99 protein-coding genes and 1 pseudogene (2 of these 100 cut by a window edge) are annotated in these 115,343 nt (G+C 36.6%); 95 read left to right on the top strand and 5 right to left on the bottom strand.

The window, feature by feature from the left end:
- The 21 genes from F1560_RS12670 to F1560_RS12570 form a co-directional block, all read left to right on the top strand.
- Nucleotides 1–924: the 3' portion of an NAD-dependent succinate-semialdehyde dehydrogenase gene (locus tag F1560_RS12670; protein WP_149474997.1), read on the top strand. 495 nt of this gene lie to the left of the window's left edge; only the last 924 of its 1,419 coding nucleotides appear in the window; its start codon lies off the left edge, out of view; its stop codon occupies nt 922–924.
- Between the two features lie 64 nt (nt 925–988).
- Nucleotides 989–2,293 carry a XylR N-terminal domain-containing protein gene (locus tag F1560_RS12665; RefSeq protein ID WP_149474996.1) on the top strand — a complete coding sequence of 435 codons (1,305 nt, stop codon included), beginning with the start codon at nt 989–991 and terminating at the stop codon, nt 2,291–2,293.
- The gene (locus tag F1560_RS12660) at nt 2,287–2,850 is read left to right on the top strand and encodes a PucR family transcriptional regulator (RefSeq protein WP_149474995.1); all 564 of its coding nucleotides are present in this window, start codon (nt 2,287–2,289) and stop codon (nt 2,848–2,850) included. Before F1560_RS12665 ends, F1560_RS12660 begins: the two co-directional genes overlap by 7 nt.
- Nucleotides 2,851–2,995: 145 nt before the next feature.
- Nucleotides 2,996–4,513, top strand: coding sequence for a 4-hydroxyphenylacetate 3-hydroxylase family protein (locus tag F1560_RS12655; RefSeq protein ID WP_149474994.1), 1,518 nt, complete (start codon nt 2,996–2,998; stop codon nt 4,511–4,513).
- Between the two features lie 383 nt (nt 4,514–4,896).
- Complete coding sequence (locus F1560_RS12650; RefSeq protein WP_149474993.1) at nt 4,897–5,973, top strand: TRAP transporter substrate-binding protein; 1,077 nt, start codon at nt 4,897–4,899, stop codon at nt 5,971–5,973.
- A gap of 4 nt (nt 5,974–5,977) precedes the next feature.
- Nucleotides 5,978–6,457, top strand: coding sequence for a TRAP transporter small permease (locus tag F1560_RS12645; RefSeq protein WP_149474992.1), 480 nt, complete (start codon nt 5,978–5,980; stop codon nt 6,455–6,457).
- Entirely contained in the window at nt 6,454–7,758 is a 1,305-nt protein-coding gene (locus tag F1560_RS12640) for a TRAP transporter large permease (RefSeq protein ID WP_149474991.1), read from the top strand. The genes F1560_RS12645 and F1560_RS12640 overlap by 4 nt, the downstream gene beginning before the upstream one ends.
- 332 nt (nt 7,759–8,090) lie before the next feature.
- Entirely contained in the window at nt 8,091–9,314 is a 1,224-nt protein-coding gene (locus tag F1560_RS12635; protein WP_149474990.1) for an ROK family transcriptional regulator, read from the top strand.
- A 197-nt stretch (nt 9,315–9,511) separates the two neighbouring features.
- Entirely contained in the window at nt 9,512–10,900 is a 1,389-nt protein-coding gene (locus F1560_RS12630) for an aminotransferase family protein (protein WP_246811936.1), read from the top strand.
- 66 nt (nt 10,901–10,966) lie between these two features.
- Nucleotides 10,967–12,361 (top strand): APC family permease, encoded by a 1,395-nt coding sequence (locus tag F1560_RS12625; protein ID WP_246811935.1) that lies wholly within the window; start codon nt 10,967–10,969, stop codon nt 12,359–12,361.
- A gap of 66 nt (nt 12,362–12,427) precedes the next feature.
- Nucleotides 12,428–13,543, top strand: a complete 1,116-nt coding sequence (locus tag F1560_RS12620; protein ID WP_245347565.1) for a class II histone deacetylase — start codon at nt 12,428–12,430, stop codon at nt 13,541–13,543.
- Nucleotides 13,544–13,599: 56 nt separating this feature from the next.
- Entirely contained in the window at nt 13,600–14,913 is a 1,314-nt protein-coding gene (locus tag F1560_RS12615) for an MFS transporter (protein WP_149474989.1), read from the top strand.
- Between the two features lie 76 nt (nt 14,914–14,989).
- Nucleotides 14,990–16,171 (top strand): iron-containing alcohol dehydrogenase, encoded by a 1,182-nt coding sequence (locus F1560_RS12610; protein WP_149474988.1) that lies wholly within the window; start codon nt 14,990–14,992, stop codon nt 16,169–16,171.
- A gap of 77 nt (nt 16,172–16,248) precedes the next feature.
- Nucleotides 16,249–17,709 (top strand): NAD-dependent succinate-semialdehyde dehydrogenase, encoded by a 1,461-nt coding sequence (locus F1560_RS12605; protein ID WP_149474987.1) that lies wholly within the window; start codon nt 16,249–16,251, stop codon nt 17,707–17,709.
- Between the two features lie 54 nt (nt 17,710–17,763).
- The gene (locus tag F1560_RS12600; protein WP_149474986.1) at nt 17,764–18,618 is read left to right on the top strand and encodes an MBL fold metallo-hydrolase; all 855 of its coding nucleotides are present in this window, start codon (nt 17,764–17,766) and stop codon (nt 18,616–18,618) included.
- A gap of 148 nt (nt 18,619–18,766) precedes the next feature.
- Nucleotides 18,767–19,576 (top strand): MBL fold metallo-hydrolase, encoded by an 810-nt coding sequence (locus F1560_RS12595; RefSeq protein ID WP_149474985.1) that lies wholly within the window; start codon nt 18,767–18,769, stop codon nt 19,574–19,576.
- 64 nt (nt 19,577–19,640) lie between these two features.
- On the top strand, nt 19,641–20,690 hold the full coding sequence (locus tag F1560_RS12590; protein ID WP_187773724.1) for a TAXI family TRAP transporter solute-binding subunit: 1,050 nt from the start codon (nt 19,641–19,643) through the stop codon (nt 20,688–20,690).
- Between the two features lie 35 nt (nt 20,691–20,725).
- The gene (locus F1560_RS12585) at nt 20,726–22,717 is read left to right on the top strand and encodes a TRAP transporter permease (protein ID WP_149474983.1); all 1,992 of its coding nucleotides are present in this window, start codon (nt 20,726–20,728) and stop codon (nt 22,715–22,717) included.
- Between the two features lie 135 nt (nt 22,718–22,852).
- Nucleotides 22,853–24,070, top strand: coding sequence for an ROK family protein (locus F1560_RS12580; RefSeq protein WP_149474982.1), 1,218 nt, complete (start codon nt 22,853–22,855; stop codon nt 24,068–24,070).
- Nucleotides 24,071–24,082: 12 nt separating this feature from the next.
- Entirely contained in the window at nt 24,083–24,682 is a 600-nt protein-coding gene (locus F1560_RS12575) for a chromate transporter (RefSeq protein WP_149474981.1), read from the top strand.
- Nucleotides 24,683–24,692: 10 nt separating this feature from the next.
- Nucleotides 24,693–25,238: a chromate transporter gene (locus F1560_RS12570; RefSeq protein WP_149474980.1), complete on the top strand. Its 546-nt coding sequence runs from the start codon at nt 24,693–24,695 to the stop codon at nt 25,236–25,238.
- A gap of 198 nt (nt 25,239–25,436) precedes the next feature.
- Here the strand turns inward: F1560_RS12570 and F1560_RS22440 are convergent.
- A pseudogene (locus tag F1560_RS22440) lies at nt 25,437–25,628 on the bottom strand (helix-turn-helix domain-containing protein); the annotation flags it as partial.
- A 173-nt stretch (nt 25,629–25,801) separates the two neighbouring features.
- Here F1560_RS22440 and thrC point away from each other — a divergent pair.
- From thrC to F1560_RS22155, 3 genes are read left to right on the top strand one after another with little or no spacing between them, the layout of a single operon-like run.
- Complete coding sequence (gene thrC, locus F1560_RS12560) at nt 25,802–26,914, top strand: threonine synthase (RefSeq protein ID WP_149474978.1); 1,113 nt, start codon at nt 25,802–25,804, stop codon at nt 26,912–26,914.
- A gap of 56 nt (nt 26,915–26,970) precedes the next feature.
- Nucleotides 26,971–27,165 (top strand): RidA family protein, encoded by a 195-nt coding sequence (locus F1560_RS12555; protein WP_245347563.1) that lies wholly within the window; start codon nt 26,971–26,973, stop codon nt 27,163–27,165.
- Between the two features lie 47 nt (nt 27,166–27,212).
- The gene (locus F1560_RS22155; protein ID WP_187773723.1) at nt 27,213–27,389 is read left to right on the top strand and encodes a hypothetical protein; all 177 of its coding nucleotides are present in this window, start codon (nt 27,213–27,215) and stop codon (nt 27,387–27,389) included.
- Between the two features lie 96 nt (nt 27,390–27,485).
- On the opposite strand, the gene F1560_RS12550 is transcribed toward F1560_RS22155, so the two are convergent.
- Nucleotides 27,486–27,848, bottom strand: a complete 363-nt coding sequence (locus tag F1560_RS12550) for a hypothetical protein (RefSeq protein WP_149474977.1) — start codon at nt 27,846–27,848, stop codon at nt 27,486–27,488.
- A gap of 273 nt (nt 27,849–28,121) precedes the next feature.
- Between F1560_RS12550 and F1560_RS12545 the strand changes: the two genes are divergently transcribed.
- The 23 genes from F1560_RS12545 (at nt 28,122) to F1560_RS12435 (ending at nt 57,755) form a co-directional block, all read left to right on the top strand.
- The gene (locus F1560_RS12545) at nt 28,122–29,168 is read left to right on the top strand and encodes a hypothetical protein (protein ID WP_149474976.1); all 1,047 of its coding nucleotides are present in this window, start codon (nt 28,122–28,124) and stop codon (nt 29,166–29,168) included.
- Nucleotides 29,169–29,452: 284 nt separating this feature from the next.
- A complete protein-coding gene (locus tag F1560_RS12540; protein ID WP_149474975.1) occupies nt 29,453–30,781 on the top strand; it encodes an alkaline phosphatase in 1,329 nt (442 codons plus the stop codon).
- A 520-nt stretch (nt 30,782–31,301) separates the two neighbouring features.
- Nucleotides 31,302–32,312 carry a LacI family DNA-binding transcriptional regulator gene (locus tag F1560_RS12535; protein WP_338112777.1) on the top strand — a complete coding sequence of 337 codons (1,011 nt, stop codon included), beginning with the start codon at nt 31,302–31,304 and terminating at the stop codon, nt 32,310–32,312.
- A gap of 367 nt (nt 32,313–32,679) precedes the next feature.
- Entirely contained in the window at nt 32,680–33,882 is a 1,203-nt protein-coding gene (locus tag F1560_RS12530; RefSeq protein WP_149474973.1) for a diphosphate--fructose-6-phosphate 1-phosphotransferase, read from the top strand.
- A 75-nt stretch (nt 33,883–33,957) separates the two neighbouring features.
- The gene (gene iolG, locus F1560_RS12525) at nt 33,958–34,956 is read left to right on the top strand and encodes an inositol 2-dehydrogenase (RefSeq protein ID WP_149474972.1); all 999 of its coding nucleotides are present in this window, start codon (nt 33,958–33,960) and stop codon (nt 34,954–34,956) included.
- Nucleotides 34,957–34,977: 21 nt separating this feature from the next.
- Nucleotides 34,978–36,882, top strand: coding sequence for a 3D-(3,5/4)-trihydroxycyclohexane-1,2-dione acylhydrolase (decyclizing) (gene iolD, locus F1560_RS12520; protein ID WP_149474971.1), 1,905 nt, complete (start codon nt 34,978–34,980; stop codon nt 36,880–36,882).
- A gap of 40 nt (nt 36,883–36,922) precedes the next feature.
- Nucleotides 36,923–37,735: a 5-deoxy-glucuronate isomerase gene (iolB, locus tag F1560_RS12515; RefSeq protein ID WP_149474970.1), complete on the top strand. Its 813-nt coding sequence runs from the start codon at nt 36,923–36,925 to the stop codon at nt 37,733–37,735.
- Between the two features lie 171 nt (nt 37,736–37,906).
- On the top strand, nt 37,907–38,842 hold the full coding sequence (gene iolE, locus F1560_RS12510; protein WP_149474969.1) for a myo-inosose-2 dehydratase: 936 nt from the start codon (nt 37,907–37,909) through the stop codon (nt 38,840–38,842).
- 36 nt (nt 38,843–38,878) lie between these two features.
- Nucleotides 38,879–39,913, top strand: coding sequence for a Gfo/Idh/MocA family oxidoreductase (locus F1560_RS12505; protein WP_149474968.1), 1,035 nt, complete (start codon nt 38,879–38,881; stop codon nt 39,911–39,913).
- 148 nt (nt 39,914–40,061) lie between these two features.
- Nucleotides 40,062–40,913, top strand: coding sequence for a transketolase (locus F1560_RS12500; protein WP_149474967.1), 852 nt, complete (start codon nt 40,062–40,064; stop codon nt 40,911–40,913).
- Nucleotides 40,914–40,916: 3 nt separating this feature from the next.
- Entirely contained in the window at nt 40,917–41,870 is a 954-nt protein-coding gene (locus F1560_RS12495) for a transketolase family protein (protein WP_149474966.1), read from the top strand.
- A gap of 93 nt (nt 41,871–41,963) precedes the next feature.
- Nucleotides 41,964–43,391, top strand: coding sequence for an aldehyde dehydrogenase family protein (locus F1560_RS12490; protein WP_149474965.1), 1,428 nt, complete (start codon nt 41,964–41,966; stop codon nt 43,389–43,391).
- A 296-nt stretch (nt 43,392–43,687) separates the two neighbouring features.
- Complete coding sequence (iolG, locus tag F1560_RS12485) at nt 43,688–44,719, top strand: inositol 2-dehydrogenase (RefSeq protein ID WP_149474964.1); 1,032 nt, start codon at nt 43,688–43,690, stop codon at nt 44,717–44,719.
- 187 nt (nt 44,720–44,906) lie between these two features.
- Nucleotides 44,907–46,337: a sugar porter family MFS transporter gene (locus tag F1560_RS12480; protein WP_187773722.1), complete on the top strand. Its 1,431-nt coding sequence runs from the start codon at nt 44,907–44,909 to the stop codon at nt 46,335–46,337.
- Between the two features lie 75 nt (nt 46,338–46,412).
- A complete protein-coding gene (locus F1560_RS12475) occupies nt 46,413–47,429 on the top strand; it encodes a Gfo/Idh/MocA family protein (protein WP_149474962.1) in 1,017 nt (338 codons plus the stop codon).
- A 69-nt stretch (nt 47,430–47,498) separates the two neighbouring features.
- Nucleotides 47,499–48,296, top strand: coding sequence for a sugar phosphate isomerase/epimerase family protein (locus F1560_RS12470; protein WP_245347589.1), 798 nt, complete (start codon nt 47,499–47,501; stop codon nt 48,294–48,296).
- 486 nt (nt 48,297–48,782) lie between these two features.
- A complete protein-coding gene (locus F1560_RS12465; RefSeq protein ID WP_245347562.1) occupies nt 48,783–50,267 on the top strand; it encodes a sugar ABC transporter ATP-binding protein in 1,485 nt (494 codons plus the stop codon).
- Nucleotides 50,268–50,274: 7 nt separating this feature from the next.
- The gene (locus F1560_RS12460) at nt 50,275–51,303 is read left to right on the top strand and encodes an ABC transporter permease (RefSeq protein WP_149474960.1); all 1,029 of its coding nucleotides are present in this window, start codon (nt 50,275–50,277) and stop codon (nt 51,301–51,303) included.
- A gap of 104 nt (nt 51,304–51,407) precedes the next feature.
- A complete protein-coding gene (locus F1560_RS12455; protein WP_149474959.1) occupies nt 51,408–52,421 on the top strand; it encodes a zinc-dependent alcohol dehydrogenase in 1,014 nt (337 codons plus the stop codon).
- Between the two features lie 205 nt (nt 52,422–52,626).
- On the top strand, nt 52,627–53,826 hold the full coding sequence (locus F1560_RS12450; protein ID WP_149475325.1) for a Gfo/Idh/MocA family protein: 1,200 nt from the start codon (nt 52,627–52,629) through the stop codon (nt 53,824–53,826).
- Nucleotides 53,827–53,975: 149 nt separating this feature from the next.
- Complete coding sequence (locus tag F1560_RS12445; protein WP_149474958.1) at nt 53,976–54,956, top strand: sugar ABC transporter substrate-binding protein; 981 nt, start codon at nt 53,976–53,978, stop codon at nt 54,954–54,956.
- A gap of 145 nt (nt 54,957–55,101) precedes the next feature.
- Nucleotides 55,102–56,088, top strand: a complete 987-nt coding sequence (locus F1560_RS12440) for a sugar ABC transporter substrate-binding protein (RefSeq protein ID WP_187773721.1) — start codon at nt 55,102–55,104, stop codon at nt 56,086–56,088.
- 464 nt (nt 56,089–56,552) lie between these two features.
- Nucleotides 56,553–57,755, top strand: coding sequence for an MFS transporter (locus tag F1560_RS12435; protein WP_149474956.1), 1,203 nt, complete (start codon nt 56,553–56,555; stop codon nt 57,753–57,755).
- Between the two features lie 65 nt (nt 57,756–57,820).
- On the opposite strand, the gene tpx is transcribed toward F1560_RS12435, so the two are convergent.
- Nucleotides 57,821–58,318: a thiol peroxidase gene (gene tpx, locus F1560_RS12430; RefSeq protein WP_149474955.1), complete on the bottom strand. Its 498-nt coding sequence runs from the start codon at nt 58,316–58,318 to the stop codon at nt 57,821–57,823.
- A gap of 100 nt (nt 58,319–58,418) precedes the next feature.
- A complete protein-coding gene (locus F1560_RS12425; RefSeq protein WP_149474954.1) occupies nt 58,419–59,441 on the bottom strand; it encodes a LacI family DNA-binding transcriptional regulator in 1,023 nt (340 codons plus the stop codon).
- Between the two features lie 269 nt (nt 59,442–59,710).
- Between F1560_RS12425 and F1560_RS12420 the strand changes: the two genes are divergently transcribed.
- The 44 genes from F1560_RS12420 to manA all read left to right on the top strand — a co-directional run bounded on the left by F1560_RS12420 (nt 59,711) and on the right by manA (nt 108,624).
- The gene (locus tag F1560_RS12420) at nt 59,711–60,547 is read left to right on the top strand and encodes a transketolase (protein ID WP_149474953.1); all 837 of its coding nucleotides are present in this window, start codon (nt 59,711–59,713) and stop codon (nt 60,545–60,547) included.
- On the top strand, nt 60,544–61,491 hold the full coding sequence (locus F1560_RS12415; protein WP_149474952.1) for a transketolase family protein: 948 nt from the start codon (nt 60,544–60,546) through the stop codon (nt 61,489–61,491). Before F1560_RS12420 ends, F1560_RS12415 begins: the two co-directional genes overlap by 4 nt.
- A 551-nt stretch (nt 61,492–62,042) precedes the next feature.
- Complete coding sequence (locus tag F1560_RS12410; protein WP_149474951.1) at nt 62,043–63,038, top strand: TRAP transporter substrate-binding protein; 996 nt, start codon at nt 62,043–62,045, stop codon at nt 63,036–63,038.
- A gap of 31 nt (nt 63,039–63,069) precedes the next feature.
- Nucleotides 63,070–63,612 (top strand): TRAP transporter small permease, encoded by a 543-nt coding sequence (locus F1560_RS12405; protein ID WP_149474950.1) that lies wholly within the window; start codon nt 63,070–63,072, stop codon nt 63,610–63,612.
- A complete protein-coding gene (locus F1560_RS12400; protein ID WP_149474949.1) occupies nt 63,609–64,877 on the top strand; it encodes a TRAP transporter large permease in 1,269 nt (422 codons plus the stop codon). Before F1560_RS12405 ends, F1560_RS12400 begins: the two co-directional genes overlap by 4 nt.
- A 60-nt stretch (nt 64,878–64,937) precedes the next feature.
- Nucleotides 64,938–65,696, top strand: coding sequence for an SDR family NAD(P)-dependent oxidoreductase (locus F1560_RS12395; RefSeq protein WP_149474948.1), 759 nt, complete (start codon nt 64,938–64,940; stop codon nt 65,694–65,696).
- Nucleotides 65,697–66,273: 577 nt separating this feature from the next.
- On the top strand, nt 66,274–67,038 hold the full coding sequence (locus tag F1560_RS12390; RefSeq protein WP_149474947.1) for a DeoR/GlpR family DNA-binding transcription regulator: 765 nt from the start codon (nt 66,274–66,276) through the stop codon (nt 67,036–67,038).
- A 199-nt stretch (nt 67,039–67,237) separates the two neighbouring features.
- Nucleotides 67,238–68,011, top strand: a complete 774-nt coding sequence (locus F1560_RS12385) for a DeoR/GlpR family DNA-binding transcription regulator (RefSeq protein WP_149474946.1) — start codon at nt 67,238–67,240, stop codon at nt 68,009–68,011.
- A 13-nt stretch (nt 68,012–68,024) separates the two neighbouring features.
- Nucleotides 68,025–68,414: a tautomerase family protein gene (locus tag F1560_RS12380; RefSeq protein ID WP_149474945.1), complete on the top strand. Its 390-nt coding sequence runs from the start codon at nt 68,025–68,027 to the stop codon at nt 68,412–68,414.
- A gap of 479 nt (nt 68,415–68,893) precedes the next feature.
- The gene (locus F1560_RS12375; protein ID WP_149474944.1) at nt 68,894–70,366 is read left to right on the top strand and encodes a CoA-acylating methylmalonate-semialdehyde dehydrogenase; all 1,473 of its coding nucleotides are present in this window, start codon (nt 68,894–68,896) and stop codon (nt 70,364–70,366) included.
- A 72-nt stretch (nt 70,367–70,438) separates the two neighbouring features.
- Nucleotides 70,439–71,257 carry a 5-deoxy-glucuronate isomerase gene (gene iolB / locus F1560_RS12370; protein ID WP_149474943.1) on the top strand — a complete coding sequence of 273 codons (819 nt, stop codon included), beginning with the start codon at nt 70,439–70,441 and terminating at the stop codon, nt 71,255–71,257.
- A gap of 26 nt (nt 71,258–71,283) precedes the next feature.
- The gene (gene iolC, locus F1560_RS12365; RefSeq protein WP_149474942.1) at nt 71,284–72,267 is read left to right on the top strand and encodes a 5-dehydro-2-deoxygluconokinase; all 984 of its coding nucleotides are present in this window, start codon (nt 71,284–71,286) and stop codon (nt 72,265–72,267) included.
- Nucleotides 72,268–72,309: 42 nt separating this feature from the next.
- Nucleotides 72,310–74,223, top strand: coding sequence for a 3D-(3,5/4)-trihydroxycyclohexane-1,2-dione acylhydrolase (decyclizing) (iolD, locus tag F1560_RS12360; RefSeq protein ID WP_149474941.1), 1,914 nt, complete (start codon nt 72,310–72,312; stop codon nt 74,221–74,223).
- 84 nt (nt 74,224–74,307) lie between these two features.
- The gene (iolG, locus tag F1560_RS12355; RefSeq protein WP_149474940.1) at nt 74,308–75,351 is read left to right on the top strand and encodes an inositol 2-dehydrogenase; all 1,044 of its coding nucleotides are present in this window, start codon (nt 74,308–74,310) and stop codon (nt 75,349–75,351) included.
- A 5-nt stretch (nt 75,352–75,356) separates the two neighbouring features.
- Nucleotides 75,357–76,265: a myo-inosose-2 dehydratase gene (iolE, locus tag F1560_RS12350; protein ID WP_149474939.1), complete on the top strand. Its 909-nt coding sequence runs from the start codon at nt 75,357–75,359 to the stop codon at nt 76,263–76,265.
- Between the two features lie 95 nt (nt 76,266–76,360).
- Nucleotides 76,361–77,956 (top strand): solute:sodium symporter family transporter, encoded by a 1,596-nt coding sequence (locus F1560_RS12345; RefSeq protein WP_149474938.1) that lies wholly within the window; start codon nt 76,361–76,363, stop codon nt 77,954–77,956.
- 38 nt (nt 77,957–77,994) lie between these two features.
- Nucleotides 77,995–79,026 carry an inositol 2-dehydrogenase gene (iolG, locus tag F1560_RS12340; RefSeq protein ID WP_149474937.1) on the top strand — a complete coding sequence of 344 codons (1,032 nt, stop codon included), beginning with the start codon at nt 77,995–77,997 and terminating at the stop codon, nt 79,024–79,026.
- Between the two features lie 44 nt (nt 79,027–79,070).
- Nucleotides 79,071–79,940, top strand: coding sequence for a class II fructose-1,6-bisphosphate aldolase (fba, locus tag F1560_RS12335; RefSeq protein WP_149474936.1), 870 nt, complete (start codon nt 79,071–79,073; stop codon nt 79,938–79,940).
- 151 nt (nt 79,941–80,091) lie between these two features.
- Nucleotides 80,092–81,003, top strand: a complete 912-nt coding sequence (locus tag F1560_RS12330) for a DMT family transporter (RefSeq protein ID WP_149474935.1) — start codon at nt 80,092–80,094, stop codon at nt 81,001–81,003.
- 33 nt (nt 81,004–81,036) lie between these two features.
- Complete coding sequence (locus F1560_RS12325; protein ID WP_149474934.1) at nt 81,037–82,068, top strand: zinc-dependent alcohol dehydrogenase; 1,032 nt, start codon at nt 81,037–81,039, stop codon at nt 82,066–82,068.
- A gap of 231 nt (nt 82,069–82,299) precedes the next feature.
- On the top strand, nt 82,300–83,100 hold the full coding sequence (locus F1560_RS12320; protein WP_149474933.1) for a DeoR/GlpR family DNA-binding transcription regulator: 801 nt from the start codon (nt 82,300–82,302) through the stop codon (nt 83,098–83,100).
- 18 nt (nt 83,101–83,118) lie between these two features.
- Nucleotides 83,119–84,279 (top strand): diphosphate--fructose-6-phosphate 1-phosphotransferase, encoded by a 1,161-nt coding sequence (locus tag F1560_RS12315; RefSeq protein WP_149474932.1) that lies wholly within the window; start codon nt 83,119–83,121, stop codon nt 84,277–84,279.
- Between the two features lie 60 nt (nt 84,280–84,339).
- Nucleotides 84,340–84,579, top strand: coding sequence for a hypothetical protein (locus F1560_RS12310; protein WP_149474931.1), 240 nt, complete (start codon nt 84,340–84,342; stop codon nt 84,577–84,579).
- A complete protein-coding gene (locus tag F1560_RS12305; RefSeq protein WP_149474930.1) occupies nt 84,570–85,652 on the top strand; it encodes an extracellular solute-binding protein in 1,083 nt (360 codons plus the stop codon). Before F1560_RS12310 ends, F1560_RS12305 begins: the two co-directional genes overlap by 10 nt.
- Before the next feature lie 51 nt (nt 85,653–85,703).
- On the top strand, nt 85,704–86,600 hold the full coding sequence (locus tag F1560_RS12300; RefSeq protein WP_149474929.1) for a carbohydrate ABC transporter permease: 897 nt from the start codon (nt 85,704–85,706) through the stop codon (nt 86,598–86,600).
- A 3-nt stretch (nt 86,601–86,603) separates the two neighbouring features.
- On the top strand, nt 86,604–87,425 hold the full coding sequence (locus F1560_RS12295; protein ID WP_149474928.1) for a carbohydrate ABC transporter permease: 822 nt from the start codon (nt 86,604–86,606) through the stop codon (nt 87,423–87,425).
- 504 nt (nt 87,426–87,929) lie between these two features.
- Nucleotides 87,930–88,949, top strand: coding sequence for a Gfo/Idh/MocA family oxidoreductase (locus F1560_RS12290; RefSeq protein ID WP_149474927.1), 1,020 nt, complete (start codon nt 87,930–87,932; stop codon nt 88,947–88,949).
- 38 nt (nt 88,950–88,987) lie between these two features.
- Nucleotides 88,988–89,818, top strand: a complete 831-nt coding sequence (locus F1560_RS12285) for a sugar phosphate isomerase/epimerase family protein (RefSeq protein ID WP_149474926.1) — start codon at nt 88,988–88,990, stop codon at nt 89,816–89,818.
- Nucleotides 89,819–89,916: 98 nt separating this feature from the next.
- A complete protein-coding gene (xylE, locus tag F1560_RS12280; RefSeq protein ID WP_149474925.1) occupies nt 89,917–91,332 on the top strand; it encodes a D-xylose transporter XylE in 1,416 nt (471 codons plus the stop codon).
- Nucleotides 91,333–91,465: 133 nt separating this feature from the next.
- Entirely contained in the window at nt 91,466–92,470 is a 1,005-nt protein-coding gene (locus F1560_RS12275; protein WP_149474924.1) for a LacI family DNA-binding transcriptional regulator, read from the top strand.
- 229 nt (nt 92,471–92,699) lie between these two features.
- The gene (locus F1560_RS12270) at nt 92,700–92,906 is read left to right on the top strand and encodes a hypothetical protein (RefSeq protein WP_149474923.1); all 207 of its coding nucleotides are present in this window, start codon (nt 92,700–92,702) and stop codon (nt 92,904–92,906) included.
- 97 nt (nt 92,907–93,003) lie between these two features.
- The gene (locus F1560_RS22680; RefSeq protein WP_149474922.1) at nt 93,004–93,480 is read left to right on the top strand and encodes a UPF0236 family transposase-like protein; all 477 of its coding nucleotides are present in this window, start codon (nt 93,004–93,006) and stop codon (nt 93,478–93,480) included.
- Nucleotides 93,464–93,760, top strand: a complete 297-nt coding sequence (locus F1560_RS22675) for a UPF0236 family protein (protein WP_149474921.1) — start codon at nt 93,464–93,466, stop codon at nt 93,758–93,760. Before F1560_RS22680 ends, F1560_RS22675 begins: the two co-directional genes overlap by 17 nt.
- Before the next feature lie 312 nt (nt 93,761–94,072).
- On the top strand, nt 94,073–95,056 hold the full coding sequence (locus F1560_RS12255) for a LacI family DNA-binding transcriptional regulator (protein ID WP_246811934.1): 984 nt from the start codon (nt 94,073–94,075) through the stop codon (nt 95,054–95,056).
- 249 nt (nt 95,057–95,305) lie between these two features.
- Complete coding sequence (locus F1560_RS12250) at nt 95,306–96,250, top strand: ABC transporter permease (RefSeq protein WP_149474920.1); 945 nt, start codon at nt 95,306–95,308, stop codon at nt 96,248–96,250.
- Nucleotides 96,251–96,266: 16 nt separating this feature from the next.
- The gene (locus F1560_RS12245; RefSeq protein WP_210095883.1) at nt 96,267–97,163 is read left to right on the top strand and encodes a carbohydrate ABC transporter permease; all 897 of its coding nucleotides are present in this window, start codon (nt 96,267–96,269) and stop codon (nt 97,161–97,163) included.
- Between the two features lie 18 nt (nt 97,164–97,181).
- Complete coding sequence (locus tag F1560_RS12240) at nt 97,182–98,783, top strand: extracellular solute-binding protein (RefSeq protein ID WP_149474918.1); 1,602 nt, start codon at nt 97,182–97,184, stop codon at nt 98,781–98,783.
- 14 nt (nt 98,784–98,797) lie between these two features.
- A complete protein-coding gene (locus F1560_RS12235) occupies nt 98,798–100,264 on the top strand; it encodes a glycoside hydrolase family 32 protein (RefSeq protein ID WP_149474917.1) in 1,467 nt (488 codons plus the stop codon).
- 113 nt (nt 100,265–100,377) lie between these two features.
- Nucleotides 100,378–101,334 carry a carbohydrate kinase family protein gene (locus tag F1560_RS12230; RefSeq protein ID WP_149474916.1) on the top strand — a complete coding sequence of 319 codons (957 nt, stop codon included), beginning with the start codon at nt 100,378–100,380 and terminating at the stop codon, nt 101,332–101,334.
- A 20-nt stretch (nt 101,335–101,354) separates the two neighbouring features.
- On the top strand, nt 101,355–101,996 hold the full coding sequence (locus F1560_RS12225; RefSeq protein ID WP_187773720.1) for a YesL family protein: 642 nt from the start codon (nt 101,355–101,357) through the stop codon (nt 101,994–101,996).
- Nucleotides 101,997–102,658: 662 nt separating this feature from the next.
- Nucleotides 102,659–103,090, top strand: a complete 432-nt coding sequence (locus F1560_RS12215) for a helix-turn-helix transcriptional regulator (RefSeq protein ID WP_149474913.1) — start codon at nt 102,659–102,661, stop codon at nt 103,088–103,090.
- Nucleotides 103,091–103,530: 440 nt separating this feature from the next.
- Nucleotides 103,531–105,447, top strand: coding sequence for a BglG family transcription antiterminator (locus tag F1560_RS12210; protein WP_149474912.1), 1,917 nt, complete (start codon nt 103,531–103,533; stop codon nt 105,445–105,447).
- A gap of 154 nt (nt 105,448–105,601) precedes the next feature.
- Nucleotides 105,602–107,563: a PTS fructose transporter subunit IIABC gene (locus F1560_RS12205; RefSeq protein ID WP_149474911.1), complete on the top strand. Its 1,962-nt coding sequence runs from the start codon at nt 105,602–105,604 to the stop codon at nt 107,561–107,563.
- Between the two features lie 104 nt (nt 107,564–107,667).
- The gene (gene manA, locus F1560_RS12200) at nt 107,668–108,624 is read left to right on the top strand and encodes a mannose-6-phosphate isomerase, class I (protein WP_149474910.1); all 957 of its coding nucleotides are present in this window, start codon (nt 107,668–107,670) and stop codon (nt 108,622–108,624) included.
- 128 nt (nt 108,625–108,752) lie between these two features.
- Here manA and F1560_RS12195 read toward each other — a convergent pair whose 3' ends face one another.
- The gene (locus F1560_RS12195) at nt 108,753–109,619 is read right to left on the bottom strand and encodes a Cof-type HAD-IIB family hydrolase (RefSeq protein ID WP_187773719.1); all 867 of its coding nucleotides are present in this window, start codon (nt 109,617–109,619) and stop codon (nt 108,753–108,755) included.
- Between the two features lie 215 nt (nt 109,620–109,834).
- Here F1560_RS12195 and F1560_RS12190 point away from each other — a divergent pair, with 215 nt between their 5' ends.
- From F1560_RS12190 to tkt, 4 genes are all read left to right on the top strand, one after another.
- Nucleotides 109,835–111,874, top strand: a complete 2,040-nt coding sequence (locus tag F1560_RS12190; protein WP_149474908.1) for a BglG family transcription antiterminator — start codon at nt 109,835–109,837, stop codon at nt 111,872–111,874.
- Nucleotides 111,874–112,155: a PTS sugar transporter subunit IIB gene (locus F1560_RS12185; protein ID WP_149474907.1), complete on the top strand. Its 282-nt coding sequence runs from the start codon at nt 111,874–111,876 to the stop codon at nt 112,153–112,155. The genes F1560_RS12190 and F1560_RS12185 overlap by 1 nt, the downstream gene beginning before the upstream one ends.
- Nucleotides 112,156–112,181: 26 nt before the next feature.
- Complete coding sequence (locus tag F1560_RS12180; RefSeq protein WP_149474906.1) at nt 112,182–113,522, top strand: PTS ascorbate transporter subunit IIC; 1,341 nt, start codon at nt 112,182–112,184, stop codon at nt 113,520–113,522.
- A 94-nt stretch (nt 113,523–113,616) separates the two neighbouring features.
- A protein-coding gene (gene tkt / locus F1560_RS12175) for a transketolase (protein WP_149474905.1) crosses the window boundary here: on the top strand, nt 113,617–115,343 show its 5' portion. The gene runs 271 nt beyond the window's last position; the window shows 1,727 of its 1,998 coding nt (coding positions 1–1,727); the start codon lies at nt 113,617–113,619; the stop codon falls past the right edge of the window.

Genomic DNA, 115,343 nt, shown 5'->3' with positions numbered 1-115,343 from the left:
GGGTGTACCGTAGTTATTAAGCCTGCTACTCAAACACCTTTAACGGCATTTAAATTGGTTGAGTTAGCTGAGAAAGCTGGTATTCCAAAAGGTGTTATTAATATAGTAACTGGAAGCTCCAGTCAAATTGGAAAAGCGTGGAATGATGATAGTCGTGTTAGGAAATTAACATTTACCGGCTCAACGGAAGTTGGAAAACTATTGATGAAAGATGCTGCAGATACAATGAAAAAGATCTCACTTGAGCTTGGTGGTCATGCTCCGTTTGTCGTAATGGAAGATGCAGATCTAGATAAAGCGGTTGCAGGTGTAGTGGCATCTAAGTTCCGTAATGCTGGTCAAACTTGTGTATGTACAAACCGAGTATATGTGCATGAATCGATTAAAGATATTTTTCAAGCAAAGCTGACAGAGGCTGTGTCCAAGCTTAAAATTGGTAATGGACTAGAAGAGGGGACAGATATTGGCCCGTTGATCGACCAGGGTGCAGTAGATAAGGTAAATGAACAAGTTAAAGACGCAGTAAGCAAAGGGGGGAACGTCGCCTTAGGAGGGAAGAATTTAGAAGGATTATACGTTGAACCGACTATAGTTTTGGACGCAACAGACGACATGCTTTGTATGTATGAAGAAACATTCGGTCCATTAGTACCAGTTACAACCTTTAAAGACGAAGAAGAAGTAATAGAGCGGGCGAATAATTCCCCATTTGGCTTAGCTGCCTATGTATTTACAGAAAATATTGGCCGTGCAATTCGGATTAGTGCAGCACTTGAATATGGGATTGTCGGATTGAATGACGGAGCACCATCCACACCGCAAGCTCCATTTGGTGGATTTAAAGAAAGCGGACTTGGTCGTGAAGGTGGTTACTACGGCATCGAGGAGTTCCTTGAAACGAAATATATTTCACTTGCATTTTAATAAAGGGAGCTGAGACAGCTCCCTTTTATTTCTCAACCTATTAGCAATTAGGCAGGTGTCGAAAATGAGCTTAAATCAGAAAATGGATCGTAATAAAACAGATAACGAGGGAAGAATTTACTTAGATGATGAGCGGGTGATTTTAACCTCTTCAGCTGTCTTTGGAATCCTTCGTAAAGACCTGATGGACAATATATCCGAGGAGAGAATGAAAGGGTTTTTAATTCGGTATGGATGGAACCTTGGAAAAAATGATGCGAAAAATGTACTTAAAAAGCATCAATCCTCTATTGAAGAGCTTTTGAAAAAGGGACCAGAATTGCACATGATGCGAGGTTTTACAAAGGTCAAACGAGTGGATTTACAACTGGATTATGATGAAGATGGACAGATAGAAAGTGTTCACGTAGAAGGATTCTGGTCCGGATCTTATGAAGCCGAGGAATTTATCGAGCAGTTTGGTCATTCAGATACCGCTGTATGCTATACGCTAGTTGGTTATGCAAGTGGCTACTACTCTGAAATATGCCAAAAAACGGTTATATTTAAAGAAGTGGCATGTAAAGCGACAGGGGCTGATAATTGCTATTATGTCGGAAAAACAATACCTGAATGGAACGGTTCGATTGAAAAAGAATTAAAGTACTATTATGATGAACCAATTGTTCGGGAACTTGAGATAACCTATGAAAAATTGCTGGAGGAACGGAATAATTTTGAAAAAACGTTTACCATTCATGAGCGTCTTACGGCCGAGTTTACAAACGGGAATGACCTTCAAACGATTGCAGATGCGATCTACGAGGAGATAGGTATACCAATATTGATAGAAAATGCAGACTTATCACCACTGGCAGGTTCGGGACTTCCTCTCGACTTTTTCACAAATGGTTATTTGGATTTTAAGTCAGCGGTACATATTCAACGAGAGGAAAATTATTATCAGACGAGGGAAATTTCAGATGGAGGAAACCAATACCTTACAACTCCAATTATGCTGCAGCGAAAGTGCTTTGGTTTCTGTTCATTCATATATGAAGGAAATCAACCGGTAACGAAAGTGGACCTCATGATTTTGGAGAGAGTTGCTTCAGTCTGTTCGCTCTATATTTTAAATGAGAAAACAACATTTGAAGCAGTAGAACGGATAAAAGGGCACTTTCTTGATCAGATTATCGACGGAGGCCCTCTCTCAGAAAAAGAAATTCTAACAAGAGGGAAATATATACAAACAGATTTAAATGAACCTTATTGTATTGCTGCATTGAAATATGATAATGAAAATGCTGGTTCAGAAAATGGATTGCTTATACATGATCAAGTATTGAAAGTGTACAGCATTACTTTAAAAACCGGTTTAATGTGTTAATTGGACAGCGTTCAGGTCTACTTGTTCTTCTCATTCAAAAAGATCACAACAAGAAGACAATGAGAGAGGTTTGCCAGTCACTGCTTGATTATTTAAAAATGGAATTTCCAGCTAGTGTTTTTCGAATGGGGGCAAGTACCTTATCTGAAAGTATTCAGCACGCGAATGAATATTATAAAGAAGCAATGACAGCACTAAAAATGCCCCATGCAACAGATAAGATCATGTTTTTTAAAGACATCAGTGTCGCAGGTCTGCTCATACACTCCAAAGATAAACAGGCAGTGATACAAAAAGCAAAACATCTTCTTGGACCGATTTATGCGAAGAAAGATGAAAGCGCCGAATTAATTAAAACGCTATACGTATTTCTCGCAAACGGAGGAAACCTGGAAAAATCCATGGAGGAGCTGCGTCTTTCAATGAGCGGGTTAAGATATCGAATAAGAAGATTAGAAGAAATGCTAGAAAAAGATCTACGCCAGCCTGCTGTAACTTATGAACTTTTACTCACGTTACAAGTTCTTGATGCAGAGGGGGAAATCATTTTAAAGTAAAATGGAATTGAACACAAATTGTTCGTTTTATCCGTAGAGAATAAACACTAATTGTTGTAGAACGATAGTTGCCTCCTTGATAACCTTACCTTAAGGAAAAGTTATACCATATTATGATATCTATTATTTTGGAGGTTATATAACAATGATGAATGGTAAGGAGTATTTAGAAAGTCTACGCGATGGTCGTCAAGTATATTTGAACGGTGAAAAAATTGATGATGTAACAACCCACCCAGCATATCGCAATGCCGCAAGATCGATAGCTCAATTGTATGATGCAATGCATGATCCAGAAAAAAAAGATACGATCACAACAAAATCAGATGTTGGTGATTTTCGAACACATAAGTTTTTTAAAGCATCCACAAGTGCTGAAGAATTGCTTGAAGCACGTGATGCAATGGCGGAGTGGACGAGATACAGCTATGGATTTATGGGGCGTACACCAGATTATAAAGCAGCATTTTTAGGATCGCTTGGTCCATATGCAGATTTCTATAAAGGATTTGAAGACAATGCAAGAAGATGGTATAAAAAAGGACAGGAAGAAGTTCCTTTCTGTAACCATACGATTGTAAATCCACAATTAGACAGACATAAGCCACTTCATGAAAATAAAGATGTATTCGTACGCGCTGTAGGAGAAAGAGATAATGGCATTATTGTAAGCGGTACCAAGATGGTTGGAACTTCTGCAGCTCTTACCCATTATAATTTTGTTGCGAACTATTCCCCACAAGACTTAGGGAAAGGTGATCAAAGCCATGCATTGATCTTTTTTGTGCCAATGAATGCACCGGGAGTAAAAGTGATTAGTCGTCAATCTTACGAAGAAATGGCTGCAGCACAAGGCAGCCCATATGATTATCCACTATCAAGTCGTTTTGATGAAAACGATGCAATCATTATTTTAGATAATGTTCTGATACCATGGGAAGATGTTTTAACTTACAATAATGTGGAAATAGCAAATGGTTTTAGACCACAAACAGGCTGGCTGAACCGCTACACATTCCAAGGCTGTACCCGCTTTGCAGTGAAACTTGATTTTATGGTTGGCATGTTGCTTAAAGCTACTGAGGTTGCTGGGACGAATAACTTCCGCGGTGTACAGGCAAGAATTGGTGAAGTCATCTCCTATCGCAATATGTTTTGGGCTATTTCCACAGCAATGGCTCTTGATCCGGAAGATGGTCCAGAAGGGTATAAACTCCCGAATTCAACCTATGCAACTGCATATCGTACGTTTGCACCGACTGTATGGCCAATCATCAAAAATACATTTAACGAAGTGGTAGCAGGTGGTCTGATCTCACTTCCTTCGAGCACAAAGGATTTTCTTAACCCTGAGCTTCGCCCTTACATCGATCAATATTATAAAGGAACAGGTGTAAGTGCAGAAGAAAGAGTAAAGCTATTGAAAATGGTTTGGGATGCAACAGGAACTGAATTTGGCGGACGTAATGAACTGTATGAAATAAACTATGCCGGTAACAATGAAGGAATTCGTTTGGATGCATTGAAGATGGCTAATACAGCAGGCCAAACTGACAAATACAAAGCATTCGTTGATCAAGCAATGAATGATTACGACCTTAACGGCTGGACGAACGATACGTGGGTTAATCCAGATAAAGAAATACAAAAACTGTTTACTTAATAGAGAAAGAAATTCAATACGATACTTCCTTCTAGTATGGGGATCACCATATTAGAAGGATGTGTTTTTCAATAGTTCCTCCCATTCTATGAGATAAAAACCTTCTTATAATGCTCTTCATATGAATAGACTTAAAATGATAATCACTAATCAGCGAATATTAATATTCAGTTTTTTAAAATAAAATAAATAATTATTAAATTTGTGTTGTTTTTATATATAATATTATATATAATTTAATATATCTTATCTCAAATCATAAAATGTAAGCGATTTCTAAATGAGAGAGATATATTTTTTATGATTTAAATTAAATAGAATTAAAAAACGATCTAAAGATAGGGTGCTCATTTAAAGGTTGCGAAGAAGAGGAGAGAAAACTTATGCAAAATAGCCATATCAGAAAACGTATTCTGTTGGTAATGTTTTTATTGTTTGTGTTCGTGATGATGACTGCCTGTAATAGTACGCTGGCCATCAAACAAGAAAGTTCCGTCGAGGATTCTCATAATCTGATTGTTTCTCACTTTCAGCCTGGGAATCACCCAATTCAAACGAAAATTTTTGATGGACTTGCTTCTGATCTGCATGATCAGACAGATGGAAGAATTACGATGGAATTTTATCCATCGAATACATTGGGGGATGCTGGATCGCAATATGATATGGCTGTAACAAGGGAAGCGGATATTGCTTTGAGTGTATATGGTTACTCACCAGGTAGATTTCCGCTTGTGACAATTATGGAACTGCCTTTTCTAGCGGAATCTGCGGAACATGCATCGGAAATCCTAATGACTCTATATGAGGAGTTTCCAGAAATGCAGGAAGAACACGCAGATACGTATCCATTATTTCTGTTTTCTGCTGAACCTGCTCAGATTATAAGTAAGGATATTAAAATTGAAACTCCAGACGATATGAAAGGTCTGCGTGTGCGCTCTCCATCCCCGATGGCAAACAAAATTATTGAGGCATTAGGAGCAACACCAATCTCCATGCCGATGGGAGATGTTTATGAATCACTAGAAAGAGGCGTAATTGATGCAGCCGTCGTACCGTTTGAAACGCTCTACAATTATAGCTTCCATGAAGTAACAAATTATATTACAATTGGTGATTTCTCTGCTACGCCATTCTTCAGTGTGATGAGCCAGAAAACATATGAAAATTTCAATGAAGAGGACCAGCTGATACTCGATAATATAATAGGGAAAGAACTAGCGAAAGAAGCTGGAAGTGTCTATGATGTGGACGGAGAAATTGGTCTTGAAACGGCAATTGAAAGTGGAGCAGAAGTGACCCGATTAGAAGGTGATGCATTAATTGCATGGCAAGAAGCACTGGAACCGATGGTGGATGAGTGGATCGATGAAAGAACGGAAGAAGGTTATCCTGCACAAGAGATTTATGATCGAGCGATGGAGTTGAAAGAGGAACTGAGTGACAGAGAGGAGTAGTAAGGTGGAGAAGCTTATAACGAAACTGAATACTGGGCTCCTTTATGTTGCCCAAGTTGTTTTAATCATCATGGTATTCTTAGTTACAGCAGATGTACTTGGTCGCTGGCTATTCAGTCAACCAATTACTGGTGCCGTAGAACTTACAGAACTTGGTCTATCCATGGTTATCTTTTTAAGCATTGCCTACACCCATTTAAAAGAAGAGCATATTTCAATTGATTTTTTGGTAGAGCGACTGCCTGAAAAAGTTCAATGGATTGTGGAAGCGCTTATTAATTTAATTATTATGGTACTGATGGTGCTGATGGCTTTAAGCTTGTTCTGGTATGCAGAGCGCTTATTTACTTCAGGTACAGTAACAGGGGATTTAGGACTTCCAATCTATTTGTTCGCTGGAGTGTCAGGAATTGGAGCAATTGTATTTGCATTAACTGCTATATTGTTAGCCTTAAAATACGTTGCAAAGGTGGGTGAAAGATGAGCCCGGAACTGATAGGTTTTTTAGGAATTATTGCTATTCTAATATTGTTCTTTCTAAAAATCCCGGTAGCTATTTCTCTAATCATTGTTAGTTTACTAGGAACGACTTTAATTAGAGGCTGGGATGTAGCATTTGCCCAATTGGGGAGGACCCCTTTTGATACATCGAGTAATTACTCATTAAGTGTTATTCCATTGTTTATTCTAATGGGTATGATTCTATCCTATACAGGAATCGGCAAAGATTTGTACAGAATGGTGGACAGTTGGGTTGGTCATTTACGTGGTGGCCTTGCGATGGCGACCATTGGTACGGCTGCTATTTTCTCTTCCATTTCAGGTTCTTTAAATGCGACAACTGCAACCGTAGCAAAAATAGCATTGCCGGAAATGGAAAAATATAATTATAAAAAAGGGTTGTCTACATCAAGTGTAGCTGCAGGCGGTACGCTTGGGATTTTAATTCCACCGAGTGTTATTTTGATTTTATACGGTATCCTTACAAGGGAACCAATTGGCGCATTATTAATTTCAGGGATCATTCCTGGTATTTTACAGATCATTATTTTTATCATTACGATTTATATTCTTGTGCGTAAAGATTCTTCCATCGCGCCACCAAGAGAAGGAAAAGCAAGCAATTCTGAAAAACTATCTACCCTTAAAAATATTTGGCCATTTATAGGGTTGTTTATAGTCAGTATTGGCGGTATTTACTTAGGTGTTTTCACCCCGACTGAAGCAGCTGGGATAGGTGCATTTGGTGCACTTCTGTTTGCTTTTATCTCTAGAAAACTTACTTGGCAGAGACTGAAAGATTCACTAAATGAATCTGTTCGATTGACCGCTTTTATTTTCTTTATTTTAATTGGAGCCAACCTGTTTGGACAGTTTTTGGCAATGAGCAGAATCCCCGTTATGCTTACTACATATGTGGGAAATCTTGATTTGAATCCATATATTATCCTGGTAGGTATTCTTGTTGTATTGCTCGTGCTAGGTTGTTTTATTGAAAGTTTAGCTTTAATCGTTATCACATTGCCTATTCTGCATCCAATCATTACGGAATTAGGGTTTAACGGTATTTGGTTTGGCGTAATTATGATTATGGTTATTAATATCGGTGCATTAACACCACCACTTGGAATAAGTGTATACGTTATTAAAGGGGTAGCAAGAGATATTCCGCTGCAGACCATCTTTAGAGGAGTTGTTCCGATGATTATTGCAATGCTTGTATGTGTGGCAATTCTAATTATCTTCCCGCAGATTGTTACTGTATTGCCAGATTTGATGAATTAACCAGTACTAAATGGAGAATTGTACTGAAATATAAGGTTGAATGTCCGTTTTACTTTAATATGTTCATAGAAAGGATAGAAATACGCTGAGTCGTGTCTCTATCCTTTTTAATTATACTAAGCGTAGGCTCTCGTGGTTCTAGGAAACTGAAGGCCTAATGTCATTCGTGTTAGACACTAGAAACTTTTATTCAAAATGATTTTATATAACTCATTTTACTTTTAATTTGTATTTAAAAATGATTAAATATAAAATTATTAGAAAACTTTTGACTAAAATGATTAAATGTTTTATAATTACTCTACACCAAAATAAAAGAGGGAAAATACACAATGTTAAAAGAAATACTAGAATTGACAACACAAAAAGGGATTAATTTGAAGGAAGTTTATAATGTGGTTAGAAATGAAAGCGATTTAACAAAGGTGGAAATAGCTGAAAAAACAAATCTAAAGTTTAGTACCTGTGCTAGATTGATCGAAGAGTTGGTAGAAATTGGACTCTTGTACGAAAGTGGAGAAGCTCATTCGAGTGGAGGAAGAAAAGCAAAGAAATATGCGATTACTTCCACTACAAATTATGTAGTGGGTATAGATATATCTCGTACCTTTTCAAAAGTACTACTAATGACATTGGATTTAAATCCAATTGAAGAACAAAGATTTGAAATGAATGAAACAAGTACACCTGATGTCATGATTAAATTTTATATAAATACGATTCACACGATGTTGAAAAAAAATGGTATAGAAGAATCTTCGTTACTAGGTATTGGTATTAGTGCAATTGGACCTTTAGATACAAAAAACGGAATCATTAAAAAACCATTACACTTTCCAGCCTCAGGGTGGGAGGATATTCCAATTGTAGATAGAGTGAAAGAGTACTTTGATACAGAGGTTGTTCTAGATTATGGGGAAAACTCGGCTTTAAGCGCTGAACAAAGGCAAGGTGCAGCAAAATCAGATAGCAGCATCTTTCATATTAATAAGGGGGTTGGTATACGGTTAGGAATAATGTTAAATGGGGAAATACTTCGTCCGCGTGGTGGAGACAAAGGTGGGGCTTTTGGACAAGGACATATGGTAGTAGATATTCATGGAAGAAAATGTACATGTGGTAATTATGGGTGTATGAATGCATACTCCACTATTCCAGCGTTAGTAAAAGAAGTGAAAAATCATTTGAAGAGGGGGGCCGACTCCGTAATTCATGATCAGGTAGATAACGTATCAGAAGTTAGCTTTTCACATATTGTGTCAGCAATAGAGGAAAAAGATCAGCTATGTGAGCAGATTGTTAAAGATACGGCTTATTATTCTGGAACAGGACTTGCGAATCTAATCACTATTTTTCATCCAAGTAAAATAATTCTAAGTGGGCCGATGTATAGGGAACTCAAGTTATTTTATGATATGTCCATTGAAACTGCAATGAATAGATATAAGAAACTATTCCCAGATTTAGAAGTTACCTTCACACAAGGAGAGTTAGGTGAGAATGCTGCAGCTATAGGGGCTGGTGGCATAGTATTGGATTATTTGTTGTCGGTTTGAAGGGGAATTTATTGCACAAGGGTATGAAGTGGAATAAAGGATTTATAATCCATTAACCAAGCAATACCCGTGTATCCCTTTTGATTACTGAAAATTACAAAAAATAAACCGTAATAAGGGTTGCTTGTATAAAGTCATGTGATGATGGTGCATTGCATGGTAGTACTAGTTTAATAACTGTAATGGAGGGATTTAAAGTGAATGAAAATATTATTGAAGAAAAAGTAGACATTCAAAAATTAAAAAGCTTGGATAAAAAGTATTATCTACACCCTACGACGTCGATTCACCAACAGCAGGAAAACGGTCCTACTGTTATTTTTAAAGAAGGACAAGGAATCTACTTAACTGATGTATATGATGATGTATATATCGATGGTTTATCTTCATTGTGGAATGTCAATATTGGACACGGTCGACAAGAAATGGTCGATGCAGTAAGTACACAGATGGGCAGACTTGCTTATAGCTCATCATTTCAAGGTTTTTCCCATGACCCAGTTATCTGTTTATCGCAAAAAATTGCAACGATGACACCCGGAGATTTAAATGTTAGTTTCTTCACTTCAGGCGGATCTGAGTCGAATGAGACGGCATTTAAATTGATTCGAAATTATTGGAAATTAAAAGGTGAAGCAGAACGAACAAAAATAATCGGACTGAACAGAGGTTATCATGGTATTACGATGGGGGCAACAAGTGCAACGGGTATTGCTCAATTTCAGAATATGTCAACGGCTAATGCACCTGATTTTTTACATGCGAAGGCTTTTCAGTTAGATTGCGAGTTAGGCGATAAAAGTAATCCAAATTATAGAGAAAGTATTCGTGGCATTATCGAAAAAGAAGGAGCAGATACGATTGCGGCAGTTATTTTGGAGCCTGTTCAAGGTGCTGGAGGAATTAATATTCCGCCTGATGGTTACTTGCAGGCTGTAAGACAGCTATGTGATGAATATGGAATTCTTATGATTGCTGATGAAGTGATTACAGGGTTTGGTCGTACGGGAGAGATGTTTGGTGTAAATAACTGGGGAGTTGTACCAGACGTGCTGACAGTAGCTAAAGGGATTACAAGTGGCTATATCCAATTAGGGGCTGTCATTATAAGAGAAACCATTCGAGATGAGTTAGCTGAACTTTCAAGTGATATCTTTTTTCATGGATTTACGTACAGTGGACATCCGACTGCATGTGCAGCAGCTTTGAAAAACATTGAAATTGTAGAAAATGAAAATCTAGTTGTGAACGCAAAAAATATGGAAGCTGAAATTTTAAAAGGTTTTAAATACCTTGAATCCAAACATCCAACTGTTTCGAAGATAAGGGCTATCGGTCTGATGGGCGCATTTGAATTATTTGCAGATCGAGCTAATGAAGTCCCATTTGAGCCGTCACAAATGGTAGCGCAAAAAGTTGTACAAGAATGTATGAAAAGGAAACTAATTGTAAGACCAGTCATTTTTGAAGGATCGAATATTATTACCATTGCACCACCGCTAATTACAAATAAAGAACAAATAGGAACAATTATAGAAATTTTGTCAGAAGCATTAACGGTAGTTGAAAAAGAGTTGATTAGATAATTACACTGTTTTATACGAAAAATACTGTATAATTAGAAAATTTATCTTAAGGGAGAGATTCCGATTGTGACAAAAGATAATACAGCGGTAGCAAAGCAAATTGTAGGCACAGATGCCAAACAGGAAAAACTGGAATTAAAAAAGGTGTTGAAAACGCGTGATTTAGTAATATTTGGGATAATATTTATTTCACCGAATTCAGCACAGTCATTATTTGGTGGGTTAACAACAACTTCTCAAGGTCATGGATTACTTGCCGTTTTTATCGGTCTGGTTGCAATGATATTTACCGCTTTTAGTTATGGAAAGATGGCTGATGCGGTCCCGAAAGCTGGTTCTACTTATAGTTATGCTACTTACTCGTTAAATCCATCATTAGGTTTTATCGCTGGGTGGGCAATTTTGTTAGATTACTTAGTGTTTCCTATGCTGGTGTATAAATTAAGTTCAAGTTTTGCGATTGAACTAATGCCGTTTTTACCACTATGGTTAATGTTGTTAATTTTTATTGTTCCCATGACATTATTTAATTTTATGGGGATGAAAGTATCCTCACACTTAAACTTGATTATGCTAATTCTAAAGCTAGTAAGTGTTTTTGTGTTCGTAGGGGTAGCCATTTATGCATTAACGAATGGTGTTGGCACAGGAAATGTAATTGATTTTAAAGGAGTGTTTAATCCAGAGACCTTCTCTACAAATGCGCTTGTAGCAGGTGCTTCTATAGCTGTTCTTTCTTATATAGGCTTTGACGCAATTACTGCTATGTCAGAGGACGCCCAAGTTTCTGGGAAAACAGTAGGACGTGCGGCGATTGCAACTTGTATTATTAGTTCAGTGCTCATTGGTGTACAAGTTTATTTCGCAACACTAATTCACATGGATTTTACAACGTTTCGAAATGCAGATACTGCTTTTTATGAAGTAGCAATTGCTGCGGGTGGGAGTGGATTAGCTGCTGTAACAACACTAATTCTTATTATTACTGGTGGAGCGACAGCATTAGCAGGACAGGCATCAGGGTCAAGAGTTTTGTTTGGAATGGGACGTGACAATGTATTGCCAAGATTTTTGAGTCGTCTGCATCCGAAATTTAAGACACCAGTATATAGTATTCTACTTTTATCGGTAGTTGGATACATTGGAGCCCTTCTTATACCAGTCAGTGTTTTCTTTTTAATCGTAGTGTTCGGAGCTTTAGTAGGATTCCTGTTTGTGAATCTATCCGTTATTGTTGAATTTTTCATTAGAAGAAAAGAGCGAAAAGGAAAACATTTTTTTTCGAATCTAGTTTCTCCATTATTAGGAATGATCGTTTGTATCTATATTTTGCTTGGAATGGATGAGATTGGAAAAACTATCGGCTTGGCATGGTTGATCATAGGATTTGTCTTTTTACTCGTTAAAACGAGTGGATTTAAGAAGCAATTAAACTTAGACAGTGTAGAAGAGAATAAATAGGCAATTATTGTAAGCGTTGACAATAATGCGGTTGAGACTAATTTATTAGAAAGGAAGACGGATAAATTGAAAAAGACTGGATTTATTTGCGATGAAAGTTATTTTTGGCATTCGAATGGGGATAGCGCATTAATGCTTCCCGCTGGGAGTTTAGTAGAAAAGGATATTCATGTGGAGAATGCAGAAACAAAAAGGAGAGTGAAAAACCTTCTAGAACGTTCTAAATTCATCAAACAATTAAATTGTATTGAACCACGGGAAGCTACACGGGATGAACTAGAACTTAATCACAGCTCTAAATACATTACGAAGGTTCAACAATTAAGTAAAAGTGGTGGAGGAGACTTAGGTAACTTAACGCATGCGGGTCCAGATTCATATGAAATAGCTTCTCTAGCAGTTGGAGGTGCACTTACTGGTGTTGATGAAGTTATGGAAGGAAACGTGCAAAATGTTTATGCACTTACAAGACCACCTGGTCATCATGCTGAAAAGGATTATGGAGCTGGGTTTTGCTTATTTAATAATGTTGCAATCGCGGCAAAATATGCCAAAGAGAAATATAATTTAAAGAAAGTCATGATTATTGATTGGGATGTTCATCATGGGAATGGGACGGAGAGCTCGTTTTATGACGATCCAGATATACTATTCATTTCCTTGCATCAAGAATTTGTATTCCCAGCAGGTCGAGGAAATGTTGAAGATATAGGTGACGGTAAGGGCAAAGGATACAATGTCAATATACCTCTTCCAGCGGGGACAGGAGATGAAGGCTATTTATTAGCATTGAAAGAGATTGTTGTGCCAATTGCGAATCAATTTAAACCTGAGCTTGTCCTCATTTCTGCCGGACAAGATGCAAGCAGATTTGACCCATTAGGAAGAATGCTTATGACGGCAAAGGGATTTGCAGAAATGACAAAAATTATTAAACGTATAGCTGATCGTTATGCAAATGGCCGCATTGTTGCTTGTCATGAAGGTGGCTACAGTCAGGCTTATGTACCGTTTTGTACGTTGAAAATTATTGAAACACTTAGTGGTTTATCAAGTAACGTGAAAGATCCTTTCCCAGACGATGTTCATGGTGCGCCCATATATGACATTCAGAAAAGAGCAATTGAGAAGGTAAGAAAAATTCAATCTGCGTTCTGGGATTTATCACATTCTGTAGTCTAGAATAAGTGCAACCGAAGTTCTGTTACCTAAATTTAGAAACAAATGGAGGTTAGATAGTGCTAAAACATAACGTAAGATGGATCATGTTACTATTGGTTACTCTAATTTTCTTTATACAATTTGTGGATCGGGTAATTATATCTCTTGCAACAGAACCAATGATGGAGGAATTCGGATTCACTCCTTCTCAGTGGGGGATAATTTTAAGTGCTTTTTTTTGGGGGCTTGTTCCCTTTTCGATTATTGCGGGATTAGCTGCTGATAAATATGGATCCAAAAAGGTATTCCTTGTCGGTTCTGTTTTTTGGTCAATATGTACCGCTGGAACAGCTTTAGCATTTAACTTTGTCTCATTACTTATTGCACGAATTTTGTTTGGGGCAGGGGAAGGACCTTCTCTTTCCAACGGAGTACGGATTGTTACGAATTGGTTTAGCCCACGAGAGTATTCTTCTGCTTTAGGTGTTGCGTTTGCTGGAGTATATTTAGGACCAGCACTTGCCTCTCCTATTATCGTTTGGATGATAGCTTCTTATGGTTGGAGAACACCATTTTATGTAATGGGAGTGATTGGAATACTATGGGCTATTTGTTGGTATAAAGTCTATACGGACCGACCTGAAAAAAACCGATTCCTGAGCAATGAAGAAAAGGCCTGGATACTTTCAGAGCAAGGTGAGGTTTCTAAATCGAGTGATTCTGCAAAGAATAAATCACTTAAAGAATTATTAACGATACCTAAAGGTCTCCGTGGAACAATCTTTGCAAATTTGTGGGGATTCTTCTGTGTTGGCTATGCATTATTTTTTCTTTTAACATGGCTGCCAGGTTATTTAAGTATAGAGAGAGGATTAAGTCTGCAATCGATGGGGTGGGCACTTACTGTACCGTGGATTGGAGCTGCTTTTGGTCAAATACTTGGTGGTAGATGCAGTGACCTGATTTATAGTAAAACGAATAGCAGGAGAATAGCACGAGCATATTGGTCAGTCAGCTGGTTTGCAATTCTTACTGTGTCACTGATTTTTGTTGTTCAGATTCAATCTGTTCTGGGAGCTGTCGTATTCCTTACTATTTCGTCAATATCACTCGCCTCAGCAGCGGCACCACTTGGTGCAGTAATTGCTGAAACAGTACCTGAAAATGCTGGTTCATTTGGCGGGTTATCACAAGTTGCACAAACGATGCCGGGTATCCTTGCACCAATTATAACCGGATTTATAGTTGAATTAACTAGCAGTTTTAATATGGCTTTCTATTTAACAGCAATTATTGTTGGTTCAGGGGTTATCATTCTTGGATTATTTTCGAAGCCACCTGAAAAAAAGGTTGAAGATAGTGAAATCACTCCACGTATAAATGTACATTAATGAAGCAGTAATGTACTAACTTTTAATATAGCTGTTTGTATTGGAGTTTACAATTTTAGTGGAAGGTAGTGAGAATGTGAATTTTAATTTTAATGTTCCAAGCAAAGTGATTTTTGAAAACGGTTGCTCTATAGCTGTTGCAGAGGTTATTCATGAAATACAAGCAAAGCGTGTATTCATTGTGTATGACAAAGGGATAAAAAGTGCTGGAATCGCAGATAAAATTATTGCACCTGTTGAGAAAGCAGGAATTAAGGTTACTCATTTTACTGGAGTTCATCCAAATCCTTCTATTGAAAATGTAGAAGAGGGATATAAGGTTGCTGCTGTCGCAGATACCGATGCGATAATTGCAATTGGTGGTGGAAGCAGTATGGATTGTGCAAAAGCCATTAATATTTTATTAACCAATCCAGGTTCTATTAAAGACTATGAAGGAAGAGGAAAAGTAAAGAACAAAACGAAACCGCTTATTGCTATTCCAACAACTGCAGGAACTGGAAGTGAAGTGACTGCATTTACAATCATTACAGATACAGAAAGGCAAAGGAAAATGATCATTGCTGGAGAAAATTGTGGGGCAGACATTGCATTAGTTGATCCTGCATTAACGATTGGCTTACCACCAGCTATAACTGCAGCTACTGGTATGGATGCTTTAACCCATGCAATTGAAGCATTCGTTTCAAAAAATGCATCAATCCCATCAAATATTCATGCCTTAAAAGCGATGGAATTGATTGTTGGAAATTTAGAGGAAGCTGTAAAAAATGGTACTAATTTAAAAGCACGGGGGAACATGATGCTTGGCAGTCTCTTAGCAGGAATAGCATTTAATCAAGCAGGGCTTGGCCTAGCCCATGCGATTGCACATCCACTCGGATCTCGTTTTGGGGTTGCTCATGGAGTGGCAAATGCGATCGGTTTACCGTATGTCGTAAATTATAATAGTGGATTAGAAAGTGTAAAAGAAAAGCATATGGAAATTGCGTCTGCAATGAATATAGATACGGAAAAGAAATCAGTAGATGTTATTTCAGAAGAACTTGTCTCAACTATTGTTAAGTTGAGTAGTGCTATTGATATTCCAGCACTAAGAGGATTAGGAATTACAAAAGAAGATTTGGAAAACATTGCCGTGGAGGCATTAAAAGAAAATAGCATGAAATTTACACCTAGAAATGCATCTCTTGAAGAATTAAAAGAGCTTTTACTTAGCATTTATAATGAAGATCCGCTCATTGAAAAAGTATATTAAAAACTATTTTATAAAGAAATAAAAAGATACGATCACTTCGTTTATTTTACCTAAAATGTGAAGGAGGATGCTTTATAATGACAGTTTTACAATCGCAGAAGACTCATAGATTTTATATAAATGGAAAATGGTTGAAAGCTGAAGATGATGCAGTGATTGAGGTGATTAATCCCGCTACGAATGAATGTATTGCTAACGTAACTAGTGGTGGCGAGGCAGAAGCTAAATTAGCTGTGGAAGCCGCAGCTAATGCTTTTAAAGAATGGTCAAGGAAACCTGCTGTGGAAAGAGCTAATTTATTGTTATCTTTGTATCATAAAGTATTAGAGAATCATGAAGAATTGGCTTATCTTGTCACATTGGAATCAGGAAAGCCACTAATGCAATCTCGTATGGAGGTAAAGAATGGAGCAGAATATATTCGCTGGAATGCGGAAGAAGCAAGACGTATTTATGGTACAACAATCGAATCATCAGATTCACAAAGAAGGATGCAGATTAAGAAGGAAGCTGTTGGACCTGTAGCGGCTATAACTCCTTGGAACTTTCCTTTTGCAATGGTTGCCCGTAAATTGAGCCCGGCTTTAGCAGCTGGTTGTACAGTTGCTTTAAAACCGTCTGAAGAAACACCCCTATCAGCAATTAAGTTTTTTGAGATAGCAGAAGAAGTAGGATTTCCAAAAGGGGTTATGAATTTAGTGATTGGTAATCCTCAAGTAATTGGAGAGGTTTGGCTAACAGATAAGCGAATCCGTAAGATTACATTCACTGGATCGACAGCTGTAGGAAAGATGCTTTACCAAAAAGCAGCCAAACAAGTAAAGCGTTTATCCATGGAGCTTGGTGGGCATGCACCTATCATCGTTTTTGAAGATTGTAACGTTGACAAAGCTGTTCAACAAATTGTAAGAAGTAAATTTAATAATAATGGACAGACCTGTATTTCACCTAACCGAATTTACGTCCATGAATCTGTTATTGATCATTTTACAGAGGAAATGGGGAGAGCTGTAAAGAAATTCAAAGTGGGAGATGGAACAAACGAAGAGAGTAACGTCGGGCCAGTGATTAATCCAGATGGACTTAAAAAAGCAGAAAGTCATGTGAGGGATGCTATTGATAAGGGAGCTCAAATCGTAACAGGTGGTAAAAGATATGACGCAGAAGGTTGTGAAAAAGGATTCTTTTTCTACCCAACCGTGCTAAAAGATGTCAATGAAACTATGAAAGTAGCTACTGAAGAAACATTTGGCCCTATTGCACCTATTCTTTCGTTTTCTTCTGAAGCGGAAGTAATTGAAAAAGCGAATGATACGGATTACGGACTTGCAGCCTATCTTTTCACTACTGATTTGTCTCGGGCTCATCGTGTATCTGAAATGCTGGAATACGGAATGGTAGGTGTGAATGACACGGTATTGTCACAAGTAGAGGGAGCATTTGGTGGTGTCAAAGAAAGTGGATTTGGAAGAGAAGGAGGGCCTGAAGCATTAGAAGATTTTCTCGAAAAGAAGTTTATTTCTACCATTATAGAATAATTGTATATTCAAGAAGAGATGTATCCTAATTTTTATAGTAGAGGAGAATAAAGTATGGATCAATTTTATGTCAGATTACTTGGAACAGGAAGCCCTAAGCCAAATAAGGAAAGATCTGGTCCTGCACAAGTAATCATGATTGACGATACACCAGTGCTAGTGGATTGTGGAGAAGGGGTTACACGACAGCTATTGTATTCTGATATTAATCCAGTAGATATAAACAATGTATTATTTACGCATCTACATTCTGATCACGTATTTGGTTACAGTCACTTTTTATTAGGTGGTTGGTCACTAGGTAGAACAAAACTAACAATTATAGGGCCTAAAGGTTTAAAAGCTTTTCATGAAAAAGTATTGGACATGTTTGAGGAAGATATTCATTATCGTTGTTCAGCCCTAGGTATTTCTGGAGAAGGATTATTAGATGTTAACGTTATTGAACTACCGGATGAGGGAGGCGATGTTCCTTTTGAGGGTATTAATGTTAATGTAACGTATACGCCGGTTGTTCATAATGTAAAAACGTTTGGATTTAGATTTCAAAAGGGAGGTCAATCAATCGTTATTTCTGGAGACACAGCGCCAGTAGATAGCTTAGTTCAATTAGCTAAAAATGCAGATATTCTTGTGCAGGATGCAGCTATTGCTTCTTCCGTATTTAATAATAAATCATCCGATTCAAATATACGTCGTGTATGGGAGATTTTAAAAAAGGAGCATTGTACGCCTAAACAAGCTGCAGAAATTGCCAGTGAAGCCGGGGTAAAGTGCCTTGTTTTAACCCATCTTCTCCCGAATACAGACAAAGAAGAGATTTATAAAGAGGCAAGTGAGTACTTTAATGGAACAGTAATTGTTGGGGAAGACTTAGAGAAAATAAATATGAAGAGCAAGGTTTTTTAAGTAATCCACCTTACAAAGATGCTTCCAAATATAATGCAAATTGGCAGCATCTTTTCTTTTCTTTTTTATTTTATTCTATACAAGCTCTGAAAACTATTTTAATACGTGCTGTATCAATAAAATTTGTCCAACTCTGTTAGTGATCACGATGTTAGGGACAGGAAGCCCGCGTCCAGATTTAGAAAGATCGGGTCCTGCACAAGTATTACATATAAACAGTAATCCGATTTTGATTGATTGTGGAGAAGGAACGACCACCCAACTATTAAAAGCAAACATTCCACCAGAAAATGTAAACGTTTTAATGTTTACCCATTTGCATTCTGATCACTTCTTTGGGTATGGGCAATTTCTTTTAGGAGGATGGGGAAGAGGGCGTAGAAAACTTACTGTTGTAGGTCCAAAAGGAATAAGAGAGTTTCATGAAACGGTGATTAATATGTATAAAGATGATATTGCATATCGGGTATCGCTTGGCAGACCTGAGAATGGGGTTTTAGATGTAAAAATTATTGAATTCGATCAGGCTGGAGAAATTCATGTTGATATACCTGCGAAAGTTACCGCTAAAGAGATGGTTCATAATGTACCAACCTTTGGGTACCGATTTGAGATAGACGATATGGTCATTGTTTTTTCAGGTGATACAGCGCCTACTCCTAATATAGTTGAACTGGCTCGTGAAGCAGATGTACTTGTTCTCGATGCTGCCTTATCCAAAACTGGAGTTTACAGAGATACAAAAGACCCTGAACTTTTAAAAATATGGGAAAATCTACAAAAAGAACATTGTACACCGGAACAAGCTGGGAATATTGCTCAAGAAGCAGGTGCAAAAAAGTTAGTAATGACACATTTTCTGCCTAATGTAATTCCTGAAGAGGTTAAAGAAGAAGCAGAGGGACGTTTTACAGGAGAGTCGATTGTTGCGGAAGACTTAATGGAGATATATATCTAAAATATTTCACACTTAAATGTTAAAGAGCACGAAATAAAATAAACGGTAGTAAGGAGTGAATGTATTGGTTCGAAAGTTAAAACGTTATTCATTGTATCTGTCCATAGTTATCGCCACCGGAATATTAGTAGCTTGTGGAAGTGCATCAGCAGACCGTGATGAAGGTTTTATAAGCTTTGGAGCACATCAGTCTGGATCTGCTTATCATAGTGCAGCCACCGGATTAGCAAAAGTTGTGAGTGATAAATCAGATTTGAAATTGACTGTGAAGCCATTCTCTGGACCTAATGCTTGGATGCCTCTATTAAATAGCGGTGAAATTGACTTAGGGATTCTTGCGTATCCTGATGCAGGCTGGGCGTATGTGGGAGAGAATGGTTACCCTAAAAAAAACAAGAATATACGGACACTTGTAAATGGTAATGATATTTTGGTAAGCGGTTTAACGGTCAGGGTAGATTCTGGTATCAAGGAAATATCCGACCTTAAAGGGAAAAGAGTCGCTTCTGACTACACAGGAAATCAAATACTACCAAATATTTTAGAAGCGCATCTTGCATCTGCTGGTTTAAGCTGGGATGACGTAGTGAGCGTGCCGGTAACAGATATAAATACGGGGGTCAATGCATTAAGAGAAAACAGGGTTGACGCGATATTTGCAGGTACACCAACGGTCGGTATTTTTACAGAAATGGACACGACGAAAGAAATCGATGTCTTGGATTGGGCTGAAATATCTCCTGAAAACATTGATGATTTTCCAGAAGAAACGATAGAAGAAATGACCGAGCTTGTTCCTGGTATTTCTCCAGTCGCATTTGAAGGAGGAATACTAAAAAATGAAACAACAATAGTTAGCTACCCAATTATATTAGCGACGAACAGCCATATATCTGAAGATGTTGCCTACAATGTAGTCAAAACGTTATGGAATAACTATGAAGAGCTGCATAAGCAGTACATGTGGCTTGAAACTTGGAACCCGGAAAATATGTTCGATGATGAACCTGCAATCCCTTATCACTCAGGAGCCGTAAAGTTCTTCAAAGAAGTAGGTGTGTGGACAGATATAGCTGAAGAAAACCAGCAAGAATTATTGAACCAATTCAAATAAATTCAATAATTAGTATGGAATGAGGAGGGAAAATAGTGGATAAAAAAGGATTAGATAGAAAACTAAAGAGGAAAGAGTCTGGTACTTTTAGAGAGTTGCAAGGTGTCCCTTCTTTTATTTTAAGATTTATATTTTTTATGATTCCTCTTACTGGAATACTTTATATCTTAAGTGTTTACCAGTGGTTTGGAGTTGCTATATTTTTAGAGCAATATACTGGTTTATTTCTTGCTTTGATACTTGCAGGAGTCTATATAGGAGTACCAATGACGTCAACATCTCCCAAAGGAAGCGTTCCTTGGTATGATTGGATTCTTGCTAGTGCTGGTCTTATTTCCGGGTTGTATATTGCTATATTCTACCCAACGATTGTAATATTTTTTGGCTACGTAACGATGGATAGAGTATTATTAGCTGTTATGGGTATTCTTTTAATATTTGAAGCTTTACGCAGGCTATATGGATGGTCATTGGTTCTGGTAGTAGCAGCATTTTTAGTATACGCCTTTTTTCCATCTTATTTTCCAGGAGCACTTAAGGGAGATAGAATGTCCTTTGAGCATTTAGTAAATTACCTCTACTTTGATGCAAGTAGTTTGCTTTACATGTTAAATATAGCTTCGACGATAGCCTTAGCATTTATTTTGTTTGGTCAGATTCTTTTAAAGTTCGGTGGAGGGGAAATATTTAATAACTTTGCCTTTTCGGCTTTTGGTCGATTTCGAGGAGGTCCTGCAAAAGCTTCGGTTGTAGGTTCGAGTTTAGTAGGAAGTGTGTCTGGAGGGCCAGTATCTAATGTAATGTTAACTGGAAATATGACGATACCTTTAATGATAAAGAATGGATATACTCGCAGGCAAGCGGGAGCAATTGAAGCAGTATCATCAACCGGTGGAATGATTATGCCTCCAGTAATGGGAATTGCGGCATTTATTATTGCTGAAACACTTGGAATTCCATATGTTGAAGTGATGCTAGCTTCTATTATTCCAGCATTCTTGTATTACCTATGTTTGTTCGCACAGGTAGATCTAAGTGCAGGAAAAAAAGGCCTTCGTGGAATTAATCAAAAGGAACTACCTAAGTTTAAAGAAGTACTTACTTACGGCTGGGTTATTATACCAATCTTTGGAGTTTTACTTTACTTCTTATTTATTGCAGGCTATACTCCAACAGCTAGTGGAGTCTATGCATCTTTCTTTGCAATACCCATCCTATTATTACAAAGGTCTCAAAGAAAGGCTGTTTTTAGAAGGCTACTTGAAGCAATAATTGATACGGGAAGAAGCTTGATTAATATTGGGATTATTTTATCGGCAGCAGGATTGGTTATTGGTATTGTAGGAATTACAGGTTTTGGATTTAATTTGGCTCTCGCGCTTGTAGATGTTGGTCAATCTAATCTTTTATTATTACTAATAACTAGTGCAGTAGTCTCGATTATTTTAGGAATGGGTATGCCGGCCGTTGCAGCCTATGCGCTAGTGGCTACATTGATTGCGCCTGCCTTGGTTCAATTAGGTGTTCATCCATTGGCTGCCCACTTGTTTGTTTTTTATTTCTCTAATATGTCTAACTTTACGCCTCCAATTGCAGTAGCAAGCTTTGCAGCATCAACCATTGCTAAAGAGAGTCCTTATAAAATTGGATTTACATCAATGGCTTATGGAATAGTTGGGTTGACGATTCCATTTTTGTTTGTATATTCTCCAGCTATTTTATTAGGGGTAGGAGAGATTAATAGTCTAACAAGGATTGCAGTAATTCTATCAGTTACTGTTGGTTGTGTCGTTTTATCAATTAGCTTTGTAGGGTATTTTTTCAGAAATCTATCTATATTTAAACGTGTATTATTCGGAGTTTCTGCATTATTGTTATTTTCACCAATTTATGAAGGTGAAATGTATACATGGTTATTAAATGTAGTCGGGTTAATTTTATTTATTGGTCTCTCTGTAAGAGAATATAAGCATCGAAATACAACTGACTTGGTTAAAGTAGACGCTAGAAAAGTTGGGTCATTGTAGAACAGTATGTTATAGGTGTGGACTATGATTAGGAAGCACCTATTCATAGTTGTTCAGAAACAACAATATCTACTTCTGTCCAAAATGGTTAAAAGTGTTATAATGGATTAACAACGAATTTAAAGAGGGAGAATAATGATTACTCAATTTAAAGATCCAGGCTCACCGAAAGTTAGGAATATGAAACATGTTTATAATATTATTCGTAAACACGGTCCAGTTACCAAAAGCTCTATTATTGAAAAGACGGCTCAGAAACAAACTACCTGTGCAAGAATTATCGATGATCTTCTACAGGAGGGTTTAATCATTGAAAGTGGTATTGGTATATCAAGTGGTGGTCGTAAGCCGGTAATGTATGCTATTAACACCAATCAATTATTTAGCATTGGTATTGATATTTCCCGTACTTTTACAAAAGTGCTTTTGTTAGACTTGCATCTTAACGTGATAGATGAAGCAAGCTTTCAAATGAATAAAGAGAGTACTCCGAAAAAAACAATAGATTTTATCCAAAGCACGATAGTTCAAATGTTGAACAGTAGAAATATCGAGCAAGATCAGCTGATTGGTATCGGGATTGGAGCTGTAGAGCCGCTTGATAGAGAAAAAGGAATTATTGTTGATCCCGTAAATTTCCCTTCTGATCATTGGAATAATGTAAAGGTTGTCGAAGTACTTCAAAAGAAATACTCTACAAAAATAATACTGGACAGTGGTATTAATACGGCGGTTCTTGCAGAACATAAGCTGGGTTTGAATGAAGAAATTGGTAATCTTTCTTATATTATTGCAGGTGTTGGTCTACGAATAGGGGTTATGAATGACCACCGATTATTAAAAAGTGATGCTGATAGATTTGGGAAACTTGGAAGCGGACATATGGTCATTAATACAAATGGCAAAAAGTGCATCTGTGGTGACTACGGCTGTTTTCATACATACTCCACGATTTTATATTTAAAAGCAAACATTATCCACCAACTAAAACGAGGTCACCCTTCTATTCTAACAGAAGGGTTGGAAGATCCTGATGATATTACGTTTGAAGATATATGCACTGCATTAGAAGCAGGAGACGATCTTTGTGTGACTACAGTAAGAGATTTTGGATTTTTTACTGGAATTGCATTATCTAATATGATCACCATGCTACATTCCGATTATTTGGTGCTAAGCGGTCCGATGTTTAACCGGTTAGATTTGTTTTTCGAAACAGCAGTTACTACTGCCTCAAATAGAATTAGTAAACTTTATCCTGGCTATGATGTGAAGTTTAAAAAGGGACATCTTGGAGAAAACGCTGCAGCAATAGGTGCTGGAAGTATGGTATTAGACTATTATCTGGAATAGGTGGGGATCCGGATGGAAAAACGAAGGAAAGTAAAATTATTATGGGGTCTTTTCTTTACCTTTTTCAAAATTAGCCCAGTTTCCTTTGGGGGAGGATATGCGATGATTCCCTTGCTTGAAGATGCAGTAACTAAAAAAAATAAGTGGGTGAAGCGGGAGGACATTGCAGATGTTTTAGTAGTGGCACAATCCGTACCGGGTTCTATAGCTGTTAATACTGCTACTTTTATCGGGTATAGGCTGGTGGGAATACCTGGTGCTATTGCTGCAACTTTAGGTATAATTACGCCAACCTTCATAATCATTGTTGCACTTGCCTCTTTGTTTCTAAACTTTCAACATAATCCTATTGTTCAAACTGCTTTTATTGGAATTCGTTCAGCTGTCATTGCTTTAATTATTTTTGCAGCTTTGAAGATAGGCAAGACTGCTATATTTAATAAAACTACAAGCATTATTGCATGTGTTGCGTTGGTCATTTTTTTATTCGTTTCAATTCATCCTATTTTCATGCTATTAGTAGGTGGTATTGTAGGCATTCTTTTAAATATGAAACGTTTATTAGACAGAAAGAAGACGATTAATAACGATAAAGTAGAGAATATTCAGTAGGAGGGATAGGGTGTATTGGAACCTATTTCTGACTTTCTTTAGGATTGGTCTTGTTTCATTCGGTGGTGGATATGCCATGCTCCCTTTGATTGAATACGAAGTGAAGTCAAATAACTGGCTAACTACCCAACAACTTACGGATGCGATAGCAATTGCGGGGATGTCACCAGGACCAATTGCTACAAACAGTGCTGTATTTGTTGGATATAATGTAGGTGGTATCTTAGGTGCAATAATCTCAGCTATTGCAATCTCTTTTCCATCCCTGATTATTGTAGTATTAATTGCTTTATTTGTAAGTAAAGTGAAAAGTAATCATTCAATAATAAGCTATGTTTTCTATGGTTTGCGTCCCGTAATAACTGCATTAATTGTGTATGCAGCAATTAATTTTGCCATTCAAAACAACATTATCCAAGGTATAAGTTTAATCGATGTAGATTGGATAAGTATAGTGTTTGTTTTTATTGCACTTGCTATGCTCCTATTCACAAAGCTGAGTCCTGTTATAATTATTTTCCTATCTGGTTTGGCTGGAATTATTGTTTATTATTAGTTAGAAGTTTGCGTAAGTCTGCTGGCAGACTTGTATTTGTGCTTCTACAATTGAACAATTAAAAGCAGAATCTCTGATGACCCTTCTTTCCATTTTAGCAAGGGTCAATCATATGAAACTTGAAAGGAGATGTGCATGAGATTATTGCACATCTCTTCTGAAAAATATTAGATAACAAGGTAACATTCAGTAGTGTTGTTAGTAAATCACTTTCTTAACCTTATCCAAATAACTATAAATCGTAACCCTCGACGTATTCAATTTCTCAGCCACTTTATCAATAGCTCCTTTAATCAGAAAGATCCCTTTTTCATCCATAAATTTAACAATTTGAATTTTTTCTTTTCGTTTCAGGCGTTCAACATCGTAGCCTTTAATAATGGAATCAATAGTAATATATGGATAAAATTCTTTAGACATTAAAATTAAAATTACCCTAGTTTGAATCATATGATTTTTTATTGACTTGCATTAATTTTGTAGATAAAGTTATGTATATACTGTATTTTCAATTAATTACATATAAAAAATTACATGAAAACAAGTTGTGGGAGTGATCATGCATGAAGGTAAAATACAAATGCAGCCAATGTGGTGAAATTCATGATCCGCAAACGTTTATTTACAAATGTCCGTGTGGAGGATTGTTAGATATCACATCGTTTAATATCGATTTTCCACTTGATAAAATTAAACAACGAACACCTTCCCTCTGGCGTTATGAGGAAGCACTTCCGTTCAATAAATCTCAGCAGGTTACGTTAGGGGAAGGCTATACATCTATGGTTTCAACCGATGATTCTAATAACGTTTTCTTTAAAATGGATTATATGATGCCTACCCTTTCATTCAAGGATCGTGGTGCATCCATGCTTATTACAGCGGCGAAAGCGTTACATGTAAAGCGAATTGTAGCTGACAGTAGCGGGAATGCAGGAACAGCAATAGCTGCTTATGCATCCAAGGTCGGTATAAAGTGCGACATATTCGTTCCGGCTAGTACTTCGCCAAATAAATTAACTCAGATTAAAGCACACGGAGCACAATTACATTTGATACCTGGAACAAGAGAAGATACGGCAGAAGCTGCAATAAAGGAAGTAGAAGAAAGTGGAAGTTTTTACGCAAGTCATGTTTACAACCCCTTTTTCTATCAAGGAACCAAAACCTATGCATATGAAATTTGGGAAGAGATGAATGGGAATGTGCTAGATGTGATTGTCGTCCCTGTTGGAAATGGCACGCTGTTGTTAGGCGCGTACTATGGCTTTAAAGATTTATATGATAAAGGGTTAATTCCTAGTATCCCTAAATTTATTGCCATTCAAGCGGAAGGTTGTGCACCATTATTTAAAGCTTTCCAAGAGGGAGCGGAGCACATAGATCCTATTGAAACGAAAGAAACCCAAGCAGAAGGTATTGCAATTGCGAATCCAGCAAGACATCATCAAATCTTACAGGTCATAAAAGAAACTGGTGGAGAAATTATAGCGGCACCAGAAAATAAGATAGCAAAGGCGAGGGAAGAGCTAGCACACCAAGGTTTTTTCGTTGAACCAACATCTGCTGCAACGTATGCGGGCTATCTAGCTTATATTGAGCAAGCAGGCAGCCATATGAAAAATTTAACGACCGTTATTCCTTTGTGTGGAGCAGGTATTAAGGCGGTTAAGTAAATAAAAAGTGAATAAGCAGAAGCTGAACAAGCATTAGCCAATTTAGAGTTGGTTTTATGGCTCGTGGCTTAAAGCGAGAGGATGTTATTTTTTGCGGGGTATACACTCCAGATGTTGCATACTGGGACGAAATTAATAAGGTATATGCACAGTTTTTTGGTGACCATAAACCGGCGAGAGCGATTGTACCTACCAATGCTTTACATTTTGGCTGTCTAGTAGAGATAGAAGCGATCAGGGTGGAGAAATAGATGCATGAATTGATACACCTGTACTTTTGATTGATCAGGCTATTCTTATGAAGAATATTAAAGATATGCAAGCTTATGCGGATAAACAAAATATAAAATTACGACCATATACTAAAACTCATAAAATGCCAAAGCTTGCTCTGTTGCATGAAAAAGCACATTTAATTCAGGATGGAAAGGTTATGGATGAAGTAACTGTTGAGTGCAGAGGGAAGCTGCAATAGATCAGCTTAATTGTAACGTATCAGGTATGCATCAGCGATACTACTTTATAGATAAGGTGCAATTAGACGAGATTGTCTTTTATAAAGTAGTACGCATTATAAATTCACAGCTGTATGGAAGGCTTCTCGTTTCATTTGTTTTTTCGACGTACTTAAATAATTATCCCAGGAAATCAATACATTGCATGCACTAAGTTGCCGATTCAATTTATAAATATAGGCTTTTACTGCTTTACCGTTACCATTTGTTAGCGTTCTTACAACAGAAGCAATTGCTTTGTACCAAGTTCCTTCAATTTTTATTGAAATAGGATGGTTACCTTCAATAGGTAGTGGTATATCCGGATGAAGGCTTATGTCTGCAATTTGGTAATCCGCAAATTTCGTACGAATATTTTCACGAGCAATCGTACCTTGTGTTTGGTATACACATGTAAGACTTGTATCAAGGTTAGCCATTGATATTCCTCCTTTAGATTTTAATTGTGAAGTACATCACTTAATTCTATTATATATGAAAGCGCATTTATGTAAAGGTATTCACGGAATTTTATATAGTAATTATGTCTAATTTGTGAAGATGATAACATAATGTTAAGACCCTGCATGGAAGTACGAAGCTGAACCGTCTACAGATCCTTAGATTATAGGTACTTGGTCCTGTTGTTATTCAAAAAAGCAAACGGTATCATTAAGATTGATTGTTTACTATATTTAGGAGGAATCAGTTTCGTGGTTAGATGTAAACGTATATTAATTATGTTTTTAGCACTAATGATTTTATTTTTGGCAGCATGCAGTAATAGTGAAAATGAAGAACAAGGGGAAACAGACAAACAAAACAGTGGAAGTATACAAGCTGAGGAAACTGCAGGTACAAAGGTGGAAAATGAAGTAGAGACAGTAGATAATACGGAAGAGGTTTCCTTTGAAGTCAATCAAGTACAAGAGGCTCCAGAAGATCAAGGGGATTTAGATGTAAGGCTGGAAGGGGAATTTCAGATTGATAACAAGCTTGTTTCTGTAAAAGGCATGACCAATCTATTACCTGAGTCACAACTTGTTCTTTCAATTGAATCAGAATATGGATTGTTAGTTGGAGGAATTGATCGGACTAAGGTTAACGAAAATGGAGAATTTGAATTGGAATATAGTCTTCCAGATGAAGTAGAAGGAATCGTACATATTGAATTAAAATTTGAGCCAGCAAATCAGTATGGGGATATAAAAAATTATTATTTAAACCAGCTGAGTGGGAGCTTTGTACAAAACTATGCGAAAGCAAATGAAATCTATCAAAAAGTATCCTTCCAACAATCCGCCACCATAGATGGTAGTCAACATAATTTTTCGATTACGGAACCAAGCTGGGATTTGCCGGATGATTATGGAGAACCCTCGGTATGGATAGAGCCAGTAATCGAGAAACAAGAGGATTATGTTGTAGTAAAAATAAATAGTAACATTGTAGAAGATACATTTATTCTGGCAAGAGCAGACATTCCAAATTATATTACATCAGGATTTCAGGGATATAGCTACACGAATCCAGATGGCTCAACAGTTTTATATATTAATGATCCCGAAAAAGACAGTCGAATTAAAAATCTAACCGAATACGATATTATCATTACAATGAATCCATCCCATCATAATAATGGACCACATGTCACAGAAGTATACGGAGAGAATGGCCAAAATCTTGCAGGTGATTTAGTTCATGCTGAAGATGAAACCAAAGTAGTTGAGCAAACGATAACGATCACGGTGGAAGAATAGAATATGTTACAAGCAAAAAACACTATCTTTTAGGGGGGGAAGCACCGTTCTCTCTTAGTGATAGTGTTTTTTGGTGAATTTTAATGAATCAAGTGAAGGACATTAAATAAAGCTATATCAAGTTTCGTTGGTTAGTGACAAGTGGTTACTAGATAACTCTATGAAAAAAGAGGTAGTTATTTAGGGTGAAAAAAGTTTACTAGACTTTTACTAGCATGTAACTTCATTTAGACATCTTTCCATTACGCTTAAATTGTAGTAAAAATTTGAGAGGAGAGATTACGATGTTTAAGAAGATTGGTGCTGTTGTACTTAGTGCGTCCCTTGTATTGTCCGGTTTAAGTTTAGGAACGGTAGACGCCAAACCGGATGCTGTAGATAGAAAAGGGAAGAAGGTAGAAAATGTAATCTATATGATTCCTGATGGGTATAGTGCTAATTATGCGAGTAACTATCGCGTGTACAAGGGCGAAGATGCAGTATGGGATGATCATCTAAAAGGAATGTTCACAACGTATTCTGCTGATTCTGATATAACCGATTCTGCTGCAGCAGGAACAGCAATGTCGACAGGTGAAAAAACAAATAATGGTGTTATCGGTCTGGATACAGAGGGCAATGAGCTTGAAACAATCTTAGAAGCATCTCAGGAAGATGGCAAGGCAACCGGGCTTGTCGCAACCTCTACAATTACACATGCTACTCCGGCTGCATTTGCATCACATGTCGATGATCGGAATAACGAAACAGAGATTGCTAGACAAATGCTTGCGAATGAAGTAGATGTCATTCTTGGTGGCGGAAAAAACAATTTCTTACCAATCTCTCAAGGCGGGAATCAGGAAGAGCTTAACCTGATTGAACAAGCTGAGGAACAAGGATATGAGTTTGTTGAAACACGTAGTCAATTACTAGATAATAAACAAATTGCAGTTAAAAAGGGAGAAAAGCTTTTAGGTTTATTTGCAGATGACGCACTTGCTCCAGAACTTCATCGTGCTGAAACAGAAGAACCTAGCCTTGCTGAAATGACGGAAACTGCTATAGATATACTAAAAGAAGACAAAGGTGGTTTTTTCCTAATGGTGGAAGGAAGCCAAATTGACTGGGCAGGTCATGATAATGATGCTGGCTGGGCAATGTCAGAAGTTGAAGCATTTGAAGCAGCAGTAAAAGAAGCAATTGATTTTGCAAAACAAGATGGAGAGACACTAGTAGTTGTTGCAGCCGATCATGACACAGGTGGGATGACAACTGGTTCAAACGGTTCACTAGATTTAAATGCGGATCTATTAACCAATGTAACTGCTACAGGTGCTTACATGGCAGATCAATTAAATGAAGAACGCTCCAACGTAAGTGAAGTTCTAGAAACACATACTGGATTTGAGTTAACAGAAGAGGAAATTCAAGAGATAGAAGAAGCAGACAACGCTTCCCTTGCGATCAATAAGGTAGTAAGCGATCGTGCAAGCATTGGGTGGACAAGTGGTAATCATACTGGTGCTGATATTCCGGTTTATGCTTACGGTCCAAAGGCTGAAAAATTTGTTGGGTTTCATGATAATACGGACCTTCCAAAAATTATTGCTGAGGCGATGAAGCTGAAGTAGTGGGTAGTGAAGAATAGAGAGAATGATTCTTAGTAGCTAGATACTGTAGGGGAAACTTGATTGCCGTAGGGATTTTTGGCATAAATAGTAAACAATAATAGCATATTTAGTATAATAGAACCGCTTGAGGCATACATCCAAGCGGTTTTCATTTTATTCATAATGCAATTCAACAAATTGATTAAAGTCCCTTATTCTACTCAATGTGAGGTTCAATTGATAATCTTCCATTTTGAATAATGGAGTTCCTTTACCTATTATAATTGGTGCAGATGAGAGGAGGATATTTTCAAGTTAGAAATAATCGAGGAGACTTTTAAAAGTAATTACTATAAATAGCAACGTAATATTCTATTATAGATATAAGTTTCTCAATAATATTATTTGAATGAAAAAAACTACCATGTATAATATGATTAAGAGCTTAATCTAAAAATAGAAAGTACAATAAAGAATTGTTATAGTTGAAATCCAGAAATATGTAATTAAAGTATTAGTACTAGAAATAGAAAAGGGAATGATGGGTTTGAAAGTTACAATATATGATGTAGCAAAAGAAGCAAAAGTATCCATAGCAACGGTCTCGAACGTAATTAACAAAAAGGGAAGGATTGGTGAGAAAACGAGACGACGTGTTTACGATGCAATGGAAAAATTAAATTATGAACCAAATGTACTAGCATCGGCATTAATGGGGAAACAGACAAAAACAATTGGATTACTAATTCCTGATTTGGCAAACCCCTTTTTCTCCGAATTAGCTAGAAGTATTGAAGACCGTGGCCATGAATTGGGATACAGTATCGTAATTTGCAGTACAGATTATCAGGAGGAAAAAGAGAATAAATACATAAGTCTGCTAAAGCAAAAAAGAGTAGATGGTTTTATTTTTGCTTCAGGTTTTGAAAAGCAATCACGATTAGAAGAATTGATGCAAGAGGATATTCCAATAGCAATTGTGGCAAGAGATTACCCAAATTTCGCAGTTAATGCTGTAGCACTGGATGATTATATGGGTGGTTATTTGGCAGCTGACTATCTGATTAAGCTAGGACATAAGAAGATCGGCATTGTCGCACTCGATGTATATAGTAATCGAGAACGAATACGCGGATTCAAAGATGCTATGTCCGAGCATGGTTTAAAATTTATACACGATATTGAATTGATTGAGGATATTAAACAAAGTCATTTGGATGCAGGTAGAAATGTTGCTAAAAAATATTTACAATACGATGATAAGCCAACTGCATTATTTGCTTGTAACGACTTATTAGCAATTGGGGCGATACAAGCTGCGAGGCGATCTGGATTATATGTGCCTAATGACATTTCTATTGTTGGATTTGATAATACAAGTATTGCTTCCATTGTGGACCCTCCGTTAACAACGATGTCACAACCAATTCAATTAATGGGTAGAGAAGTCATGGACTTGATTATCTCCATTTTTAAGGGAGAACGGGATGATCATGTTCGTGTTACATTAGCACCAACTCTTGTGGAGAGGGATTCGACGAGGACAATATAATTGTGGAAGTATGAAAGATGAACGAATTTCTGAACCCGTTCATTTTTTATTTTCTTCTAGATGATAGTATCTTTAAAGAAATACTTAATGATATGAAAATAAAAAATATTGGAGATCAAATAAATCAAAAGGCCAGTAAAGAGTCGCTTAAATGAAAGGAAACTTAATTTGTAAACTCTGTCATTACAATAATTCATGAGGTAACTGGATACTTAAAATTAAATGATGATTAAAAAGTGTGATTATTGGAAGTTGGAAACAATTTTTTAAAAAATAAAAAACATCATTGACTTATTAGGAATAAGCGAATAGAATAATGTTATAAGTAAAAGATAAAGCGCTTAACCAATAAGTTAGGGGGATAAAAGTGCAGGGGAATAGTATGATTGTTCAATCAGGTGGTCCCACAGCAGTCATTAATAATTCGCTCATTGGTATTATTGATGGAATATCCAGCAATCCATTTACCGGAGAAATTTATGGAGCTGTCGGTGGTATATATGGTTTACTACATGAAGAATTTGTTCCATTAACAACCTTATCGATCAGTGAACGTTATCAATTGCGCTGGACTCCTGGTGCAGCACTCGGAACATGGCGTTATAAATTAAAAGAAACAGATCTCGAAAAAATAATTCATATTCTTAAAAAGAATGACATCCGTTATTTTTTCTATATTGGTGGAAATGGTTCGATGAATGTCGCAAAAATGATAGATGATGCGGCAAAACATGCCAATTATGAACTTACTGTAATCGGTGTTCCGAAATCCATTGATAATGATTTAGTCGGTACGGATCACTCACCAGGATATGGTAGTACGGCAAAGTTTTTAGCGACATCTGTTATTGATGTAAATATGGATATGGTTAGTTATCCAGAGAGTAATGGAATAACGATTATTGAAACGATGGGTAGACATACGGGGTGGCTTGCTGGAGCATGTTCCTTGGCAGAAGATGCATTGCAAGAAGACAGTCAACTGTTAATTTACATTCCTGAAGTTCCATTTCAATTTGACGAATGTCTAGCTAAAGTTACAAAATCACACCAAGAAAAAAGAAATACGATTCTCGTAGCGGCAGAAGGGATTCGTAAGCAAAATGGACAGTTAGTTTACGAAGACTTGGAGTATGATACGTTAGGTAGACCCAAGCTAGGCGGTGTCTCCTCATTTTTAAAAGAGAATATCGAGGAGCAGGCTGGTATTAAAACGCGTTACATGACAGCTAGTGTTTGGCAAAGAAGCAGTATGACACATGCTTCAAAAACGGATGTAGATGAAGCATATAAATTAGGATTACATGCTGTTTTACTTGCTAATTTAGATTTCACTAGTGTGATGGTTGGATTGAAAAGAGACCTAGATAGTAAAGACTATCATGTGTTCTATGAAACAGTAAAACTAAGTGAAGTTGCTGGGAAGGAAAAGCTTGTACCTAGGAACTGGTATAATGACAAAGAAAATACAATGACGAATGAATTTAAAGCGTATGCATTTCCGATTATCGAAGGAGAGATGGGTGTTCCAATGCAGAGGGGACTTCCGATTTATCAACGCGTCATATAAAAAAATTAACCTTTTAAGAAAGCGCTTAATTGAATAAGCCATTTTCAAAATTGACCTCGTAAAGGTAGTGATAAAGTGAGTAATGTTCGCTGTGCTGTTATTGGAGTGGGGAGACTTGGTATCGTTCATGCAAAGAATGTTGCAACGAGAGTGAAGGATGCCGAAATTGTTGCTGTTGTAGCATCAAGAGAGGAAAGTGCCAAAAGAGCAGCTGCAGAATTAGGTGTCAATAGATGGACGAACAATCCACAAGAAGTGTTTGAAGATCCGACGATTGATGCAGTAATTATTGTGACTCCAACGAAAACCCATGCCGACTTAATTATTCGAGCGGCAAAAAGTAAAAAGCACATATTTGTAGATAAGCCAATAACTGAAACGTTGGAAGAGGCGACTGAGGTCATCGAAGAGGTGAAACGTAACGGTGTCTTCTGTCAAGTAGGGTTCATGAGAAGGTTTGATCCCGCATATGCAGGGGCAAAACGAAGAATTGAACAAGGTGATATTGGAAAGCCGCTTTATTTTAAAGGTCTAAGCCGAGACCCAGGTTCTCCTCCAGAGTCCTATATTAAAACGAGTGGTGGTATTTTTCTAGATTTAAGTATTCATGATTACGATATTGCTAGATTTTTAATGGGAGATGAAGTGAAATCAGTGCAATCGTTTGGTGAAGTACTTGTTCATCCATTTATGAAAAAGTATGGGGATGTGGATCAATCGGTTACGGTATTAACGTTTCAAAATGGTACGACTGCACATGTGGAAGGTAGCAGAAACTCGACCTTTGGCTATGATATTCGTGGAGAGGTAGTCGGTACAGAAGGTTCCATTCAGATTGGTTCACTACAACATCACAACAATATTCTCTTAAAAAATAATAATAGCTATCATGACAATATTCCAGATTTTATTACGAAGTTTGAAGATGCCTTTCTTGAAGAAGTCGCTCACTTTATTGAATGTATACAAAATAATGTAAAACCACTCGTGGATGAAGTTGATGGAAAAAGGTCCCTTGAGGTAGCTGTTGCAGCAACAGAGTCTTTTAAAAAACAGGAAGTAGTCTATTTATAAAAAGTAGGGAGGAAATGAACGATGGAAGCGATCCGTTATGCAAATGAAAAAACAGAGACAAAAAAGAAAACGATTCGTTTAACGATGGCACAGGCTTTGTTGAAATTCCTAGACAATCAATACATTGAAGTGGATGGGAAAGAGAGAAAATTCATTAAAGGGATGTTCGGGATCTTCGGACATGGAAATGCAACTGGTTTAGCTGAAGCACTGGAAAGACAGGAAAGTGATATCACCCTTATTCAAGGAAAAAATGAACAAGGAATGGTACATACTGCTACAGCGTATGCCAAACAAAAAAATCGCTTAGAAATTTATGCATGTACGACATCAATTGGACCGGGTGCTTTAAACATGGTGACGGCAGCTGGAACGGCAACGGTTAACCGTATTCCAGTACTTCTACTTCCAAGTGATAACTTTGCTACAAGACAGCCAGATCCTGTTCTTCAACAAATTGAAGATCCAAGTGATTATACGATGTCTGCAACAGACTCTTTTAAAGCGGTGAGCAAGTACTGGGATCGAATTGTCAGACCAGAACAACTAATGACAGCAGCTTTAAATGCGATGCGAGTTCTAACAGATCCAGTTGATACAGGGGCTGTAACATTAGCATTGCCACAAGATGTGCAGGCAGAAGCTTATGATTATCCGGCAGAGTTCTTTAAAAAGCGTGTACATCTGCTGGAGAGAAGAAGGCCAAGTGAAGTGGCTATCGATCGAGCGGTAGAATTGATCAAATCCAAGAAAAAACCATTTATTATTGCTGGTGGCGGTGTTCATTATTCCCTCGCTACAGAAGAATTAAAGCAGTTTGCAGAAAACTTCCAAATCCCTGTTGGTGAAACACAGGCAGGAAAAAGTGCAATTGCATGGAATCATCCAATGTATATGGGTGGCGTTGGTGCAAATGGATCCAAAGCATCCAATGTTCTAGCTAAAGATGCGGATTTAATTATTGCTGTTGGAACAAGGTTAACAGACTTTTCGACAGCATCGAAAGTAGCATTCCAAAATCCAGATGTAGAATTTGTAAGCATTAATGTTAGTTCGTTGGATGCAATGAAAATGGAATCACAAATGCTTGTATCCGATGCGAAAGTAGCCTTAACTCTACTAGAACAGCAATTGAAGAAAGAAAATTACAAGGCTGCTCATGATGAAAAGGAACTTGAGTCTTTGAAAGAAGCATGGGATAACGAAGTCGATCGCTTGTTTAATTTGAAGAGTGAGGAAGGTTTGGAACAATCGCAAGTAATCGGTGAGTTAAACAAATTTATCGATGAAAAAGATATTATCACATGTGCTGCTGGGAGCTTACCAGGCGATCTCCTCAAATTATGGAGAAGCACACATCCGAAAACGTATCACATGGAATATGGCTTTTCCACGATGGGGTATGAAGTTCAAGCAGCACTAGGAATTAAAATGGCTGAGCCAGAACGTGAAGCATATGCGCTTCAAGGAGATGGTGGTTACCTTATGTTGCATTCGGAACTTGTCACAAGCCTTCAGGAGAATAAGAAGATTAATATTATCTTATTTGATAATCATGGATTCCAATGTATTCATGGATTGCAAGTAGGTCAGGGAAGTGAAGGTTTCGGAAATGAGTTTCGCTACCGTGAAAAAGAGACAAATCAATTAAGTGGTAACTATATGGAAATGGATTTTGCCGCTCATGCAAGAAGTCTTGGAGCGAAAGGATATACAGCCAATACAGTAGAAGAGTTTCGTGACGCATTGGCAAAGGCGAAACAAGATACAATATCAACTCTTATTCATGTGAAGACACTTCCGAGTAAGGTAACAGGATATGATTCTTGGTGGCGACTAGGTGTAGCCGAGGTTTCAAATAGTAAAACGGTACAAAATGCTTTTGAGAATATGGAAGATAAATTGAATCAAGCTAGGAAGTATTAGTATTCAAATGGAATTTAAAGATACTACGAGGAGGATGAACATGTCAGAATTACTTATAAAACCAAAGAAAACACCGGATCAAGATGGAAATATCATAAAAGTATCGCCAGAGGATGCTGGTTGGAAATATGTCGGCTTTGAAGTGTATCAGCTAAAAGCAGGGCAATCTTTTGAGAAAGAAACAGGTGATTTAGAAGTTGCAGTGGTACTTCTTACAGGGAGAGCGGACGCTTCTACAAACTCAAAATCCTGGGACAATATCGGGAAAAGAATGAGCGTGTTTGATGATTCACCAGCTTACACAGTCTATGTATCTTGCGATGATAAAGTAGCGTTAAAAGCCCTAACAGATTTAGAGATTGCTGTTTGTACAGCACCTGGAAAAGGAACATATGAAGCACGATTAATAACACCAGAAGATGTTGCTGTAGCAAGACGTGGGTATGGTAGTTTAGAGCGAGAGATCCATAATGTTCTTCCTGCCGATAAGCCAGCTGATAGTTTATTCGTCTTTGAAGTGTTTACACCAGAAGGTAACTGGTCGAGTTACCCACCACACAAGCATGATGAAGAGAACTTACCAAATGAAAGTTATTTAGAAGAAACGTATTATCATAAAACGAACTCACCTGAAAATGCATTTGCCATCCAGCGGGTGTATACAGATGATAAATCATTGGATGAAACGATTATTGTTCGAGATGGTGAATTGGTACTAGTACCAAAAGGATACCATCCAGTTTCAAACCCACCAGGATACAAATTGTATTACTTGAACGTGATGGCAGGACCAGTTCGGGAGTGGAAATTTACCAATGATAAAGATCATGAATGGTTATTAGCTAAAAATTAGAAAACATAGGAGGCTATCTCTTAGAAAACTTGGTATTCGCCAGGCATTCGGTGAATGTCTTAGTTGCACTTATGCAAATTGGAAAGTTTTATACTTTCTTATTAGTCAAGATTAAATCGCCCTTAAGGGGTAGCCTCATTCTAATTTCTTTACAGGGAAGGAAGGGTAAAGATGAGCTTAGAGCAAGTGTCATTTCAAGTAGGAATCCACCCAATTAATTGGGTTGGCGAAGATGTGTTAGAGCATGGTGATTTTTATACGCATGAACAGGTAATGGGAGAGATTGCAGCTTTAGGCTTTAAAGGAACGGAAATCAGTCGAAAGTTTCCTACAGACAAACTGGAACTTAAAAAAGCTCTAAATCACCATGATTTGCAGTTAACGACACAATGGAAATCTGTTCTTTTTTCGGATTCAAAAAGGCATAAAGAAGAACTAAAATCCTATCGTGCCCATGTTGAATATTTAAAAGAATTTGGATGTAAAGTGATTAGTACCGCGGAAATTGGTGGGTCGATATTAAACCAAGATCCAAGACGTGGTCAGGATGAAACCTATGTAAATCGACTAGACAGTGATGGATGGAAATACGTAGTTGAAGGACTAAATAAAGCAGGAGAAATTGCTAAAGAAAATGGTATGGATCTTGTTTATCATCACCATGCAGGTACGGTCGTGGAGCAGCCAGAAGAAATCGATCAATTAATGGAAATGACAGATAAGAATCTTGTCTCACTTCTCTATGATACTGGTCATGGATACTATGGTGGAAACGACCCAGTAAAACTTCTTGAAAAGTATATCGATCGTGTGAAATATGTCCATCTAAAGGATGTACGACAAGATGTACTCGAGAGAGCGAGAAAAGAGAAGTTTGGGATTAGAAAATCAATTCGAAGTGGTTTATTTACAGTACCAGGTGATGGCGTACTTGATTTTGAACCTATCTTTAAAACCTTAATCGAAAATAATTATTCAGGCTGGGCGCTAATAGAGGGAGAACAAGATCCGATCGATCATAATCCATATGAATATGCAAAAAAATCAAAGGAATTTATTATTGATACAATCGGGAAAATAAAAGCTGCTAATATGACAAAAATATAAAGAATAAGAGACTTGATGTGAGAAAGGAAGAAGACTATGCAAGAAGTAATCCGTTGTGCGGTACTTGGTCTAGGAAGACTAGGATACTGGCATGCTGAAAATTTAGCGCATAAAGTAAAAGGTGCAGAGCTTGTTACGGTCATTGATCCAATGGAAGGAAGAGCAGAAGAAGTTGCAAAAGAACTTGGCGTAGCTAATTGGTCCAGGGATCCGGATGTAGCATTCCATGATGATCAAATTGATGCAGTTGTCATTGTAACACCTACGGCTACACATGCAGAACTAATTAAACGTGCTGCTAAAAATGGCAAACATATATTTGTTGAAAAACCATTAACACAAGAACTAAACGATGCCGATGAAGTCATTGCTGTACTTCAACAAGAAAATGTATTCTGTCAAGTTGGCTTCATGAGAAGATTCGACCCTGCTTATGCAGAAGCAAAAAGAAGAATTGAAGCAGGAGACATCGGGAAACCATTATACTTTAAAGCTGCAAGTCGAGATGGAAATGTTCCACATGAGGAATTTATTAAATACAGTGGTGGTATTTTCTTAGATGTAGCGATCCATGATTATGATATTGCACGCTTTTTGATGAATCAAGATGTGACATCTGTTCAATCTGGAGGGAACATTTTACTTGAATCCAATCAATTTATGAAGAAATACAATGATGTTGACCAAGGCTTCACTTACCTAACATTCGATGGTGGTGCAACAGGCGATGTCGAAACGATGCGCATCGCTCCATACGCCTATGATATTCGAGGAGAAGTAGTTGGAACAGAGGGAGCGATCCAAATAGGTTCGATGCGATCTACCGATGTCAAATTACTGACACCTAATGGAAGCACACATGACTTAATTCAAGACTTCCCATCCCGATTTAAAAATGCTTATTTACTTGAGATGATTCATTTTATTGATTCTTTACTACAAGACCAGGCGCCACTATGTACGGCAGTTGATGGAAAAGCAGCATTAGAAATTGCTGCAGCTGCAACAGAGTCTTACTTATCAGGTAAGGAAGTAGAGTTGAAAAACAGTATTGAAAAAAGTGTTATTTAGTTAACTAAACGCAGATAGGAAAACGTAAACCTTTCCTATCTGCATATGCACAACAAAGCATCCGCCAACCAATTGGCGAATGCAAATTTGCTTAATTTGATTAAGCGCTTAATCAAAAAAGAACACCAACTTTAAGGAGGAGTTTTCAATGAGTGAATTGCTACTAGAAGAACGCAAAGATTTATTAACAAAAAAGTCAATCGAAGCTAGAAAGCTAGTTGTTCAAACTGTCCATCATGCAGGAGCTGGACATATCGGGGGGCCGATGTCTGCTATCGATGTGTTGACAAATCTATATTTTAATGAAATGAACATTTCTACCGAGGATCCAAATGGAGAAGACAGGGATCGTTTTGTATTATCCAAAGGACATTCTGCTATCGGGTTATATCCAGTACTAGCTTTACGAGGATACTTTCCTATTGAAGAACTAAAAACATTTGATGCCATCAATTCGCGCCTACAAGCACATCCAGATATGACGATCCTACCTGGACTCGATATGTCAACAGGATCACTTGGCCAGGGGATTTCAGCTGCTGTTGGAATGGCACTTGGAGCAAAGCTGCAAAATAAAAACTTCCGCACGTACTGCATGATTGGAGACGGAGAATCACAAGAAGGTCAAGTATGGGAAGCGGCTGACGTAGCATCGAAATATAACTTAGATAACCTTGTTGTTATTTTGGATAACAACAAGATACAACAATTTGGCTGGGACGCTGGAAATCAAACGCGTGAAATTCCTGCTTTTAACCCGAAAGCGCGTTGGGAAGCATTTGGATGGTATGTGATTGAAATTGATGGTCATCATCACGAAGCAATTACAAATGCCTTCAGTGAAGCACGGAATGTTACTGGTAAACCAACAATGATTATTGCAAATACAGTAAAAGGAAAAGGTGTTTCCTTTATGGAAAATACGCACAATTGGCATTCACGGGTTCCAACGGATGAAGAACTCAGACAAGCGATTCAAGAATTGGAAACGGAGGTATAACAAATGAAAACTATCTTATCAACAAAAAAAGAGACGATGAGAGACGCATTAAGCAAAACGATATTACGACTATCAGAAGAAGATGAAAACGTGTATGTTTTGGATGGTGATTTGGCAACATCGACCAAGGTTGATATTGTTGCCAATGAAAACCCAGAGAAATTTTTACAAATGGGTATTGCTGAACAGAATATGATGAGTGTTGCATCAGGTCTTGCGACAACAGGATTACAACCATGGGCGTTCACATTTGCAGCGTTCCTATCTAAACGAGCGATTGACCAAATCCAAGTACAAATTGCTCAACCAAATTTAAACGTAAAGATGGTTGGTGGCTATAGTGGATTATTAACAGGTTTGACAGGAAAAACACACCAATCTTTAGAAGATATTGCTATTTTTCGTACATTAGCAAATATGGTTGTACTCGCACCAGCAGATAGTACGGAAGTAGAAAAAGTAATGGAATTTGCGCATCAATATGATGGCCCTGTTTATATTCGACTTGCACGTGATGCATATCCTGTTATCTTTTCGGATGATTATCAGTTTGAACTTGGAAAAGCAGTTACCTTAAAAGAAGGATCAGATGTGACGATCATTTCCACTGGAACGCAAACAAGCCGTTCGCTTGAAGCGGCAGAAAAATTAGAATCAGAAGGAATTTCCGTTGCAGTTGTTCATATGCCTTCGATTAAACCATTGGATAAAGAAGCAATTGTCAAAGCAGCAGAATCTACTGGTGCGATTGTAACGGCAGAGGAGCATAGCATCATTGGTGGATTAGGAAGTGCTGTAGCAGAAACGTTAGTCGAAGAAAAGCCAGTTCCTATGGTTCGCGTTGGTGTAAGAGATCGGAATGCTGAGTCTGGACCAAATGAAGCGATGCTTCAGAAATACGAAATTTCTTCTGATTATGTTGCTGCTGCTGTTAAGAAAGTATTGAAGAAAAAATAAGAAGAAAGAATTAAAGGGGCAGACATCTGCGTATTGGAAAGCGTCTGCCCAGAATCACTCTTTCTCTAGATAAAATAATAGGAGTTGAGAAGAATGCAAAGTAACTTCTTAAAAGAAAGATTATTTATTGGTGGGGAATGGATTGAAACGGAAGACACACATCAAGTCTACAATAAATATACAGGTGAACTGTATGCTGAAATTGCACTGGCAGATGAAGAAATTGTTGATCGAGCGATTGAAAAAGCAGTGCATGCCCACAAGCAAATTGATTTTCCTGTAGAACAACGCTATGAAGTGTTAATGCGTGCAGCAGAGCTCCTGCAGCAAAATCAGGCATCCTTTGCAGAAACGATTGCGATTGAAGGCGGTAAACCGATTACAGATGCAAAAGTGGAAGTAAGTCGTTCCGTGTCTACGTTACAAATTGCCGCAATGGAAGCAAAAAATCTAGTTGGTGAAATCATCCCGAACTATAATGCGGCAGGGCGATTTCTGTATACGGTGAAAAAACCAGTAGGTGCTGTTGCTGCAATTACACCTTTTAACTTTCCATTAAATTTGGTTGTTCATAAAGTAGGCCCAGCATTGGCTGCTGGAAATCCAATTATTATTAAACCAGCGTCAGATACAGCAACAACGACTGTAAAATTATGTGCGTTGTTAGAGGAAGCTGGTGTTCCGAGTGGCTATGTGCAGTGTGTTGTAGGAAGTGGACGCACCGTTGGCGAGCAGCTGCTAAATGATGAGCGAATTGCTCATTATACGTTTACGGGTTCACCTGCAGTTGGAAAGCATATTCAACAGACGATTGGTTTACGAAAAGCAACGTTAGAATTGGGCTCTAACTCGGCAACTATTGTTCATCATGATGCAGATGTAGCAAAAGCTGCTACAAAGGTTGCGAAAATGGCAAACGTGAATGCTGGTCAAGTTTGTATCTCGGTACAACGTGTTTTTGTCCATGAAACAGTTAAAGAAGCATTTCTCGAGACATTAATCAATGAAGTTTCTCGATTAAAGGTAGGAAATCCTTTAGATTCAGAAACAAATGTCGGACCTATGATTAGTGAAAAAGAAGCTATTCGTATCGAACAATGGGTAGAAGAAGCTGTAGCAGACGGTGCCATTGTTCAAACAGGTGGAAAAAGAGCAGGAAATATCTTTTATCCTACTGTTCTTACGAATGTAAAAAAAGGTATGAAAGTTGTCGATGAAGAAGCTTTTGCCCCTGTGGTTTCTGTTTCTCCATACGAAACAATCGAAGAAGCCATTGCATTGGTAAATGACTCAAAATATGGGTTACAGGCAGGTATTTATACGTCTGACTTGAATTTGTCCTATCAAATTCCTTATTTACTCGATGTCGGTGGCGTGATTGTTAACGATACGTCTAGTTTCCGAGCGGATCAAATGCCTTATGGTGGTGTGAAAGAAAGTGGAAATGGTAAGGAAGGTCCTGCATATGCGATTCAGGAATTAGTTGAAACAGTGACAGTTGTGGTGAATTTAGAAGAATAAACTGTAAGACATAGATAGACAGGTTAATAGAGATAGAGATAGAGATAGAGAAAACGATAATACGAATAAAGCTGAAGTTTACATGTATGAAAGAGAAAAAGTCCTCTTTGAACACCGAGCTAGAAATTTAGTGAAGTTATTCTAAAGAGGCTTTTCCTTTAGTAATTAAGAAAGCGTTAACACTTTTCTAACCATAGAAGTGCTCTAGTGCTCCTGGAACGTATCAAATGGAATTGAATGTCCAAGTTTTCTAATCGAATTTACAACAGTTGTAAAAAATAGAGGAGGATGAAGAAATGAGTAAAAACGAAATCATCATTGGTGTTATCGGCGCAGGAAGAATTGGAAAATTACACGTGAACAACCTTAAAAATTTACAAAATGTACGAGTGAAGACGGTTTCTGATGTTTTTATCGACCATTTGGGAGAGTGGTTTGAAACCTCTGGAGCAGAGCACCTGACAAAGAACTATCAAGACATCATAAGTGATCCAGAGATTGATGCGATATTGATCTGTTCGCCAACAAATACACATACGACAATCATCAAGGAAGCTGCTGCAGCAGGGAAGCATATTTTCTGTGAAAAACCAATTAGCTTTTCGGATGAAGAGACTTTAGAAGCTTTTGAAGCAGTTAAAAAGAGTGGCGTAAAATTCCAAATTGGATTCAATAGAAGATATGACCACAATTTTAGCAAAGTAAAAAGCTTGGTAGAAGAGAAAGAAATCGGTGATTTACATATTTTAAAAATCACATCAAGAGATCCTGCTCCACCTACCTTAGATTATGTATCAACTTCTGGTGGCCTTTTTATGGACATGACCATTCATGATTTTGATATGGCACGATTTATATCAGGATCCGAAGTAGTGGAAGTCTTTGCACAAGGCGCAGCATTAGTCAACCCGAAAGTTAGCGAATTAGGGGATATTGATACAGCTATCATCTCATTAAAATTTGCCAATGGTGCGGTTGGCGTTATTGATAATAGTCGTCAAGCTGTATATGGTTATGATCAACGTCTGGAAGCATTCGGAACAAAAGGATCAGCAAATGTAAAAAATGAAACAGAATCAAAGGTCGAATTTTTATCAGAAGCAGGTGTAAAAGAAGATAAACCATTACATTTCTTCTTAGAAAGGTACAATGATGCCTATATCAAAGAAGTAAAAGAATTCTTTAAAGCGATTAAAAATGATGAAGCAGTTTCATGTACGTTTAAAGATGGCATTATGGCACAACGAATTGCCATGGCAGCCAAAGAGTCTTTCGATACTGGAAAGCCAGTTCAAGTTGAACTATTGGACTACGTTTCCATAAAATAAGAAAAAATAGAGTTGATTCCATAGCTGACAATAGATCCCATAATTCGTTTCTATTCGGAATATTAATTAATAAAAAACACCAATTTGGCAGAGTCGGAAATAATTAATTACCCATATGACCTGGCGAATGAAGAGAAATTAAATGAATTGAGGTGAGGAGAGAGGAAGATATTCTTTCTCAATCATTATGCAAAATAATTCGAACTTCTTTATTATCAGGGTAGCTTTAGTAGCATCACTAGGTGGTTTGCTTTTTGGTTATGATACTGCAGTAATAGCTGGTGCTGAACAATCTGTGCAACTATATTTAGTTGATAGTTTAGGATTCGGTTCCCTTGTTCATGGCTTAACTGTTTCTAGTGCATTGATTGGTTGTATTGTAGGTGCTCTATTTTCTGGGATATTGTCTAATAATATCGGTCGACGCAATACGTTAATCATAGCAGCTATATTATTTGCTGTTTCATCCTTTGGCTCGGCTTATCCTGAACTGTTTTTCTTTACTGTAGGTGAACCAAATGTATCTTTGCTTATTACTTTTAATATTTATCGGATAATAGGTGGTATCGGGGTGGGTTTGGCTTCGGCAATAGCCCCAGTGTATATTAGTGAAATGAGTCCTCAACATATTAGAGGAAGATTAGTAGTAATGTATAATATGGCAGTCGTATTTGGGCAGACAGTTGTATATATCGTCAATTGGTTAATAACTTTGGGGAGACCTAGTGCTTGGGTTCACGAAATCGGATGGCGTTATATGTTTGCTTCAGAAATTGTTCCAGCAGTGCTATTTTTCGGTCTATTGTTCCTCATTCCAGAGTCTCCAAGATATTTGGCACTAAAAAACAAGGAAAAAAGAGCATTAAATGTTTTGGAAAAATTGTATGGTACAAAACAAGCAGCCTATAAAACACTAGAAAATATTAAGGACACATTGCGTATTCAAAATGAAAACTTTAATATATTCTATTACGGTAAAACAGTTTTAATTGTTGGTATAGCTATTGCTATGTTACAACAGTTTATTGGGATTAATATTATCCTGTATTATGCTCCACGAATTTTTGAAAGTCTTGGTGCAGGGCAATCTGCTTCAATGCTTCAAACAGTCCTTGTAGGTCTCATAGGTGTTGTTGTTTCATTTATTGCAATGCGTTATGTTGATACTTATGGTAGGAAATTTTTATTACTTATAGGTTCTGCAGGATGTGCTATATGTCTACTTGCAGTGGCTACACTTTTCTTATCAGGAATTTATGGAATTAGTACGTTGATTTTCATTTTGGCCTTTGTTGCTATATTCCAAATGACTTGGGGACCTGTAACATGGGTAATGCTTGCAGAAATTTTTCCAAATAAAATCAGAGGACAAGCTATCTCTATTGCCGTCACACTTCATTGGGGGGCGAACTTAGCAGCATCGTCTACTTTTCCACCGTTAAACGAAGCATTCGGTGCAGGTTCATTTTTTATTTACGGTACGATCAGTATTCTTGCTTTCTTCTTCGTTTGGAAATTTGTTCCTGAAACAAAGGGTAAATCATTAGAAGAATTAGAAGACATTTGGCTTAACAAAAATGTTGAAACAAAAGAAGATAAAATTGCTACTGGCTCTTAGGCAGGTCAGTTAAATATCTAGTTAATTAATAAAAATAAAGCGCTTAATCTGAGATTAATATTGGAGGTAAACATTATGAAGGAAATAAATTGGGGGATACTTAGCACTGCGAATATCGCATTTGAACAAGTGGTACCAGCTATACGGCGATCAAATCGGGCATTGGTCTCAGCTGTCGCATCCCGAAGCAGAGAAAAGGCTGAGCGATTTAAAACATCTGTAATCTATGATTCTTATGAAGAGCTATTAAATGATTCATCGATTGATGCAGTATATATCCCACTCCCGAATTCCTTGCATAAAGAATGGGCTGTAAAAGCGATGAACGCTAAGAAGCATGTTTTACTTGAAAAACCAGCTGCATTAACAGTGGAGGATATGCTGGAAATAAAAGAAGCAGCAGATGCGAACAATGTTGTTTTTATGGAAGCATTTATGTATCAATTCCATAGTCAACACAGAAGAGTAAGAGAATTATTGGATTCAACTATTATCGGTGAATTCCGTCACTTGAAAGCAAATTTTTCCTGGATGCTTGATAACCCGAATGATATTCGACTTAATCGAGAACTTGGTGGTGGTGCGATGTGGGATGTAGGATGTTACGGGGTGCATGCTGTCACTCAGATTATTGGAATGAAGCCAATCAAGGTATCGATGACTGGTCACATTCATCCGGAATTTAATGTTGATTTATCATCAACCTGTGTTTTCATTGATGAACAAAATAGAACAGCAGAGGTTTCTGCTTCCATGGAACTACCTTTTATAGATCGATATGAAATTATCGGATCACAAGGTTCCATCTTGGTTGAGTCATCATTCCGCCCAGATGTTTCAGTTAATCAGCGTGGTAAAGTGAGTGTAAAAGATATGGATGGCAATATTATCTTATATGAAACATTTAAAGAAGATCAATATCTCAATCAAGTAGAACATTTTCATGATTGTATTTTGGAAGGGGAGAAACCAGTATACAGTGCAGAAAATTCAATTGAAATAACACGCTATATACAATCAAGCTATCAATCCCTGCATAACGATTCACGCTTAACGGATATTCCAACAAATAAATGCAATTTAAAAGTTTGAATAAGGTACCATCAAAAGATGCAACAATAGCAATTAGAGAGGGAGAAGGAAGGATGTATTCAATTGAAAATGGGGATTTGTGCATGGTCCGTTCCAATGGATGGACCATATGGAGTAAAAGTAGCATCAGACTATGGTTTTAAAGGAATGCAGCTAGATATTGGAGAGCCAGAAAGAGGTTTTCAGCTTTCCTATTCTCACGTACAAAAGGCTTATATGCAATTTGCAAAAGAACATGATATTACTTTTACGGCTATATCTGTAAGGTTATTCGATCGATATGGGATGACTAGAGAAAATGGAACTCCTGAAAAAGATATGGTGCTGGAAGGTATTGAAAAAGCTATCCAGGCAGCTGAAACGATGCACATTCCGATCGTTATGCTTGGAAGTTTTTTAGATGGCGAAATAAAGAACGACGAAGATTTTAATCGTACGACAGAATGTTTAGTGAAAGCTTGCGAAATGGCTGAAGGGAAAGGCATTATTATTGCGACAGAAAATTTACTATCCATTGAAGAAAATAAGAAACTTTTTGAGGTAGTAGATAAAGAAAACCTTAAACTTTACTTTGATACTCAAAATTACTATTTAAATAGAGATTATAATGCAGCTGAAATGGTAAGGGAGCTTTATGATTTTATTTGTGAAGTACATGTGAAAGACGGCATAGGCCATATAAGTGGATCACTTCTAGGCGAGGGAGATTCAAACTTTTTCGAAACAATGGAAGCATTAAAAGAGAAAGGGTATCGAGGCTGGGTTCTTATTGAAAATTATTATGATCAAAAACCATTATCAAATGAAAACGAAAATCCGCTAGAATTACTTAAAAAAGATGTAAATATATTGAAGAAAATAATGTAGATCACTACTTTATGATGATATTCGCAGCCCGAGAGGCAACAGCCTTAGCCTCTTCTGGGTTGAAAATACGTTATATAAAATCAAGCTACTAACCTAACGGATATCTAAATGGTAATTATATTTTAAAAATTTAAATATTGACTTTTTAGAAACTTTTAAATAAAATAGGATTATAGATTAAGCGCTTTACTATTGAGGTGATTAAAACTGTAGATGTTCTTTATGATGAAGCTATTCATTCAGAACTATATTTCAGTAACTAAGAGTATAATTGTAAGCGATTTCTTGCGAGAAAGGATTCGTAAGCTACAATTATTAAAAACACTTTCATTCGGTAAAGCGCTTAAATTATATGAAGTTTAATCTTAGGTAGATAGCAATAGAAATTGCCGCAGTATTAACGAAGTAATTAGCAGTTAGGAAAAACAATATAACTGTAAATGAGAAGGTACAAGTATGATTTAAAAAGGAAAGGAGCGATTTACTTTGCTTTTAAAAATGAAAGACGTCAGTAAATCCTTTTCTGGTGTCCAAGTTCTTCATGATATTAATTTGGAAGTAGAAGAAGGTGAAGTGCATGTATTGTTGGGGGAAAATGGTGCGGGTAAATCGACAATTATTAAAATTTTGACTGGTGCTTATACGAAAGATACCGGCCAAATCAAATGGGAGAATGAGATTTTAGAAGTGGCTGAACCAAAAGATGCGATTGACGCAGGTATAGCTACAATTTATCAAGAGTTAAACCTTATTCCAGAGCTATCCGTCATGGAGAATATCTTCTTAGGTCACGAACAAAAGAAAAGAAGTAAATTCTCCCTGCTAAATCGATCAGCGATGAAGAAAAGAGCAAAAGAGTTAATGAAGCGCTTAGGACAAAACACAGATCCAGATGAGCTAGTTCAAAACCTTGGGGTAGGTCAGCAACAGTTAGTGGAAATTGCGAAAGCGCTATCACTTAATGCCAAGTTAATCATAATGGACGAGCCAACTTCTAGTTTAAGTGGGAACGAGGTTGAACAGCTACTTCAAACTGTTGAACGATTGCGTAAACAAGGGATGACATTTATTTATATCTCACACCGCCTTGAAGAAATTAAGCGGATAGGAGACCGGATTACGATTTTAAGAGATGGTACAAAAGTAAAAACAGTTGATGTAAATAACACTTCGATTGATGAAATGATAACGCTTATGGTTGGTCGAACACTTAATAATAAGTTTCCAAAAATAGAATTTAAGAAAGGAAACGAGGGGCTCAGAGTAGAGCGTTTAAAACTTACTCCAGAGTCTCAAGAAATTAATTTTACTGCATATGCAGGAGAAATTTTAGGTTTCTCAGGACTTGTGGGTGCAGGTAGAACAGAGTTAATGCGGGGCATCTTCGCAGCAGATTCAATAGAGTCTGGTGACATCTATATTTTTGGGGAAAAGAAAAAAATTCGTCAGCCAAAGGATGCAATTAAAGAAGGTATTGCATTTATTACGGAGGATCGGAAAGAGGAAGGTCTTTTCCTGGATCAACCATTATACTTCAATAAAACGATTGCGAAATTAGAACAGGTGAAAAAGAATGGATTAATTAGTGTGAAAGGTCAAAAAAATATTGCGGATAAGTATGTAGAAAGTTTAAAAATCAGACCGAATAACATTAACCTTTTAGCTCGACATTTAAGTGGAGGGAACCAGCAAAAAGTAGTAATTGCTAAGTGGCTTTTTACACAAGCTAAAGTATTTATTTTTGATGAACCGACACGTGGTATTGATGTAGGTGCGAAAGTAGAAGTTTACAATTTAATTAACGAGCTAGTAAAGTCGGGAGCTTGTGTCATTATTGTCTCCTCCGAATTACCGGAGATTTTAGGAATGTGCGATCGTATTATTGTAATGCATGAAGGTGCACTTACAGGCGATTTTAATCGGGATGAAGTAGATCAGGAAATTATTATGAAAGCTGCTACAGGAGGTTGATTAAAAAATGGAAGAACGTATAAAAAATGTAGAAGAACAGATAGAAATTAAACAAGAGGCAGTTATCCCACCTGAAAAGGAAGGAAGAAAATGGAGCCCGAAGACGATTGTAGATAAATTTGGTGCTTTGTTTGGCCTAATCGGTTTATCCATTATTATGACCATTCTAGCACCGACTTTTATGACTGTTGATAATTTGATGAACGTTGCTAGGCAAGCATCGATCAATGCTTTATTGTCACTTGGTATGCTTTTACCAATTATAACAGCTGGTATCGATTTATCGGTAGGATCAATTTTAGCTTTATCTATCGTTATGGGTGGGCTCGTAACTGTAACGTGGGGAATGTCTCCAATTATAGGGTTGATAGCCTTACTAGTTATAGGGGCACTTGCGGGATTAATTAATGGTTTGTTATTAACAAAATTACGTCTGCCACATCCATTTATTTCTACACTTGGAACAATGAATGTATATCGTGGACTTGCACTAATAATTACAGGAGCTTCACCTATTTTTGGTTTTCCTTTATTAATGAACTATGTTGGCCAGGAAAGTATAAGCATTGTACCGGTTAGTTTTATATTAGTTATTGTTGTAGCTATTATCATGCATATCTTCTTAAATCGAACTGCTACGGGAAGATATATTTATGCTATTGGTGGAAATAAAGAAGCAGCGCGTCTGTCCGGTATTCCTGTTGATCGTGTTTTAATCATTGTCTACACAGTAAGTGGTTTTATGGCTGCGCTTGGAGGTCTAGTTCTAATAGGAAGAACGAACTCAGCATCACCTATCGCAGGACTGACCTATGAATTGGATGCAATCGCCGCTGTTATTATTGGTGGAGCAAGTTTCTTTGGAGGAGTAGGTACGGTAATAGGAACTTTAATCGGTGCATTAATCATTGCAGTGCTTCGTAATGGATTGAACTTAATTGGTACATCCTCTGATTTACAGACAGTTGTCATTGGTGTTGTTATAATTTTGGCGGTATTTGTTGATGTGTTACGTAGGAAGGGTGCCAAGAAATAAATCAGTTCGTCTTTTGAGAGGAGAGAGGTATTCGATAACTCTTTAGTAGAATGGCCCCTTAACTTCAAATTATTACAATCAATTTATTAAAAGGAAGTGAGCAAATGCTAACAGGTGTATTTAAAGAAGTTGGAAAATTAGAACTACAAGAAAGGGAAGAACCGAAGTTGATTTCAGAGACAGAAGTAAAAATAAAGATAGAAGTCGCTAGTATATGTGGTACGGATGTTCATATATTATCAGACCCCCCAGGTCATCCAGCGACTACAGATACAATATTAGGCCATGAGTATGTAGGGGAAGTAGTTGAAATTGGAAAGAAAGTAAGAAATGTAGCAGTTGGAGATCGAGTTATCGTCGATCCAACAACTACTTGTGGGGAATGTAACTATTGCAAAAATGGAATAGCGAATATGTGTGAAAACAGTTCAAGTATTGGGATTTTCGAAGATGGAGGTTGGGCACCTTATAGTGTATTGCCAGCCAAAAATGTGTACAAGGTTTCTAAAACAGTACCTCCAGAAATAGCTGTACTGGCTGAGCCGTTATCATGCGTTATTAATGGGAGTGAAAAAGTAAAAGTGCAGCCAGGAGATAGTGTAGTTATTCTTGGTGCAGGGCCAATGGGACAGCTATTTACGCAAGTAGTAAAAGCTGCTGGTGCAGGAAAAGTAATTTGCTCAGACTTCTCTGATTATAGGTTAAGCTATTCAGAAAAATCTGGTGCCACGCGCGTTGTGAATGCAAAGCATGATGATATCTTACAAATTGTAAAGGAAGAAACGGAAATTGGTGCAGATGTCGTGATTGATTGTGTAGGTGCTTTATTCGATCAAACTCTTGATCTTGTTCGCAAAGGAGGACAAGTTTTACTAGTTGGAATGAATGAACATGCAAGTCCAACCATCAGTCAATATAAAATTACTAGAGAAGAAATTACTGTTAAAGGTACTTATATACAAAACTATGATTTTCCAAAAGTAATAAAAATTTTAGAAGCCAATTTACTAAATCTTGAAACGCTCATTACTCATAAAATCACATTAGACCAAATACATGAAGGAGTGGAGACGATGAGGAAAGGAGACGCGATTAAAGTAGTTGTGTATCCAACATAATGGATTAAATTTAAGTTTTTATAAATTCTAATAGAAATTAGTACAGAAAAATTAGAAGAGTTAAAGGGATTGTTAGATGAATAATTTTTTTCATTACTCTTTCAGTCAAAAGAAGTCTGAATGAAAAAATAACTATTAATTAATCGTTAAGACGTTTAAATGAACTAGAAATCAAATAATTAAAAGTAGGAGAGATTTAGTGAGCATAGATAAGAAGCAAGTTAGAGTAGGAATGATTGGTTATAAATTCATGGGGAAAGCCCATAGTAATGCATATCGTAATCTTCCATTTTTTTTCGATTCAAAGGTTGTTCCAATTATGCAGTCGATCTCTGGTCGAGATGAAGCAGGAGTAAAAGAAGCTGCTCAAAAAATGGGCTGGGCATCTTATGAAACCGATTGGCGAGAGTTGATAGAGCGAGATGATATTGATGTAATCGACATCGTAACTCCAAATAGTACACATTTTGAAATGGCAATTGCAGCAGCTGAAGCAGGAAAGCATGTTATATGTGAAAAGCCACTTGCAATGAACGTTGATCAAGCGAAAAGGATGTATAATGCCGTACAAAAAAACGGGGTAATTCATATGATTTGTCACAACTATCGTTTTGCCCCGGCTGTTCAATTTGCGAAAAAACTCATAGAACAGGGTCGTATAGGAAAGATTCGTCATATCCGTGGTACCTATTTACAGGATGCTTATTTAGATCCGAAATCCCCGATAACTTGGCGAGCGAGAAAAGAAATTACCGGTTCTGGCGTGCTTGGTGATATTGGTTCGCATAGTCTAGATTTAGCAAGATTTTTAGTAGGTGAATTTCAAGAAGTTGTAGGTATGACGGAAACATTTGTAAATCAAAGACCAGTGGAGACCAATTCTCATATAGAACAAGTGGAAAATATGCAGATGGAAGATGTGACTGTAGAAGACTCAGCTGTAATAATTGCACGTTTCGAAAATGGAGCAATTGGAACTTTTGAAGCAACGAAACTTGCTGGTGGTAACCTAAATGGCAATCGTTTTGAAATAAATGGAGAAAAAGGATCAATACGCTGGGATTTAGAGAACTTGAATAATCTTGAAGTGTATTTTGCTGATGATGAACCTGGTTTACGAGGGTACAGGACTATTAATTGTACGGAAACATATCACCCGTATGCGAATGTATATTGGCCAGTGGGACACATCATTGGCTATGAACATACTTTTATTAATCTTCTGTCTGATTTTATGAACGGAATTTATGAGGGTATTAGTCCAAAGCCAAACTTTGAAGATGGTTTACGAAACCAAATCGTACTTGATTCAATAGAAAAATCAGTTCTACAAAAATCATGGGTTAGTGTCTCGGAGAATATAAGTAGGACAATAGGTAGAGATCTTGCTATATCTAAGAATTAAGTAGATCCATTTATGATTTAGCTAAAAGTTAACCTTTATACGAAGCCGATTGAGATCCCATGAAAGATAACTGATACTGAACTCTAGAATCTAGAGTGTGAATCTACTATTAAAACAACAAATATATTAAAGAAAAGGTAGTGGGGAAAATGAGAAAAATTAAATATCAATTATTTGCCATAATTTCTATAGCTTTATTGATTTTGGCTGGTTGTAATGGAAAAGGTGATGCAAGTTCTACAGGTGAAAACGATGGAAATGACGATGGTAAACCGAATATTGCAGTAGTGTTAAAAGGTTCTGATCAAGAGTATTTCAAGTTAGCTGAACAAGGTGCAAAACAGGCATTTGAAGACTTTGATGTGAATGGCACATTTCTTGCTGCTTCTACTCAAACAAATACGACAGAAATTATTAATATTCTAGAAGATCTATTAATTGAAGAACCAGATGCATTAGTGGCAATGCCAAGCACTGAAGAGCAAACCCCAGTCCTAAAGAGATATCATGAAAAAGGTATACCTGTATTGTTAATAGATACCGATCTTGACTGGGGTGACAAGACAACATACATTGGTACAAATAACTATACGGCTGGTCAAGAAGCTGGTAAATTTTTGGCCTCTACATTATCAGATGGAGATGAAATTGCAATTTTAGAAGGCGTATCAGGTGCTGCAGTAAGTGAGCAAAGGGTTAAAGGTGTTGAAGATGTAATGGAAGAGGAAGGAATTAAAATTGTTGCATCACTGGCAGCTGATTTTGACCGTGTAAAAGCTGTAACTACGATGGAAAATATTTTGACCGCTAATCCAAATATTAAAGGTATTTTTACAGCAAACGATGAAATGGCTATGGGTGCTTATGAAGTAGTAAAATCACGTAATTTAGATATACCAATTATTGGTATCGATGGAACTAGTGATGCACTGGAGTCAATAAGTAATGCTGGGTTAACTGCAACAGTAGCCCAAAGCCCTTATCAAATGGGATATCAAGGCGTCGAAAATGCATTGAAAGTTGTAAATGGAGAAACGATAGAGAAGGAAATTGACATTAAAATTGAAGTACTTACGGAAGAAAATGCTGGAGATAGTTTAGTAGAAATAAATGCTATTTTAAGTAAATGATTTTTTTAAAAAATGAAACTTCATTTTGTGTGGGTTTTACTGCCCGTAAATTTGGGATAAATCTATTAGTTTATTGAATTAGTATACTAGGAGCGACAAGATAATGGGAAAACAAGTCTATTTGAATTTAGGGAGGACTATTTTAATGAGAAATTATATGAAATATTTAGCTTTCTTCACTGTGATACTGTTGCTGGTTGCTTGTTCTGAAGCTAATTCAAGTGGAGGAGATAATAGCGCAGATAGCATAGGTGAAGAAAATGATTCGTATAAGTTTGCGACTGTTTTAATGACTTTAAGCTCAGAGTATTGGCAAATGCATAAAGCTGGTGCAGAAGATGCTGCTAAGGAGTTTGGGATCTCTTTAGATGTTTTAGGACCTGCTGATGAAACACAGTTTGAAGAGCAAGTTAAAATAGTTGAAGATCAAATTGCTTCAGGAGCTGACGCTTTAATCATTGCTCCAAGTCTCCCTGAGGCGATGTTGCCAATCTTAAACCAAGCAGATAATGAAAATATACCAGTTGTTCTCGCTGATGCAGATGTGGAAGAATTTGAAGATAAAGTAACATTTATTGGCACGGAAAACTATGATGCTGGAAAACTAGCAGGTGAATATATTAGTGAACAACTCGAAGATGGTGATAAGGTAGCAATTATACGTGGTCAATTGGGTGCAAAAGTCCATGATGAACGAACAAATGGGTTCCAAGATGCCTTGAAAGATAAGAATATTGAATTTATTGTACAAGATGCTCAAAGTGATCGTGTTAAGGCAGTAAATATTATGGAGAATGTTCTAACCAGTAATTCAGATGTAAAGGTAGTATTTGCGACTTCTGATGAAATGGCTCTTGGAGCATATCAGGGACTTGAAAACAATAATCGATCAGATCTTCCCTTAATTGGATTTGATGGAACACCAGATGGTCTGCAAGCTGTACAGGATGGAAAGATAATTGCTGATATCGCACAAGACCCGTATCAAATGGGCTATATGGCTATCGAAGCAGCCTATAAAGCTCTTCAAGGTGAGGAAGTAGAAAAAAGAATAGATTCTGGCGTAAATGTAATTACGAATGAGAATGTAGAAGAGGAAATAGAGAAAATTAATGGTTATTTAGGCGATTAAATGATTATTTCTATTTCAGAACACAAATATTCCTGTCCATTAAAGATCTTGGAGAGGGATATTTGTGATAAATGGAGGTATGTTAGATTGAACTAGTAATACAGTTATAGATATGAGAAAATGTAGAGAAAAATATGAAGTGAAGTTATCCATATGTAACCAGTAAGTTTAAATATAGTGGATTCAATAGCTTAGTGGGAAATGATAATATTCCTACTTTAATTACAGCGGATAATCCCTAACTAAATAATATAGAAGTTAGAAATAAGCTAGGCAGTTTAACGACAAAGTAATCGTTATCTATAAACTCTATACAGATTTCTTTATCTAGTTTGTATGACACTGCTTTTGTTATAAGGGGAATGAGAGTTAAAAAGCTAGATTGATTGGTTCAAAACCCTGATTTTTGCAATCTTGAATTATCTTACATATAGGTAAATCGAAAAAATAAAGGTTGTGTTAGCGTGGAAGCCATTGAGAAAAAACAACAAAAAAGTATCTTTTTAAAAGATCATATTATCTTTTTAGCAGCAATATTTTGCTTTTGGTTTGCGATTTATATCTACTCACCAGTTTTCGGTGTGTATTTACAGTCTAAAGGTTTTTCCTATTCAGCAGTTGGAATTATTATAGGTAGTTATGGAATTACACAAATTTTGCTGCGCTTGCCCCTTGGTGTGCTATCAGACTATTTGAGTAAATTACGGAAACATTTATTAGTAGGTGGGTTTGTCGTATCCTTAATTAGTTGTCTCATTTTAGTTTATTTTGATTCATTTTTTATGATCATGATTGCACGTTTATTTGCTGGTATTACTGCGTCGATGTGGGTCATGGCTACAGTTTTATATACATATTATTTCAGTGCAAACCAGTCTGCGAAAGCAATGGGAACCTTACAATTTGTCACAGTGGCTACTCAATTTGTGAGTATGGCAATCAGTGGCTTTATCGTTGAGCAGTTTGGGTGGAATTCTCCTTTTTGGATTGGTGCAGTAGCTTCCATACTCGGTATTCTATTTGCTTGGAATATTAAAGATGTACAAGTTGAGCGTCAAGCTAATGCACAGCAATCTAAGTTGATACAGCACTTACGGGTTATGTTAGCATTGCCCCGATTGAAAATGGTAACATTCTTGTCACTCATTGCGCATGCGATCTTGTTTATAACAATTTTTGGTTTTAGTCCAATTGTCGCTGCAGAAAATGGTGTATCAGAGAAATCATTTATTTGGCTAATTTGTGCTTTTTTCATCCCACATGCTCTTGCATCGTTAAGCCTAGTTTTCACGGACATAGATAGTCGTTATAATAAACGGATACTTTACGTTTGTTTCGGGTTGACAGTTATCTTTCTGTTCTTAGTACCATTTACTAGTTCACTTTTTTCTCTTAGTCTTGTTCATTTTGCAATTGGTCTCGCACTTGGTTTCGTATTTCCAATTTTATTAGATGAGGTTGTGAGGATTAGTCCCGGATATTTAAAGATGTCAGCTATGGGATTTTTTCAGTCTTTCTATGCACTTGGTATATTTTTTGGTCCACTTGTAGCTGGCGTGATTGCTGAAAATTTTGGTCTAGCTGAAGTATTTTATTTTACGGGGGTGCTTGGTGTGGTAGCGGTAGGTGTGGTTATGGTTAGGTTTCGGGGGGCGAGTAGCTATTGACGGAGGATATATAGTTATACTAAAAGTCGAGGAAACGTTCAGAACGCTTCCTCGTCTTCGTTAGTTTACGCATCTTTTGCTGCTTGAAGTGCTTTGTCGTAATCTGGATGATTCGTTACTTCACTTACATATTCCACGTAGGTAATTTTATTATTAGCATCTACCACAAAAATTGCTCTCGCTAATAGGCGAAGCTCTTCAATTAATACACCATAATTTTTACCGAAATCAGCATTGCGGTGATCCGATAAAGTATCCAATTGGTTTACGCCATTAGCTGCACACCAACGCCCTTGTGCAAAAGGTAAATCCATACTAATCGTTAAAATTTGCACATTTGGAATCGTGTCTGCTTCTTTATTAAAGCGAATCGTTTCTTCAGAGCAAACACCAGTATCGATTGATGGAACAGCAACAATTAATTTTACTTTCCCATTATAATCATCTAATGTTACTTCTTGTAAATCATTAGATAATACAGTGAAATCTGGAGCTGTATCACCAACCTTAACTTTATTTCCTAGTAATGTTACTGGTTCTTGATTAAATGTAATTGCTGCCATAAAAACTTCCCCCTATAAAAAATTTATATGTAAAAGTATTTAATTTATTTCTTGGTGTTATTCTATTGGAGTGTAAAATTAAATAACTTTACTACAGATTTTAACATCCACATGATTTCCGGATTAACATGGAAGGTGGTAACTCAATATGACTCATGTAATTCGGATTATTAATTTTATTTAACAACACATCAAATGCTGTTCTTCCAATTGTTTCAGGCGGTAAGAGAATATTGGTTACTGGAGGCTCGATTATATGAGATGATGAAAAATCACCAAATCCAATAATTGCAATATCATCAGGTATACTTAAATTTAATTCCTTGATCTTGCTTATTGCACCAATCGTCATTAAATCATTTTGAACGAACAGCGCAGTAATTTGATCATCTTTTGCAAGTAACTGCTCTGCAGCAGTTGCTCCTTCTTTAACCTTCGCATAGCCTTGGACAATATAATCATCGTTTATCGGAATGTTATATTGCTTCAACGCTTCTTGGTAACCTCTAATCCTATCATTTGTTGTTGAAACATTTGGATACGAGTAGATGAATCCTATTTTTTTGTGTCCATGTTTAAGAAGATGCAATGTAGCATCGTAACCCAATTGGAAATTGTCCCCGGTTACCCTCGGGATATTTTCTATTGTAGATTCATAACGGTTTACCATCACAATTGGAAAATTATCGTTTGTATAATTTTGTAAGTATTGAATATCACCTGAAGTTGGCGAAAGGATAATACCATCTACCAGCTTCGAATGGAGTAAATTTATTGTTTTTTCTTCATAATCACGATCTTCATTTGTATTAACTAATAGCAAATTGTATCCCATTTCTTTTGCACGTTCCTCGATAGCGAATATCATTTCAGTTACAAAGGAATCTGGGAAACTGGACACAACTAATCCTGCTGTCTTTGTTGATTGCTGTCTCAAGTTCTTTGCCGCAGAGTTAGGGACATAATTATACCTTTCAATGACTCGCAATACTTTATTTCGAGTTGTGTCGGAAATGTGTTTCGTATTGTTAATAACATGTGAAACGGTTGCAACAGATACCTCGGCCTCTCTTGCAATATCTTTCATCGTGGTTACTTCTTTCCTTACAGTTTCTTTTTTCATGTTATCTCCTCTTAGTTAAACTATTAACCTGTACGAACTATTAGTTTCATCTTACCTCAGTTTATTCGAGTCTTCAACCATTATACGTAAATATAGAGAATGCAATATTTGTGTTGACATGTTTTCGCTTACATTATATAATTCATTCAAGTTGGTTAATCGATTAACTAAATATTTAGTGCCTCCATAAAATACTGATTTTTATCCTGAGTTAGTGAGGTAACGAATTTTGTATTAGAGTAATAAAAATCACAATAGAGGTGACAAGAATGGATAGTATGACAGTTGAAAGGTTAAAGGAGAAAGCGATTCAATTAAGAGAAACGGCAGTAACGATGGTATATAAAGCACAATCTGGTCATCCAGGTGGGTCACTTTCAGCGGCGGATTTCGTAACTGCTTTATATTTTAAAGAAATGAATGTTAATCCTGAAGATCCTAATTGGGCAGAACGTGATCGCTTTGTTCTCTCAAAAGGGCATGTAGCACCGATTCAATATGCTGCATTGGCGCATAAAGGGTTTGTTCCGCTAGAAATGATTAATACGTTAAGAGAATATGGTTCTCCATTTCAAGGACATCCAGATTCTAAAAAATGTCCAGGCGTAGATATATCTACGGGTTCTCTTGGGCAAGGTCTTTCCTGTGCTGTTGGAATGGCTCTTGGAGGAAAGTTAGATGAAAAAGCCTATCGTGTTTTCGCTGTTGTAGGAGATGGAGAATGCCAAGAGGGACAGATCTGGGAAGCTGCACAATCAGCTGTGAAGTATGAATTAGATAATTTAGTTGTATTTATCGATGATAATGGTCTGCAAATTGACGGAACGACAGAAGAGGTAATGCCCAACCATGATTTAGAAAAGAAATTCCAAGCATTTGGCTTTGAAACGAAGCGAATTGATGGTCATTCGATGGAGGAAATTGTAGACACATTGGATGAAGTGAGAGAAGCGAAAAATGGAAAGCCGAAATGTATTGTTTGTAATACAGTAAAGGGAAAAGGCGTTTCCTATATGGAAAATGTCGTTGGCTGGCATGGAAAAGCACCGAACGAAGAGCAGTACAAACTAGCTATGGAAGAATTAGCAGGGGGGTTACATGCATGACAGTTTTAGATTTGAAAGCTACGGAACAAATCGCAACACGGGAAGCCTTTGGCGATGAGATTGTAGAATTAGGTCGTAATAATAAAAATATTTTAGTGGTAGACGCTGATATCGGTAGTTCATGTAAAACCACAAAATTTATGAACGAATTTCCTAAGCAGCATATTAACGTTGGTATTGCAGAACAAAATGCAGCAGGATTAGCAGCAGGACTTGCGACAACTGGTAAAATTCCTTTTGTAAGCACTTACGCAGTATTTGGCTCTTTACGAATGGCAGAACAGATTCGTCAAGAAATTTGCTATCCGAACCTGAATGTGAAAATTGCTTGTTCGCATGGTGGGCTAACTCCTGCTAATGATGGTGGAAGTCACCAAGCTATCGAGGATATGGGAGTACTCCGTACAATACCAAATATGACAGTGATCATGGGTGCAGATTATTATTCAACTCGAAAGCTAGTTAAACAAGCATCAGAAATGCATGGTGCGGTTTACCTTCGTTTTACACGAGATAAGGTTCCTGTTATTTATGATGAGAATGAAACGTTTGAAATTGGGAAAGCTAAACAATTAAGAAATGGAAAAGATGTGGCGCTGATTGCAAATGGAGATACGGTTCATTTAGCATTGCAAGCAGCGGAAATTTTAGAAAGTAAAGGTGTTTCAGCTCAATTATTAGATATGCATACCATTAAACCGATTGATAAAGAAGCGGTATTAGAATGTATTGAAATCGGTAATATTGTGACTGTGGAAGACCACAACATTATTAATGGTTTAGGTAGTGCAGTAAGTGAAATAGTAGCTGAGCAAGGAAAAGGAAAAGTAAGACGAATTGGTGTACAAGACCGTTTTGGAGAATCTGCACCATATGATAAACTTTTGGAGATCAATGGAATTACCGTTGAAAATATTGTGAATACAGCTGAAGAAATGCTTTGAATTGCACCCATTTTGGTGGCCTTATCATGAGTCAAAAAGTAGAGGAAATGAATCATGAAAAATTTGGGATCATCATTTGTAAAAAATGTGGAACAGAAATGGAGAGCTTCCATTCGCAATGAGTTGTTACACAATATGGAATTTGTATGAAGTGTAAAAACAAATAATATATAAATGACGTTTTCATTAGGTTGCCAATGAGGAGCTTGTAGAACTCATTGGTAACTTTTTTCTAAAAATTGCAAAGGTAATAAATGGAAAATAGTATTATCGAGCGGTAGAAATACTACTTTTTAGTAAATGGTTTTACTAATAATTGTAATCAATATAGAATCCAAATATCTCCATATTTGTTGCATTAAATAGATGTTATATAACGTTTTTAATTATTCTATTGACATAGAAACCGTTTACAATATATAATCGTGTTAATCGATTAACCGAATAGAGTTATATTGTCAGATCAATGTATATCACCCAATTTTTCTATAGGAATCTAATTGTTATTTTGAAAAAGACTGAGACATCAGGGCGGACAGGGAGGAAAAGAATTGAATAAACTTCGAAATACAGTCGTGTTTATAATTGTCGCTTTAGCAATAGGGGTAGCAGTAGCTTTCTTTACAACAGGTAATGCGCTTACTGAAGAAATTACGACAATTCGTTTTGGGCATGGCTCTGCCGAAAGCAATGAAAGACACATTGCTGTTATGCATTTCAAGGAATTGGTTGAAGGAAAATCTGATGGTCAGATTGAAGTGCAGGTTTATCCAAATGAGCAATTAGGATCGGAAGCAGAAATGATAGAGAGTGTTACATTTAATGATCTACAAATGGTTGCTGCAAGTGCATTTAGTCAGTATGACCAACGAATAAGTGTATTTGAACTTCCATATCTATTCGATACCTATGAAGAAGCGTGGGATGTTCTCGATGGGGAAATTGGAAAAGAAGTAGCCGCACCGTTCTTAGAAGATAATTTGAGAATAATTGCCTATTTTGAAAACGGTTTCCGTCATATTACAGCCAATAAGAATATTGAGAATCCGGAAGATTTACGAGGACTAAAGATTAGAACACCAGAATTTCCGATATCAATAAGTACCTTCTCATCTTTAGGAGCTAACCCAACACCGATGGCTTTTGGTGAACTATACATGGGACTTCAGCAAGGTACTGTAGATGCACAGGAAAATCCAATCGCTAACACGTATGCAAGCAAATTTAATGAAGTTCAAGATTACTTGATTATGTCAAGCCATCAATATATGCCATTGCCTGTTGCAATAAGTGAAGAGTTTTGGCAATCACTTACAGCTAAGGAACAAGCAATTATTGAAGAAAGTGCCTTAGAAGCGGCACAATTTCACCGAAATTTATTAACGGAAAACGAAGAGAAAATGATTGAAGAATTAGAAGAAGCTGGTATGACGATTGTTTATCCTGATACCGAATTATTTAAAGAGAGGATAGATAGAGTCTATGAAGCTTTCAAAGGAAGGTTTGGAGATGAATTCGTGGATCAAGTGATACAAGCGGCAGAGTAATCATTTTATACGACGGGGGGACAAGCAGCTAATGAAAATACTTAGATGGTTGGATGAGCATTTTGAAGAATATATCCTCGTATTCTTAAGTGCTTTTACAGTAATTATTATTTTCCTTCAGGTTGTCATGCGATATGTGTTTGGTAGTTCTTTAACCTGGTCAGAGGAAATTGCACGATATGCGTTTATTTGGATGATTTATATCGGAGTAAGCTACGGAGTAAAGAAGAAAAAGCATTTAGGTGTTGATGCTTTGGCAATGTTGTTTAAAGAAAAGGGGAAATTAATAGTTGGCATTATTGCGAATGTGTCATTTCTCTTATTTGCTATTGTCATGACTTACTATGGTTTAGATATTGTTTTAAGGGTTACGAGGGAATCGGCAGCCTTACAACTACCACTAAGTTGGGTATATGCAGCTCCAGTTATGGGGATGGCGCTAGCATCAATTCGATTGCTCCAAAACATTGCATTAGAAGTAAAAGAATTGAAAGCGTTAAAATCTGATGGACAGCATGATTCAAAAAATAGTGCAACAGAGCAGATTGTTAACGGACAGGAGGAAATTGTATGACGACTTTTGTGTTATTTGGAAGTTTCTTTCTGTTTATGGCGTTAACGGTACCTATTGGGATTGCATTAGGGATTGCTGGACTTATCACAGCCATCTATTCACCGAATATATCGATTACCTTTTTGTCACAAGGGTTAGTTACATCCACGGATAATTTTGCCTTGATGGCAATTCCATTCTTCATACTTGCTGGAGAAATTATGGGGAAAGGTGGTATCTCGACACGGCTTTTTGACCTGGCAAATGTATTCGTCGGACGATTTACTGGTGGATTTGCAATGGCTGCAGTTATCACTTCCATGTTTTTTGCAGCGATTTCTGGTTCAGGGCCTGCAACAGTAGCTGCAGTTGGAGGGATTATGATACCAGCAATGGTTGCAGAAGGATATGACAAAAAATTTGCTACTGCGCTTATTGCTTCTGCTGGTTCATTAGGTATTATTCTTCCGCCGAGTATACCAATGGTGTTATTCGGAATATCAGCAAACGAGTCAATTGGTGATCTATTCTTTGGAGGAATTCTCCCAGGGATTTTAATCGGACTGTTTATTATGGTTTGGGCATATATACATTCGAAAAAAATGGGTTACACAGGGACAAATGAACAATTCAGTTGGAAAAAGTTATTCCAAGCGATTAATAAATCGAAGTGGTCTTTACTTGTACCAATCATTATTCTTGGTGGTATTTATGGAGGGATTTTTACACCAACGGAAGCTGCTGTTGTAGCAGTAGTTTACGCTTTATTTGTCAGTGTTTTCCTACATAAGGCTATTAAGTTCAGCGATCTACATGCAATTTTTAGAAACGCAGCTCTAAGTTCTGTGGCGATTTTAATTATTATTGGAACAGCAAATGCATTTGGAACAATTTTATCAATGGAAAGAATACCTCAAGCATTTGCAGAGGCATTCCTATCAGTTTCCCAGAACGGCATTGTAATTCTAATGCTTATTATATTGATGCTATTAATTATAGGTTTATTCATTGATACATCAGCTGCTGTAATTATATTTACACCAATTCTATTTCCGGTAGCCCTGGAAATTGGAATGAATCCAATTCATTTTGGAATTGTTATGATTGTAACACTAGCAATTGGATTTATAACACCACCATTAGGTGTCAATTTGTTTGTTGGATCTGGAATATCTGGATTAAGTATGCCGGTATTGGCGAAAGCATCTATTCCATTCTTCTTTGTCATTTTAGCTGGTTTAATCGTTATTGCTGTTATACCGCAACTTACACTGCTTTTCTTATAAAAAATAATGTAGGAATACGATAAACTATCGTATTCGAATAACAACTAGGGGGAACAAATCATGTTTAAATTAAATAATAAAGTGGCAATCGTAACTGGAAGTGGATCACCAAAAGGAATCGGAAGAAATATTGCTTTAACATTAGCAAAGCAAGGAGCGTCTATTGTCGTAGCGGACTTAAATGTGGAAGGTATTGAAGACACTGTAAGAGCGGTAGAGGAAGCAGGAAGTAAAGCTCTAGGAATAGAGTTAAATGTAACAAGTAAAGAATCTGTAGATGCGATGATAGAGCAAGTACTAGCTGAATTTGGAAGAATTGATATTCTGGTTAATAATGCAGGAATCTCTCAAAAGGTAACCGTTGAAGATATGACGTTAGAGGATATAACGAAAGTGTTTAATGTAAATATGTTTGGTTTATTCCTTTGCACACAAGCAGTATTGAAACCAATGAAGGAGCAACAATTTGGAAGAATTGTAAGCCTTTCATCTGTATCTGCAAAGAGAGGTGGCGGCGTGTTCGGCGGAGCACATTATTCTGCTTCAAAAGCTGCAGTATTAGGATTCTCCAAAAACCTTGCCCGTGAAATAGCGACAGATGGAATTACGGTTAACTGTGTAGCACCAGGTCTTGTGAACACGGAAATTTGGAAGTCACTTCCTAAAGATGATGCACGAAAAGTAATTGACGGTATCCCTGTTGGTCGCCCTGGTGAAACTGATGAGATTGCATCAACAATTGCATTCTTAGTTTCAGATGAAGCTTCTTATATAACTGGTGAAGAGATTGATATTAATGGTGGGTCGCATATGGATTAATACGTCAGATATGCTTGAAAAGTAAGTTTATTCTAGATTAGAAGAAGATATTAATTAAGTTACTAAGAAGTAAAAGAATAATTTCTATCAGTAATTAACAAAAAGATATAATTCCAGAGTGTGGGGATTGTATCTTTTTTATGTGCGCCCTGCATGGGTCGGAAAACTTTGTGGTGAACATCTAATACAGGCTATGCAGTTGCAACTGTTAGCGGAAGGCAAAGTGGCTATCGTGAGGTAGTGGCTAAAGGAAGATTTACGCAAAATTATTTAGATTGGATAATGAGATGTATAAGTTTTACATGGATATCGACAGTATTAGCGATAATGGCTTTGTGTTTTAGAAAACAAACACTACTTTATACTTAAAAGGGCAGTGTTTGTATATGTATGCATAAATATTGTGCTATTGCATCCTGTTGTATACATAATAGGTCTATTGATGAGTAAAAATTATGAAATAAATTGAAAGAAAGCGATAACAATGATAAAATAAAACCAAAAGTTAATCAATATGTAGAAAAAAGTTCTATAACATTTTGAAAAAAGTTATTTGATGTACAAAGGACGGATGATCGTGTTAAAAACAAAACGATTGGATAAAATTCAAGAATATATCAATGAACGTGGCACTGTGTCATTGGATGAGCTCGTAGAGAAGTTTAATGTATCTAAAAATACAATCCGAAGAGATGTACAAGATTTGATCGAAGTAGGAGATTTTAAGAAGGTTTATGGTGGGGTAGCCGTTGATAAACCTTCTTCAACTGTACCATTTCTGGATAGACAAATACGTAACTTTAAAGAAAAACAGAAAATTGGTCAAGCTGCAGCGGAATTTGTAGAAGACGGTGACATCATTTTTATCGATTCTGGTACAACAACAGTTGAAATGGTTGAGTTTATTAAAGACAAAGAGTTAACCATTATTACAAACAATGTGGACTTTATTGTTAAGGCGCTTCCTTATGATAATTTAAACATTTTTTCAACGGGTGGAATGTTGGAGAGGAAGACAAATTCTTTTACAAGTGCAGATAATGATGAAATCATTCATTCTTATAATATCAGAAAAGCATTTCTAGCATCTACCGGTCTGTCGATAAAAAGTGGTGTTACGAATTCATTGCCGTTGGAAAGTGGGTTAAAGCGATCCGTTGTCCAGCGCTCTGCAGAGTCATTCTTATTAGTTGATCAAAGCAAATTTGGAAAAGTAGCATTGACGACCTATTGTAATTTAGATGATATTGATTACTTAGTAACAGACGCAATACCTGATAAATACCAGGAATATGCAAATGACAATGAAATAAAAGTAGTGTTAACGAAAAGTGAGCTATAAAGAAGGCTCACTTTTTTTCTTCTCATTTAAAATTCACCTTTACCATACTTCTGAAAAAGCAAATCCATTTAATTAAATTAGCCAAAAAAATAAAATGCATTTATAAAATTAACCAAATGATGATGAACTCTTGGTTAAGTTATGGTATTATAAAAGTGTGAAAGATGTACTACTTGTTGGGAGAGGGGGGGATAATAATATGCTAAAAACAGAAAGAGTAGGTGAAATTAAAGAATATATAGAAGAACATGAAACGGTATCATTGGATGAACTTGTAGCGAAATTTAATGTATCCAAAAATACGATCCGTAGAGATGTTCAAGAATTGGTCGATAGTGGAGACTTTAATAAAATATATGGTGGTGTATGTGTTAATCGTTCAACAGTTGTACCATTTAATGATAGAAAGGTACGAAGCCATACAGAGAAACAAGAAATTGCCAAACTTGCAGCGGAATATGTAAAAGATGGTGACATTATATTTATTGATTCAGGAACAACGACACCTAAAATGCTTGAATATATCAAACATCTGAATTTAACAATCGTAACCAATAATATCGATTTAGTAATTAATGCACTTCCATATGAAGGAATTGATGTCTTTTCTACAGGTGGAATGCTTGAACGTAAGACCAAATCACTAACCAGTATGGATAACAAAAACTTAATAAATGGATACAACATTAATAAGGCCTTCCTCGCTTCAACAGGTGTTTCCATAAATAATGGTGTAACCAATTCGCTACCGATTGAAAGTGAGTTGAAGACATGTGTCGTCAAGCGAAGCGAAGAGGTGTTTTTATTAGTTGATCATAGTAAGTTTGATGAATCTTCATTAACGACGTATTGCGGTTTGGATGAGATTGATTATCTCGTCACAGATAGATTGCCGCATCATAAATATGTTGAGTATGCAAAGAACCGCCAGATTAAATTGCTAACTCCGCAAACTAATACAACTAAAAATTAAGGAGGAACAATACATGCCATTAATACGATTTGATGTAATTGAAGGTAGAACGGATGAAGCATTAAAAGTGTTGCTAGATGCTACACATGATGCAGTTGTTAGAGCGTTTGGTGTGCCAGAAAGGGATCGTTTTCAAATTATTACGCAACACAAGAAAAATGAAATGATTATTCAAGATACAGGGTTAGGTTTTGAGCGAAGTGATCAAGTAGTTGTGATTTCTATTCGTAGCACTCAGAGAAGTGACAAAGCTAAAAAGGAATTCTATCAGATCCTAGTCAAGGAACTAGGAGAAAGATGTGGTATTGAACCACATGATGTCATGGTTTCCATTGTAACAAATGGAGCTGGAGAATGGAGTTTTGGCTTTGGTAAAGCACAGTTTTTGACTGGTGAGCTTTAGGTATATGTAAAAATCAATGTGATAGTCCGATTCTTCATTTATGAGATTAAAAATAAGAAGATTTTAGAACCTATTAAAATGAATTGAAGCCTTCCTTTTATTAATTGTTGCCTATAGTTTTTTGATGATATTTAGTTTTTCTTCAATCCATTAAAGGGAAATCCAATTACTTTATTAGAAGTTTGATTATATAGGCCTTTGAAAGAAAGATTTCAAAGGTTTTTCTGTTTTATTAAAATAATAAACCTACGAATTAACCCAAAACGCTCTATTAACTCTTGTTAAGAATCCTGGAATTTGACTTATTTTTGGTTGTTTTGATAATAGTTGATAAAAAGTTAACAATAAAGTAACAGTAAAATGTTGACTGAAAGCGATAACAGTATTATTATATAATCATAAGGTGTTTAAAGAACTAAGAAATGGTGAGTTTCACTAGAAGATAGAAACCACTAGTAAAATATAGGGAGGAAATAAACATGACTGTATTAACAAAAGTAAGAAAGTTAAAGAACTTTATCAATGGAGAGTGGGTAGAAAGTAAAACTACTCAATATGAAGATGTATATAACCCAGCGACGAAAGAAGTAATTGCACAAGTTCCTCTTTCAACAAAAGAAGAAGTGGACTTTGCGGCAGAAGTTGCTCAAAAGGCATTTGAAACCTGGAAAAATGTACCGGTTCAAAAACGAGCAAGGATTCTATTTAACTATCAACAATTATTACAAAAAAATCAAGAAGAGTTAGCTCGTCTAATCACACTTGAAAACGGTAAAAACACAAGCGAAGCTTTAGGTGAAGTTGGACGTGGAATTGAAAATGTTGAATTTGCTGCAGGCGCTCCAACACTAATGATGGGAGATTCACTTCCAAATATCGCGACAGATGTAGAAGCGACGAACTATCGTTATCCAATTGGTGTCGTAGGTGGAATAACGCCATTTAACTTCCCGATGATGGTACCTTGCTGGATGTTCCCGATGGCCATTGCAATGGGTAACTCATTCATTATGAAACCATCAGAAAAAACGCCATTATTAACTGAAAAACTAGCAGATTTATTAGCTGAAGCTGGTCTGCCAAATGGAGTATTCAATTTAGTGTATGGTGCGCATGATGTTGTAAACGGTATCTTGGATCATCCGAATGTTAAGGCGATTTCTTTTGTTGGTTCTCAACCAGTTGGAGAATATGTTTACAAACGTGGTAGCGAAAACCTAAAACGTGTACAAGCACTTACTGGTGCGAAAAACCACACAACTGTACTAAAAGATGCGGACTTAGATGCTGCAGTTAAAGATGTTATCGCTTCTGCATTCGGTTCAGCCGGCGAACGTTGTATGGCATGTGCAGTTGTAACAGTTGAAGATGAGGTTGCCGATAAATTTATGGCAAAATTAAAAGAAGCTGCTGACAATGTAAAAATGGGTAACGGTTTAGATGATGGTGTATTCTTAGGACCAGTTATTCGTGAAGAAAATCAAAAACGTACGCTAGATTACATTGAAAAAGGTATTAATGAAGGTGCAACGCTCGTAAGGGATGGTCGTAAGGACGATTTAGATGGCGGATTCTTTGTTGGGCCAACAATCTTTGAAGGTGTAACAACTGATATGACGATCTGGAAAGATGAAATTTTTGCTCCAGTATTATCTGTAATCCGTGTAAGTAACTTGAAAGAAGCGGTAGAGCTAGCAAATCAATCTGAATTTGCAAACGGTGCTTGCTTATTCTCAACGAATGCTTCATCAATCCGTTACTTCCGTGAGAACATCGATGCAGGAATGCTTGGAATTAACCTAGGAGTACCGGCTCCAATGGCGTTCTTCCCGTTCTCAGGCTGGAAGTCTTCCTTCTACGGTACGTTACACGCAAATGGTAAAGATGGTGTTGATTTCTATACACGTAAAAAAGTGGTAACAGCACGTTATGCAGCACCAAAATTTAACTAATACCTAGAATTGAAGAAAAGGGAGAGTGATTCTCTCCCTTGTTCAAAATTTTGACCAAGGAGGATTTTTAGAATGAGTAAATTACTCCGTAAAACTATGCAAGAACAGATAGGAGAAGGTGTAACACTAGTACATGAAGTAACCCAAGAAAATTCGGGTCTAAAATATGTCGGTTTTAAGGTTATTGATCTTATACCAGGCGCTAATTATGAAGAAGCATTAGGAAAAGAAGAATGCTGCATTGTTGCATTAACTGGAAAGATTAATGTAACAGAAGGTGATCGAACGTTCGGTAATCTAGGTACGCGTCAAAGTGTTTTTGAAAGGAAACCGACTGATAGTATCTATGTATCAAATGACAGTAAGTTTCAAGTGGAAGCGGTGTCTAATGCAAGAGTAGCACTTTGTTATTCCCCATCTGAGAAGCAATTGCCTACAAAATTAATTAAAGCAGAAGATAATGGTATCGAAAATAGAGGGAAGTACAGCAACAAACGTTTAGTGCATAATATCTTACCGGATTCGGATCCTTCTGCTAATAGTTTACTAGTTGTTGAAGTATTCACCGAAACAGGAAACTGGTCAAGTTATCCGCCACATAAACATGATCAAGAAAACTTGCCACATGAATCATTTTTAGAAGAAAGCTATTATCATGAAATGGATCCACCACAAGGGTTTGTATTCCAACGTGTATATACAGACGATCGTTCGATTGATGAAACGATGACCGTTGAAAACGGAGACGTAGTTCTTGTGCCAGCAGGTTATCATCCAGTAGGCGTTCCGGATGGGTATAGCTCTTATTATTTAAATGTGATGGCGGGACCAGAAAAAGTCTGGAAATTCTATAATGATCCGGATCATGAATGGATTCTAGATCGAAAATAACGTCAACCGAGAGGGGTTAAATAAACATGAGTTATGAATTCAACAATAATCGAGAATACGATATTATTGCAATCGGTCGTGCATGTATTGACTTGAATGCAACGGAATATAACCGTCCAATGGAAGAGACGATGACTTTTTCTAAATATGTTGGTGGCTCTCCAGCTAACATAGCGATCGGAAGCTCTAAATTAGGACTCAAGGCTGGATTTATCGGAAAGATTCCAGATGATCAACATGGGAATTTCATAAAAAAATATATGTCAGATACAGGAATTGATACTTCCAATATGGTTGTAGATACAGAGGGACGTAAAGCTGGACTAACATTTACAGAGATTAAAAGTCCAGAAGAATGTAGCATTCTAATGTATCGTGAAGAAGTCGCTGACCTTTACCTACATCAAGATGAAGTACATGAAGATTATATTAAACAAGCTAAAGTCTTATTAGTTTCTGGAACCGCTTTAGCTCAAAGCCCTTCTAGAGAAGCTGTTATAAAAGCAGTTGGACTTGCAAGAAAGAATGATGTAAAAGTAATTTTTGAATTAGATTATCGTCCATATACATGGAAATCGAAAGAAGAAACGGCTGTCTATTATTCATTAGTTGCGCAGCAGTCAGATGTTGTGATTGGTACACGTGATGAATACGATATGATGGAAAACATAGAAGAAGGCGAAGGAGACAACCAAAAAACGGTTGCTCATTTATTTAACCATCAATCTGATTTAATTGTCATCAAACATGGTGTTGAAGGTTCTTATGCCTATACAAAAGCTGGCGATATTTATCGCGGTCACGCATATAAGACAAAAGTGTTGAAAACCTTTGGTGCAGGCGATTCTTATGCTTCAGCTTTCCTATATGCATTAATTAATGGGAAAGATATTGAAACCGCATTAAAATTTGGTAGTGCTTCAGCTTCAATCGTTGTTTCTAAACATAGCTCTTCCGAAGCAATGCCTACTGTAGAGGAAATTGAAGAATTAATTGCAGTGAATGCTTAATCATACTTCCTAGTAATCGTAAAGGGAAAGGTCGGATATCAGATGGAAAACAAGATAAGACTAACAACCGCCCAAGCATTAGTAAAGTTTTTAAATCAACAATATATCTATGTTGATGGGAAAGAGTTCCCTTTTGTAGAAGGTGTCTTTAACATTTTTGGACATGGAAATGTACTTGGAATAGGGCAAGCCCTTGAACAAGATCCTGGACATTTGAAGGTATTCCAAGGAAAGAATGAGCAAGGGATGGCACATGCGGCTATTGCTTATAGCAAGCAAAAGCTTCGTCAAAAAATTTATGCGGTAACGACTTCAGTAGGTCCTGGTTCTGCTAACCTTGCAGCTGCTGCAGGAACTGCTTTAGCGAACAATATTCCAGTATTATTTTTGCCGGGCGATACATTTGCATCAAGACAACCGGATCCAGTCCTGCAACAAGTAGAACATGAACATAGTGCAGCAGTAACGACGAATGATGTATTACAACCGGTTTCTAGATATTGGGACCGTGTTACTCGTCCAGAACAATTGATGTCAAGCTTACTTCGTGCATTTGAAGTTATGACAGACCCGGCTAAAGCAGGTCCAGCAACTGTATGTATTTCACAAGATGTAGAAGGGGAAGCGTTTGATTATGATGCGAAGTTCTTTGAAAAACGCGTTCACTATTTAGATAGGAAAGCACCAGTGGAACGTGAATTAAATGGAGCAGCTGTGTTAATTAAATCAAGCAAAAAGCCTGTCATCGTAGTAGGTGGTGGGGCTAATTATTCGGAGGCACGTGAAGTTTTAATAGAAATCTCTGAGAAACATCATATTCCATTAGTAGAAACACAAGCTGGTAAATCTACTATTGAATCTACCTTTCCAAATAATTTAGGTGGCTTAGGGGTTACAGGTACGCTAGCAGCAAACAAGGCGGCTAAAGAATCCGATTTAATTATCGGTATTGGAACAAGGTATACAGATTTTGCTACCTCCTCCAAAACTGCTTTTGATTTTGAAACCGCTAAATTTTTAAATATTAATGTTAGCCGGATGCAGGCATATAAACTAGATGCATTCCAAGTAGTCGCAGATGCAAAAGCTACACTAGAGCAACTTGTTCCATTACTGGAAGGTTATTTAACGGAGTTTGGCAATACTATTTCGGATTTAAAAGAAGAATGGTCAGCTGAACGTAATCGTTTAGGAAATGTTTCATTTAAACGTGATCAATTTGATCCAGAAGTAAAGGATCACTTTACTCAAGAAATATTAAATGAATATGCAGATGCACTGAATACAGAATTTGCTCAAACTACTGCATTACTAACAATAAACGATACGATATCACCCAATAGTAATGTGGTTACCTCGGCAGGTTCGTTACCAGGTGACATGCAACGGATCTGGAATCCAACTGCAACAAATACGTATCATGTTGAATACGGTTACTCTTGTATGGGATATGAAGTTTCTGGTGCATTAGGTGTGAAATTGGCCGATCCAGACAAGGAAGTATATTCCTTTGTTGGGGATGGAAGTTTCCTTATGATGCACTCTGAACTGATTACAGCTCTACAATATAATAAAAAAATAAATATATTGTTATTCGATAACTCTGGTTTTGGCTGTATTAATAATTTACAAATGGGTCATGGTAGTGGAAGTTATTTCACCGAATTCAGGACACATGACAACCAAATTTTAAATATTGATTATGCAAAAGTTGCAGAAGGGTACGGAGCAAAGGTTTATCGTGCGAATACCGTAGAAGAATTAAAAGCTGCCTTAGAAGATGCGAAAAAGCAAGAAACATCTACGCTTATTGAAATGAAAGTGTTACCAAAGACCATGACAGAGGGCTATGAGAGCTGGTGGAATGTAGGTGTAGCTGAGGTTTCAGAAAGTGAAAAGGTTCAGAAAGCATACGCAGAAAAGGTAGAAATGAGAGAAAAAGCAAAACAATACTAACATAGTGAGGAAGCTTAAATTACTATTCCAATTTAAGCTTCCACATAACTATCAAACATCAGTGTAGCGCGGAGGTAATAGAAAATGAGCGATATAAAATTAGGAATTGTTGGACTTGGTAGACTAGGTAGAACCCATGCTATGAATATAGCAAACCATATCCCTGGGGCTACATTAACAGCCGCTTGTAGTATTGCAGAAGAAGAGTTGGAATTTGCTAGAGTTGAACTAGGTGTTGAAGAAACTTACTTAACATATGAAGAAATGGTAGATAGCCCAAATGTGGATGCTGTTTGTATTGTATCTCCTTCAGGGTTTCATACAGAACAAATTCGTTTAGCTATCGAAAAAGGATTACATGTATTCAGTGAGAAGCCGCTTGGTCTAGAAATAGAAGATATTGAAAAAACCGTTGAAATCATAAATGCTCATCCTGAACAAGTGTTCCAAATTGGCTTTATGAGACGTTTCGACGAATCCTATCAATATGCAAAAGAAATGGTTGATAATGGAGAGCTAGGTGAACTTACATTAATTCGCTGTTATGGAATTGATCCGAGTTCGGGGCTTGAAAGCTTTGTGAAATTTGCTGGTGCAAGTAATAGTGGTGGACTATTTGCAGACATGTCGATTCATGACATTGATTTAGTGAGATGGTTCTCAGGTAAAGAAGTGAAGCGAGTATGGGCATTGGGTAAAAATGCGGCATATCCAGAATTGGATGAAGTGAATGAATTAGAGACAGGTGCTGCAATGATGCAATTAGAGGATAAAACAATTGCAATGCTTGTTGCAGGACGTAATGCGGCACATGGCTATCATGTAGAAACAGAACTAATCGGGACAAAAGGCATGCTACGTATCGCTGCTATTCCAGAAAAGAATTTAGTGTCTGTATTTAATGAGCATGGTGTGGTTCGCCCAACATCTCAACATTTTCCTGAACGTTTTAAAGAAGCTTTTATTAATGAAATGAAAGAATTTATAACTTGTATTAACGAGAAACGTCAGCCAGGTGTAAGTGCGTTTGATGGTTTACAAGGTACTAAAGTTGCAACCGCTTTACAGAAATCCATTGATACAAATGAAATCGTTGACATACCATCATTAGAAAGTATAAGGAGCTAACTTATATGACTACAAATGAAAAAATCCAATTTGGATGTGCACCCATTGCTTGGACAAATGATGACATGCCAGAATTAGGTAGTGAAAATAGTTTTGAACAATGCATTAGTGAAATGGCACTCGCACAATATACTGGAACAGAAATCGGAAATAAGTATCCGAAAAACCCTAATACTTTAAAAAGATATTTAGAACCGAGGAATCTTCAAGTAGCAAGCGCGTGGTTCAGTGCCTTTTTAACAACAAAGCCATTTGAAGAAACCGAAAAAGAATTTATAGCCCATCGAGATTTCCTATATGAACTGGGAGCAAAGGTGATTGTTGTCTCAGAACAAGGTCGCAGTATTCAAGGGAATATGGACACTCCACTTTTTAAAGAAAAACCTATTTTTACGAATGAAGAATGGGACAAATTAATAAGTGGTCTGCACAGACTCGGTGAATTGGCTGGGGAAAAAGATATGAAAATTGTTTATCACCACCATATGGGTACTGGTGTACAAACAACGGAAGAAATTGATCGACTGATGGAAAATACAGATCCTGACAAAGTTTCATTACTTTATGATACCGGACATCTCGTTTTTTCTGGTGAGGATTTGGATGGAGTTTATCAAAAACATCAATCTCGTATTAAGCATATTCACTTTAAAGACATCCGTGAAGAGGTTTTAAAAGAGGTCAAAGAGAATAATGATAGCTTTTTAACAGGTGTTAAAAAAGGTGCTTTTACCGTGCCAGGAGATGGTATGATTGATTTTACTCCAATAGTAAGGACAATCTATGAAAGCGATTACGAAGGCTGGATTATCGTTGAAGCAGAACAAGATCCTGCAAAAGCAAATCCCTTTGAATATGCATTAATGGCAAAAAAATATATGGATGGGATTATACCACAAAAAAATTTCGTTTAATTAATTTTCAAGTGGGTTGCTCTTTTGTTGATAGATTGCTTAAAAATATTAAAACAGAGCAGGTAATTCTTTATCCATCTTAGGGAGGTAACACCATGAATATCTTTGTTCTCTTCAGTTTCATTTTAATTGTTGGTGGTATTGGGATTTACGGATATATAAGAAGTCGGGCAGTTAACAATAAGACAGCTGAAGGTTTTTTCCTTGGAGGTCGAAGCTTAACAGGATTTACAATTGCTGGGACAGTTATCATGACAAATCTATCAACAGAGCAATTAGTTGGCCAAAATGGTCAAAGTTATGTAGCGGGAATGGAAGTAATGGCTTGGGAAGTAACTGCTGCGATTGCTTTAGTATTCTTAGCACTCGTTTTCTTACCAAAATATATGCAATATGGTGTAGATACAATACCTGACTTTATCGAAATTCGTTATGACACCATGACAAAAAGAATCGTTTCATTTCTATTTATATTTACTTATGTGACAGCATTTCTACCAGTTGTTTTATACTCGGGGTCACTTGTTTTTAATAAAATTTTTCGGGTGGACGAATTACTGGGTGTTGAGCCATTAGTGGCAGTTGCGCTTATTTCTGCTGTCATTGGTGTCATTGGTCTCATCTATTTACTCGTAGGTGGTTTATCATTAGCGGCATTCAGTGACTCTATTTATGGTGTAATGTTAGTTGTTGGAGGACTCTCGATCCCTGTTATTGGTTTAATAATAATAGGTGATGGCAGTTTTCTTGAGGGACTTGATTTTGTGAGAATAAACTCACCAGAATTATTAAATGCAATTGGACCAGTGGATTCCAATATCGTTCCATGGCCAACACTTTTCTTAGGGATGTTTTTTAATAACCTATACTTTTGGTGTACGAACCAAATGATTGTACAAAAGACACTTGCAGGTAGAAATCTTAAAGAAGGTCAAAAAGGTGCTTTATATGTGGCATTCTTCAAAATTTTCGGTGCCTTATTCCTAGTGTTTCCAGGAATTGTTGCGTTTAATATGTTTGGGGATTCTATAGGTAATCCTGATAATGCCTATCCAACATTAATTACTGCAGTGTTACCAGAATGGGCTTATGGTATTTTCGGAGCTGTTATTTTTGGCGCAATCTTGAGTTCATTTGTAGGTTCTTTAAATGCGACAGGAACATTATTCACATTAGACTTCTATAAACCAGTATTTAAAAAGAATGCAACCGACCGTCAAGTTGCTAGAGCAGGGAAAATGGTTACAGTTGTTGTAGGGTTGATTTCAATTATTATTGCACCATTAATCTCGTTTGCTCCATCCGGTTTATACGCGCTTGTTCAACAGTTTAACGGTCTTTACAGTATGCCATTACTTGCAATAGTTGTGTTAGGTTTCTATTCCAAATATGTTACAGCACGTGGAGCCAAAATAACTTTTATTTTCCACATTATTGCCTACGGATTTGTAAGTTTCTTTTTACCAGAAATTCATTATTTATATACATTAAGTATTTTGTTCCTACTAGATGTATTAATCCTTTGGTTAGTTGGTAGAATCAGCCCATTGACTACACCATTTACATTTAACCAAGAGTTAAATAAAGTTGATTTAAATCCATGGAAACATCGAAAATTAGTGAGTGCTATCGTTATTATTGTAATGATTGGTGCGTATGTTGTATTCTCACCACTAATACTTGCTAAATAAATTAATTATTCGTAAATAAAGATAAAGGGGTTTTAAAAATGCTGGAAAAAGAAATTATAGTTGGAGTTATAGGAGCAGGAAGAATTGGAAAATTACATGTGAGTAATCTAAAAAATTTACCAAACGTCCGTGTTAAGACGGTTTCAGATGTTTTTATCGATCATCTGGGAGAATGGTTCGAAACTTCAGGAGCTGAGCAACTAACGAAGAGTTACCAAGACATTCTAAATGATCCAGAAATCGATGCCATTTTTATCTGCTCCCCAACGAACACGCATATAGAAATTATCAAGGAAGCGGCTATTACGGGAAAACATATTTTCTGTGAAAAACCAATCAGCTTTTCCGATAAGGAAACGATGGAAGCATTTGAGGTGGTTAAAAAGGCTGGTGTTAAATTCCAGATTGGATTTAATAGAAGATTTGACCGAAACTACAGCAAAGTACAAGGATTGGTAGAAGCGAAAGAAATCGGTGATTTGCATATTTTAAAAATTACCTCAAGAGACCCTGAGCCACCTTCCTTAGAATATGTTTCAACCTCAGGTGGACTATTTATGGATATGGCTATTCATGACTTCGATATGGCACGTTTTGTTTCAGGTTCAGAGGTAGAAGAAGTTTTTGTTCAAGGAGCTTCATTAGTAAATCCTGAGATCGGGAAAATTGGAGATATTGATACAGCAATTATTTCATTAAAGTTTGCAAATGGAGCTATTGGTGTAATCGATAATAGTCGTCAAGCTGCATATGGCTATGATCAACGTTTGGAGGCATTTGGTTCTAAAGGTTCTGCAAATGTCAAAAATGAAACAGAATCGAGAGTAGAATTTTTATCAAAAGATGGTGTAAAAGAAGACAAGCCATTACATTTCTTCCTAGAAAGATATAATGATGCATATATCAAAGAAGTTATAGAATTCTTTGAAGCTATTACAAATGATTCGGAAGTTTCCTGTACGTTTAAAGACGGGATTATGGCACAAAGAATTGCAATGGCAGCAAAAGAATCTCTAGAGAGTGGTAAGCCGGTTAAAGTGAAGCTGTTGGAAAAACTAACTATAAATTAATGTGAGCAAATTTCACTAAAATTAGAAGAGGGAGGAGTGATTGAATGTTTGTATCGATGAAAGAAATACTCAAAGAAGCAAAAGATGAACATTATGCAGTTGGCCAATTTAATATGAACAATTTTCAATGGGTACAAGCCATTTTAAAAGCTGCAGAAGAAGAAAATTCACCGGTAATCATCGCTTCTTCAGATAGAATCGTAGACTATTTAGGTGGATTTGAATTAATTGCTTCTACCGTAAAAAAAATGGTTGCAGAAATGGACATTACTGTTCCAGTTGTGATGCATTTAGACCATGGATTAAGCGTGGAAAGCTGTAAGAAAGCAATTGATGCAGGCTATAGCTCGGTCATGTTTGATGGCTCCAAATTTTCGATTGAAAAGAATGTTGAGTTAACAAAAGAAGTTGTTGCATATGCACATGCTAGAGGAGTTTCTGTGGAGGCTGAGGTAGGGTCAGTTGGTGGAAATGAAGATGGCATTATTGGTGGGGTGAAATATGCAGATCCCAAAGAATGTGTTCGTCTCGTTAATGAAGCGAATATTGATGCGCTAGCTGCTGCACTAGGATCTGTTCATGGCCCATATCAAGGTGAACCGAAGCTTGGGTTTACTGAAATGAAGGAAATATCAGAGCTTACGGATGTACCACTTGTATTACATGGTGGTTCGGGTATTCCAGAAAATCAAATTAAGAAATCAATTGAACTTGGTCATGCGAAGATCAATGTTAATACAGAATGTAATCAGGCTTGGGCTAACACGGTTCGAGAAATTTTAGAAAAAGACAAGGATTTATATAACCCACAGTCCATCCTTGTACCTGGAATGGATGCGATAGCTGAGGTTGTAAAAGAAAAGATGAGACTGTTTGGTTCAAGTAATCAGGTGCGTGTAATTAATAAAGTTTAACAAAAAGGATGAGTATTTCATCCTTTTTGTCATAGTATTTAAAATTGACTTTAATGTGAGATAAGTATAGTTTTGCATGTAAAGGTTTAGATTAAACCATCTGACGAACGCTTATTAGTAATGGTTAAGGGTAATGAAAGAAGGGAAATGGATGAGGAATTCGCTCATGTATGGGCAACTCGTTTTTGTAATGGTCATGTGGGGATTTAATGTTGTTGCAATTAAGGTGATTGTGGGACAATTTTCAGCAGTGACGATTACTTCTTTACGGATTTTCTTAGCGGCTATGGTTGTCTATTTTATTCTCTGGGGTACGAAACAAGTTCGATTACCTAACAGGCAAGAGTTCTATTATATTTTCCTTATATCGCTTACTGGAATAGCCGGCCATCATTTCTTTCTGTCGGTCGGATTGACACAAACAACGGCTTCTAATGCTGGTTTGGTTTTAGGAACGGTTCCACTCTTTACGTCCATCCTTGCAGTTAAGATGTTAAAAGACCAGCTTTCGGTTTTGAGAATAATCGGCATCATTTTTGGATTAGTGGGTGTTTCCTTTGTTATTCTTGTTGGAAACATAAATGGCTTAGCATTGAATGCTGGTGATATTTATATATTCCTTGCTGTTCTTTTCCAAGCAATAAGTTTCATTTACATTAAAAAAGCAACGGAAACGATGGGAGCTAGATTAGTTACAGGATCTACTCTACTGATAGGATCCTTGTTGTTATTTATTATCAGTTTGGTGATGGAGCCGAATGGAATTGCTAGTTTGCAAAATGGTACGATACTGGGCTGGGGGGTTTTTCTCGCTTCTGCAATTTTTGCTACAGCAATTGGTCAGTTCCTATACAATCATGCGATTCAATTTATTGGACCAGGGAAATCATCTATATTCATGAATTTATCGCCTTTCTTTGCACTGCTAGGTTCTTTCTTGTTTCTTGGAGAGCAAATTTCCATCGCTCATTTCTTTGGTTTTATTCTAATTGTCATGGGAGTTATTTTAGGATCGGGTATGGGAGACAGGCTTATTTACAAAAGAAGGTTGTACGAGAGATAGTTTCATATATAAATTTGGAGGTGGGTAAATATAATGAAGGCATTAATCAAAAAAGGACTAGGAGCAGAAAATATTGGACTTGACGATATAAAGTCTCCAATAATAAAGGAAAATCAACTTAAAGTAAAAGTACATGCAACAGGTATTTGTGGTACAGATGTACATATAGTAGAGGATGAATATCCGGCAGATTACCCTGTCGTTTTAGGTCATGAATACTCTGGTTATGTGGAAGAAGTTGGGGATAATGTTGCAAATTTCAAAAAAGGCGATCGAGTGGTTTCACATACTGCTGCAGTTACTTGTGGGGGATGCTATTACTGTAAACATGGACTGCTTATGTTGTGTACGGACAGAAAATCAATTGGATCTGGTGTGAACGGTGCGTTCGCTGAGTATGTAGCAATACCTGCAGAACTTGCTTATAAAGTTCCAGAAAATATTAGTATGGATGAAGCTGCACTTAGTGAACCATTAGCTTGTATTGTCCGAAGTGTGATTGAAAGAGCGACAGTGAAAGCGGGAGATAATGTAATAGTGTCAGGACCCGGTACAATTGGACTTTTAACATTACAGGTAGCTCAGGCAAGTGGAGGAAATGTTGTTGTAGTTGGAACCACTCAGGATAAAAGTAGATTGAAACTTGCTTTAGAGCTTGGAGCAAAAGATACCATAGTAGTTGACGACGAAAAGGATCGAGAAAAATTAAAAAGCGTGATGGGAACTTATGACGTTGCATTCGAATGTTCAGGTGCAGCACCATCAGCGGATAACTGTTTACATTTGTTGAAGAAAACGGGTCTTTACGTACAAGTAGGATTATATGGGAAGAAAATTGAATTCGATCATGATTTAGCTTTAATGAAAGAAATTAATATAACGAACAGCTATGCTTCTGAACCGACATCATGGGCAAGAGCGCTTCAATTATTGGAAGCTGGACAAGTGAATGTTCGTCCGTTAATTTCTAATAAACTCCCATTGGAGGAATGGAAAAAAGGTTTTGAAATTGTGATGAATAAGGAAGGGTATAAGGTGTTGTTGGATCCTCACTCTACAAAATAGTGTAGGGGAGTTTAATGTCTAGATGAATATGTACTTTAACAGATATAAGTGCAAGGAAATAACTCCAGTATAGATCTGGAGTTATTTGTTTTAAACAAACATATTAAGAAAAAAGTATCAGAAAATAAAGAAAAATAACTTAAAAAAATAAATAAAAAATATTTTTACATTTACAAAAACAAAAAGATCGTTTAAAATAAAAAAAAGTAAATAAAAGAAAGCGTGAGAAATATGTTTGTAACAAAAAGGCAACAATTAATGTTTAGTTATATTAAGGAAAAGGTTGTAGTTAGCATTAACGAAGTTGCAGATACATTCAAGGTTTCTGTTGTTACCGCAAGAAAAGATATAGAAATCCTTGAAAAACAAACTGCAAATATTAAAAAGGTGCATGGGGGGGTCATATGGAAAGAGGAAGACATTGAAGAAAAGCAAGTGCAACATGATTCACTTACTTACTTAAATGAACGTTTTTCGGAACGAGTTAAATTAAATCCCACAAAAAAGAAAGCGCTTGCAAATAAAGCTATAACTCTAATTCAAGATGGTGAAAGTATTTTATTAGATGCAGGTTCAACCATATATGAGTTTGCTAAAACAATCCCGAATAATAAAAAATTAACAGTACTGATAACTGCACTAAATATAGCTGAGGTATTGGAAACAAATCATGCTGTTACGAAAATTATTCTGGGTGGAGTATTTCGTTCGAAGTCAACTACTATGGTTAGTTCTATGATGGAACAAACTATTTCATCAGTTCATGTAGACAAACTATTTATTGCTGCATCTGGTTTATCTCTATCTCATGGTTTTACATGTAATGATATTCTTGAAACGGATGTAAAAAAGGGCTTACTAGCATCAGCGAAAGAAGTGTACTGGTTATTGGACTCTTCGAAGATTGGAAAAATAAGTTCTTTTCAAATTTCGCCACTTAAACGTAACCATTCTCTTATTGTTGATAGTGGTATTCAGATGGAAGATAAACGAAAGTTAGAAAAAGAATTAAATGTAATAATAGCAGATTAACAGAGAGGTGGTTTTGTTGTGAATATTTTGGTTGCACAATCAGGAGGACCAACACCTGTCATTAACGCTACTTTATATGGGGTTGTAATGGAAGCGCTTGTTAGTAGTGGAATAAACAAAATTTACGGATCAATCAATGGAATGGAAGGTATTCTAAACAATGAGTTAATCGATCTAAATGGTCTTGCCAGCGAGCTTAATGCGATTAAACATCAACCGGGAGCTTTCTTAAGCGGTTCAAGGTATCAATTAACTGAAGAAGAGTTACAGACAATAGTTACCCGATTAGATGAACTGAATGTTGATGTTTTATTCTACATTGGTGGGAACGGGTCTGCTGTTACAATTACGAAAATCTATGAAATTTGCAAAAATAGAAAGTTGGATATTCAGTGTATTTTTATTCCTAAGACGATTGACAATGATATTGAGGGAACAGACCATACACCTGGATTTATCTCAGCAGCAATCAGTCTTGATCGAATACTTACTGGAATTGAGATAGACTTTCAATCGTTTCGTTCCAGAAATCAAATAGAGATTGTCGAAGTAATGGGTGGAAACTCAGGGTGGTTAATGGCGGCTGGAGCAGCTAGAAAGAGAGACTTTCCAGTTCTTGCGTATTTGTCAGAAAAAGAGTGGGAAATGGAGAAAATTTTAGAAGATGTGGAGAAAGCTATAAAAAGTAATCAGTCTATTATTCTATTAGTACCTGATCATATGAATATACATCACCTCAAATCAGAGATTAATCAGAACAATCCTAGAAATAAATATAATGGTGGAATTAGCTACAAGATTGCAAATGAGATTCAACAGCATATCGCAATCAAAACGAATATAACAATACCAAATAGTATATATACATGTTCCGTTGGAGCGCAGCTTGATTTAGAAGAGGCAGAATTAATCGGAAAGGAGGCCATTACAATCGCATTAGCTGGTGAAACAGGAAAGATGGTAGGGATGGAAAGAGTGAATTATACCCCTTACGAAATAAAAATAAAATCTGTTCCTTTATCCCATATCTATGGGAAGGAAAGGGGGCTACCATCGCACTTTTGGGATGATGCTAATCAATTGCCTACACTAGCGTTCCGGGAATACATGCAACCATTTATTGATTTGAAATCTTCGTTTAATCTGATAGACGTAAAAGATTTATTGCAATTAAAATAAAATCAAAGTTTTGTTGGCGATTTCTAATAGTAAAAATATAAATGCGAAGGGGAATTTAGGATGAAAATAAAAAAGTTATTTTTCTTATTCATTATAGCTATTTTTATTCTAGCAGCATGTAGTCCGCCATCAACAGCAAATAAGTCAGAAGATGAAGGATCCACAAAAGCAGCTGAAGAAAAAACAGAAGATGGAAAAACACAAATTACTTGGTTACAGCACTGGGTGAATGAGCAAGGTGCTGAAAGAATCAATCAAGTAAAAGAAGCATTTGAGAAAAACATCCAGATATTGAATTAATTATTGAAGATATTCCATTTGCGCAAGAACATGATAAAATTCTAACTTTAGATTTATCTGGAAATCCCCCAGATATCGTTACCCCAGCCGGTTCGTGGATAATTGAGTTTGCAGAAGCAGGAATTATTGATCCAATTGATGACTATCTTGCAAAATTACCAGAAGAACAGCTAAAACAGTTAGAAGGTCCAATGTTACAGGAATACAAAGGACATATTTATGGTATGCCAATTACAAATGGAAATATTGCGATGTTCTATAATAAAGCATTACTAGAAGAAGCTGATGTAGAAGTGCCAACTACATGGGAAGAATTTGTGGATGCTTCTATTAAACTAACAGATCCTGAAAACAACCGCTATGCATTAACAGGAAACTTAGCTGTAGAGCCTCCAACTGCCGTCATTTATGAGGTAATGCCATTTATTGTTCAGGCTGGCGGCAAGATTCTGGAAGACGGTAAAGCTGTATTTAACTCACCTGAAGGAGTTAAAGGCCTAGAGTTTTTAAATGATCTGATTAATACACATAAAATAACAACCCCAGGTGAATTTAATGCAGGGGAAAAAGAAAAGAGAGCAAATTTCTCAGCAGGAAACGTTGCATTTATGTTTGAAGGTCCATGGGGAGTAACGATCCAGAAAAATTTAAATCCTGATTTAGACTTTGGCATAGCTCCATTACCAAAAGGAGAACAGTCAGGGACAACTGTACAAGGGTCCGTCTTGGCTCTTACATCGAAAGGTAAAAATAAGGAAGCTGCATGGAAATTCCTAGAATTCATGGGTAGTGCAGAGGGACAGTTGATATGGGATAAGGCAACTGGATTCTTCCCCTATAACACGAAAACAATGGAAGACCCATTATTCAAAGAAGATCCTTACTTAAGTGTATTTGTGGATACATTTAAGAACTCGGATCGCGTGGAAGTAATTGATCATTATCTTCCAGATGCAAATGATCTGAAGAAAGAGTTCACAAATGAAGTTCAAAACTATCTATCTGGTAGGAAATCTGCACAGGAAGCACTTGATGATGCAGCTTCATATTGGAATGAAGCACTAGGAAAATAAGAAATGGTGGAGGGGTTCTAAAGCGAGCCCTTCCTAAAATGGAGGTACATTATGAAAAACAATGGATACCAAAATCAATATTTTGATTATTTTAAGAAAATATCCTTCATCCTACCTGCACTTTTACTGTTATTACTATTAACAGCTTATCCACTCTATCAAGTGATCATTATGAGCTTCTATGACTACTCCAATACAGATAATCCTATATTTGCAGGGATAGAAAACTATACACGTTTCTTTGTAGATCCATTATTTTGGAAATCATTAATCAATACGATTATTTTTACCATTGTCAGTGTTGCCTTTAGCTTTATTATCGGAATGACGTTTGCTCTTTTATTAAACCAGCAGATTAATACGAAGTTTCGTGCCGTATTTCGTTCAGTGTTAATTTTTCCATGGTTAACCTCTTCGACTGTGGTTGCCGCAATTTTTATGTTAATGTTTAATCCATTTGGTCTTATTAACCATTTTCTAAGTATGTTTGGGATGGATACGTTAGCACAAACAGCGTGGTTAGGAAATGAAAACACTGCTCTTGCATCGATTATCATAGCCAACGTTTGGCGTAGCTTTCCATTCATGATGCTTATGTTATTAGCGGGTCTTCAAACAATTCCAAAAGATTTATACGAAGCGGCAGAATTGGATGGAGCTGGTTTCTTTCAGAGATTACTTTATATTACGATTCCATCATTGAAGAATATTATTTTAACACTAGCAACATTAGAATTTATTTGGAACTTCCGCGCGTTTGATCTTGTTTTCCTTATGACAGGTGGAGGTCCAATGAATAGTACAGAGATTTTATCTACTTATATTTATCAATTTGCATTTAGAAAACTAGACTTTGGATATGCATCTGCAACGGCGTTATTTATGCTATTAGTTATGGTTGCGTTATCATTATTTTATGTTCGGAAATCGATTAGTAAGGAGGACTAGTTCATGTCGAAAAGAGGAAGAGTCGCAACCTATTTATCTATTATCGTATTAGGTAGTATCGCCCTAGTACCGATTCTGTGGATGATCAGTGTCATGTTCAGATCTAACCCGGACGTATTTGCTGTACCATTAAGTTTGCTACCACCGGAGTTTACGTGGGAGGCGTTTGCAAAGGTTTTTAGTAATCAAGATTTGATGCGACTATTTCTTAACAGTTACATCATAGCTATTGCTGTTACGTTTATTTGTGTGCTTTTTGCTGCACTTGCTGGGTATGGATTTTCTCGTTTTGAATTTAAAGGAAAACGAACAGCGTTAATTTATATTTTACTAACGCAAATGTTTCCTATGGTTCTATTAGTCATTCCTTACTTCTTATTCGTTTCAAGAGTTGGTTTATATGATACGTATTGGGCGCTAATTTTAGCGTATACTTCATTCGCTTTACCATTTTCTATTATGATGTTACGTGATTTCATCAATACGATTCCAAGGGAGTTAGATGAAGCAGCGAAAATGGATGGGTGCGGACCGTTTCGAACATTTTTCTTTATTATTTTACCTCCTAGTTTACCAGGATTAATTTCTACGGCTGTTTATACGTTTATTTTAGCTTGGAATGAATTCTTGTTTGCTGTAATGTTAACGAACTCCATTGCTTCTCGTCCGTTAACGATTGGGATTGGAATGTTAATTGGAGAGTTTACAACAGAGTGGAACGCGTTAATGGCTCTGTCCTTCATGGCTAGTGCACCACTTATCATTGTTTTCTTGTTTGTTCAAAAATTCTTCTTACAAGGACTTACTGCTGGAAGTGTTAAATAGAAAGTTAATTAGAATTCCTTACGAGAATGTAAAGAGAGATAGTAATTTCATTATTGGGAAAAATCGTTTAAAATTATTTTGGAGTTTTGGAAAATTATGTTCAAAAAGCAGGTAGAAGCTGAGAGAGAAGAAGGCTCGAGTATTGTCTGTTTTTTTTAATTATCTATTATTCCACTTAATGTGAGTGGTTGCCCAAAAAAATAGTTTTTTTGGCAGTTTTTGATAAGAGTTTATCAAAAACTGCTTTTTCGGTGTTTAGAAGCCTATAAAATTCATACTCTATGGATAATTTAGTTACTGAAACATTATTATTTTGGTTATGTTTATTGTTTTATGTGAAGGTTGGAACAAAATAAGTTGACTTCCTTTATGAAAATGCTTACAATATCAAATAAGGAAAGAGCTTTCCTTATTGTTTTAAGTACAACAATGTATTATCTTTTATTGTTTAATATTTTTAGAGAAAGTTCTTTCTTTAAATCGGTTGAAATGGGAGGAATAACGATGAGAAAACTAAATATAGGACTGATAGGCGCTGGGAGAATGGGGGCATTTCATGGAGAAACGATAGCCAATCGTATACCGAATGCTAATTTGTATGCGGTTGCAGATCCGGTTCCAGGTGCTGCAGAGAATTTGTTAGACAAGCTAGAAGTAGCTGCGAAAACATTCGCAGACCCAACGGAATTAATTAAGGATGAAAATATTGAAGCTGTTGTAATCGCTTCTCCTGCAAGAACGCATGCTTGTAATGTGCTTGCCGCTATAAATCAAGGGAAAGCAGTGTTTTGTGAAAAACCAATGGCAATTAATATGGAAGAAGCGAATCGTATTCTACAAGCAATAGAAGGAAATAAGAATCTAGTGCAGGTTGGTTTCAATAGAAGATTTGAAAATGGTTTTCGATCTGCACATGAAGAGATTGTAGCAGGTAAAATAGGAACACCACAACTACTTAGATCAAATACAAGAGATCCTAAGTTAAATAGAGCGGAATCGATACAAGAATGGACAATCTTTTTAGAAACGTTAATTCATGATTTTGATACATTAATGTATTTAAATCCAGGAGCTAAACCTGTTGAAGTGTATGCGATTGCAGATGCTTTAATCAGACCAGACTTAAAAGAAAAAGGACTATTAGATACCGCGGTTGTAAATATAAAATTTGATAATGGAGCGATAGCGACTGCTGATGCTAACTTCCAAGCTGTATATGGTTATGATGTTAGAGCAGAAGTATTTGGGTCAGAGGGCATGCTTACTACAGGCGGTATCCGAAAATCTAACATGATTAGGTATAACAAAAATGGTGCAAGTTACGATACTTGTCGATATGATCAAGATTTGTTATTCGATGCTTATGTAAGCGAGTTAAGAAGTTTTACCAATTCTGTTATCAGCAATGAACCAACAGTAGTCAATGCGGAAGATGCTGTATGGGCTTTGAAAATCGCATTAGCTAGTATCGATTCTGTCAAAATGAATTGTCCGATTAAAGTTGGAGAAAAGACTTTCGTTTAATAGAAACATATAAGGCATTTAGATATGGAGGGAAAATAATGACTAGAGATTATGGGCTTACAGTATGGACTTTTGGAGATATATCTTTCGAGAAGAAATGTAGAATTTCCAAAGAGATTGGTGTAGAAGGTGTAGAAATTCAAGGCGATTTGTCTCAAGATCCGGAGAAGCTAGTAGCTACTTTGAAGAAGTATGATTTAAAAATTTTGTCTGTGACACCAGATAATGTGGACATTTCAAGTACTGACGAACAAATCCGTACGAATGCTGTAAACTATTTCTTAGATTTAATTACTTGGTCTAAGAAGATTGGTGCGGAAAGAATTTGTGTACATGGTGATGTTGGTAAAACACAAGGATGTGGTGATTTTACTAAAGATTGGAAATTGCTCATAAGTAGTGTATCAGAGATACTTAAAAAAGCAGAAGAATTGGATATGGAAGTTGTATATGAAGTATTAAATCGTTATGAAAATCATCAAATTGTTACGGCTAAAGAAGCATTACGATTAATAGATGAAGTAAAATTTGAAAAATTCTATGCTTTACTAGATTCTTACCATATGAACATTGAAGAAGCAAATCCTGTTGAAGCTATTAAAGAAGCAGGGAAAAAATTAGGTGTATACCATGTAGCTGATTCAAATAGGGAAGCAATTGGTAATGGTCATATTGATATTAAGGCACAAGTGGAAGCGTTGCATGAGATTGATTATAAGGGACCAATTATCATGGAGATGGTAGCTGCTGGTCCAAATCCATTTACACCTATGAAAGATGGAAATTATTTAGAGGAAGTAACAATGTACTACAAAGATTCTTTAGAAAAATTAAAAGCGTATGATGTAGCTAAAGTAAGTTTAAGTTAAATCGTTAAACAGTTTCAATATTAATCCATAATATTTTGAAACTGTTTACAAAGCTGATACATACGATGTGATCAAATATAAAGGAGAGTTAAATAAGAATGAAACCTCACGTGAAGTATATTATTTACTTAACAATAATTGCAGCTTTAGGTGGTCTATTGTTTGGTTATGACACTGCGGTCATATCTGGAGCGGAGCAGTCTTTGCAAGTTTACTTTATTGATAGTTTAGGTTTGAATACGTTTTTCCATGGATTAACCGTATCTAGTGCACTGATTGGTTGTATTATTGGTGGGATTATTAGTGGTTTTGTTTCCAATCGAATTGGTCGCAGAAATACGCTTATGATTGCTGCGGTTTTATTCTTTATTTCTGCCTTATTATCAGCATATCCAGAATTTTTATTTTTCACAAAAGACGAGCCGACGATAGGATTATTTATTATGTTTAACATCTATAGAATTCTAGGTGGTATAGGTGTTGGCTTTGCTTCTGGCCTGGGGCCATTATATATTAGTGAAACAGCTCCTGCAAATATACGTGGACGATTAGTAACACTAAATAACTTGGCTATTATCTTTGGTACATTACTCGTATATTTTGTAAACTACAGAATAGCTTCCGGACAAGCAGTTGAGTGGATTAATGATCTTGGTTGGAGGTATATGTTTGCTTCAGAAGCAATTCCAGCTATCTTATTCTTTTGTTTATTATTTTTGGTTCCAGAAACACCGCGTTATTTAATTTCTAAAAATAGAGATAAAGAAGCGATTAAAATTTTATCAAAAGTGAATGAAACAAAAGAACAAGCCATGCAAACATATTATGAAATCAAAAAGTCGATGGAGACAACAACTGGACAAATTTTTTCTTATGGGAAAATTGTCATTGTCGTTGGGATTTTACTTGCGTTTGGACAACAATTTGTGGGGATTAATGTAATCTTATATTATGCACCACGTATTTTTGCAAACTTAGGCTTTAGTGCAGATAGTTCCATGTTGCAAACCGTATTATTAGGTGTTGTTAATCTTGTATTCGTTTTCATAGCTATTATGTTTGTAGATAAGGTAGGTAGAAAAAAATTATTACTTATCGGTTCTGTTGGGATGGCAATTGGAATGTTAGGAGTTGCAACTCTTGCTTTTATGGATTCAATGGGAATGATGGCCCTCGTACTTATTTTATTCTATGCTGCAACATATAACCTTTCATGGGGACCTCTTATGTGGGTAGTAGCTTCGGAAATTTTTCCAAATAAAATACGTGGTCAAGCAATGGCAATCATAACGGCAGCAAACTGGGGATCTAACTTATTAATTTCGTCCACTTTCCCTTCATTACTAGCAATAAATGCTGGAATGACGTATGGGATATATGGTGTTATGTGTATCCTTGCATTCATTTTCGTATGGAAATTGGTTCCAGAAACAAGCGGGAAAACGTTAGAAGAAATTGAAAGGTATTGGGTAGAAAAAAACGAAAGAAAACCCTTGAGTAAGAAAGCTATGTAGAAAAAAGCAAGCGAATGCTTGCTTTTTTGGGTTGAATGACAAAGGAACAATGATGGTATATTATAGAAGTTGTCATAGGTTTTATCAGTAATGTGAATTACATATGTTAAAAGGTTGAGAAGGAGAAACAAACATGAAACAACCAACTATATATGATGTAGCTAAAGAAGCAGGTGTTGCAATTTCTACTGTTTCTAAAGTATTAAATAATACGGGTAAAATTGGTGAAAAGACGAAAAAAAAGGTAGAAGACACGATGCGAAAATTAAATTATCAGCCTAGTGTTGTCGCATCGGTTAAGAAGCGTATTAAAACAATCGGCCTTCTAATTCCGAATATAGCGGATCCTTTCATCGCGGAGATTGCAAGAACGATAGAAGATCATGGTAGAAAATTTGGCTATAGTTTGATGATTTGTAGTACGGACAACAATTTAGAAAAGGAAATGGAATATGTTTCTATTTTAAAAAAGAAATATATTGACGGTATCATCGTAGCGACGGGTTTAAAAAATAAAGATGCATTAAAAGAATTGAGGGAGAGTGAAATCCCCTTTGTCATTCTTTCCCGTGAAGTCCCTGCCTTGACTGTGAATACAGTAATGGTGAATGACTTTTTGGGGGCGTTCGAAGCGGTTTGTTATTTAGTGAAATTAGGACATAAAAAGATAGCTATGATTACGGAGGATATTTACTTTTCTGTAACGAGAGAGAGGCTTGAGGGATATAAGAAAGCGCTTGAGCAATCTGGCATATTATTTAACGAAGATTATGTTTCTGTTCATAATATAACGTATATGGACGCAAGAGAAACAGCTATTAACTTGTTAAATTTAAAAGAGCCGCCAACTGCTATATTTGCATCAACAGAGCCACTAGCAATTGGCGCGATGCAAGGAGTGCGTGAATCGGGATTTGATATTTCAACCGATATTTCAGTCATCGGTTTTGACAATTCTATTCTTTCTAAAATGTGCTATCCACAATTATCTACTGTATCCCAGCCTATTGATGAAATGGGTAAGAAAATAGTTGAATTGTTAGTGGAAGAGATAGAAAAACCGAAGAAAGTAAAGCAAAGAATCGTCATGTCTACAGAATTGATTATTCGTGGTACTACAAACGAGTTAACGACTTAGTGATTAATTATCGAATAATTAGACAAGATAGACTCTTCAATGATAAAAAGGGAATAGTATTGAGTATGGGAATACTTTTATAAATACCCGACCATTAATAAAAATAGACAATACCTGAGGGTAAAAAATCCTTCTATCACCTGTTTTTTTGATATGAATTCTTTATCAACAGTTTTGTGCGGAACTTACACTGAAAAATCTTTTACTGATGAAGTAATGGAGAGCCTCCTTGTACATGCTCTCCATGCTGAAACGTACGAGACAAAAATCGCCTATGCTTGTTCCAGAAGAAGAAAAATTATATGTTTTTGGTTTGGAAGAGTATCGTTATGCTGCATCTTTTTTTCAACTAGAGGCCGCATTTCGAATTTCTTTTACTGAAGATGAACTATGCGGAAATGGCAGAAGCAATAGATTCTTTAATAGTGATAAGTAAAGTTGATTCTATTAACATCTAACTAAAAGAACTCGGAAAGTATAATATGTACCCTATAGAGTAGACACTAAAAAGTCTCTTGTATAGGGTATTTTTAATGTATATTGAAAAAGTCGAATTCCATGAAGGAAAGCTTCCATTCTGGGAAGAATTTGAACAGTATTTAATGACGACTTACGAGTACAATCCTACCAAGCATCATCTCGTTATCAACGGGGATGGAGCGAAGTGGGTTACATCGTGTCGGGATTATTTCCAGCATAACGCAACCTTTGTCATTGACCGATTTTACGTTGCACGTGATGTACAGCGCTTATTTCGTGAACATTCAAGATACCGTTCTATCCGAAAGAAACTAGCGAACTATGACTGGGAAGGTTTCATGACAGAGTTAAACAGTGCGGTGGGTACGCTTGAAAATGAAAAGAGAGAAGAACGGTTGGAAGAGTTAATAGCTCAGCTATCTCAGTATCCAGATGCATTGGGAGATTATTGCGAAAGATTAAAAGGAAAAGGTATAGACACAACAGGATTCCGTCCAATGGGGAGAAGGAACGATGAGCGTGTTCGCTAGACGACTTAAAAATGGAAGTAGCTGGAGTGAAAAGGGGCTCGATAAATTCATTAATATTATGGTCGCTTTGAAAGATAAACTGGAGGTTAAAACGCTACATGGGATACTTGAACAGACGCAGGAATTAACACTGAATAACAAAGAAGAAAAGCCGCCTAAACATTTCGTAGAGAAGTTAAAAGACAGCGCTGCAGAAGCAACTAGGGACAACTTAGGGTATTTAAAACAAGCTATCTTAAAACCGATTACGGATGCTTTAAAAGGATTACGAGGATTTTAAAAAGACAAAAATAAGTAGAAACAAGAAGATGTATAAGTTTGAAATCGTTACCAAACAATGGACGAAAACCATACAAAAAAGGGACTAAAAAATTCTCCTACAAGTACTTGACTCAGTCAACTTAAAACATTATTTTGCAATACAAATACTATTTCTGATACACTACTTGTAATAAACCTCAACATCATTTGTATTGTTTTCTTTTGGTTTTCAATTATTATATATAGTAGAAATTGTTATATTTTAGTGTATAAGTTTTAAGGTTAGTAAAAGTTTGTTACAGCAAAAAAGAATTAGTAAAGGTGATGAATAGTGAGGAAGATAAACGAGAATGAAATTCAAAAAGTAAAATTAGGTGATGTTGCTGATAAAGCTGGTGTTTCTCGGACAACTGTCTCAAGGGTATTAAATAATAGGGGGTACATAAGTGATAAGACAAGACAAAAGGTACATGAGGCTGTGGAACTGTTAAATTATCAGCCAAATGAAATAGCAAGGTCACTCTTTATTAAAAAGACTTATATCATCGGCCTTATTTTTCCAACCACAAACAATCCCTTTTATGGACAGCTGATTTTCCATTTAGAGAATATCTGTGAATCATTAGGTTACAGAGTATTGTTATGCAACAGTCAAGGTCGTGAAGATAAAGAGAAGGACTACCTAAAAATGCTGCAAAGGCACCAGGTTGATGGGATTATAGCAGGAGCCCATAACAGAGGAATAGAAGAATATAACAACCAACATCTTCCACTGGTAGGCATTGATCGATATTTGTCTAAAAATATCCCTGTTGTCTCCAGTGATAATTATGATGGTGGGAAAAAGGCAACTCGATTATTAATTGATAAAGGCTGTAAACAGATTATTCATATTAACGGTTCACCTTCTTTGGAAACGCCTGCTAATTTAAGAAGGGAAGCATATGAAGATGTTATGAAAGAGAATCAATTTCATCCGCGCACTTATATAATTGGTGACAACATTATAGAAAGGTTATTTGATGAGAACCCAAATGTTGATGGTATTTTTGCAAGTGATGATCTTATAGCAGCCAATGTGATTAGAGAAGCAAAGAGGAGGAACATAAATATACCTGGCGATTTGAAAGTAATTGGCTACGATGGTACAGAAACAACCAGAATATTATTGCCGGAACTAAGTACCATTCAGCAGCCAGTTAAAGAAATTGCAGATTTGGCAATTAAACTTTTAATGAAACAAATCAATGGTGAAAGTGAATCCCAAATAGAATGGAAGCTACCAATAAAGTTAATCAAAGGTGAAACAACTTAACATAAATATATAAGCTGAAAAAATCTTTTTTTATTTTACTGACAACCGATTGACACACGGAGAGTATTTAGCTATACTCTTTTTTATAAGATCTGTATGTCAACCGGTTGACATATTTATTAAGTGATTGTTGTCTTTTAATTTTTGTGCTCATATGTAATCGTTAACAAAATGGTTAATTGAGGAATAGGCGGTAATGTAACTATAGATAGAATTTTAATAGAAAGGCATTATGCAAGGGAGGATATCATGGATAAAGTGTCCAGGAAAATAACTCAAACAACAAAAAGGAAGGGAAGTCGTAAAAACTATACCAAAAACAACTTCATTTTGTATTTTTTTTTAGCACCTGCTGTTGTCCTAGTATTTATATTCAATTACATACCAATGTATGGAGTGACAATTGCATTTAAGGATTTCAGTCCGATCAAAGGGATTATGGGAAGTGAATGGGTAGGTCTCGATCATTTCATGAGTTTTATGCAATCCCCCAACTTTCAGCAAATTTTCATAAATACGATCAAATTAAGTGGTTTTGAACTTCTTATCGGATTTCCAATCCCTATCATTTTGGCTATCATGGTAAATCAGTTGAGAAGAGCAAAAGTCAAAAAAAATATCCAATTAATCATTTATGCTCCATATTTCCTATCAACGGTGGTAATTGCGGGAATGTTATTTATCTTTCTATCACCAGCAGGACCGGTTAATGGAATTCTGACTTTATTTACGGATGAGCCTATTTCCTTTATGACAGACCCGTCTTATTTCAGGAGTATATTCATTGCTTCCGGTATTTGGCAGGCTGCAGGTTTTTCATCAATCATCTATGTTGCAGCACTCTCAAATGTGGATCCGCAGCTTCATGATGCAGCAACGATTGATGGAGCTTCTCTATTGCAGAGAATCATTCATATTGACCTACAGGCTCTTAAACCGACTATAGCGGTGTTGTTTATTCTGGCGATTGGTGGAATTATGGGAGTCGGTTTTGAAAAAGCATATCTACTTCAAACTGACATGAACTTGCCTGCTTCAGAAATAATTGACACCTATGTATATAAAAGAGGTTTACAAGCAGGAGACTGGTCATTTGGAGCTGCGGTAGGGTTGTTCAATTCTGTTATTAGTCTGGTTTTACTGATAACAGCTAATACTATTGTCAAAAAATTAAATGGTGAAACACTCTATTAGAAAGGAGCGCAAATCGATGAAATTCAAAAATGACCTTGTAAATAACTCGAAAACAGATAGAATGCTTCTCCTGCTTAACAAATTTATTTTAATTTTACTCGTACTTATTGTTACAGTTCCATTATTGTATGTCTTATTCGGCTCCTTTCTACATCCGAATATTTTACTGACAAAGGGTATATCGTTTAATCCTGATGACTGGACACTTGATGGCTATAGAAGGATATTCCAGGATGGATCCATCATGAGAGGTTTTCTTAACTCTATTATTTATGCAGGTGGATTCACTATTGTATCTGTATTGTTTTCTATTCTTGCTGGATACGCTTTATCCGTTGAGAACTTGGCTGGAAAAAAGATTTTTATGATTTTCTTTATCGTAACTATGTTTTTCAATGGTGGGATGATACCTACATATTTACTGATTAAAGAACTGGGTATGATCAATACACCATGGGCAATTATATTGCCAGGGGCAGTAAGCGTTTGGAATATTATCCTGTCGAGAACTTATTTTAAGGGATTGCCAAATGAATTGAAGGAAGCAGCAAGAATAGATGGCGCTTCTGATTTTAAGATATTTTTAAAGATTATATTGCCTCTTTCCAAACCAATTATTTTCGTGCTTGCATTATATGCTTTTATAGGGCAGTGGAATTCTTATTTCAATGCAATGATTTACCTTGAAGATCAATCACTCTATCCACTACAGCTGGTATTGCGTGATATTCTTATTCAGAATGAAGTGCAGCCTGGTATGATTGCAGATCAGCTTGCAAGAGCTGAAATTCAAAGAATTGCAGAAATGATAAAGTATTCTTCTATTGTAATTTCAAGTTTACCATTATTGATTATGTATCCTTTCTTCCAAAAGTATTTCGAAAAAGGTGTAATGGTAGGCTCATTAAAATAAAGAAAGTGAGGGATTTTTATGAAGGTGTTGTTAAAAGCAGTTTCGTTGCTGCTGATTATCTTAACTGTAGGTGCGGGCTGTAGTGACAATAGCGGGGATACTTGGTCTGAAGATTATGGGCTCTCTGATATTTCCTTTCCTTTAGATGAAAAAGTGACATTGAAAATTATGACGGAAAGTTCCCCTTTAGCACCTGTAGATCCAAATGAAAAATCGATTTTTCAGCGATTAGAAGAAGAAACGAATGTTCATATTGAGTGGAGAAACTTTACGGGAGCAACATTTGGCGAGAAAAGGAATCTGGCAATGACTAGTGGGGATATGCCTGATGCAATTATGAATGCTGGTTACAGTGATTATGAATTATTAAAGCTCGCAAAAGATGGCGCTGTCATTCCGCTGAACGATTTAATAGAAGATTACATGCCAAATCTAAAAGCAGTTCTGGAAGAAGCGCCAGAATATAGGGATATGATGACTGCACCAGATGGCAATATCTATGCATTTCCTTGGATAGAAGAACTGGGTCAAGGAAAAGAGAGTATTCATTCTGTAGACAATTTTCCTTGGATAAATGTAAAATGGCTAAATGAATTAGGACTGGAAATGCCAACAACTACGGAAGAATTAAAAGAAGTATTAATTGCCTTCAGAGATAATGATCCGTCGGGTAACGGACAAACAATTCCAATGTCATTTATTATCAATGATGGAGGACAAGACCCTGGGTTCTTATTCGGTTCATTTGGTCTTGGTGATAATTGGGATCATACTGTTGTGACAAACGATGGGGAAGTTAAATTGACTTCTAATGATGAAGGATACAAAGAAGCTATAAAATTTATGAATGAATTACAGGGAGAAGATTTAATTGACATCGAAGCCTTTGAACAGGAGTGGCCTACCTATGTAGCTAAAGGCCAAGAAGGTCGCTATGGCATATATTTTACCTGGGATAAAGCAAATATTTCAGGTATGAATGGCGATTATGAACTTATGCCTCCCCTCGAGGGACCAGATGGTCATAAAAATGTTGCCAGAACAAATGGAATGGGATTTGACCGTTCGAAAATGGTTATCACTAATGCCAATCAAAATCTTGAATTGACAGCAAAATGGATTGATCAGTTCTATAAACCTACTCAATCTGTGCAAAACAACTGGGGTACGTATGGAGATGAGGATATGCAGAATATCTTTGAATTTGATAAAGAGGAAAATATGCTGAAACACCTTGATCTGCAAGGTACTGCCCCTGTTGAATTAAGAGAAAGAACATCAGTTGGCGGACCACTGGCAATTTTAGACAGCTATTATGGAGAGGTAACGACAATGCCGGAGGATGCTTCATGGAGATTGGACCTAATGAAAGAAGTGATGGTTCCACATATAAAAGCCGACAACATATTTCCAAAGGTATTTTTCAGTCTTGAAGAATTGGATCGCCTTTCTAAAATAGAAGCAGATTTACTTCCGTATATTGAGCGTAAAAAAGCGGAATGGATTGCAAATGGGAATGTAGAAGAAGAGTGGGGTGAATATTTGGCCGAGTTAGATCGCCTTGGATTGCAAGAATGGTTGGACATTAAACAAGAAGGATATGATCGAAGTACTAAGTAATGGGGGAGAAATAAATGACAAATCAAGAGTTACAGCGATACAGACCGAATTTACACTTTGCAGCTAAGAAAAATTGGTTAAATGATCCGAATGGATTGGTATATTTCAAAGGAGAATATCATTTGTTCTTCCAGTATAATCCGCATGATAGCGTTTGGGGCTCCATGCATTGGGGGCATGCTGTTAGTAAGGACTTGATCACCTGGGAGGAGCTTGATATAGCACTTTATCCAGATGAGCATGGAACTATTTTCTCTGGAAGTGCAGTGGTAGATTGGAATAATACAACCGGATTCTTTCCAAACGAGCCAGGTTTAGTTGCTATTTTTACACACCACAAGGATGGAAATGGTGAAACTCCGCCAAAACAATCACAAAGTCTGGCATATAGTAGTGACAACGGTCGAACATGGTTTAAATACGAAGGAAACCCTGTACTTTCTCATAAGACAAAAGTTGATTTCAGAGATCCTAAGGTTTTTTGGAACATGAAAACAAGTAAATGGATCATGTCATTAGCAACAGGGCAAACGATTACCTTCTATTCCTCGCCGAATTTAATAGATTGGCAGTTTGAAAGCGAATTCGGAGAAAATGTTGGTTCCCATGATGGGGTCTGGGAATGCCCTGATTTATTTAAATTAAAGGTAGAGGGCACCGGTGAAGAAAAATGGGTTTTATTAGTGAGTATCGGTGATAACGGGATATCAGAGACGGGATCGTGTACACAGTACTTTATTGGTGATTTTGATGGATCTGTATTTAGAGCTGAGCATGATGACATTAGATGGCTGGACCATGGGAGAGACAACTATGCTGGTGTAAGTTTTTCCGACATTCCTGAAGAGGATGGCCGCCGGATTTATCTAGGATGGATGAGCAACTGGAGATATGCTAATGAGGTTCCTACAGAGGGTTGGAGAAATCAGATGACTATACCAAGAATGCTTCAGATTCGGAAAATAGAAGGAAAGTATATAGTTATTCAATATCCTGTAGCGGAACTCGATACTTATTTTGAAAGAAGCGGAGATATTCATGGTCTTGAAATAAATAATTCTGAAACTAAAGTGTTCGAAGTGAACGAGCCTTATCTGGAATTGTTTATGAATATATTAAATAGTGATGCAGATCAATTTGGTATTACGCTGAATCATACACAAACCCAAAGCACCACTATTGAATATGATGCTTCAAATGATGTAATCACATTAAACAGGGAGAAATCAGGAAAAGTAGAATTCTCCGAGATGTTTTCACTGGAAAAAAGGTTGAAAATGGATAACAGCAAAAATGTTCAACTTCGGGTAATTGTTGATACTTTCTCCATTGAAGTTTTTGTTAATGATGGTGCTTATGCTATAACGAGCTTAGTTTATCCTGATCAAACTTGTGAAACTGTGGCAATTTATAGTCAGAACGGAAAAATAACTGTTGAAAATGGTTGCATAGCTACACCTAATAAGACACTTACAATTTAAAATGTAATATCTAATGGTGTATATTAACCTAGGAAGGAGGAAGCAGTTCGAATGTTTCCTCCTTTTTAAATCTAAATGGATAAGTACTTAAGACAATGAAAGGAGAAAAGACAATGGGTGAAAATAAATCCGTAGTTTGTATCGGAGAGTTGTTAATCGATTTTTTTTGTAAAGATACAGGAGATAATTTGGTGGATGGGAGGATTTTTGAAAAACAAGCTGGGGGAGCACCTGCTAATGTATGTGCTACTATTGTGAAATTAGGTGGAACTGCATTGTTCAGCGGAAAAGTTGGAGATGATCCGTTTGGTAGATTCCTTAAAAATACGTTGGAGGAAATAAATGTAGATACTTCAATGCTTGTACTTGATGATGTTAATCCAACTACTTTAGCATTTGTTTCTTTAATGGAGAACGGGGAAAGAGATTTTGTTTTTAATAGAGGTGCCGATGCATTTTTAAACGAAGAAGAACTGGACAAGGAGAAATTAAAAAAGGCTGCCATTCTACATTTCGGGTCTGCAACTGCTTTACTGGACGGACCGTTTCAAACTACATATTTGAATACAATGAAGTCGGTAAAAAAAGATGGAATTTTTGTTTCGTTTGATCCAAATTACAGATCAGATCTCTGGAAAAGAAAGAAATCGAATTTTATAGAACTGGCGAAACAAGGAATTGCAATAGCTGACTTTGTAAAAGTCAGTCATGAAGAATTAGAGATTATTACTAGTACAGATGATTTAAATAGCGGGGTCCAATTTCTACATCAAATGGGAGCTTCCTTGATTGCAGTTACATTAGGAAAAGAGGGAACTTTGATTTCCAATAACTATAAGCAAGAAATAATTCCAAGTATAAAAGTAGATTCCATAGATACAACTGGTGCAGGGGATGCGTTTGTTGGCGCAATGCTGTATCAGCTAGCAAAAGAGGAAGCTATCAAAAATGTTTTGGTAGACTTTGATAAGATAAAGAAGATAACTTATATAAGCAATAAGGTTGGAGCGATTGTTTGTACTAGAGTTGGGGCGATCTCTGCCATTCCGACTTTGGATGAAGTAATATAGTATATATGACAGGAAGATTAATGCCATCAGCTGAAATGGAGGCTCGTGAAATAATGTTTGGCACACAATGGTACTTCCGGCTTGGGAATTTAGGGTTTAATTTAGTATTGTTAAATTTTTTATGGATACTGTTTACGGCTTCTGGTTTGTTCATATTAGGGGGTTTTCCGGCTACTGCAGCGTTATTTGCGGTTATTAGGCTTATTATTATGGAAACAGACAATGGTTCGATTATAAAAATGTTTTGGAATAAATTTAAAACGGAGTTCCTCGCGTCCAATGTAATTGGTTATCTGATGCTGTTAATTGGGCTTCTTTTATATATTGATTTTAAAGTATTGCATCATATAAAGCAGAATACACTTTATATGGCTTTGATGAGTTTGACAATGGTTATTATACTCGTGTACTTACTCAGTTTATTGTATGTATTCCCTGTGTTTGTTCACTATGATTTAAAGCTTTGGCAGTATCCAAAATTTGCTTTAATTCCCGTCATTGCCAGACCGTTGCGCACATTAATAATGGCAATTACTTTAGCTGGAATCTTATTTGTATATATGAAATTCCCTGTATTAATTTTACTCTTTGGCTTAAGCTTAATTAGTTTTATATTGATGAAATTTGCGTATTTATCTTTTTCAAACAAAGGTGACGAATGAAAAAGGCCCTTCTCTATTTATTAAAGTTGTTACAAAGACGAAAATTACTCGTATCTAGTAATTCTTGATAAGTGTTCATGAACCAATAGATTCATGAACACTTTATTAATTAGACTTCAATCATTGAGTATTGGTAAACGATTTAACATGCTCTTTAAGTTAATAGCATCCCATGGTATATGCTGCCTTACTGCAATAATTGGCAGTATGAGTAAAATTCCTTATGAACTAGCTGATGAATTAAAGTTGCTTAAAAATTGTACGAATCAAAGATTTTATATGAACGATGGGTCTAATGCTAAAAGCAAATCGCCATCCACTACATCAGATAATATTTTTATAAATTATACGGATATTAAGGAGGAATTTAAGGTATTAGTCATACAAGAAAATAAACCTGATTTAGAAGATGTTGCTAAGAAGTGGATGGAAATTTTCAAGGAAAAATGATATCACCCACAATTAGTTAAAGAATGGGTAATACATTTATTACTAGATATCGAGAGAATTGTTAATTCAATGAGTAAGGTTGAATATAGTATCATATCTGTCGAGAATCAAAAGATATTCGAATCGGAAATAATCATGCAACTTGAATCATTATTTATAGGCGGTCTAAAAACGAATGTAAAGGTCATGGATTATCAAGAAGGGATGAAATATTGCAGGCACAAAAATATGTCATGATGAATTTGGATAAAAAAATAACATTAGGAGATGTTGCATCATATCTTCATATGAATCCAAGCTATTTTAGTAGGTTATATAAAAAGGATACGAATGAAAACTTCATCGATTTTGTTAATCGTACAAAAATGGAAAGAGCGAAGGATTTGATTGAAAGTACAAATAAATCGATTGAAGACATTGCCTACATGATAGGTTTCGAAAATAAAAGTTATTTCTTAAAGATTTTTAAGAAATATTTTGGCGTAGTACCTAACCATTATAAAGGGCACCCGCTCAGTGAGGGGCTAGGAACTGTGAGAAGATTGGTCGCATTTAAGAACGTATATTGCCAATATTTAAAAATTCACTTCACCTTTGTTTTTGTGAATAAGATATTCGAAAACACTGTACACCATAACGCTTAAATCATGGCATAGGCAATAGACTCAAGTGACAAAATATGGGTTCTTCAAAAATTGAAACCTGCTTTCTACCGTTTGCTGTTCCTTAAATGTGAATGGTAAGTGGAAATAATGGATACAAAAGTAAATCCATCGCATTTTCATTACTAAATGTAATATAAAATTCATCAAATACTCCACTGTAGATGAAAGCTGTAAATCATGGGTAAATAGCGAATTTAGAATTGATGGGGAGGAAATGAATGCAAGTCCCTTCTAAAAGGTGAGGATACATCAGCATAGGATTAAGCTGAGTTATAAAGAACAATTGAGTTCAATTATAGTGGAGACGAATTTCACAGAGTTAGAGAAGGTAAAGAAAAAATAGGGGGAAGGTTACCTATAGATATTCATTGCTTCTCCATCACCTATTAGCTAAACTCATACATAGGAGTAGATAAACGATGAATGAGAGACAAAAAGAACTACTAAAAATACTTTTAACTGAATATCAAGATCCACTTCTTATCCAGGAACTTGCCTCACGATTAGATTGTTCAGAAAAGACAGTGCGAAATGATTTAAAACAAATTGATTTATATTTACGAGAGGTGTCAAGCGGTAGTATCAAACGAAAACCAGGTGTTGGTATAACGCTTGAAATAGATGAAACGGAACGCTTCGAAGTATTGCACTTGCTTTTATCAACGGCTCCTTTCCAAGGTAAAGGGGAACGAATTATTGAAATTGCTTTTCAATTACTTACAAGTAATAATCCAATTACAATTCAAGCCTTTGTAAGCCAACATTATGTAGCAAAGACTGTGATTAAGAAAGAATTGGACAACATACAGCATTGGTTAGCATCTTTTGACTTGGAATTAATTTCTAAACCAGGTCTTGGGCATATGATAAAGGGGACAGAATTGCAGAAACGCCAAGCATTATCACGGCTGCCGCTACTAGTTTCAACAGCCAATCGAAATTATGTCCTTGATTTATTTTTGCTCCATGAGATTACGACAGTTAAGAAAGCGTTACGTGATCTGCGACTGAACTATCAATTATCTTTTACTGATGAAGCAATGGAGAGCCTCCTTGTACATGCTCTCATCATGTTGAAACGTACGAGACAAAAATCGCCTGTGCTTGTTCCTGAAGAAGAAAAAGTACATGTTTTTGGTCAGGAAGAATATCGTTATGCTGCATCCTTTTTTAAACAACTAGAGGCCGCATTTCGAATTTCTTTTCCTGAAGATGAACGTGTTTATTTTACATGGCATCTTATAAGCGGTAAGGTGACTGAAAGCAGTGTGAAAGATAAATTAAGTTCCGATGACTTTTTACTGGAAGTGGTATCTAGTTTTACTAGGAAACTAAGCAAATTAACATTGTTTCCATTTGAAAAAGATGCGGTACTAGAAAGCGGTTTAGTTGTGCATATGCATTCAGTGATTAATCGCATCCGATATGGTTTTCCCATTACGAACCCAATGTTATCTGAAATTAAAAAGATGTATCCTTACATGTTTAGCATGGTTATTCTAACATTAGGAGAAGTAAAACAAACGTATAACCTTGATATTAAAGAGGATGAGGCAGCATATCTGGTTTTACATTTTCAGGCTTCTATAGAAAGAATGGAAGGATCCAAAAGTAAACGTAGGAAGACCTTAATTGTTTGTCATATGGGCGTAGGTATGTCCCATTTACTTGAAGCTAAGATTACCCAAAATTATAAGGGAATTGAAATTGCCGCTTGTGTAAGTAAAGCAGAGGTGGATCAAGCTTTAAAGAAAGAACAAGTCGACTTTATTATATCTACGGTTCCACTAGAAAAAGTGGAGGTACCCTACCTCGTTATATCTCCTCTCTTGGAGACAACAGATAAGGAAAAGCTTAGTCAGTTTATAGATGAACTAGATCATAAGGTTGTTAAAAATGGAGGTTCTTCACTTCAAAGATTAATCTCTAAAGATTTGTTTTTCCTTGGAGTGGACAAGGAACATCGTTATGAAGTAGTTGAGTTACTTGGAAATGCACTGATTCAAAAAGGATATGTAAAGGAAAACTTTACTCATAACGCGTTACTGAGAGAAAGAAAATCAGCAACCTCAATTGGAGGAGGTATTGCTATACCACATGCTGATCCCAGACTCATTCATAAATCAGCGATTGCAGTAGCCATTTTAAAAGATCCTATTGAATGGGGAAATGAATTTGTATCTGTTGTTTTCTTGCTTGCTATAGCAAATTCCGATCAGAAAATAACTAGAGAAGTTATTGGGCAAATTGCAGCAATCAGCGAAGATCCAACAGTGGCAAAGGAATTAGCAGAGACCTATGATATGGAATCATTTATAAGCGTATTAGAAAAGTAAGTAGGTATGTAGAACTACTTACTTTTTATATTGGAATATATACATAATCATTTTTTACCACTAGTTCTGGTAAATATAAAAATTAATGGATAGACAAACTAGAGGTATAATAAATGCATAGAAAGAAAGCGATTACTCTAGAGGAGGATACACGATGAAAGTATTAGCTGTGACAGCTTGTCCAGTTGGAATTGCTCATACGTACATGGCTGCTGAAAATTTACAAAAAGCAGGCGAAGAAATGGGTATTGACATAAAAGTGGAGACGCAAGGATCAATTGGTGTAGAGAATCCATTAACTGAACAAGATATCGAAGAAGCAGATGCAATTATTATTGCTGCTGATAAAGAGGTATCAAAGGAACGTTTTGTAGGAAAGAAGCTAATTGTGACAGGGGTACAAGAAGGAATTCGTAAACCAAAAGAATTGATCGAACAAATTCAAAAAGGTGATGTTTCCGTTTATCGTCCTGAATTAAGAGATGCCACAGATATTAAGAAAGACCGTAAGAAAAAAGAAAATCCTATTTATAAGCATCTAATGAATGGTGTTTCCTATATGGTTCCATTTATTGTTGTCGGTGGTTTATTGATTGCGATTGCATTAACACTTGGCGGAGAGCAAACTCCAGGTGGAATCGTGATACCAGAAGATTCAATCTGGAAACAAATTGAATCCCTTGGTGGTACAGCATTTATGTTTATGGTTCCAATATTAGCGGGGTTCATTGCTGTAAGTATTGCTGACCGTCCAGGCCTTGTACCAGGTATGATTGGTGGTTTTATTGCTGCTAACGGAAGTTTTTATGGAAGTGAAGCCGGGGCAGGTTTTATCGGTGGGATTATTGCAGGTTTTCTAGCTGGTTATGTCGCACTTGCTATTAAGAAAATTAAAGTGCCAAAAGCTGTTCTACCTGTTATGCCAATCATATTTATCCCGATTATTGCATCGGTTATCGTTGGATTATTATTTATCTTTGTTATCGGTGCACCAGTTGCGCAGGTTTTTGAAGCCTTAACTGCATGGCTTGCTGGGATGCAAGGTGCAAGCTCGATTTTACTGGCACTTATTCTCGGTGCAATGATTGCAGTAGATATGGGAGGACCATTTAATAAAGTTGCTTTCCTATTTGGCTCTGCCATGATAGCTGAAGGTAACTATGAAATTATGGGACCAATTGCTGTTGCTATCTGTATCCCACCAATCGGAATGGGATTAGCAACGATGCTGAATAAGAGAAAATATCTGGATAATGAAAGAGAAGCTGGAAAAGCTTCGTTTACGATGGGGCTATTCGGAATCACAGAAGGTGCAATACCATTCGCAGCACAGGACCCACTTCGTGTAATTCCAAGTATTGTTGTAGGTTCAATGGTTGGTTCTGTTATTGCGATGATTGGTAGTGTTGGTGGTAGAGTTGCACATGGTGGTCCAATTGTAGCTGTGTTAGGCGCCGTAAATAATGTGGTAATGTTCTTTATAGCAGCAATTGTTGGGGTTATTGTTACAGCATTTATGGTTAACTTCTTGAAGAAAGACCTGGTTGGTGAGCCAGCTGTTGCAGTTGCAGGCGGTGGTACGCTCAGTGAAACAAATGGGGAAGTACAAGACGAGTCTGCTCCTGAAGAAGTTGAAGAAGAAGTTGAAATGGAAGAAATCAATAAGCTAACCTCGATTACGAATGTTGATTTAATTGAAACGGATTTAGCTGGTGAAACACGTGATGATGTGATTGATGAGCTAATTGAAAAGTTTGATGCATCTGGAATTTTAAATTCGAAAGAAGCTTTTAGACAAGCAATTTTAAATCGTGAAAGTCAAAGCACAACAGGACTTGGTATGAATATCGCTATCCCGCACGGCAAGTCAAACACAGTAAAACGCCCTGCAGTTGCATTTGGTATTAAGCGAGATGGTGTTGACTGGAAGAGTTTAGACGGAACGGAAGCAAAGCTAATCTTTATGATTGCAGTACCAGAGGAAAGTGCTGGAGACGCTCATTTAAAGATTTTACAAATGTTATCACGTAAATTGATGGATGAAGAATTTAGAGAGCAGCTATTAAATGTGCACAGTTCAGAAGAAGCTTATAAGTTATTAGATACGATAAGCTAGTTGGAACTAAAATGACAGAAGAAAACCTTGTGTTTTCTTCTGTTCCCCTTATGTTAGAATGACACTGTACATAAAAAGAAGAATTAAGACTAATGGAGGACGCTATGTATAACGAACCTATTTTTCTACAACCTGTATTTCAAGAAAGAATCTGGGGTGGGCAAAAATTAAATACACAATTTAATTATGACATTCCTTATGAACACACTGGCGAGGCCTGGGTTGTCTCTGCACATCCAAATGGGCCAAGCATTATAGAGAATGGTCCATTAAAGGGAAAGACGTTAGCTGATGCTTGGCTGGAACATGGTGAATTATTTAATAAGCGTAAAGACAATGATGATGCTTATCCTTTATTGGTGAAAATTTTAGATGCAGCTGATGACCTATCCGTGCAAGTACATCCGAATGATCAATTTGCACAAGAGGTAGAAAACGTACCTTACGGAAAGACAGAGTGCTGGTATGTTTTAAATGCAGAAGAGGGTGCGGAGCTTGTATTAGGACACCATGCAACGTCACGTGAAGAACTTGAAGGCATGATTGATCGTGGCGAATGGGATCAGCTGTTACGCCGTGTCAGTGTAAAAGCCGGAGATTTTGTATATGTTCCAAGTGGCACGATCCATGCAATTGGTAAAGGGATCGTAATCTTGGAAATACAGCAAAGTTCGGACATTACTTACCGAGTGTATGACTATGACCGGACAGATGCAGCAGGGAATAAACGCGAACTGCATTTGGAACGTGCAAAACAAGTGACAACTGTTCCACATCAAGATGCAAAGGTAGAACAAACGGAAAACGTGGTAGACGATTTAACAGTTAAGAAATTGGTAGAAGAGAAGTATTTTTCTGTGTATCACTGGGAGTTAAACGGTAATGCTTCACTTACGATGGACAAGGACTTTTTGCAGGTTAGTGTAATTGCTGGTCAAGCAAAGCTAACATTGAATGGTCAGGATTTTGAAATAGAGAAGGGGAGTCATTTTGTAATTCCTCATCATATTGGAGAGTATGAGATCTCGGGGAAAGCAGAATTTGTCGTTTCTCATACTTAAATGGAATAAGCCTTATTACTTAGAATCGTAATAAGGCTTATTTATAAGGATATATGAAATTTTTCCATTCGTATAAACGTAATGAAGTATTTATCGAAGCAACTTGGTATGAAACATGTCTAATTGAATTAGATTAACTGAAACGAGTTTTCTTTTAGTTTGTCAACCAAACACTTATATAATCCATTTTCCTGATAAGAATATGTAGTTACTTCATTGGCTTTTTCTTGTACCGTATCTTCAGCATTCTTCATTGCTATGCTATATGCTGCGAGTTCAAACATTGGCAGATCATTTTCACCGTCTCCGATTGCCAACAAATTTTCTTTTGAAAGATTATACTCTTTCAGTAACATTTCAATACCCGTTGCTTTTGACACATTGCTAACCATTATTTCAGCATTGTGCAGAGATGATGAAGAGAGGGAGAAATCTGTTTCCTGTTTTATCTTCTTTAATGTATGTTTCCAGTTATTAATTACTTCCGTGTTCATGCTAAAGAAATAAACCTTTAAATTATCTTCATAACGAATTTCATCAACCCATTTCATTTCATCTTGAACAGACTCGACTCTGGAAATGTACTCATTATTTAAGAGTGTATCAGGTCTCGGTAAATTTAATTCTTTCTCGAGGGTTTCTTTATCATCCTTTAATGCGAATCTTTTTCCGTTTTTTGGGTGAATTTCATAATATAAATTTCTTTCGCGGGCATTGTTCAGAACAGTTTTGACGAGGTCTGCAGGTAAGGTATGTTGGGAAATATCTTTATTATTCGTGAAACAGCTCATACCATTTGCTGAAACGAATCCATCAATATGAAGTTTTTCGGGGAGGACGTCATAAATTTCTTGTTTCGTTCGACCAGTTGCAATAAAAATGCGTATATTTTGGTTGCGTAATTCACGAATTAGTTTTACTAGCTCATCAGAAACAGTATTTTTATCATTTAATAATGTCCCATCCATGTCAAGTGCAATCGCCTTAATATCCATTAGTAAACCAACCTCCATAAATTTTATTCTTAGATCAGCTCTTTCTGCTCACTTATATATTGTTTCACGCCTTAAAGTATAATAGAGTACTGAAATAAAACAACCTAATGAACAGCCCAATTGATGTTGGAAGCCCTTGCAATTATTGTGCCCAACGATCATTGTACCAACGTTGGAAACGTTTTATAATTAAATTAAGAGGTGGAGGGATACTATTGTTTGACCAACGATCCTATAAACTGTTTGAAGAATTAACAAAGCATGAAAAAATAACGAAGCAAGAAATAATGATGCAGTTAAATTTATCTGAACGTCAACTTCAGTATGATTTGGAAAAAGTGAATCTTGCACTTGGCAATAATGATTTGCCGCGAATCGAAATTTCCAATCAGTTGATTATGATTGATAAGAAATTAAGAAATCTAGCCAAAACAAACTATTTAGACATTAATGCCAATCAGTTCATTATATCGGAACAAGACAGGTCATACTTAATTTATTTGTACACCTTTATTCGTAAAGAGCCTGTTTCTAATTACCATTTTCAATTATTACTGGGTGTAAGCAAAAATACAGCACTTACAGATGTAAAAAGGTTACGAAAAATTTGTGAAGAGTGGGATGTAGAGTTCCTATACACACGTATTGATGGGTATCATCTAGCTGGAACTGAAATGGATAAGCGGAGATTAGCAATCTTTAGCGTAAGTCATTTACTTTCTCAACCACTCGGTAAAGAAATCATTATTTTGGCACTTAAGTCATGGGGGAAGGCAGAAGTCCTCGTTGAAACACAACAAATTATTAATCAATATCTAGAAACAAATGAGATAAGTTTAGTTAAGAGTAGAAAGACAGAGATGATTATCCACCTCGCTCTCTTGAGAGTTCGTACGGGAAAGGCAGAATTATCTTTTACGAACTTAGAAAAACAAATGCTTGAAAGCCAGAGTATATTTAAACATGGGAAAGAGTTGACGAGGAGGTTATTTTTTGAAGGAGGTGAGGATGAAAGTTATTTTGTAACGATACAGTTACTCGTAACACTTGGGATAGTTACAAGCCAAGCTAGTCCTACATTAGAGATGTTAGCAGGACAAATTATCGACGAGTTTGAAAAAAACACATTACTTCCAATTAAAGATAAAGCGTTTTTGAAAAGAAGTTTATACAATCATCTTGTTCCAGCATTTTTTAGAATTACATTTGAAATTCCACTCTTCAATCAATTAACGGAAAGAATAAAGCTAGAGTATCCGGATCTTTTTCAGTTTGTGAAGCGTTCTTTATCCCCGCTGACTCTTTGGACAGGTAAAGAAATAAGTGAATCCGAAATTGGATTTTTCACCATGCATTTTGGTGGCTACCTAGGTAGCGGGAATAATCTGCATTCAGAGAAGTTAACAGGATTAATCATTTGTTCCAATGGGCTAAGCTCATCCATTATGCTTGAAGCGCAATTAAAAGAGCTGTTTCCTACTATCCGATTTTCTAGAATACACAATCGCGATAAATTTGAAGATATACCGTCAACAAATTATGATGTCGTATTTTCAACCATTAAGGTTGAATCTGTAAAGCCAGTATTCGTTGTAAAAGCGTTACTATCACAGGTAGAAAAACATTATTTAATTCGTGATGTATTACAAAAATTCCCAAGATTAGATGGACAAATGTTCACTGTTGAGCAATTGATGGAAATTATTAAGAGACATACAGAAGTAAAAGATGAAAATCAACTATTTTCTGAGCTTGTCAATTTATTTTATGTACAAAACAAAAGTAAGGGGATGAACAAACCAATGTTATCAGAGCTCTTGACGAAAGACACAATCCATTTTACGGATGACAAATTGGATTGGAGGGATGCGATTATTGAAGCATCACAACCATTGGTAGAATCCAATAAAGTACAACGTAAGTATGTGGATTCCATGATAACAAATGTAGAAGAAATTGGAGCATATATTCATATCGGTAAAGGAATAGCTATTCCGCATGCTAGACCAGAAAATGGTGTGAACCAGCTGGGGATGTCCTTTCTAAGAACAAAGACTCCTGTGTTACTTCTAGATCAGGAAGAACATAAAATTGATATTTTTATATGTTTAGCTGCTATCGATAGTGAAGCACATCTAAAGGCACTTGCACAATTAACAAAAATATTAGGTGATAATGAGTTGCTTGAAGCTCTTAAAGCTGCTAAGACTGCAGAGCAAGTAATCGAAATTATAAAAGAGGGAGAGAACAAATAATGAAAATTTTAGCGGTTTGTGGATCAGGTTTAGGAACTAGTTTTATGGTAGAGATGAATATCAATCAAATTTTAGGTGAGCTCGGTGTGACAGGAGTAGAAGTATCTCATTCTGATTTAAGCTCAGCAACACCAGGAGATGCAGATGTATTCTTTCTTGCTAAAGACATTGCTGAAGGTGGGGCACATCTAGGTGAGGTTGTTGTAATGGAAAGCATCATTGATATGGACGAGTTAAAAACCAAAGTAACACAAGTCTTGGAGGAAAAAGGATTGCTCTAATGTAAACCAAAATAGGGGGTCAAGAAATGCAGACGTTAATTGATATTTTAAGTCAACCAGCCATTCTAGTAGCACTCATTGCTTTAATTGGTTTAATGGCACAAAAGAAGAATATGTCGGATACCGTAAAGGGAACTACGAAAACATTCGTAGGTTTCCTTGTCATTTCAGCAGGCGCAGGAATTCTTGAATCTGCATTGGTACCGTTTGGAGCTATGTTTGAGCAAGCCTTTAATGTTACTGGAGTTGTACCAAATAATGAAGCGATTGTAGCTCTTGCATTATCAGAATATGGTACAAATACAGCATTAATTATGTTTTTCGGTATGGTCGTTAACATCCTTATAGCTAGATTTACTCGATTTAAATATATTTTCTTAACTGGACATCATACACTTTACCTTGCTGCGATGTTAGCTGTAATTATGGCTGTTGCAGGATTCGATACAATTGGATTGATTGCTGCAGGTTCTGTTGCACTTGGTATTGTAATGACGTTATCACCAGCTATTCTTCAGCCGTTTATGCGTCAGTTAACTGGAAATGATAATGTTGCATTAGGTCATTTCAGTGCTGTTGGTTATGCTGCAAGTGCTTTAGTTGGTAAATTATTTAAAGGAAGTAAAGAAAACTCTACGGAGAATATTAACTTTCCAAAAGGTTTGGGATTTTTACGAGATAGTACAGTAAGTATTGCATTGACAATGGTTGTCATGTATGTAATCGTAGCACTTTTTGCTGGACCTACTTATATTGAAGCTGAACTAAGTGGAGGTACAAACTTCCTCGTATTTTCGCTAATTCAAGCAGGTAGTTTCGCTGCAGGTGTATTCATTATTCTATCCGGAGTTCGTTTAGTATTATCAGAAATCGTACCTGCATTTAAAGGGATATCTACTAAACTTGTACCAAATGCTAAACCGGCACTTGATGTTCCGATTATTTATCCATATGCACCAAATGCGGTATTAATTGGATTTTTTGCAAGTTTCTTAGGTGGAATATTCAGTATGGTCATTATGATTTTCACTGGCGGTGTCATTATTTTACCGGGTGTTGTACCTCACTTCTTTACAGGAGCAGCTGCAGGTGTTTTTGGTAACGCTACCGGTGGCTTTAAAGGTTCTGTTGTTGGATCCTTTGTCAATGGGGTAATTATTTCATTCCTTCCAGTGTTCTTAATGCCAGTACTTGGTGATTTAGGATTCGCAAATACAACATTCTCTGATGCCGACTTTGGTGTATCTGGAATATTCTTTGGTTCATTAGCTAACTATGCTGGACCAATTGCCATCACAATTAGTTTAATTGTCATCCTTGCATTAATGGCAATACCTGTGAAAAAGAAAAAAGCAGAAACAAAATAAGATCGTTAAATGTGTTGTAGTTTAAATGATGCTGAGGCTTATCGGTATAAAACCTCAGCATCTAAGAACTAAAAAAATACTGGAGGTTCTTCATATGATTACAAAGAGTTCAAGGGTTTCTGAGTTATCGATTAACACAATTCGTACGCTAACAATTGATAGTGTGGAAAAAGCACAACACGGACATCCGGGAATGCCAATGGGGGCAGCTCCTATGGCATACAGTCTTTGGAAAAATGTCATGAACATTAACCCCGAAAATCCGAAGTGGTTCAATCGTGATCGATTTGTATTATCAGCTGGACATGGTTCCAATTTATTGTATAATTTGCTTCACCTTTCAGGTTACGATGTAACGATAGAAGATCTACAGAATACAAGGCAGTGGGGAAGTAAAACACCAGGACATCCGGAGTATGGAATAACTCCTGGAGTTGAAGCAACGACAGGACCACTTGGACAAGGTATACCTGTGAGTGTTGGAATGGCTTTAGCTGAGAGGCATTTGGCTGAAACATATAATAAAAGTGATTTTCCTATTGTAGACCATTACACATACACAATTTGTGGTGATGGAGACTTAATGGAAGGTGTATCCTATGAAGCAGCATCGCTTGCAGGACACTTGAAGCTAGGACGTTTAATTGTATTATATGATTCAAATGATATAAGTTTAGATGGTGGTCTGGACTTGGCATTTTCGGAAGATATTAAAAAACGTTTTGAATCGTGTAACTGGCAATATTTATATGTTGAAGATGGAAATGATATTGAAGCTGTTCAAAAGGCCTTGTTAGAAGCAAAAGCAGATGAAAATCGACCGACTATTATTGAAGTGAAAACTGTTATTGGTTACGGCTCACCGTCTTTACAAGGAACAAATGATGCACATAGTGACCCTTTAGGAAAAGAAGAAATCGAACGTACGAAAAAATTCTATAACTGGGAACACGAAGAATTCCATGTACCAGATGAAGTATATGAAGACTTTAGCAGTATTAAAGAGAACGGGATAGCAAAAGAAAAAGAATGGAATGACCTATTTGCTGCATATCAGAATGAATATCCAGAACTTGCTGAAGGGCTAAAGCGTATCATCGATGGTGAGCTACCGGTTGATTGGGATAATGGACTCCCTGAATATAAAGAAGGAGAAACACTTGCAACACGGGTTGCAGCTAGTGAAACATTGAATCTACTAGCTAGTAAATTACCTGAATTAGTTGGTGGTTCTGCTGACCTAGATTCATCAACAAAAACAAGATTAAAAGATTACGTTGACCTTAATAGTCAAGATTATTCTGGAAGGAATGTTCGATATGGTGTAAGGGAATTTGCGATGGGAGCTATTGCCAATGGACTTGCACTGCATCATTTACGTCCATTCGTAAGTACATTCTTTGTTTTCTCCGATTACTTGCGTCCAGCAATCAGACTAGCTTCCTTGATGGAACTGCCAGTAACATATGTGTTTACGCACGATACGATAGCAGTTGGACAGGATGGACCTACTCATCAACCAGTTGAACAGCTTGCTGCATTTAGAGCAATGCCAGGAATTTCTGTCATTCGACCTGCAGACGCAAATGAAACAAGAGAAGCGTGGAAAATAGCTGTGGAGGAAAAGAATCATCCAACAATGCTAGTGTTAGGCAGACAAGGATTACCTACATTACAAGCGACAGAAACGTTGGCAACGGAGGGTGTCCGTAAAGGAGCTTATACCGTTTCCAAAGCTTCAGATGAAGCAGTTGGAATTATCATCGCAGCTGGTTCTGAGGTTTCTTTATCAATTAAAGCTCAAGCTCGTTTAGCTGAAGA

This window comes from Oceanobacillus polygoni, from assembly GCF_008304605.1.
GTDB lineage: Bacteria > Bacillota > Bacilli > Bacillales > Amphibacillaceae > Oceanobacillus > Oceanobacillus polygoni.
Note: the sequence above shows the minus strand (reverse complement) of the source record. Positions and strands in the feature narration are given on the sequence as shown.

What these genes read in the sequence shown, in the direction of transcription:
- F1560_RS12665 (WP_149474996.1), top strand. Translation starts at nt 989, where the DNA reads ATGAGCTTAAATCAGAAAATGGATCGTAATAAAACAGATAACGAGGGA.
- F1560_RS12655 (WP_149474994.1), top strand. Translation starts at nt 2,996, where the DNA reads ATGATGAATGGTAAGGAGTATTTAGAAAGTCTACGCGATGGTCGTCAA.
- F1560_RS12650 (WP_149474993.1), top strand. Translation starts at nt 4,897, where the DNA reads ATGCAAAATAGCCATATCAGAAAACGTATTCTGTTGGTAATGTTTTTA.
- F1560_RS12640 (WP_149474991.1), top strand. Translation starts at nt 6,454, where the DNA reads ATGAGCCCGGAACTGATAGGTTTTTTAGGAATTATTGCTATTCTAATA.
- F1560_RS12635 (WP_149474990.1), top strand. Translation starts at nt 8,091, where the DNA reads ATGTTAAAAGAAATACTAGAATTGACAACACAAAAAGGGATTAATTTG.
- F1560_RS12605 (WP_149474987.1), top strand. Translation starts at nt 16,249, where the DNA reads ATGACAGTTTTACAATCGCAGAAGACTCATAGATTTTATATAAATGGA.
- F1560_RS12600 (WP_149474986.1), top strand. Translation starts at nt 17,764, where the DNA reads ATGGATCAATTTTATGTCAGATTACTTGGAACAGGAAGCCCTAAGCCA.
- F1560_RS12595 (WP_149474985.1), top strand. Translation starts at nt 18,767, where the DNA reads ATGTTAGGGACAGGAAGCCCGCGTCCAGATTTAGAAAGATCGGGTCCT.
- F1560_RS12580 (WP_149474982.1), top strand. Translation starts at nt 22,853, where the DNA reads ATGATTACTCAATTTAAAGATCCAGGCTCACCGAAAGTTAGGAATATG.
- F1560_RS12575 (WP_149474981.1), top strand. Translation starts at nt 24,083, where the DNA reads ATGGAAAAACGAAGGAAAGTAAAATTATTATGGGGTCTTTTCTTTACC.
- thrC (WP_149474978.1), top strand. Translation starts at nt 25,802, where the DNA reads ATGAAGGTAAAATACAAATGCAGCCAATGTGGTGAAATTCATGATCCG.
- F1560_RS12555 (WP_245347563.1), top strand. Translation starts at nt 26,971, where the DNA reads ATGGCTCGTGGCTTAAAGCGAGAGGATGTTATTTTTTGCGGGGTATAC.
- F1560_RS22155 (WP_187773723.1), top strand. Translation starts at nt 27,213, where the DNA reads ATGAAGAATATTAAAGATATGCAAGCTTATGCGGATAAACAAAATATA.
- F1560_RS12550 (WP_149474977.1), bottom strand. Translation starts at nt 27,848, where the DNA reads ATGGCTAACCTTGATACAAGTCTTACATGTGTATACCAAACACAAGGT.
- F1560_RS12540 (WP_149474975.1), top strand. Translation starts at nt 29,453, where the DNA reads ATGTTTAAGAAGATTGGTGCTGTTGTACTTAGTGCGTCCCTTGTATTG.
- F1560_RS12535 (WP_338112777.1), top strand. Translation starts at nt 31,302, where the DNA reads ATGGGTTTGAAAGTTACAATATATGATGTAGCAAAAGAAGCAAAAGTA.
- iolD (WP_149474971.1), top strand. Translation starts at nt 34,978, where the DNA reads ATGGAAGCGATCCGTTATGCAAATGAAAAAACAGAGACAAAAAAGAAA.
- iolB (WP_149474970.1), top strand. Translation starts at nt 36,923, where the DNA reads ATGTCAGAATTACTTATAAAACCAAAGAAAACACCGGATCAAGATGGA.
- iolE (WP_149474969.1), top strand. Translation starts at nt 37,907, where the DNA reads ATGAGCTTAGAGCAAGTGTCATTTCAAGTAGGAATCCACCCAATTAAT.
- F1560_RS12505 (WP_149474968.1), top strand. Translation starts at nt 38,879, where the DNA reads ATGCAAGAAGTAATCCGTTGTGCGGTACTTGGTCTAGGAAGACTAGGA.
- F1560_RS12500 (WP_149474967.1), top strand. Translation starts at nt 40,062, where the DNA reads ATGAGTGAATTGCTACTAGAAGAACGCAAAGATTTATTAACAAAAAAG.
- F1560_RS12495 (WP_149474966.1), top strand. Translation starts at nt 40,917, where the DNA reads ATGAAAACTATCTTATCAACAAAAAAAGAGACGATGAGAGACGCATTA.
- F1560_RS12490 (WP_149474965.1), top strand. Translation starts at nt 41,964, where the DNA reads ATGCAAAGTAACTTCTTAAAAGAAAGATTATTTATTGGTGGGGAATGG.
- iolG (WP_149474964.1), top strand. Translation starts at nt 43,688, where the DNA reads ATGAGTAAAAACGAAATCATCATTGGTGTTATCGGCGCAGGAAGAATT.
- F1560_RS12480 (WP_187773722.1), top strand. Translation starts at nt 44,907, where the DNA reads ATGCAAAATAATTCGAACTTCTTTATTATCAGGGTAGCTTTAGTAGCA.
- F1560_RS12475 (WP_149474962.1), top strand. Translation starts at nt 46,413, where the DNA reads ATGAAGGAAATAAATTGGGGGATACTTAGCACTGCGAATATCGCATTT.
- F1560_RS12470 (WP_245347589.1), top strand. Translation starts at nt 47,499, where the DNA reads ATGGGGATTTGTGCATGGTCCGTTCCAATGGATGGACCATATGGAGTA.
- F1560_RS12460 (WP_149474960.1), top strand. Translation starts at nt 50,275, where the DNA reads ATGGAAGAACGTATAAAAAATGTAGAAGAACAGATAGAAATTAAACAA.
- F1560_RS12455 (WP_149474959.1), top strand. Translation starts at nt 51,408, where the DNA reads ATGCTAACAGGTGTATTTAAAGAAGTTGGAAAATTAGAACTACAAGAA.
- F1560_RS12445 (WP_149474958.1), top strand. Translation starts at nt 53,976, where the DNA reads ATGAGAAAAATTAAATATCAATTATTTGCCATAATTTCTATAGCTTTA.
- F1560_RS12440 (WP_187773721.1), top strand. Translation starts at nt 55,102, where the DNA reads ATGAGAAATTATATGAAATATTTAGCTTTCTTCACTGTGATACTGTTG.
- tpx (WP_149474955.1), bottom strand. Translation starts at nt 58,318, where the DNA reads ATGGCAGCAATTACATTTAATCAAGAACCAGTAACATTACTAGGAAAT.
- F1560_RS12425 (WP_149474954.1), bottom strand. Translation starts at nt 59,441, where the DNA reads ATGAAAAAAGAAACTGTAAGGAAAGAAGTAACCACGATGAAAGATATT.
- F1560_RS12420 (WP_149474953.1), top strand. Translation starts at nt 59,711, where the DNA reads ATGGATAGTATGACAGTTGAAAGGTTAAAGGAGAAAGCGATTCAATTA.
- F1560_RS12415 (WP_149474952.1), top strand. Translation starts at nt 60,544, where the DNA reads ATGACAGTTTTAGATTTGAAAGCTACGGAACAAATCGCAACACGGGAA.
- F1560_RS12405 (WP_149474950.1), top strand. Translation starts at nt 63,070, where the DNA reads ATGAAAATACTTAGATGGTTGGATGAGCATTTTGAAGAATATATCCTC.
- F1560_RS12400 (WP_149474949.1), top strand. Translation starts at nt 63,609, where the DNA reads ATGACGACTTTTGTGTTATTTGGAAGTTTCTTTCTGTTTATGGCGTTA.
- F1560_RS12395 (WP_149474948.1), top strand. Translation starts at nt 64,938, where the DNA reads ATGTTTAAATTAAATAATAAAGTGGCAATCGTAACTGGAAGTGGATCA.
- F1560_RS12385 (WP_149474946.1), top strand. Translation starts at nt 67,238, where the DNA reads ATGCTAAAAACAGAAAGAGTAGGTGAAATTAAAGAATATATAGAAGAA.
- F1560_RS12380 (WP_149474945.1), top strand. Translation starts at nt 68,025, where the DNA reads ATGCCATTAATACGATTTGATGTAATTGAAGGTAGAACGGATGAAGCA.
- F1560_RS12375 (WP_149474944.1), top strand. Translation starts at nt 68,894, where the DNA reads ATGACTGTATTAACAAAAGTAAGAAAGTTAAAGAACTTTATCAATGGA.
- iolB (WP_149474943.1), top strand. Translation starts at nt 70,439, where the DNA reads ATGAGTAAATTACTCCGTAAAACTATGCAAGAACAGATAGGAGAAGGT.
- iolC (WP_149474942.1), top strand. Translation starts at nt 71,284, where the DNA reads ATGAGTTATGAATTCAACAATAATCGAGAATACGATATTATTGCAATC.
- iolD (WP_149474941.1), top strand. Translation starts at nt 72,310, where the DNA reads ATGGAAAACAAGATAAGACTAACAACCGCCCAAGCATTAGTAAAGTTT.
- iolG (WP_149474940.1), top strand. Translation starts at nt 74,308, where the DNA reads ATGAGCGATATAAAATTAGGAATTGTTGGACTTGGTAGACTAGGTAGA.
- iolE (WP_149474939.1), top strand. Translation starts at nt 75,357, where the DNA reads ATGACTACAAATGAAAAAATCCAATTTGGATGTGCACCCATTGCTTGG.
- F1560_RS12345 (WP_149474938.1), top strand. Translation starts at nt 76,361, where the DNA reads ATGAATATCTTTGTTCTCTTCAGTTTCATTTTAATTGTTGGTGGTATT.
- iolG (WP_149474937.1), top strand. Translation starts at nt 77,995, where the DNA reads ATGCTGGAAAAAGAAATTATAGTTGGAGTTATAGGAGCAGGAAGAATT.
- fba (WP_149474936.1), top strand. Translation starts at nt 79,071, where the DNA reads ATGTTTGTATCGATGAAAGAAATACTCAAAGAAGCAAAAGATGAACAT.
- F1560_RS12330 (WP_149474935.1), top strand. Translation starts at nt 80,092, where the DNA reads ATGAGGAATTCGCTCATGTATGGGCAACTCGTTTTTGTAATGGTCATG.
- F1560_RS12325 (WP_149474934.1), top strand. Translation starts at nt 81,037, where the DNA reads ATGAAGGCATTAATCAAAAAAGGACTAGGAGCAGAAAATATTGGACTT.
- F1560_RS12320 (WP_149474933.1), top strand. Translation starts at nt 82,300, where the DNA reads ATGTTTGTAACAAAAAGGCAACAATTAATGTTTAGTTATATTAAGGAA.
- F1560_RS12310 (WP_149474931.1), top strand. Translation starts at nt 84,340, where the DNA reads ATGAAAATAAAAAAGTTATTTTTCTTATTCATTATAGCTATTTTTATT.
- F1560_RS12300 (WP_149474929.1), top strand. Translation starts at nt 85,704, where the DNA reads ATGAAAAACAATGGATACCAAAATCAATATTTTGATTATTTTAAGAAA.
- F1560_RS12295 (WP_149474928.1), top strand. Translation starts at nt 86,604, where the DNA reads ATGTCGAAAAGAGGAAGAGTCGCAACCTATTTATCTATTATCGTATTA.
- F1560_RS12290 (WP_149474927.1), top strand. Translation starts at nt 87,930, where the DNA reads ATGAGAAAACTAAATATAGGACTGATAGGCGCTGGGAGAATGGGGGCA.
- F1560_RS12285 (WP_149474926.1), top strand. Translation starts at nt 88,988, where the DNA reads ATGACTAGAGATTATGGGCTTACAGTATGGACTTTTGGAGATATATCT.
- xylE (WP_149474925.1), top strand. Translation starts at nt 89,917, where the DNA reads ATGAAACCTCACGTGAAGTATATTATTTACTTAACAATAATTGCAGCT.
- F1560_RS12275 (WP_149474924.1), top strand. Translation starts at nt 91,466, where the DNA reads ATGAAACAACCAACTATATATGATGTAGCTAAAGAAGCAGGTGTTGCA.
- F1560_RS22680 (WP_149474922.1), top strand. Translation starts at nt 93,004, where the DNA reads ATGTATATTGAAAAAGTCGAATTCCATGAAGGAAAGCTTCCATTCTGG.
- F1560_RS22675 (WP_149474921.1), top strand. Translation starts at nt 93,464, where the DNA reads ATGAGCGTGTTCGCTAGACGACTTAAAAATGGAAGTAGCTGGAGTGAA.
- F1560_RS12250 (WP_149474920.1), top strand. Translation starts at nt 95,306, where the DNA reads ATGGATAAAGTGTCCAGGAAAATAACTCAAACAACAAAAAGGAAGGGA.
- F1560_RS12245 (WP_210095883.1), top strand. Translation starts at nt 96,267, where the DNA reads ATGAAATTCAAAAATGACCTTGTAAATAACTCGAAAACAGATAGAATG.
- F1560_RS12240 (WP_149474918.1), top strand. Translation starts at nt 97,182, where the DNA reads ATGAAGGTGTTGTTAAAAGCAGTTTCGTTGCTGCTGATTATCTTAACT.
- F1560_RS12235 (WP_149474917.1), top strand. Translation starts at nt 98,798, where the DNA reads ATGACAAATCAAGAGTTACAGCGATACAGACCGAATTTACACTTTGCA.
- F1560_RS12230 (WP_149474916.1), top strand. Translation starts at nt 100,378, where the DNA reads ATGGGTGAAAATAAATCCGTAGTTTGTATCGGAGAGTTGTTAATCGAT.
- F1560_RS12225 (WP_187773720.1), top strand. Translation starts at nt 101,355, where the DNA reads ATGCCATCAGCTGAAATGGAGGCTCGTGAAATAATGTTTGGCACACAA.
- F1560_RS12210 (WP_149474912.1), top strand. Translation starts at nt 103,531, where the DNA reads ATGAATGAGAGACAAAAAGAACTACTAAAAATACTTTTAACTGAATAT.
- F1560_RS12205 (WP_149474911.1), top strand. Translation starts at nt 105,602, where the DNA reads ATGAAAGTATTAGCTGTGACAGCTTGTCCAGTTGGAATTGCTCATACG.
- manA (WP_149474910.1), top strand. Translation starts at nt 107,668, where the DNA reads ATGTATAACGAACCTATTTTTCTACAACCTGTATTTCAAGAAAGAATC.
- F1560_RS12195 (WP_187773719.1), bottom strand. Translation starts at nt 109,619, where the DNA reads ATGGATATTAAGGCGATTGCACTTGACATGGATGGGACATTATTAAAT.
- F1560_RS12185 (WP_149474907.1), top strand. Translation starts at nt 111,874, where the DNA reads ATGAAAATTTTAGCGGTTTGTGGATCAGGTTTAGGAACTAGTTTTATG.
- F1560_RS12180 (WP_149474906.1), top strand. Translation starts at nt 112,182, where the DNA reads ATGCAGACGTTAATTGATATTTTAAGTCAACCAGCCATTCTAGTAGCA.